Annotated in this window: 109 protein-coding genes, 1 tRNA gene and 1 other RNA gene (1 of these 111 cut by a window edge); 66 read left to right on the top strand and 45 right to left on the bottom strand. The window is 64.6% G+C overall.

Going from position 1 to position 112,250, the window contains the following annotated elements; all coding sequences use genetic code 11:
• Positions 1-40, bottom strand: a tRNA-Pro gene (locus tag C0Z18_RS03470); it reaches 37 nt to the left of the window's first position.
• Positions 41-81: 41 nt separating this feature from the next.
• Positions 82-1,074, bottom strand: coding sequence for a polyprenyl synthetase family protein (locus C0Z18_RS03465; protein ID WP_102643955.1), 993 nt, complete (start codon positions 1,072-1,074; stop codon positions 82-84).
• 276 nt (positions 1,075-1,350) lie between these two features.
• On the opposite strand from C0Z18_RS03465, the gene rplU reads away from it, so the two are divergent.
• From rplU to proB, 4 genes are all read left to right on the top strand, one after another.
• The gene (gene rplU / locus C0Z18_RS03460; RefSeq protein WP_102643954.1) at positions 1,351-1,662 is read left to right on the top strand and encodes a 50S ribosomal protein L21; all 312 of its coding nucleotides are present in this window, start codon (positions 1,351-1,353) and stop codon (positions 1,660-1,662) included.
• 24 nt (positions 1,663-1,686) lie between these two features.
• Complete coding sequence (gene rpmA / locus C0Z18_RS03455; RefSeq protein WP_102643953.1) at positions 1,687-1,950, top strand: 50S ribosomal protein L27; 264 nt, start codon at positions 1,687-1,689, stop codon at positions 1,948-1,950.
• 148 nt (positions 1,951-2,098) lie between these two features.
• Positions 2,099-3,205 carry an Obg family GTPase CgtA gene (gene cgtA / locus C0Z18_RS03450; protein ID WP_102643952.1) on the top strand — a complete coding sequence of 369 codons (1,107 nt, stop codon included), beginning with the start codon at positions 2,099-2,101 and terminating at the stop codon, positions 3,203-3,205.
• Positions 3,206-3,297: 92 nt separating this feature from the next.
• The gene (proB, locus tag C0Z18_RS03445) at positions 3,298-4,416 is read left to right on the top strand and encodes a glutamate 5-kinase (RefSeq protein ID WP_102643951.1); all 1,119 of its coding nucleotides are present in this window, start codon (positions 3,298-3,300) and stop codon (positions 4,414-4,416) included.
• 81 nt (positions 4,417-4,497) lie between these two features.
• On the opposite strand, the gene C0Z18_RS03440 is transcribed toward proB, so the two are convergent.
• Both C0Z18_RS03440 and C0Z18_RS03435 read right to left on the bottom strand, forming a co-directional pair.
• Positions 4,498-5,052, bottom strand: coding sequence for a CNP1-like family protein (locus C0Z18_RS03440; protein WP_102643950.1), 555 nt, complete (start codon positions 5,050-5,052; stop codon positions 4,498-4,500).
• 111 nt (positions 5,053-5,163) lie between these two features.
• The gene (locus C0Z18_RS03435) at positions 5,164-5,805 is read right to left on the bottom strand and encodes an RNA pyrophosphohydrolase (RefSeq protein ID WP_102643949.1); all 642 of its coding nucleotides are present in this window, start codon (positions 5,803-5,805) and stop codon (positions 5,164-5,166) included.
• Positions 5,806-6,059: 254 nt separating this feature from the next.
• On the opposite strand from C0Z18_RS03435, the gene C0Z18_RS03430 reads away from it, so the two are divergent.
• Positions 6,060-7,796 carry a proline--tRNA ligase gene (locus C0Z18_RS03430; RefSeq protein ID WP_102643948.1) on the top strand — a complete coding sequence of 579 codons (1,737 nt, stop codon included), beginning with the start codon at positions 6,060-6,062 and terminating at the stop codon, positions 7,794-7,796.
• A gap of 43 nt (positions 7,797-7,839) precedes the next feature.
• Here the strand turns inward: C0Z18_RS03430 and C0Z18_RS03425 are convergent, their stop codons facing one another.
• Both C0Z18_RS03425 and ffh read right to left on the bottom strand, forming a co-directional pair.
• Positions 7,840-8,391: a hypoxanthine-guanine phosphoribosyltransferase gene (locus C0Z18_RS03425; RefSeq protein WP_102643947.1), complete on the bottom strand. Its 552-nt coding sequence runs from the start codon at positions 8,389-8,391 to the stop codon at positions 7,840-7,842.
• Positions 8,392-8,472: 81 nt separating this feature from the next.
• Positions 8,473-9,840 (bottom strand): signal recognition particle protein, encoded by a 1,368-nt coding sequence (gene ffh / locus C0Z18_RS03420; protein ID WP_102643946.1) that lies wholly within the window; start codon positions 9,838-9,840, stop codon positions 8,473-8,475.
• A gap of 93 nt (positions 9,841-9,933) precedes the next feature.
• Between ffh and C0Z18_RS03415 the strand changes: the two genes are divergently transcribed.
• From C0Z18_RS03415 to C0Z18_RS03380, 7 genes are all read left to right on the top strand, one after another.
• Positions 9,934-10,836, top strand: a complete 903-nt coding sequence (locus C0Z18_RS03415) for a cytochrome C assembly family protein (protein WP_102643945.1) — start codon at positions 9,934-9,936, stop codon at positions 10,834-10,836.
• A 5-nt stretch (positions 10,837-10,841) separates the two neighbouring features.
• A complete protein-coding gene (locus C0Z18_RS03410) occupies positions 10,842-11,162 on the top strand; it encodes a PP0621 family protein (protein WP_102644028.1) in 321 nt (106 codons plus the stop codon).
• Positions 11,159-11,746: a 1,6-anhydro-N-acetylmuramyl-L-alanine amidase AmpD gene (gene ampD / locus C0Z18_RS03405; RefSeq protein WP_102643944.1), complete on the top strand. Its 588-nt coding sequence runs from the start codon at positions 11,159-11,161 to the stop codon at positions 11,744-11,746. Before C0Z18_RS03410 ends, ampD begins: the two co-directional genes overlap by 4 nt.
• Positions 11,747-12,257: 511 nt before the next feature.
• On the top strand, positions 12,258-15,251 hold the full coding sequence (locus tag C0Z18_RS03400; RefSeq protein ID WP_102643943.1) for a ribonucleoside-diphosphate reductase subunit alpha: 2,994 nt from the start codon (positions 12,258-12,260) through the stop codon (positions 15,249-15,251).
• Positions 15,252-16,024: 773 nt separating this feature from the next.
• The gene (locus C0Z18_RS03390; protein WP_102643941.1) at positions 16,025-17,239 is read left to right on the top strand and encodes a ribonucleotide-diphosphate reductase subunit beta; all 1,215 of its coding nucleotides are present in this window, start codon (positions 16,025-16,027) and stop codon (positions 17,237-17,239) included.
• Positions 17,240-17,326: 87 nt separating this feature from the next.
• On the top strand, positions 17,327-17,680 hold the full coding sequence (locus C0Z18_RS33375; RefSeq protein WP_102643940.1) for a hypothetical protein: 354 nt from the start codon (positions 17,327-17,329) through the stop codon (positions 17,678-17,680).
• 11 nt (positions 17,681-17,691) lie between these two features.
• Positions 17,692-18,327, top strand: coding sequence for a histone H1-like DNA-binding protein (locus tag C0Z18_RS03380; protein WP_102643939.1), 636 nt, complete (start codon positions 17,692-17,694; stop codon positions 18,325-18,327).
• A 209-nt stretch (positions 18,328-18,536) separates the two neighbouring features.
• On the opposite strand, the gene C0Z18_RS03375 is transcribed toward C0Z18_RS03380, so the two are convergent.
• The 10 genes from C0Z18_RS03375 to C0Z18_RS03330 form a co-directional block, all read right to left on the bottom strand.
• Positions 18,537-19,013 carry an outer membrane lipoprotein gene (locus tag C0Z18_RS03375; RefSeq protein ID WP_102643938.1) on the bottom strand — a complete coding sequence of 159 codons (477 nt, stop codon included), beginning with the start codon at positions 19,011-19,013 and terminating at the stop codon, positions 18,537-18,539.
• 22 nt (positions 19,014-19,035) lie between these two features.
• Entirely contained in the window at positions 19,036-19,974 is a 939-nt protein-coding gene (locus C0Z18_RS03370) for a carbohydrate kinase family protein (protein WP_102643937.1), read from the bottom strand.
• Between the two features lie 104 nt (positions 19,975-20,078).
• Positions 20,079-20,579: a thiol peroxidase gene (tpx, locus tag C0Z18_RS03365; RefSeq protein WP_102643936.1), complete on the bottom strand. Its 501-nt coding sequence runs from the start codon at positions 20,577-20,579 to the stop codon at positions 20,079-20,081.
• Positions 20,580-20,662: 83 nt separating this feature from the next.
• Complete coding sequence (locus C0Z18_RS03360) at positions 20,663-22,276, bottom strand: DUF3426 domain-containing protein (RefSeq protein ID WP_102643935.1); 1,614 nt, start codon at positions 22,274-22,276, stop codon at positions 20,663-20,665.
• A 51-nt stretch (positions 22,277-22,327) separates the two neighbouring features.
• Positions 22,328-23,275, bottom strand: coding sequence for a 50S ribosomal protein L11 methyltransferase (prmA, locus tag C0Z18_RS03355; RefSeq protein ID WP_102643934.1), 948 nt, complete (start codon positions 23,273-23,275; stop codon positions 22,328-22,330).
• Between the two features lie 9 nt (positions 23,276-23,284).
• Positions 23,285-24,652 (bottom strand): acetyl-CoA carboxylase biotin carboxylase subunit, encoded by a 1,368-nt coding sequence (gene accC, locus C0Z18_RS03350; RefSeq protein ID WP_102643933.1) that lies wholly within the window; start codon positions 24,650-24,652, stop codon positions 23,285-23,287.
• A gap of 123 nt (positions 24,653-24,775) precedes the next feature.
• On the bottom strand, positions 24,776-25,240 hold the full coding sequence (accB, locus tag C0Z18_RS03345; protein WP_102643932.1) for an acetyl-CoA carboxylase biotin carboxyl carrier protein: 465 nt from the start codon (positions 25,238-25,240) through the stop codon (positions 24,776-24,778).
• 66 nt (positions 25,241-25,306) lie between these two features.
• Complete coding sequence (gene aroQ / locus C0Z18_RS03340; protein ID WP_102644027.1) at positions 25,307-25,762, bottom strand: type II 3-dehydroquinate dehydratase; 456 nt, start codon at positions 25,760-25,762, stop codon at positions 25,307-25,309.
• A gap of 195 nt (positions 25,763-25,957) precedes the next feature.
• Positions 25,958-26,539 carry a TlpA family protein disulfide reductase gene (locus C0Z18_RS03335; RefSeq protein WP_102643931.1) on the bottom strand — a complete coding sequence of 194 codons (582 nt, stop codon included), beginning with the start codon at positions 26,537-26,539 and terminating at the stop codon, positions 25,958-25,960.
• 36 nt (positions 26,540-26,575) lie between these two features.
• A complete protein-coding gene (locus C0Z18_RS03330) occupies positions 26,576-27,220 on the bottom strand; it encodes a UDP-N-acetylmuramate--alanine ligase (protein ID WP_102643930.1) in 645 nt (214 codons plus the stop codon).
• 114 nt (positions 27,221-27,334) lie between these two features.
• Between C0Z18_RS03330 and mpl the strand changes: the two genes are divergently transcribed.
• From mpl to mtgA, 5 genes are all read left to right on the top strand, one after another.
• A complete protein-coding gene (gene mpl / locus C0Z18_RS03325) occupies positions 27,335-28,771 on the top strand; it encodes a UDP-N-acetylmuramate:L-alanyl-gamma-D-glutamyl-meso-diaminopimelate ligase (protein ID WP_332888201.1) in 1,437 nt (478 codons plus the stop codon).
• Entirely contained in the window at positions 28,768-29,352 is a 585-nt protein-coding gene (locus tag C0Z18_RS03320; protein WP_102643929.1) for a YqiA/YcfP family alpha/beta fold hydrolase, read from the top strand. Before mpl ends, C0Z18_RS03320 begins: the two co-directional genes overlap by 4 nt.
• Positions 29,353-29,479: 127 nt before the next feature.
• Positions 29,480-31,585 (top strand): ribonuclease catalytic domain-containing protein, encoded by a 2,106-nt coding sequence (locus C0Z18_RS03315; protein ID WP_102643928.1) that lies wholly within the window; start codon positions 29,480-29,482, stop codon positions 31,583-31,585.
• Entirely contained in the window at positions 31,582-32,487 is a 906-nt protein-coding gene (aroE, locus tag C0Z18_RS03310; RefSeq protein WP_102643927.1) for a shikimate dehydrogenase, read from the top strand. Before C0Z18_RS03315 ends, aroE begins: the two co-directional genes overlap by 4 nt.
• Positions 32,488-32,540: 53 nt before the next feature.
• Positions 32,541-33,263 carry a monofunctional biosynthetic peptidoglycan transglycosylase gene (gene mtgA / locus C0Z18_RS03305; protein ID WP_102643926.1) on the top strand — a complete coding sequence of 241 codons (723 nt, stop codon included), beginning with the start codon at positions 32,541-32,543 and terminating at the stop codon, positions 33,261-33,263.
• A gap of 22 nt (positions 33,264-33,285) precedes the next feature.
• On the opposite strand, the gene C0Z18_RS03300 is transcribed toward mtgA, so the two are convergent.
• Positions 33,286-33,801 (bottom strand): cupin domain-containing protein, encoded by a 516-nt coding sequence (locus C0Z18_RS03300; protein ID WP_102643925.1) that lies wholly within the window; start codon positions 33,799-33,801, stop codon positions 33,286-33,288.
• Positions 33,802-34,051: 250 nt separating this feature from the next.
• Between C0Z18_RS03300 and C0Z18_RS03295 the strand changes: the two genes are divergently transcribed.
• From C0Z18_RS03295 to pyrF, 11 genes are all read left to right on the top strand, one after another.
• Entirely contained in the window at positions 34,052-34,960 is a 909-nt protein-coding gene (locus C0Z18_RS03295; protein WP_102643924.1) for an IclR family transcriptional regulator, read from the top strand.
• The gene (locus tag C0Z18_RS03290; protein ID WP_102643923.1) at positions 34,957-35,949 is read left to right on the top strand and encodes a 2-dehydro-3-deoxygalactonokinase; all 993 of its coding nucleotides are present in this window, start codon (positions 34,957-34,959) and stop codon (positions 35,947-35,949) included. Before C0Z18_RS03295 ends, C0Z18_RS03290 begins: the two co-directional genes overlap by 4 nt.
• A 54-nt stretch (positions 35,950-36,003) precedes the next feature.
• Complete coding sequence (locus C0Z18_RS03285; RefSeq protein ID WP_102643922.1) at positions 36,004-36,684, top strand: 2-dehydro-3-deoxy-6-phosphogalactonate aldolase; 681 nt, start codon at positions 36,004-36,006, stop codon at positions 36,682-36,684.
• Positions 36,681-37,460, top strand: a complete 780-nt coding sequence (locus C0Z18_RS03280; protein WP_102643921.1) for an SDR family oxidoreductase — start codon at positions 36,681-36,683, stop codon at positions 37,458-37,460. The genes C0Z18_RS03285 and C0Z18_RS03280 overlap by 4 nt, the downstream gene beginning before the upstream one ends.
• A gap of 141 nt (positions 37,461-37,601) precedes the next feature.
• Positions 37,602-38,603: an arabinose ABC transporter substrate-binding protein gene (locus C0Z18_RS03275; protein WP_102643920.1), complete on the top strand. Its 1,002-nt coding sequence runs from the start codon at positions 37,602-37,604 to the stop codon at positions 38,601-38,603.
• Between the two features lie 80 nt (positions 38,604-38,683).
• On the top strand, positions 38,684-40,201 hold the full coding sequence (araG, locus tag C0Z18_RS03270; RefSeq protein ID WP_102643919.1) for an L-arabinose ABC transporter ATP-binding protein AraG: 1,518 nt from the start codon (positions 38,684-38,686) through the stop codon (positions 40,199-40,201).
• 91 nt (positions 40,202-40,292) lie between these two features.
• Positions 40,293-41,309 (top strand): L-arabinose ABC transporter permease AraH, encoded by a 1,017-nt coding sequence (gene araH / locus C0Z18_RS03265; protein WP_102643918.1) that lies wholly within the window; start codon positions 40,293-40,295, stop codon positions 41,307-41,309.
• A gap of 71 nt (positions 41,310-41,380) precedes the next feature.
• The gene (locus C0Z18_RS03260; RefSeq protein ID WP_102643917.1) at positions 41,381-42,169 is read left to right on the top strand and encodes an SDR family NAD(P)-dependent oxidoreductase; all 789 of its coding nucleotides are present in this window, start codon (positions 41,381-41,383) and stop codon (positions 42,167-42,169) included.
• Positions 42,166-43,062 (top strand): SMP-30/gluconolactonase/LRE family protein, encoded by an 897-nt coding sequence (locus C0Z18_RS03255; RefSeq protein WP_102643916.1) that lies wholly within the window; start codon positions 42,166-42,168, stop codon positions 43,060-43,062. The genes C0Z18_RS03260 and C0Z18_RS03255 overlap by 4 nt, the downstream gene beginning before the upstream one ends.
• Positions 43,063-43,180: 118 nt before the next feature.
• Entirely contained in the window at positions 43,181-44,236 is a 1,056-nt protein-coding gene (locus C0Z18_RS03250; RefSeq protein ID WP_102643915.1) for an aldose 1-epimerase, read from the top strand.
• Between the two features lie 104 nt (positions 44,237-44,340).
• The gene (gene pyrF / locus C0Z18_RS03245; RefSeq protein WP_102643914.1) at positions 44,341-45,165 is read left to right on the top strand and encodes an orotidine-5'-phosphate decarboxylase; all 825 of its coding nucleotides are present in this window, start codon (positions 44,341-44,343) and stop codon (positions 45,163-45,165) included.
• Between the two features lie 39 nt (positions 45,166-45,204).
• Here the strand turns inward: pyrF and C0Z18_RS03240 are convergent, their stop codons facing one another.
• The 3 genes from C0Z18_RS03240 to thiL are packed head-to-tail and all read right to left on the bottom strand — an operon-like array spanning position 45,205 to position 47,300.
• Positions 45,205-45,705, bottom strand: a complete 501-nt coding sequence (locus tag C0Z18_RS03240; protein WP_102643913.1) for a CinA family protein — start codon at positions 45,703-45,705, stop codon at positions 45,205-45,207.
• 52 nt (positions 45,706-45,757) lie between these two features.
• Positions 45,758-46,309 carry a phosphatidylglycerophosphatase A family protein gene (locus C0Z18_RS03235; protein ID WP_102643912.1) on the bottom strand — a complete coding sequence of 184 codons (552 nt, stop codon included), beginning with the start codon at positions 46,307-46,309 and terminating at the stop codon, positions 45,758-45,760.
• Entirely contained in the window at positions 46,299-47,300 is a 1,002-nt protein-coding gene (gene thiL, locus C0Z18_RS03230; protein ID WP_102643911.1) for a thiamine-phosphate kinase, read from the bottom strand. Before thiL ends, C0Z18_RS03235 begins: the two co-directional genes overlap by 11 nt.
• Positions 47,301-47,451: 151 nt before the next feature.
• Here thiL and C0Z18_RS03225 point away from each other — a divergent pair, with 151 nt between their 5' ends.
• The 3 genes from C0Z18_RS03225 (at position 47,452) to C0Z18_RS03215 (ending at position 51,128) form a co-directional block, all read left to right on the top strand.
• The gene (locus C0Z18_RS03225) at positions 47,452-49,758 is read left to right on the top strand and encodes an NADP-dependent malic enzyme (protein WP_102643910.1); all 2,307 of its coding nucleotides are present in this window, start codon (positions 47,452-47,454) and stop codon (positions 49,756-49,758) included.
• Between the two features lie 340 nt (positions 49,759-50,098).
• Positions 50,099-50,551 carry a ribonuclease gene (locus tag C0Z18_RS03220; protein WP_102643909.1) on the top strand — a complete coding sequence of 151 codons (453 nt, stop codon included), beginning with the start codon at positions 50,099-50,101 and terminating at the stop codon, positions 50,549-50,551.
• A 16-nt stretch (positions 50,552-50,567) separates the two neighbouring features.
• Positions 50,568-51,128, top strand: a complete 561-nt coding sequence (locus tag C0Z18_RS03215) for a barstar family protein (RefSeq protein ID WP_102644025.1) — start codon at positions 50,568-50,570, stop codon at positions 51,126-51,128.
• Between the two features lie 134 nt (positions 51,129-51,262).
• Here the strand turns inward: C0Z18_RS03215 and C0Z18_RS03210 are convergent, their stop codons facing one another.
• Positions 51,263-52,003, bottom strand: coding sequence for a 16S rRNA (uracil(1498)-N(3))-methyltransferase (locus C0Z18_RS03210; RefSeq protein ID WP_102643908.1), 741 nt, complete (start codon positions 52,001-52,003; stop codon positions 51,263-51,265).
• A gap of 74 nt (positions 52,004-52,077) precedes the next feature.
• Complete coding sequence (gene speE / locus C0Z18_RS03205; RefSeq protein ID WP_102643907.1) at positions 52,078-52,938, bottom strand: polyamine aminopropyltransferase; 861 nt, start codon at positions 52,936-52,938, stop codon at positions 52,078-52,080.
• A 255-nt stretch (positions 52,939-53,193) separates the two neighbouring features.
• On the opposite strand from speE, the gene tkt reads away from it, so the two are divergent.
• Both tkt and gap read left to right on the top strand, forming a co-directional pair.
• Positions 53,194-55,215, top strand: coding sequence for a transketolase (gene tkt / locus C0Z18_RS03200; protein WP_102643906.1), 2,022 nt, complete (start codon positions 53,194-53,196; stop codon positions 55,213-55,215).
• A gap of 129 nt (positions 55,216-55,344) precedes the next feature.
• Positions 55,345-56,355: a type I glyceraldehyde-3-phosphate dehydrogenase gene (gap, locus tag C0Z18_RS03195; RefSeq protein ID WP_102643905.1), complete on the top strand. Its 1,011-nt coding sequence runs from the start codon at positions 55,345-55,347 to the stop codon at positions 56,353-56,355.
• A 140-nt stretch (positions 56,356-56,495) separates the two neighbouring features.
• Here gap and fur read toward each other — a convergent pair whose 3' ends face one another.
• Positions 56,496-56,924, bottom strand: coding sequence for a ferric iron uptake transcriptional regulator (gene fur, locus C0Z18_RS03190; protein WP_102643904.1), 429 nt, complete (start codon positions 56,922-56,924; stop codon positions 56,496-56,498).
• A gap of 163 nt (positions 56,925-57,087) precedes the next feature.
• Between fur and C0Z18_RS03185 the strand changes: the two genes are divergently transcribed.
• The 9 genes from C0Z18_RS03185 (at position 57,088) to C0Z18_RS03145 (ending at position 66,329) form a co-directional block, all read left to right on the top strand.
• Positions 57,088-57,792 carry an outer membrane protein assembly factor BamE gene (locus C0Z18_RS03185; protein WP_102644024.1) on the top strand — a complete coding sequence of 235 codons (705 nt, stop codon included), beginning with the start codon at positions 57,088-57,090 and terminating at the stop codon, positions 57,790-57,792.
• Positions 57,793-57,987: 195 nt separating this feature from the next.
• A complete protein-coding gene (dapB, locus tag C0Z18_RS03180; protein WP_199189377.1) occupies positions 57,988-58,785 on the top strand; it encodes a 4-hydroxy-tetrahydrodipicolinate reductase in 798 nt (265 codons plus the stop codon).
• Positions 58,786-58,824: 39 nt separating this feature from the next.
• Complete coding sequence (locus tag C0Z18_RS03175; protein WP_102643902.1) at positions 58,825-59,511, top strand: MotA/TolQ/ExbB proton channel family protein; 687 nt, start codon at positions 58,825-58,827, stop codon at positions 59,509-59,511.
• A 35-nt stretch (positions 59,512-59,546) separates the two neighbouring features.
• Entirely contained in the window at positions 59,547-60,020 is a 474-nt protein-coding gene (locus C0Z18_RS03170) for an ExbD/TolR family protein (protein ID WP_102643901.1), read from the top strand.
• A 141-nt stretch (positions 60,021-60,161) separates the two neighbouring features.
• On the top strand, positions 60,162-62,756 hold the full coding sequence (leuS, locus tag C0Z18_RS03165) for a leucine--tRNA ligase (RefSeq protein ID WP_102643900.1): 2,595 nt from the start codon (positions 60,162-60,164) through the stop codon (positions 62,754-62,756).
• 53 nt (positions 62,757-62,809) lie between these two features.
• Entirely contained in the window at positions 62,810-63,361 is a 552-nt protein-coding gene (locus tag C0Z18_RS03160; RefSeq protein ID WP_102643899.1) for an LPS-assembly lipoprotein LptE, read from the top strand.
• A 34-nt stretch (positions 63,362-63,395) separates the two neighbouring features.
• Complete coding sequence (gene holA, locus C0Z18_RS03155; RefSeq protein WP_102643898.1) at positions 63,396-64,484, top strand: DNA polymerase III subunit delta; 1,089 nt, start codon at positions 63,396-63,398, stop codon at positions 64,482-64,484.
• Between the two features lie 89 nt (positions 64,485-64,573).
• A complete protein-coding gene (locus C0Z18_RS03150; RefSeq protein WP_102643897.1) occupies positions 64,574-65,863 on the top strand; it encodes a glutamate-5-semialdehyde dehydrogenase in 1,290 nt (429 codons plus the stop codon).
• Positions 65,864-65,912: 49 nt separating this feature from the next.
• Entirely contained in the window at positions 65,913-66,329 is a 417-nt protein-coding gene (locus C0Z18_RS03145) for a CopD family protein (RefSeq protein ID WP_102643896.1), read from the top strand.
• On the opposite strand, the gene C0Z18_RS03140 is transcribed toward C0Z18_RS03145, so the two are convergent.
• Positions 66,326-67,186, bottom strand: a complete 861-nt coding sequence (locus C0Z18_RS03140; RefSeq protein WP_102644023.1) for a MurR/RpiR family transcriptional regulator — start codon at positions 67,184-67,186, stop codon at positions 66,326-66,328. The genes C0Z18_RS03145 and C0Z18_RS03140 overlap by 4 nt on opposite strands.
• A gap of 281 nt (positions 67,187-67,467) precedes the next feature.
• Between C0Z18_RS03140 and edd the strand changes: the two genes are divergently transcribed.
• The 4 genes from edd (at position 67,468) to C0Z18_RS03120 (ending at position 72,097) form a co-directional block, all read left to right on the top strand.
• Positions 67,468-69,345, top strand: coding sequence for a phosphogluconate dehydratase (edd, locus tag C0Z18_RS03135; protein WP_102643895.1), 1,878 nt, complete (start codon positions 67,468-67,470; stop codon positions 69,343-69,345).
• A gap of 11 nt (positions 69,346-69,356) precedes the next feature.
• Complete coding sequence (locus C0Z18_RS03130; RefSeq protein ID WP_102643894.1) at positions 69,357-69,992, top strand: bifunctional 4-hydroxy-2-oxoglutarate aldolase/2-dehydro-3-deoxy-phosphogluconate aldolase; 636 nt, start codon at positions 69,357-69,359, stop codon at positions 69,990-69,992.
• Positions 69,993-70,212: 220 nt separating this feature from the next.
• Positions 70,213-71,580 carry a GntT/GntP/DsdX family permease gene (locus C0Z18_RS03125; RefSeq protein ID WP_102643893.1) on the top strand — a complete coding sequence of 456 codons (1,368 nt, stop codon included), beginning with the start codon at positions 70,213-70,215 and terminating at the stop codon, positions 71,578-71,580.
• 19 nt (positions 71,581-71,599) lie between these two features.
• Positions 71,600-72,097 carry a gluconokinase gene (locus C0Z18_RS03120; RefSeq protein WP_102643892.1) on the top strand — a complete coding sequence of 166 codons (498 nt, stop codon included), beginning with the start codon at positions 71,600-71,602 and terminating at the stop codon, positions 72,095-72,097.
• Between the two features lie 28 nt (positions 72,098-72,125).
• Here C0Z18_RS03120 and C0Z18_RS03115 read toward each other — a convergent pair whose 3' ends face one another.
• The 4 genes from C0Z18_RS03115 to C0Z18_RS03100 form a co-directional block, all read right to left on the bottom strand.
• Positions 72,126-72,632 (bottom strand): disulfide bond formation protein B, encoded by a 507-nt coding sequence (locus tag C0Z18_RS03115; protein WP_102643891.1) that lies wholly within the window; start codon positions 72,630-72,632, stop codon positions 72,126-72,128.
• Entirely contained in the window at positions 72,629-74,029 is a 1,401-nt protein-coding gene (locus tag C0Z18_RS03110; RefSeq protein WP_102643890.1) for a pyridoxal phosphate-dependent decarboxylase family protein, read from the bottom strand. The genes C0Z18_RS03115 and C0Z18_RS03110 overlap by 4 nt, the downstream gene beginning before the upstream one ends.
• Before the next feature lie 36 nt (positions 74,030-74,065).
• Positions 74,066-75,292, bottom strand: a complete 1,227-nt coding sequence (locus C0Z18_RS03105; protein ID WP_102644022.1) for an MFS transporter — start codon at positions 75,290-75,292, stop codon at positions 74,066-74,068.
• A 110-nt stretch (positions 75,293-75,402) separates the two neighbouring features.
• Positions 75,403-76,359 (bottom strand): iron-containing redox enzyme family protein, encoded by a 957-nt coding sequence (locus C0Z18_RS03100; protein WP_102643889.1) that lies wholly within the window; start codon positions 76,357-76,359, stop codon positions 75,403-75,405.
• Between the two features lie 337 nt (positions 76,360-76,696).
• On the opposite strand from C0Z18_RS03100, the gene C0Z18_RS03095 reads away from it, so the two are divergent.
• From C0Z18_RS03095 to C0Z18_RS03065, 7 genes are all read left to right on the top strand, one after another.
• On the top strand, positions 76,697-76,999 hold the full coding sequence (locus C0Z18_RS03095) for a 2Fe-2S iron-sulfur cluster-binding protein (RefSeq protein WP_102644021.1): 303 nt from the start codon (positions 76,697-76,699) through the stop codon (positions 76,997-76,999).
• A 57-nt stretch (positions 77,000-77,056) separates the two neighbouring features.
• A complete protein-coding gene (locus C0Z18_RS03090; protein WP_102643888.1) occupies positions 77,057-77,809 on the top strand; it encodes a hypothetical protein in 753 nt (250 codons plus the stop codon).
• Between the two features lie 13 nt (positions 77,810-77,822).
• Positions 77,823-79,145, top strand: coding sequence for an ATP-grasp domain-containing protein (locus tag C0Z18_RS03085; protein WP_102643887.1), 1,323 nt, complete (start codon positions 77,823-77,825; stop codon positions 79,143-79,145).
• Positions 79,146-79,147: 2 nt separating this feature from the next.
• Positions 79,148-80,470 carry an ATP-grasp domain-containing protein gene (locus C0Z18_RS03080; RefSeq protein WP_102643886.1) on the top strand — a complete coding sequence of 441 codons (1,323 nt, stop codon included), beginning with the start codon at positions 79,148-79,150 and terminating at the stop codon, positions 80,468-80,470.
• A 46-nt stretch (positions 80,471-80,516) separates the two neighbouring features.
• The gene (locus tag C0Z18_RS03075) at positions 80,517-81,761 is read left to right on the top strand and encodes an ATP-grasp domain-containing protein (protein WP_102643885.1); all 1,245 of its coding nucleotides are present in this window, start codon (positions 80,517-80,519) and stop codon (positions 81,759-81,761) included.
• 26 nt (positions 81,762-81,787) lie between these two features.
• Positions 81,788-82,111 (top strand): ferredoxin FdxA, encoded by a 324-nt coding sequence (fdxA, locus tag C0Z18_RS03070; protein WP_102643884.1) that lies wholly within the window; start codon positions 81,788-81,790, stop codon positions 82,109-82,111.
• A gap of 84 nt (positions 82,112-82,195) precedes the next feature.
• Complete coding sequence (locus C0Z18_RS03065; RefSeq protein WP_102643883.1) at positions 82,196-82,582, top strand: nuclear transport factor 2 family protein; 387 nt, start codon at positions 82,196-82,198, stop codon at positions 82,580-82,582.
• A gap of 66 nt (positions 82,583-82,648) precedes the next feature.
• On the opposite strand, the gene C0Z18_RS03060 is transcribed toward C0Z18_RS03065, so the two are convergent.
• From C0Z18_RS03060 to C0Z18_RS03050, 3 genes are all read right to left on the bottom strand, one after another.
• Positions 82,649-83,686, bottom strand: a complete 1,038-nt coding sequence (locus C0Z18_RS03060; protein ID WP_102643882.1) for a helix-turn-helix domain-containing protein — start codon at positions 83,684-83,686, stop codon at positions 82,649-82,651.
• A 267-nt stretch (positions 83,687-83,953) separates the two neighbouring features.
• Positions 83,954-85,342 (bottom strand): adenylosuccinate lyase, encoded by a 1,389-nt coding sequence (gene purB, locus C0Z18_RS03055; RefSeq protein ID WP_102644020.1) that lies wholly within the window; start codon positions 85,340-85,342, stop codon positions 83,954-83,956.
• A 144-nt stretch (positions 85,343-85,486) separates the two neighbouring features.
• Positions 85,487-86,887: an MFS transporter gene (locus C0Z18_RS03050; RefSeq protein ID WP_102643881.1), complete on the bottom strand. Its 1,401-nt coding sequence runs from the start codon at positions 86,885-86,887 to the stop codon at positions 85,487-85,489.
• A gap of 423 nt (positions 86,888-87,310) precedes the next feature.
• Here C0Z18_RS03050 and C0Z18_RS03045 point away from each other — a divergent pair, with 423 nt between their 5' ends.
• The 3 genes from C0Z18_RS03045 to C0Z18_RS03035 all read left to right on the top strand — a co-directional run bounded on the left by C0Z18_RS03045 (position 87,311) and on the right by C0Z18_RS03035 (position 90,647).
• The gene (locus C0Z18_RS03045; protein ID WP_102644019.1) at positions 87,311-88,270 is read left to right on the top strand and encodes a LysR family transcriptional regulator; all 960 of its coding nucleotides are present in this window, start codon (positions 87,311-87,313) and stop codon (positions 88,268-88,270) included.
• 157 nt (positions 88,271-88,427) lie between these two features.
• Positions 88,428-89,732, top strand: a complete 1,305-nt coding sequence (locus C0Z18_RS03040; protein WP_102643880.1) for a Glu/Leu/Phe/Val family dehydrogenase — start codon at positions 88,428-88,430, stop codon at positions 89,730-89,732.
• A 189-nt stretch (positions 89,733-89,921) separates the two neighbouring features.
• Positions 89,922-90,647, top strand: coding sequence for an amino acid ABC transporter ATP-binding protein (locus tag C0Z18_RS03035; RefSeq protein ID WP_102644018.1), 726 nt, complete (start codon positions 89,922-89,924; stop codon positions 90,645-90,647).
• 43 nt (positions 90,648-90,690) lie between these two features.
• Here C0Z18_RS03035 and C0Z18_RS03030 read toward each other — a convergent pair whose 3' ends face one another.
• A complete protein-coding gene (locus C0Z18_RS03030) occupies positions 90,691-91,602 on the bottom strand; it encodes a class II glutamine amidotransferase (protein WP_102643879.1) in 912 nt (303 codons plus the stop codon).
• 235 nt (positions 91,603-91,837) lie between these two features.
• Here C0Z18_RS03030 and pyrC point away from each other — a divergent pair, with 235 nt between their 5' ends.
• The 3 genes from pyrC (at position 91,838) to rnpB (ending at position 94,241) form a co-directional block, all read left to right on the top strand.
• The gene (gene pyrC / locus C0Z18_RS03025) at positions 91,838-92,917 is read left to right on the top strand and encodes a dihydroorotase (protein ID WP_102643878.1); all 1,080 of its coding nucleotides are present in this window, start codon (positions 91,838-91,840) and stop codon (positions 92,915-92,917) included.
• A gap of 35 nt (positions 92,918-92,952) precedes the next feature.
• Positions 92,953-93,801: a DUF3025 domain-containing protein gene (locus tag C0Z18_RS03020; protein ID WP_102643877.1), complete on the top strand. Its 849-nt coding sequence runs from the start codon at positions 92,953-92,955 to the stop codon at positions 93,799-93,801.
• 28 nt (positions 93,802-93,829) lie between these two features.
• An RNA gene (gene rnpB / locus C0Z18_RS03015) (RNase P RNA component class A) lies at positions 93,830-94,241 on the top strand.
• A 100-nt stretch (positions 94,242-94,341) separates the two neighbouring features.
• On the opposite strand, the gene C0Z18_RS03010 is transcribed toward rnpB, so the two are convergent.
• Positions 94,342-94,764: an OsmC family protein gene (locus tag C0Z18_RS03010; protein WP_102643876.1), complete on the bottom strand. Its 423-nt coding sequence runs from the start codon at positions 94,762-94,764 to the stop codon at positions 94,342-94,344.
• 560 nt (positions 94,765-95,324) lie between these two features.
• Here C0Z18_RS03010 and rplM point away from each other — a divergent pair.
• The 3 genes from rplM to erpA all read left to right on the top strand — a co-directional run bounded on the left by rplM (position 95,325) and on the right by erpA (position 96,751).
• Complete coding sequence (rplM, locus tag C0Z18_RS03005; protein WP_102643875.1) at positions 95,325-95,753, top strand: 50S ribosomal protein L13; 429 nt, start codon at positions 95,325-95,327, stop codon at positions 95,751-95,753.
• An 11-nt stretch (positions 95,754-95,764) separates the two neighbouring features.
• A complete protein-coding gene (gene rpsI, locus C0Z18_RS03000; RefSeq protein ID WP_102643874.1) occupies positions 95,765-96,157 on the top strand; it encodes a 30S ribosomal protein S9 in 393 nt (130 codons plus the stop codon).
• Positions 96,158-96,385: 228 nt separating this feature from the next.
• Entirely contained in the window at positions 96,386-96,751 is a 366-nt protein-coding gene (gene erpA / locus C0Z18_RS02995; protein ID WP_102643873.1) for an iron-sulfur cluster insertion protein ErpA, read from the top strand.
• 164 nt (positions 96,752-96,915) lie between these two features.
• On the opposite strand, the gene C0Z18_RS02990 is transcribed toward erpA, so the two are convergent.
• Complete coding sequence (locus C0Z18_RS02990) at positions 96,916-98,112, bottom strand: anhydro-N-acetylmuramic acid kinase (protein WP_269845260.1); 1,197 nt, start codon at positions 98,110-98,112, stop codon at positions 96,916-96,918.
• A gap of 193 nt (positions 98,113-98,305) precedes the next feature.
• Here C0Z18_RS02990 and tyrS point away from each other — a divergent pair, with 193 nt between their 5' ends.
• The 3 genes from tyrS to C0Z18_RS02975 all read left to right on the top strand — a co-directional run bounded on the left by tyrS (position 98,306) and on the right by C0Z18_RS02975 (position 100,771).
• Entirely contained in the window at positions 98,306-99,553 is a 1,248-nt protein-coding gene (tyrS, locus tag C0Z18_RS02985; RefSeq protein WP_102643872.1) for a tyrosine--tRNA ligase, read from the top strand.
• Positions 99,554-99,618: 65 nt separating this feature from the next.
• Positions 99,619-100,077, top strand: coding sequence for a D-aminoacyl-tRNA deacylase (dtd, locus tag C0Z18_RS02980; RefSeq protein ID WP_102643871.1), 459 nt, complete (start codon positions 99,619-99,621; stop codon positions 100,075-100,077).
• 16 nt (positions 100,078-100,093) lie between these two features.
• Positions 100,094-100,771 carry a histidine phosphatase family protein gene (locus tag C0Z18_RS02975; RefSeq protein WP_102643870.1) on the top strand — a complete coding sequence of 226 codons (678 nt, stop codon included), beginning with the start codon at positions 100,094-100,096 and terminating at the stop codon, positions 100,769-100,771.
• Here the strand turns inward: C0Z18_RS02975 and C0Z18_RS02970 are convergent.
• The 6 genes from C0Z18_RS02970 to C0Z18_RS32880 all read right to left on the bottom strand — a co-directional run bounded on the left by C0Z18_RS02970 (position 100,759) and on the right by C0Z18_RS32880 (position 105,492).
• Positions 100,759-101,700: an oxygenase MpaB family protein gene (locus C0Z18_RS02970; RefSeq protein ID WP_102643869.1), complete on the bottom strand. Its 942-nt coding sequence runs from the start codon at positions 101,698-101,700 to the stop codon at positions 100,759-100,761. The two genes, C0Z18_RS02975 and C0Z18_RS02970, sit on opposite strands and share 13 nt — an antisense overlap.
• 25 nt (positions 101,701-101,725) lie before the next feature.
• A complete protein-coding gene (gene ruvB / locus C0Z18_RS02965; RefSeq protein ID WP_102643868.1) occupies positions 101,726-102,793 on the bottom strand; it encodes a Holliday junction branch migration DNA helicase RuvB in 1,068 nt (355 codons plus the stop codon).
• A gap of 53 nt (positions 102,794-102,846) precedes the next feature.
• The gene (ruvA, locus tag C0Z18_RS02960) at positions 102,847-103,428 is read right to left on the bottom strand and encodes a Holliday junction branch migration protein RuvA (protein WP_102643867.1); all 582 of its coding nucleotides are present in this window, start codon (positions 103,426-103,428) and stop codon (positions 102,847-102,849) included.
• An 82-nt stretch (positions 103,429-103,510) separates the two neighbouring features.
• On the bottom strand, positions 103,511-104,053 hold the full coding sequence (ruvC, locus tag C0Z18_RS02955; RefSeq protein ID WP_102643866.1) for a crossover junction endodeoxyribonuclease RuvC: 543 nt from the start codon (positions 104,051-104,053) through the stop codon (positions 103,511-103,513).
• A 104-nt stretch (positions 104,054-104,157) separates the two neighbouring features.
• Positions 104,158-105,309 (bottom strand): DSD1 family PLP-dependent enzyme, encoded by a 1,152-nt coding sequence (locus C0Z18_RS02950; protein ID WP_102644016.1) that lies wholly within the window; start codon positions 105,307-105,309, stop codon positions 104,158-104,160.
• A gap of 36 nt (positions 105,310-105,345) precedes the next feature.
• Positions 105,346-105,492: a hypothetical protein gene (locus tag C0Z18_RS32880; protein WP_158244190.1), complete on the bottom strand. Its 147-nt coding sequence runs from the start codon at positions 105,490-105,492 to the stop codon at positions 105,346-105,348.
• 193 nt (positions 105,493-105,685) lie between these two features.
• Between C0Z18_RS32880 and C0Z18_RS02945 the strand changes: the two genes are divergently transcribed.
• Entirely contained in the window at positions 105,686-105,955 is a 270-nt protein-coding gene (locus C0Z18_RS02945; protein ID WP_146013924.1) for a hypothetical protein, read from the top strand.
• A gap of 341 nt (positions 105,956-106,296) precedes the next feature.
• Here the strand turns inward: C0Z18_RS02945 and purH are convergent, their stop codons facing one another.
• The 5 genes from purH to C0Z18_RS02920 form a co-directional block, all read right to left on the bottom strand.
• Positions 106,297-107,862 carry a bifunctional phosphoribosylaminoimidazolecarboxamide formyltransferase/IMP cyclohydrolase gene (gene purH / locus C0Z18_RS02940; protein WP_102643864.1) on the bottom strand — a complete coding sequence of 522 codons (1,566 nt, stop codon included), beginning with the start codon at positions 107,860-107,862 and terminating at the stop codon, positions 106,297-106,299.
• A gap of 39 nt (positions 107,863-107,901) precedes the next feature.
• Entirely contained in the window at positions 107,902-108,135 is a 234-nt protein-coding gene (locus C0Z18_RS02935) for a Fis family transcriptional regulator (protein WP_102643863.1), read from the bottom strand.
• Entirely contained in the window at positions 108,132-109,217 is a 1,086-nt protein-coding gene (dusB, locus tag C0Z18_RS02930; protein WP_102643862.1) for a tRNA dihydrouridine synthase DusB, read from the bottom strand. Before dusB ends, C0Z18_RS02935 begins: the two co-directional genes overlap by 4 nt.
• A gap of 159 nt (positions 109,218-109,376) precedes the next feature.
• The gene (locus C0Z18_RS02925; RefSeq protein WP_102644015.1) at positions 109,377-110,630 is read right to left on the bottom strand and encodes a UbiH/UbiF/VisC/COQ6 family ubiquinone biosynthesis hydroxylase; all 1,254 of its coding nucleotides are present in this window, start codon (positions 110,628-110,630) and stop codon (positions 109,377-109,379) included.
• 4 nt (positions 110,631-110,634) lie between these two features.
• A complete protein-coding gene (locus C0Z18_RS02920) occupies positions 110,635-112,035 on the bottom strand; it encodes an aminopeptidase P N-terminal domain-containing protein (RefSeq protein ID WP_102643861.1) in 1,401 nt (466 codons plus the stop codon).
• Positions 112,036-112,250: the final 215 nt, after the last annotated feature.

Here is a 112,250-nt window from a genome sequence, read left to right as displayed (position 1 = left end):
GTCCCGAACGTAGCGCTCTACCAGGCTAAGCTACACCCCGAATTTGGTACTGCTTGGACTCATCCGGCAATTCAGTCTCTTTTAGGACTGGCGCGCCGTCGAGTAAAAACATAATTCTAGCAGGCTTTCTTTGTAAATGGAATCCGGGAACGAAGAAATTGCATCGGCAGCGGCCTGCGCTTCGCGTTTGGCGCATTCGAGCGTGTGATCGAGCGCGCCCGAGCTCGAGATCGCCTCGAAAATCGTCTCGAAGCGATCGGTCCCGCCCTGCTCGATCGCCTCGCGCGCGAGCGCCGATTGCTCCGGCGTCCCGCGCTCGATCAAATAGATGAGCGGCAGCGTGGGCTTGCCTTCGCGCAGGTCGTCGCCGGCATTCTTGCCCATCGATTCGGCCGTGCCCGTGTAATCGAGCCAGTCGTCCATGATCTGAAACGCCGTGCCGATGCGCCGGCCGAACTCGGCGGCGGCAGCCTCGATGCGCGCGTCGGCGCCCGAGATGACCGCGCCCAGTTGGGCGGCCGCCTCGAACAGCTTGGCCGTCTTGTAGCGAATCACTTGCATGTAGCGCGCTTCGTCGACGTCGGCGTCGTGCATGTTCAGAAGCTGCAGCACCTCGCCTTCGGAGATGATGTTCGTCGCCTCGGCAAGAATTTCCATGACACGCATCTTGCCGATGCCGACCATCATTTGAAACGAACGCGAATAGAGGAAATCGCCCACGAGCACGCTCGCCGCATTGCCGAACAGCGCGTTGGCCGTCTGGCGGCCGCGCCGCAGATCGGATTCATCGACGACGTCGTCATGCAGCAACGTGGCCGTGTGGATGAATTCCACGATTGCCGCGAGCTCGTGCCGATGCCCGGTCGTGTCGCCGAGCGCGCGCGCGACGAGCAGCAGCAGCGCCGGGCGCAGCCGCTTGCCGCCGGCCCCGATGATGTATTCCGAGATCTGGTTGATGAGCATCACCTCGGAGGCCAAACGTTGCCGGATGACACGATTGACTTGCTCCATGTCCTCCGAAATCGGGGCGAGCAAGTTGGCGGCGCTGGGGGAAGAGGTGGCGGTCGACGACATGATCAAAAAATGGTGTGGTGCCGCGGATTATAAAGGTTATGCGGCTCTCCGAGGGGGCGGGCGGGCGCGCGAAGGCCCCGGGCAAGTCCCACGGCCCGGTACGGCGGACGGACCGAAGCTTTGACCGCCGCGCTAACTCCATGTATAATCACGCGTTTTCACGCACGGTGCGTGGAAGAAGCAAGCAGCAGCTAGGTTTGCAAAGCAGTTTGCAAAAAGCGGTTTGAAAAAAGCGTCCACGCAAGTGCGTGCGGCGCACACAGAGTGAGGTTCTCAATGTACGCGGTCATAAAAACCGGCGGCAAGCAGTACAAAGTTGCTGTCGGCGAAAAATTGAAAGTAGAACAGATACCGGCAGACATTGACGCTGAAATCACGCTCGACCAGGTTCTCGCGGTAGGCGAAGGCGAATCGATTCAGTTCGGTACGCCGCTGGTGAGTGGGGCTTCCGTCAAGGCTACCGTCGTATCGCATGGGCGGCACGCCAAAGTGACGATCTTCAAGATGCGTCGCCGGAAGCACTATCAAAAGCATCAAGGTCACCGCCAGAACTATACCGAACTGCGCATCGACGCGATCAACGCGTAAGCGCACCGGTTAAGGAGCTATCAGATGGCACACAAAAAAGCAGGCGGGTCTTCCCGCAACGGCCGCGACTCCGAGTCGAAGCGCCTCGGCGTCAAGGTGTACGGCGGCCAAGCGATCAACGCTGGCGGCATCATCGTTCGCCAGCGCGGCACGCGCATGCATGCTGGCGACAACGTCGGCATGGGCAAGGACCACACGCTGTTCGCGTTGGTCGACGGCCACGTCAAGTTCACGACGAAAGGCGCCGACAAGAAGCATACGGTTGTCGTCCTCCCGGCTGCGGTCTGAGATCGATCAGACACGGGAGCGACACAGCAAAAAGGCCCCGCGTGGTTGGCGGGGCCTTTTTTCTTCTGTGCGCCGGTTTTATGCGCCGCCCTGGTGCGGGCGCGCTAGCCAAGCGGCAAAATACGGTAAACACGGGACGGAGCGATAGATGAAGTTCATTGACGAAGCGCGGATCGAAGTGATCGCCGGCGACGGCGGCGACGGCAGCGCGTCGATGCGCCGCGAAAAGTTCGTTCCGTTCGGCGGTCCCGACGGCGGCGATGGCGGCCGCGGGGGCAGCGTCTACGCGGTGGCCGACCGCAACATCAACACCCTCATCGATTACCGTTACGCGAAGAAGCATCAAGCGCGCAACGGCGAAAACGGCCGAGGCTCGGATTGCTACGGCAAGGGCGGCGACGACATCGTCCTGCGCATGCCGGTGGGCACGGCCATCAGCGATCTCGACACGGGCGAGCTGATCGCCGATCTGACCGAGCACGAGCAGACGGTCCTCATCGCGCAGGGCGGGGCCGGCGGTCTCGGCAACTTGCACTTCAAGTCGAGCACGAACCGCGCGCCGCGCCAAAAAACGGAAGGCAAGCCCGGCGAGCGCCGCATGCTGCGTCTCGAGTTGAAGGTATTGGCCGATGTCGGCTTGCTCGGCATGCCGAACGCGGGCAAATCCACTTTTATTTCGTCGGTCTCGAACGCCAAGCCGAAGATCGCCGATTACCCGTTCACCACGCTCGCGCCGAACCTCGGCGTCGTCCGCGTCGGGCCCAGCAAGAGCTTCGTCATCGCCGATATCCCGGGCCTGATCGAAGGCGCGGCGGAAGGGGCGGGGCTCGGGCACCAATTTTTGCGGCACTTGCAGCGCACCGGATTGCTGTTGCATCTCGTCGACCTCGCGCCGTTCGACGAAAGCGTCGATCCCGTTGCCGAGGCGACCGCGATCGTGGCGGAGTTGCGCAAATACGACGAGGCACTGTTCCAAAAGCCGCGCTGGCTCGTGCTCAACAAGCTGGACATGATCGCCGAGGACGAGCGCGATGCGCGTGTCGCGGATTTCCTTGCGCGGTTCGAATGGAGCGGGCCCGTGTTTCAGATCTCCGCTCTGACGGGGCTGGGCTGCGAAAATCTGTGCTACGCGGTGTACGACTACTTGTCCGAGCACTCGGACGCTCACCGAGCCGAGCAGGCCGAGGACCTCGCGGCCGACGTCCGCTTCCGCGACGCGCCGGCCTCGGGCGATAAGCCCGCGCACGAGGGCTGACCGTTTTGCCAGGGGCGCCGGCAGCCGCCGGTGCCCACCGCCGCCAACCGTTGCCGGCGGGCTTGCCGATCTTTCATGGAGACTTTCGCACGATGCGTTCTCTGATCGCGGATTCGAAGCGCTTGGTTGTCAAGGTGGGATCGAGCCTCGTAACGAACGAGGGACGTGGCCTCGATCAAGCCGCGATCGGCCGCTGGGCGGCGCAGATCGCGCAGTTGCGCGCGCGCGGCAAGGAGGTCGTGCTCGTGAGTTCCGGTGCAATCGCCGAAGGTATGCAGCGTCTTGGCTGGACCAAGCGCCCGCGTGAAATCGACGAATTGCAGGCCGCGGCCGCGGTCGGGCAAATGGGTCTCGCCCAGGTGTACGAGAGCCGCTTCGCCGAATACGGGATTCGCACGGCCCAAATTCTTCTTACGCATGCCGATTTGGCCGACCGGGAGCGCTATTTGAACGCGCGCTCGACGTTGCTCACGCTGCTGCGCATGGGCGTCGTCCCGATCATCAACGAAAACGATACGGTCGTCACCGACGAAATCAAGTTCGGCGACAACGACACGCTAGGTGCGTTGGTCGCGAACCTCATCGAAGGCGATGCGCTCATCATCCTCACCGATCAGCAGGGGTTGTTCACGGCCGATCCTCGCAAGGATCCTTCGGCCGAACTCGTCGGCCAGGCCGATGCCGGGGCGCCCGAGCTCGAGGCAATGGCGGGCGGTGCCGGCTCGGCGATCGGGCGCGGCGGGATGTTGACGAAGATTCTCGCGGCCAAGCGCGCGGCCGGTAGCGGCGCGAGTACGGTGATTGCCAGCGGCCGCGAACCCGACGTGTTGACGCGCCTGGCGACGGGCGAGGCGATCGGCACGCAACTCGTCGCACGCACGGCGCGCCTTGCGGCGCGCAAGCAGTGGATGACCGATCACTTGCAAATGCGCGGGCATGTCGTCATCGACGACGGCGCCGTGGAAAAGCTGACCGTCGGCCGTAAGAGCTTGCTGCCGATCGGCGTCGTCGACGTGCAAGGCGTGTTCGCGCGCGGCGAGGTGATCGCTTGCGTGAGCTTGAAAGGACGTGAAGTGGCGCGCGGGATCACGAACTACAGCAGCGCCGAGACGATGTTGATCCGGCGTCGCCCCAGCACCGACATCGACATGATCCTCGGCTACATGCTGCAGCCGGAGTTGATTCACCGCGACAATCTCGTCGTCGTTTGAGAGACCACCTTTTCGCGGCCGCATGAACAAGGCCCGCATCCTCGATCGAGGATGCGGGCCTTTCGCTTTGGTGTGCCGCCGTTACTGCTTGAGCGAGTTGGCGGTGCGATTCAACCGCATGTTGTTGATGATCGTTTTCGCATTGCCCGTCACCATCTTGCTCGCGCAGAAGTAGTCCTGATAAAGCGACGCTTGATAGGCATTGAGGTTGCCGTTTTCGATCCGCGTCCAGTCGTTCGCCACCGAGCGATCCCAGCCGTCATGATCGGCGTTCAGGCCCGCGTACAGCCGCCATTCGTAGGTTTCGCAGCGAATGCCCTCGTAATTGACGTTGCGCGCACCGCTCGGGCTCGTGATGACGACCGTGTAGCGGACGACGTCATCGGAACCGACGCTCAACGATTTCGCATCCACCGCGTAATGCAGCGGTGAGTTTTGGGATACGTCGAACGCGATCAAATCGCGCTCGTTCGGCAACGGCGGCAGCGCCTCGACCTTGTTTTCCTTCCAGTCCGACTTGCGGTCGAGCAAGTACTGAAACGTGGAGTCGTCTTTGGGGTTGGCCGGAAGATGCGAGCAGCCGGCCAAAATGCCGCTGCCGGCCACGCAGGCCAGTGCGAGAACGAGCGCTTTCAATGTGGGTACCTTCGGTGATCGGGCGCAAAGATTGGGAGACCGAATGATAGCGCCCGCGCGCACGCTCGCGCGAGCGATATGCGCATCGCGCCGCTCGCGCGGCGCGACCGGTCAGTCAGGCAAGATGAAACTCGGCGCGGGGTAGGGTGCCGCATCCGCGCAGCCGCTGGCCGCTTGCAACGACGGCCCCCCGGCAGCGGGCATCTGCGCCGAGGTGGACATGCGCGGATACCGTCCGCCATGCTGAGGCCCGCGCGGCTGCTTTTCCGTGCGAGGCACCGCGCGGCGCAGAAACCGCGACAGTTCCGTCAGCGCCAATTGATAGACATCCCGCTTGAACTCGATCACGGCGTCCAGCGGAACCCAATACTCGTTCCAGCGCCAAGCATCGAATTCCGGGTGATCGGTGGCGCGCAGGCAGATGTCGCAGTCGCGGCCGACCATCCGAAGCAAGAACCAGATTTGTTTCTGGCCGCGGTAGTGGCCGCGTACTTCGCGCTTGATGAACTTGTCGGGCACCTCATAACGCAGCCAGTCGCGCGTGCGACCGATGATCTTGACGTGCTCGGGGCGCAGGCCGGTTTCTTCGTGTAACTCCCGATACATCGCTTGCAAAGGGGTCTCGCCATACTTGATGCCCCCTTGCGGAAACTGCCAGGAATGTTCACGCAGCCGCTTACCCCAAAACACCTCGTTGTGCGCGTTCAAGAGGATGATGCCGACGTTCGGGCGAAAGCCTTCGCGATCAAGCATACAACCACCTTCGAATCCTTTAAAATTGCTTTGATTATAAACAGATAACGAGCCTTTGGCATCGGCATGCACCATAAGGGGTCCGCACATCGCAACAATCGTGCTCCCGCGTGCCGATGACTTGTCTGACGAATCGCACCGCTTCGCGTAGGCTACGGCCCAAAGCGCGCGGCGGTCCCGGCCGATGACCTAAAATCACTCGTTCCCTTCTTTCGGCGGCTCGCTGCGGGCTGTCGCTTTTGGAAAATCGTTGAATGAAAGCCTCACGTTTCTTTATCGGGACCCTGAAGGAAGCTCCGGCGGACGCGGAAGTCGTCAGCCATAAGTTGATGTTGCGTGCGGGCATGATCCGGCGCGTGGCGGGCGGCATCTATAGCTACCTGCCCGTGGGGCTGCGCTCGATTCGCAAGGTGGAGGCGATCGTGCGCGAGGAAATGAATCGCGCCGGGGCGCTGGAACTGTTAATGCCCGCCGTGCAGCCGGCCGAGCTGTGGCAGGAATCGGGCCGTTGGGAGCAATACGGGCCGGAACTGTTGCGCTTCAAGGACCGTAAGCAAAGCGAGTTCGTGATCGGACCGACTCACGAAGAGGTCGTGACCGACATCGCGCGCCACCAGATCAAGAGCTACCGGCAGATGCCGGTGAACTTCTACCAGATCCAGACGAAGTTCCGCGATGAAATTCGTCCGCGATTCGGTGTGATGCGCGGCCGCGAGTTCACCATGAAGGACGCCTACTCGTTCGATAAGGACCAGGCCGGTTTGCAGGAGTCGTATCGCAAGATGTTCGATGCGTACGTGCGCATCTTCACGCGCATCGGACTCGAGTTCCGCGCGGTCAACGCCGATAGCGGCTCGATCGGCGGCAATCGTTCGCAGGAATTTCACGTGATCGCGGCGACGGGCGAGGACGACATCGCCTACTGCCCGGCTTCCGATTTCGCCGCCAACGTCGAGGCCGCCGAAGCGCTGCCGCTCTACGCCGAGCGGGCCGCGCCGCGCGAAGCGATGCAAAAGACGGCGACGCCGGGTAAGGCGAAGTGCGAGGCCGTCGCGGAACTTTTGAACATTCCGCTAGAGCGCACGATCAAGTCGATCATCCTCGCGACGGATAACGAAGGCGCCGAGCCGACGATCTGGCTCCTGATGCTGCGCGGCGATCACGACTTGAACGAAGTGAAGGTCGGCAAGCTGCCGGGCCTGGCGGGCTTCCGTTTCGCCACCGAGGCCGAGATCGTGGAATGGTTCGGCACGCCGCCGGGCTACCTCGGACCGATCGGCACGAAAAAGCCCGTGAAGGTCGTGGCCGACCGTACCGTGGCGAACATGAGCGATTTCGTCGTCGGCTCGAACGAAGTGGACTACCACACGACGGGCGTGAACTGGGGGCGCGATCTGCCCGAGCCCGAAGTGGCGGATATTCGCAACGTGCGCCCCGGCGATCCCTCGCCCGACGGCCGAGGGCAGATCGAAATCTGCCGCGGCATCGAAGTGGGGCACGTGTTCCAGCTCGGCACGAAGTACTCCGAGGCAATGGGCGCGACGTTCCTCGACGAAAACGGCAAACCGCAGCCGATGGTGATGGGTTGCTACGGCATCGGTATCACGCGGATTCTCGGGGCGGCGATCGAGCAGAATTTCGACGAGCGCGGCATCATCTGGCCCGAAGCGATCGCGCCGTTCGAGATCGTACTGTGCCCGATGGGCTACGACCGCAGCGAGAGCGTGCGTGCCGAGACGGATAAGCTCTACGCGCAATTGAGCGAGGCCGGTATCGACGTGATTCTCGACGATCGCGGCGAGCGCCCCGGCGTGATGTTCGCCGATTGGGAACTGATCGGCGTGCCGCATCGCATCGTGATCGGCGATCGCGGCCTCAAGGAAGGCAAGGTGGAGTATCAGGGCCGCCGCGATACGGAGCCCACGCTCGTGGCGCTCGATCAGGCGGCGGGTTTCGCCGCCGAGAAGATCCGCGCCGCGCTCGCGCGCTGAGCAAGTAGAGCCAATGCGCTTGGGCCGACCCCGCTGGGGCGGCTCAAGCGCCTTCGGTCAGCGCGCGGATGGTCGGCAGGTTGCGCCAGTAACCCTTGGCATCCATGCCGCACCCGAACACATAGCGGTCGGGCACTTCGAAACCGCAGAAATCGGGACGTAGCGGCTTCGCTTTCGGGATGCGTTTCTCGCAGAGCACGGCGCTCAAGAAACGCTTCGCCCCCATCGCCATGATCCGGTCGCGGATCGCCGCCATCGTCTCGCCTTCGTCGAGGATGTCGTCGAGCACGAGCACCACGCGGTCCTTGACCGATTCCGCCGGCGCCACGCGCCACTGCATGTCGGAGCTGCCGTGCGTCGTATTGCGGTAGCGCGTCAGGTGGATGTAATCGAATTCGAGCGGAAAATCGAGATGCGGCAGCAACATGCCCGTGAAGACGGCTGCGCCGCCCATCACCGACAACAGCAGCGGAAAGTCTTCGCCGATCTGCGCGCGGATGGCGCTGGCCATCGCTTCGATCGATGCGTTGACCTCGGAGGCCGAGACGATTTCCTCGGAGTGGCGAAAGATGTGGAGCGCTTCTTCGCGATTCATGGCGGTGTGCCTGCGATGACTGACTGTATACGTGTAGTGTGATGTGGCGCGCGCGAGCGCGCCACGGCATAAACCCGGCGCTTAACGCATGCCCGGGAGCATACCCTTCATGCCGCGCATCATTTTCTGCAGGTTGCCGCCCTTGAGCTTCTTCATCATCGTGCGCATCTGCTCGTACTGATTGAGCATCCTGTTCACTTCCTGCACCTGCACGCCCGCGCCCGCGGCGATGCGGCGCTTGCGCGTCGCTTTGATGAGGTCCGGTTTCGCGCGTTCGGCCGGGGTCATCGAATTGATGATGCCCTCCATCCGGCGCATCTGCTTTTCGGCCTGGCCCATGTCGGCGCCGGCCGCCGCCTGCTGGAACTGCGCGGGCAGTTTATCCATCAGCGTGGACAAGCCGCCCATGTTTTTCATCTGGGAAAGCTGCGCGCGGAAGTCGTTCAGATCGAAATCGCCGCCTTTCTTGACCTTGTCCGCCAGTTTTTGCGCGGCTTTGACGTCGACGTTGCGCTGCGCCTCCTCGACCAAGGCGAGGATGTCGCCCATGCCGAGAATACGATTGGCCATCCGCTCGGGGTAGAACACCTCGAGCCCGTCGAGCTTTTCCGCGACGCCGACGAACTTGATCGGCTTGCCCGTCACATGGCGCACCGAGAGCGCCGCGCCGCCGCGCGAGTCGCCGTCGAGCTTGGTGAGTACCACGCCCGTCAACGGCAGCGCGTCGTTGAAGGCCTTGGCGGTGTTCACGGCGTCTTGACCGAGCATCGCGTCCACGACGAACAGCGTCTCGACCGGTTTGACCGCGGCATGCAGCGCCGTGATCTCTTGCATCATCGCCTCGTCGATACCGAGCCGGCCCGCCGTATCGACGATGAGCACGTCGTGGTAATGGCGCTTGGCCCAGTCGAGCGCGGCGAGCGCGATGTCCACGGGCTTTTGGTTCGGCTCCGACGGGAAGAAATCGGCGCCGACCTGCTCCGTCACCGTCTTGAGCTGCGCGATCGCGGCGGGGCGATAGACGTCGCACGACACGGTCAGCACTTTCTTCTTGTACTTCTCGCGCAAAAGCTTCGCGAGCTTGCCCGAGGTGGTGGTTTTACCGGCGCCTTGCAGACCGGCCATGAGGATGACCGCGGGCGGCGTGACGGCGAGATCGAGTTCGGCCGCGCGGCCCTCGTAGTCTCCGCCGATGACGGCCGTCAGTTCGCGCTGCACGACGGCGACGAGCGCCTGGCCCGGCGACAGGCTCGACAGCACCTCTTCGCCGAGCGCCTTTTCCTTGACCTTGGCGACGAAATCGCGCACGACGGGCAGCGCCACGTCGGCTTCGAGCAGCGCGAGCCGGACTTCGCGCAGCATTTCCTGCGTGTTGGATTCGGTGAGGCGGGCTTCGCCGCGCAGCGTCTTGACGACGCGCGCCATCCGTTGGGTAAGTGTGTCGAGCATGGGGAGCCGTAGGGAACCGAGCGGCGGCAACTCGCCGATCGCTTCTATATCGTCTAGCGGGGCGGGTGCGGCGGCCTAGTGTAAACTTGGGACATGGATATTGTACTGTATGCCCTCACCGCGCTCCTTTATGGCGGACTCGCCGTCGCCGGGTGGCGCGCGCACCGCGTCGAGGGTTCCGCATCGATGCTGTCGAGCGTGCCGCCCATGCCGGCGGCGCGGCGCGAGCCGCCGTCGGAGGGCGCGTCGCGCATCACGCGAGCGCTCCTGTTGGTCGCGCTCGCGCTGCACGGGCTCTTGCTGCACACGACGATCTTTCCCCGCGATGCGATGGTCTTCGGCTTCGCGTTCGCGCTGTCGGCCATGTTTTGGCTCGGCGCCTGCATCTATTGGATCGAAAGCTACTTCTTCCCGCTCGAGGGGCTCGGGCTGCTCGTCTTGCCGCTCGCTTGCGCCGCCTCGCTGATGCCGCTCGCGTTCGGTGGCGTGCACGTGCTGGCCTACGCGGCCGCGCCGCTCTTCAAGCTGCATTTCATCATCGCAAACGTCGCTTATGGGCTGTTCGCGATCGCTGCCTTGCATGCGGTACTGATGTTGTTCGCCGAGCGCCGCCTGCATACGTTGCGCGGGGTGCTCCAAACCAATGGCGGCGGGTGGCTCGCCGGCTGGCTCGATACCCTGCCGCCGCTCTTGACCCTCGAAAAGCTGCTGTTTCGACTGATCGGCGCGGGCTTCGTCCTGTTGACGTTGACGCTCGTGTCCGGCGTGCTCTTCAGCGAGCAGTTGCTTGGCCGGCCGCTCACGTTCGATCACAAGACCGTATTCGCCGTTTTGTCGTGGCTGATGTTCGGGGCCCTGCTGACGGGGCGCCAACTATCGGGATGGCGTGGCCGGGCTGCGCTGCGCTGGGTGCTCGCGTCGTTCGTGGCTCTATTGCTCGCCTACGTGGGTAGCCGCTTCGTCTTCGAGGTGCTGCTGCACCGCCCCGTCGTTTGATCGTCATGCGCCAAATTTTTCTTCTCGTCGTGTTCGTCTTGGCCGCCCGCTGGTTGGTGAAGACGATGCGCGCCGTTCAAACGGGCACCGCGCCACGCGGTGGGGCGGCGCCGGGCGCAGCGCGCGGCCCGGCAAACGGCGGTGCGCGGCAGGCGCGGCCGGAGCCGCGCGAGCCGCGGCAACTCGCGGAACCGATGGTTCGTTGCGCCGTGTGCGGCGTGCATGCCCCTAAGAGCGAGTCGATCGCTTTCGGTGGGCAGTACTTTTGCGGCGTCGATCATGCGCGGCGCCATGCGGCGCCGGCGGGCGGCCGCGAGGGTCGATGAGCGCGGCGCCGTTCGCCGTCGAACCCGACGGCTGGGTGCGCGGCGCGCACGTGCTGGCGTCGCCGAACTTCGAGGCACGTCCCGGGCAGGCCGTGCCCACGCTCATCGTCATCCACAACATCAGCCTGCCGCCCGGCGAGTTCGGCGGTGCCGCCATCGCCGATCTGTTTCTCAATCGCCTCGATTGCGACGCGCACCCCTATTACGACAGGCACCTGCGCGGCCTGCGTGTTTCTTCGCATTTCGTCATCCGGCGCGACGGCGCGCTCGAGCAATTCGTCTCGTGCGCAGAGCGTGCCTGGCATGCGGGTGTGTCGAATTTCTTCGGGCGCGAACGTTGCAACGACTTCTCCATCGGTATCGAACTGGAGGGGGCTGACGCGTGTCCGTTCGAGCCGGCGCAATACGGGACGCTCGCCGAGCTCGTCACGGCGCTCCTCGCGCACTATCCGATCGAGGCATTGGCCGGTCATTCCGACATCGCCCCGGGGCGCAAAACCGATCCGGGCCCGTACTTCGATTGGGCCAGGCTGCAGCGCGACACGGCTTTGGCGGATCGGTATTTCCCCTATCGGCGAACCTGATTCGCAACCGTTCGCCGCTTCGCGCACGGCCCGCAAACACGCGTGCCGCTTGCGTTTGCGATAAGTCCTTGTCCTGACTCGCTTAATGAAAAGTCAAGCGTTCGCCCCCAAATAAACCTTTTTGAATTGGCGGGCTGCTCTACTATACTTGGTATCAATACGACGCGATTGCACTAGATGTTGTGCTCACGCGACGCGGTGTGTCAGGGTTCCGAAAGGGGCTCGGGGCCGCCGAAAGCGACGTGCGAATCATGCGGGGCGAGGCCCCGCCAGCGTTAAAAGATGCGGATAGAACGCCGGGCAGTGCCCGGCGTTCTATCTTCGGGGGAAAAACGGGGCGCGCAAGTGCCGCTAGAACAATGACGAAGGCGATCGTCTTTTTCGACTCGCGCCGCCTGGCGGCGCGGCCGTCCCGTTTTCTCTTCCGCCCCTCATCCATCGCGCTCGGGGTGGCGCGACGGTTGTTCCAATCCGCGGTTTGACCGCACATCAAAGATCAGGAGCTTTGCACATGCAAACGACCGACAACATGACGAGCCAGCACGAGGGCGCGCAGACCGGGCGCGCCGTCGGTGGGCAGGCTGCTTACACGCAGCCGCTCGCGCCGCAGGCGAGCTTCGCGGACTACAAAGTGATCCGCCGCAATGGCAGCGTCGTGTCGTTCGAGCCGTCCAAGATCGCGATCGCCGTCACGAAGGCCTTCCTGGCCGTGAACGGCGGGCAGGGCGCCGCGTCCGCGCGCGTGCGCGAACTCGTCGAGCAACTGACGCAAAGCGTCGTGCGCGCGCTCGTGCGCAGCCGCCCGAACGGCGGCACGTTCCACATCGAAGACATTCAAGATCAGGTCGAACTCGCGCTGATGCGCGGGGGCGAGCACAACGTGGCGCGCGCCTACGTTCTGTACCGCGAAAAGCGTAATCAAGAACGCGGCCACGATCAGGAAGCGGCGGCACCGTCCTCGGGCCTGAACGTCGTCGACAACGGCGTCACGCGTCCGCTCGATATGCATGCGCTCACCGCGCTGATCGAGTCGGCATGCGACCAACTGGGCGAAGCGGTCAGCGCCCAGCCGATCGTCGCGGAAACGGTCAAGAACCTGTACGACGGCGTACCGATGAGCCAGGTCTACGATTCGGCCATCCTCGCGGCGCGTACGATGATCGAAAAGGACCCGGCATACAGCCAGGTGACGGCTCGCATCCTCCTGCACACGATCCGCCGCGAAATCCTCGGCGAGGAAGTGACGCAAGGCGAAATGGGCGAGCGTTACGCCGAGTACTTCCCGCAATTCATCAAGCGCGGCATCGACGCCGAGTTGCTCGACGACAAGCTGCAGCAGTACGACCTGAAGCGCCTGGGCGCGGCGCTCGACGCCGGCCGCGATTTGCAATTCGGCTACCTCGGCCTGCAAACGTTGTACGACCGCTACTTCCTGCACGTGGACGGCACGCGCATCGAGATGCCGCAGGCATTTTTCATGCGTGTCGCGATGGGTCTCGCGCTGAACGAGATCGACCGCGAAGCGCGCGCGATCGAGTTCTACAACGTCTTGTCGACGTTCGACTTCATGAGCTCCACCCCGACGCTGTTCAATTCGGGTACGCGCCGCTCGCAATTGTCGTCGTGCTACCTGACGACGGTCGCCGACGATCTCGACGGCATCTACGAAGCGCTCAAGGAAAACGCGCTGCTCTCGAAGTTCGCGGGCGGCCTCGGCAACGACTGGACGCGCGTGCGCGCGCTCGGTTCGCACATCAAGGGTACGAACGGCAAGTCGCAGGGCGTCGTGCCGTTTCTGAAGGTCGTCAACGATACGGCCGTGGCCGTGAACCAAGGCGGCAAGCGCAAGGGTGCGGTTTGCGCATACCTGGAAACGTGGCACCTGGACATCGAGGAGTTCCTGGAGCTGCGTAAGAATACGGGCGACGACCGCCGCCGCACGCACGACATGAACACGGCGAACTGGATTCCCGACCTATTCATGAAGCGAGTGATGGAAGGGGGCGATTGGACGCTGTTCTCGCCGTCGACCTGCCCGGATCTGCACGACAAGTTCGGCGCCGACTTCGAAAAGGCCTACACGGCTTACGAAGAGAAGGTGGAGCGCGGCGAGATCAAGCTGTTCAAGAAGATCCCGGCCGCCCAACTCTGGCGCAAGATGCTCGGCATGCTGTTCGAGACGGGCCACCCCTGGATTACGTTCAAGGACCCGTGCAATGTGCGCTCGCCGCAGCAGCACGTGGGCGTCGTGCATTCGTCGAACCTGTGCACGGAAATCACGCTGAACACGAGCGACAACGAAATCGCCGTCTGCAACCTGGGCTCGGTGAACCTCGTCGCGCACCTCGTGAAGCGGGCCGACGGCAGCTACGCGCTCGATCAGGACAAGCTCAAGCGCACGATCAGCGTGGCGATGCGCATGCTCGACAACGTCATCGACATCAATTACTACGCGGTCGCCAAGGCGCGCAACTCGAACCTGAAGCACCGCCCGGTCGGCATGGGCATCATGGGCTTCCAGGACTGTCTGCACCTGCTGCGCGTGCCGTATGCGTCCGATGAAGCGGTCGAGTTCGCCGATCGCTCGATGGAAGCGGTGTGCTACTACGCTTACTACGCGTCGACCGAGTTGGCCGAAGAGCGCGGCCGCTATTCGAGCTACCGCGGCTCGCTGTGGGATCGCGGCATCCTGCCGCAAGACACGCTGAAGCTGTTGGCCGAGGCCCGCGGCGGCTATGTCGAGGTGGATTCGTCCGAGACGATGGACTGGCCGACGCTGCGTTCGCGCATCGCCACCTACGGCATGCGCAACTCGAACTGCGTCGCGATCGCGCCGACGGCGACGATCTCGAACATCATCGGCGTCTCGGCTTGTATCGAGCCGACGTTCCAGAACCTGTACGTGAAGTCGAACCTGTCGGGCGAATTCACGGTCGTGAACGACTACCTCGTGCGCGACCTGAAGGCGCGCGGCCTGTGGGACGAGGTGATGGTTGCCGACCTGAAGTACTTCGACGGTACGCTCTCGCGCATCGACCGCGTCCCGGCCGACCTGCGCGCCATCTACGCGACGGCGTTCGAAGTGGATCCGAAGTGGCTCGTCGAAGCCGCCTCGCGCCGTCAGAAGTGGATCGACCAAGCACAGTCGCTCAACATCTATATGGCGGGTGCATCGGGCAAGAAGCTCGACGAGGTCTACAAGCTCGCATGGCTGCGCGGTCTGAAGACGACTTACTACCTGCGCACGATGGCTGCGACGCACGTCGAGAAGTCGACGGTCGCGCACGGTGCACTGAACGCGGTGCCGTCGGCCGACGGCGGCGAGAGCGGCGGCGGTGCGGCCGGTGGTTTCGGTGCGACGGGCGGCTCGGTCGGCGGCGGTGCATCCACGATGGGCGGTCTGAACGCGGCAAGCGCGGTCGAGCAAGAGCCGCAGGCGGACGGCCCCGTCTGCATGATGCGTCCGGGAGATCCGGGCTTCGACGAATGCGAGGCTTGTCAGTAACGCACGTTGCGGCCCTTTGATCGGGCCGCGTCGTTCGGGCCGGTGCCTTCCCGCTTACGAGCGGATGGCACCGGCCCGTTTCTTTTGGTTTCTTGCGATGTCTCGAGGTGGACGGGCTGCTACGAGCGCGCTTCGGCGTCTTTCTCGCGCTGCCGGCCGACATACAAGATATTGGTCTATTCCTGCATTTCCGCACTACATTTTGTATGTCAGACTTCTCTCCGACGACCTCCGATGCTACACTTTCGGGGCACGAAACACGGCATCGAAGTCAACGGTTGCGGATGTTTGCGCGTCCGCTTTTTGTGGGAGGAAGCGAATGAACGAACGATCGCGGGCAACGATGCAAGCGGGAGAGATCCGATCGTCGAGTGCGCAGGCAACGTCGAGCGAGTGGCTCGAACGCCGGCGCATGAGTGAAGCGTGAAGAGTGGGCATCGTCGATGCGACGCATGGATGCAAGGGCAGCGCGATGCGTAGGCGCTTGCGAGTTTCGACCATCGTCGCGGCAACTTTCGAACGTAAGCGCGAGCGTGACTCGCCTCACACGAAGCACTGACGATCGATGTTCGAGGCGCTCGCTTTCGACGCGCGAAGCCCACATCGAAACGACGCTTCACGCGTCATCGACGTGTCTCGCGTGTGCGACTCAACGAACAAAGTGTTGTATCGAGGTCGCAGCGTGAATCGAAAAACAGGGATTTTCATGAGCGAGCCCTTTTATCGCTCGTGAAAAGATGGTACAAACCGATCTAAATTGATGGTGAGAATTTATGCTCAACTGGGATGACGAGACGACTGCCGTAACTCCCTCGAGCGGTTCGCAACTGAACACGTTGCGTAACCCCGCGGGGCAGGCCGTCGGAACGCAAGCAGCGACGCGCGTCGCAACGCAAGCTCCGTTGGCGCAAAACATCTTCGCGGACGACTTCGCCGCGTACACACCCGCTGCACAGCCGGTGGTATCCGAAGCGCGCGTGAACGTGGCCGACAAGCGAATCATCAACGGCCAGACCGACGTCAACCAACTCGTACCGTTCAAGTACAAGTGGGCGTGGGAGAAGTATCTCGCCGGCTGCGCGAACCACTGGATGCCGCAGGAAATCAACATGTCGCGCGACATCGCGCTTTGGAAGGACCCGAACGGTCTGACCGAAGACGAGCGCCGCATCGTCAAACGCAACCTCGGCTTCTTCGTGACGGCCGACTCGCTGGCCGCGAACAACATCGTGCTCGGCACGTACCGGCACATTACGGCACCCGAGTGCCGGCAGTTCCTGCTGCGCCAAGCATTCGAAGAGGCGATCCATACGCACGCCTATCAGTACATCGTGGAATCGCTGGGTCTCGACGAAGGCGAGATCTTCAACGCGTACCACGAGGTCACCTCGATCCGCGACAAGGACGAGTTCCTGATCCCGTTCATCCACACGCTGACCGATCCGGCGTTCAAGACGGGCACGCTCGAGGCAGACCAGAAGCTGCTCAAGTCGCTGATCGTCTTCGCCTGCGTCATGGAGGGCTTGTTCTTCTACGTCGGCTTCACGCAAATTCTTGCGCTCGGCCGGCAGAACAAGATGACGGGTGCCGCGGAGCAGTATCAATACATCCTGCGCGACGAGTCGATGCACTGTAATTTCGGCATCGACCTGATCAACCAGATCAAGCTCGAGAACCCGCACCTGTGGACCCGCGAATTCCGTGAAGAGATTCGCGAGCTGTTCAAGCATGCGGTCGAACTCGAATACCGTTACGCCGAGGACACGATGCCGCGCGGCGTGCTGGGACTGAACGCGTCGATGTTCAAGAGCTATCTGCGCTTCATCTGCAACCGCCGTTGCCAGCAGATCGGGCTCGATCCGCTGTACCCGAACGAGGAAAACCCGTTCCCGTGGATGAGCGAGATGATCGACCTGAAGAAGGAACGTAACTTCTTCGAGACGCGAGTCATTGAATATCAAACCGGTGGTGCGCTGTCCTGGGAATGACACGTGCTCGCCGATGCAATGAATGATTGATGGGGTGCCCGCCGCGATAAGCGTCGCGGCGGAAAAAGTAAGGAGCAAGAACGCCTAATGCAAAGCGTGCCCGGCGGTGAAACCGTCCACAAACATGACAGGCACTTTGCGAACCCTTCGGTGGGATGGGCGAACTACCCCCTAAAAAAGCCGGCGGCCGAGCCGCCGGCTTGTCACAAGCGAATATCGGGCTTGGCAAGCATCGGGTGCTTGCCTGCCGACTCGATCCGGCGTGCTGTGCCTTTGGGTACGGCACGCCTTACCGCATTCATTAGCGTAAGCACTAGGTTTTTGCGTACGCCGATGAATAGCCCGCTTCGCAGCGCGCGCCGTCGTTACTATTGCCGGCGCGCAGCGGGAAGCGGGTTTGAAGAAGGGTGTAGTTCGAACTACTCATTTCCGAAAACCTGAAGGAGAACACAATGGCAACAGCGAAGAAGAAACCCGCCGCTAAGAAAGCAGCTCCGGCCAAGAAGGCAGCAGCTCCGGCGAAGAAGGCCGCGGTGAAGAAGGTCGCGGCGAAGAAGGCGGCACCGGCTAAGAAGGTTGCAGCCAAGAAAGTCGCCGTGAAGAAGGTTGCTGCGAAGAAGGCAGCGCCGGCCAAGAAGGCCGCGGTGAAGAAGGTTGCTGCGAAGAAGGCAGCGCCGGCGAAGAAGGCCGCAGTGAAGAAGGTTGCTGCGAAGAAGGCCGCACCGGCGAAGAAGGCCGCGGTGAAGAAGGTTGCAGCGAAGAAGGCTGCGCCGGCTAAGAAGGCCGCGCCTGCGAAGAAGGCTGCCGCGAAGAAGGCTGCGCCTGCTAAGAAGGCTGCCCCTGCCGCGAAGAAGGCCGCGCCTGCTGCTAAGAAGGCCGCGCCTGCGAAGAAGGCTGCCGCTAAGAAGGCTGCCCCTGCGGCGAAGAAGGCTGCGCCTGCTAAGAAGGCTGCCGCTAAGAAGGCCCCCGCCGCACCCGCTGCCCCTGCCGCGCCTGCCGCTGCTGCATCCACGGCTCCTGCCTCGACGGTGAAGACCGCGTTGAATCCGGCCGCTGCTTGGCCGTTCCCGACGGGCAGCCGTCCGTAATAGGACGCAGCGACGAAGGCGGCACGCGTAGCCGCCTTCTCGCACGCGCCTATATAAAAACCCCGCCACCGGTTCGCCGGAGGGCGGGGTTTTTTACGTTCGCCGACGCTCGCTGAGATTCGCCGAGCGCCTAGCGCTCGTATTTCAAAGCGCGTTCGACGCGTTCGGGGTAGGCCGAGCGGCTGCCCGACCCCGAAGCGATGACGATCTTAGTGCGTGACGCGCGTGACGCCGGCACTCGACAGAAGACGCACGCGATCTCCGGCTTGGAACACCTCGCCGGTCGCGGCTTGCGTGATCGCGCGCAGGTCGCCGTTGTCGAGGCGGACGGTGATTTCCACGCCCGAGCGTTTGGCCACGCCGTTTTCGACCGCGTTGCCCGCGACCGCGCCGGCGATGCCGCCAATGATCGCCGTTGCGATCGAGCCTTTGCCGCCGCCGATCGCGCTGCCGGCGACGGCGCCGAGCGCGCCGCCGCCGAGGGCGCCGAGCCCGCTCGGCTGCCCTTCGTTCGACGAGATGACTACCGCACGAACGCTTTCGACCGTGCCGAAGCGAACCGTTTCCTCACGCTGGGCTTGGCCTGCCGTGTAGACGTCGGGAGAGCTGCTGTTGTACGCGCACCCCGTCATCGTCACAGAACCAATCAGCAGCGTCGCGAGTACTACCCGAGCCGATGTTTTCATTGTCCGTTACTCCACAAGAGTATTACCGCAGGCTATAGCCGAAAGCCTGCTTGAATCGTTGGTCGATCTCCTCGGTGCTCGGCGCGTACGTTTGCGGGCCGGCCTGCTCGATCTTCAAAGAACCCATTAGACTTGCCAGGCGGCCGGTCGTGGCCCAATCGAAACCGCGTTCGATACCGTACAGCAGCCCGCCACGGAATGCGTCGCCGCAACCGGTGGGATCGACGATCTTCGAGGCCTGCACGACAGGAATGTCCTCGGATTGGCCGCCGTGATGGATGCGCGCGCCGTGTTCGCCCCGCGTTACGATCAACGCTTGCACGTGCTTTGCAATCTCTTCCAGCGACCAGCCCGTCTTATTGCTGACGAGACTTGCCTCGTAGTCGTTGACTGCCACGTAAGTGGCGAGTTCAATGGCGCGCCTCAGTGCCTCGCCGGAAAAGAGCGGCAATCCCTGACCCGGATCGAAGACGAACGGTACGCCCGCGGCGGCGAGCTTTTCCGTGTGTTGCACCATGCCCTCATAGCCGTCCGGCGCGACGATCGCGAGCGTGATGTCCTGCGCTTCGTCGGCATGATTCAGGTGCGACTGCATCATCGCCCCCGGATGGAAGGCGGCGATCTGATTGTTGTCCAGATCGGTCGTGATCATGGCCTGCGCCGTATAGGCATTCGGCACCATGCGCACATGGTCGGTACGCAGTCCGAGGCTCTTGATGCGATCGAGGTAGAGCTGGCCGTCCACTTCTCCCAGTGTGCCCATGATCCGCGCGTCGCCGCCAAGCAAGTTCAGCGAATAGCCGATGTTGCCGGCGCAGCCGCCGAATTCGCGGCGCATCGTCGGAACGAGAAAGCTCACGTTCAGGATATGGACCTGCTCCGGCAGAATGTGCTCCCGGAAGCGGCCCTGGAAGGTCATGATGTTGTCGTATGCGAGCGAGCCGCAGATCAGCGTAGCCAAGGCGTGTGTTCCTATGCGTATTTGGTCATGAGCGCGCCATACGAAAACGCCGCGCTCAAAGGACTCAAGCGCGGCGTGCTTCGTCGAGTCGACGGCGCGGCGGATTACTTCAGCGCGCTCAGCGCCGCGTCGTAATTCGGCTCGTTCTTGATCTCGCCGACGAGTTCGGCGTGCACGACCTTGTCGTTTTCGTCCACGACCACGACGGCACGCGCCGTCAGTCCGGCGAGGGGGCCCGTCTTGATATCGACGCCGTACGCTTGCGCGAATTCGTGGCCGCGGAACGTCGATGCCGTCACGACGTTTTCGATGCCTTCGGTCGTGCAAAAGCGCGTGGCCGCGAACGGCAGGTCGGCCGACACGACGATGACGGCGGTGTTGTCCAGCTTCGCCGCGGCTTCGTTGAATTTGCGCGTCGACGTGGCGCACGTCGGCGTATCGAGGCTCGGGACGATGTTCAGCACCTTGCGCTTGCCGGCGAACTGGCTAAGCGTAAGCGGCGCCAGATCCTTGCCGACGAGCGAGAACTCGGGTGCCTTTTGGCCGACGGACGGGAATGCGCCGCCGACTTCGATCGGGTTGCCGCCCAGCGTGACTTGACTCATATTAGCTCCGGATGTTCGTTTCAGGTTGTCGCAAGTGCGAAATGGTGGGCACGCGCTCGCAAAGCGGCCGCGCCCGAACTGCGCTACGGATAAAAGATCTGGACGCGGAAATTAGTCGCGATCGCGTTGCCCGAATCGAGCCGCACGATCATCGTCTGCGTCGCATGCGGCGGTAGGCCGGCGGCGATCGTCGTACCAGGGGCCACATAGTCTTGCGGCCATAGGATGCGGCGGATCGCGACGTTATTTTTGTCGTCGAACAGGGTCAGCTCGATCGCCGGGAAGGCGAGCGCGATGCCGTATCGGTTCCGCAGCGGCACGCGCAACTCCAAGCGGTGCGGGCCGTCGACCTGACGCAGGTCGGACGCTTCCACCTGCAGCCCGTCGATGTCGCGTGGCGGCGAGAGCTGGCAGCCCAACTGCGCGCACACGCGAGCGAACAGCGGCTGCGATTCCGGCCAGTAGACCATCACGGCTTCACGGCGCCACCACGTTAGCTGGGCGATCAGCGCGAGAACGAGGGCGATCGATACGATGCTGCCGAGGATGATCCACAGCGCCCTTCTCGGCGCGTGGGTGCGGGCTTCGCGTGTCATTGCGAAGTGGCGCGCTTGCTCGTCGGACTCGGGCGGCTCCGCGAAAACCGGCGGCACGCCCGCTGTGCGAACGTTGGGTTCGGCGTCGCCGAAACGCGGCTCGACCGGTGTGTCGGCTTGTGCCTGGAGGCTCGCGCGCAGGTGAGGCTCGAGGTGCGGCTCGTCGTCGGCGGCTTCGGCCTCGGACGGGACGCGCCCGTTGAAGCGCGGCTCGTCGTCGTGCCAACCCTGATCGCGCGCGGGCGCCCACTCGGGGGCGGCGATCTGTTCGCTATCGTCGTGTAAAGGTGGGACGACTCGATGCGTCGAATGAGGCGCCGGCTCGGACGGGGCGGCCGCCAGCGGCGGATGCGCGCTTTCGGTCGTCGCCGGGAATTCGGATTGCGCGGCCGCCTGCGCCTCGGCTTCGGCGGAGGCTTTGGCTTCTGCGGCTACACGGGCTTCTTCGGCGGCGCGAGCTTCTTCGGCAACGCGGGCTTCTTCGGCGGCGCGAGCTTCTTCGGCAACGCGGGCTTCTTCGGCAACGCGGGCTTCTTCGGCAACGCGGGCTTCTTCGGCAACGCGGGCTTCTTCGGCTAAGCGGGCTTCTTCGGCTAAGCGGGCTTCTTCGGCAACGCGAGCCTCTTCGGCAACGCGAGCCTCTTCGGCAACGCGAGCCTCTTCGGCAACGCGAGCCTCTTCGGCAACGCGAGCCTCTTCGGCTAAGCGAGCCTCTTCGGCAACGCGAGCTTCTTCGGCAACGCGGGCTTCTTCGGCAACGCGGGCTTCTTCGGCAGCGCGAGCCTCTTCGGCAACGCGGGCTTCTTCGGCTACGCGGGCTTCTTCGGCCAAGCGGGCTTCTTCGGCCAAGCGCGCCTCTTCGGCAGCGCGAGCTTGCGCTTCGGCCGCCGCGGAAGTATCCGATTGCGGCTCAGGCGGGGCTGCTGACTCGGGCGCCCGATCGCCGTGCTGCGTACCTGCCGTCGGGTCGAGCAGATTGTGCCGGGCGTCGAAGACTTGCTGGCAGTGTCCGCAGCGCGCGAACCCGCCGGAGGCCGCGAGCAGCGTTTCCTGCACGCGGAAAACCGTTTCGCAGTGGGGACAGCGGGTGGCTAGAACCATGGTGAGCGGGGAAACCGGGATGGACCGGTGCGTCGATCGATAGGCGCTATTCTAATGGTTTCCCGCCGTACCCTCGGCAGCGTCGCCGTTTCCATTGCGCTCGCCGGCTCGCTTCACGCCCGTGAGGCAGACCCAGCCTTCGTGTTCGCGCCATACGCCGATGTCGATCCACGGCCGATAAGCGGCCGCGACTTCCTCGGCTTGCCGCGCGAGCACGCCCGAAAGCGCAATGCGTCCGCCCGTTTTCACCTTGGCGCTCAACATCGACGCCATCAGTTTGAGCGGGTTCGACAAGATGTTCGCCACAACGATGTCGAATTGTCCGGCCGGGCACGCGTCCGGCAGCGCATAGGCCACGTCGGCTCGATTGCGCTCGCTATTGAGCCGAGCCGACTCGACCGCCTGCGGATCGATATCGACACCCACGACCGGCGCAGCCCCGCACTTTTGCGCGAGGATCGCCAAAATGCCGGAACCGCAGCCGTAATCGAGTACCGATTGCCCCGGCGCGACCGATTCCTCGAGCCACTCCATACACAATCGCGTCGTGGGATGGCTGCCCGTGCCGAAGGCCAGCCCCGGATCGAGCTCGAGAATCAGCGCTTGCGGATCGGGTGCGTCGTGCCAAGAGGGCACGACCCAAATGCGCTTGCCGATCGCGATCGGCTCGAATTGCGACTGCGTGAGACGCACCCAGTCTTGCTCGGGCACGTCGCGCAACGTGAAGGCCGGCGTGGCCGCCAAACCGATCGCGTTCGCCGCGGCCGCGGCGAGCAGCGCCGGCTCTTGCTCGGGATCGAGCAGCGCGACGACACGCGAATGCTGCCAAGCCGTGCGATCGGGCGTGAGACCGGGCTCGCCGAACAAAGGCTGCTCGTCGGGCGTATCGGCATCGGCGTCTTCAACCGATACCGATAACGCCCCGAGTTCGATAAGCGCGTCGGACAGCGCTTCGGCATGCGTCCGATCGAGTTCGACGATCAATTCCCGGTAGCTCATGACTGACGCTCAAGCTTCTTCCGGCGCGGCTTGCTGCTTTTCCGCAAGCCGGTTTTCCAAGTAATGGATGCTCGTGCCGCCTTCGACGAAGCCGCCGTCGAGCATCAGTTCGCGGTGCAACGGAATGTTCGTCTGGATGCCTTCGACGACCATTTCCGACAACGCGATGCGCATGCGACGGATCGCCTGTTCGCGCGTTGCACCGTAGGCGATCAGCTTGCCGATCATCGAGTCGTAGTTCGGCGGAACGAAATACCCATTGTACGCATGCGAGTCGACCCGAATGCCGGGGCCGCCGGGCGTATGCCAGGACGTGATGCGGCCCGGCGACGGCGTGAACTTGAACGGATCCTCGGCGTTGATACGGCACTCGATCGCATGGCCGCGGAACACGATATCGCGCTGGCGCATCGTCAGCTTCTCGCCGGCGGCGATGCGGATCTGCTCTTGCACGATGTCGATGCCCGTGATCAATTCCGTCACCGGGTGCTCGACCTGCACGCGCGTGTTCATTTCGATGAAGTAAAACTCGCCGTTCTCGTACAGGAATTCGAACGTGCCGGCACCGAGGTAACCCATCTTCTTGCACGCGTCGGCGCATCGGTCGCCGATCCGCTCGATCAGGCGGCGCGCGATACCGGGCGCCGGCGCTTCCTCGATCACCTTCTGGTGGCGGCGTTGCATCGAGCAATCGCGCTCGCCGAGCCACAGGGCGTTCTTGAACGAATCCGCGAGCACCTGGATTTCGACGTGGCGCGGGTTCTCGAGGAACTTCTCCATGTAGACCTGCGGATTGCCGAACGCGCGCTCGGCTTCCTCGCGGGTCATGTTCACGGCGTTGACGAGCGCGGCTTCCGTATGGACGACGCGCATGCCCCGTCCGCCGCCGCCGCCCGCGGCCTTGATGATGACCGGATAACCGATCGCGCGCGCGATCTTGACGATCTCTTTCGGGTCGTCGGGCAGGGCGCCTTCGGAGCCGGGCACGCAAGGCACGCCCGTCTTGATCATCGTCTGCTTGGCGGAGACTTTGTCGCCCATCAGGCGGATCGTTTCGGGGCGCGGGCCGATGAAGGCGAAACCCGATTGCTCGACGCGTTCCGCGAAGTCGGCGTTTTCCGACAGGAAGCCGTAGCCGGGGTGGATCGCCTCGGCATCGGTCACTTCGGCCGCGCTGATGAGCGCGGGCATGTTCAGATAGCTCTGCGGCGACGGCGCCGGTCCGATACAGACGGCTTCGTCGGCGAGCTTGACGTACTTGGCGTCCTTGTCCGCGGTCGAATAGGCGACGACCGTCTTGACGCCGAGTTCGCGGCATGCGCGCTGGATGCGCAACGCAATTTCGCCGCGATTGGCAATGAGGATTTTTTCAAACATGGCGATGGTTCGACGCATTAAAGGGCTCGTGCGTCGTGGGGCCGCGATCTGTGGCGGCGCACGGCATTCGAGCTAAACGGGGTATGCCCGAGGCGGCAGATGGCGCTCGGGCCCGCTTTGCGATCAGCCGATGACGAAAAGCGGCTGGCCGTATTCGACGGCTTGGCCGTTTTCGATAAGGATTTCCTTCACGACGCCGGCTTTGTCGGACTCGATTTCATTGAGCAGCTTCATCGCTTCGATGATGCACAGCGTCTGGCCTTCCTTCACCGTGTCGCCCACTTGGATGAACGGCTCGGCGCCCGGCGAGGGCGAGCGATAGAACGTGCCGACCATCGGCGAGGTGATCACGTGGCCTTGGGCGACGGCCGCGGGAGCGGCGGCTGCGGGAGCTTGCTCGAGCGCGCCTGCGCCCATCGCGGGCGCGGCTGCCGCGAGCGGCGGCGCATACGAGGCGGACTGCTGTACGTAAACCGGCGGCGCATTCTTCACGATGCGGACTTTGCCTTCGCCCTCGGTCACTTCGAGCTCGGAGATGCCCGATTCGGAGACGAGGTCGATCAAAGTTTTCAGCTTACGTAGATCCATAGGGAATCCCCTTGTTCAATGCGTTGGGCGCTGGCTCGAGCCGGCGCCGATTTGATGTTCTGAAAGTCAGCTACGCGCGCTTTGCGACGCCAGCCGCTCGAGCGCGAACTCGAGTGCGTACAGGTAGCCTTTCCAACCGAGCCCGCAGATGACGCCTTCGGCCAAATCGGAAAAGTACGAGTGATGCCTGAACGGCTCTCGGCGATGCACATTCGACAGATGAATCTCGACGAACGGGATGCCGACGCCCGCCAGCGCATCGCGCAAAGCGACGCTGGTATGCGTATAGGCGGCGGGATTGATCAAGACGAACTCGACCGCCTCCGCCCTTGCGGCGTGCACGCGGTCGACGAGTTGACCTTCGTGATTGCTCTGAAACGTCAGCAATTGCACGCCTGCTTCCTGCGCGCGAGCCACGAGCGCTTGATCGATCTGCTCCAACGTGACGCGGCCGTACACCTCGGGTTCCCGCGTACCTAGCAGGTTGAGGTTCGGACCGTGCAGTACCAGCAATCGTCTCATGGTTCGCTTCTGTTTCCGCGGAATTGCGCGCACTTTATCGCCGTTTGTCGAAACTTGTCTAGCGGCGAATGAAAAAGCCGGTGCCCGGAGCGGCGCTTTTTACCGGTTTTGGACTGCAGATTCGGTGAATTTCGTTCAACCGTGCGTCAATTTGCGTCAATCTGCGCCGATCGGGGCCGAAGCGGAATTTGTTCGTTAAAGCGCGTCGAGCGTCTTGCGCAATTCGACTGGCGCGACTTGTCCCAATTTTGTCGACCGTACGACGCCGTTAGCGTCAATTACGACCGTAAAGGGCAGGGCACCTGCCGAATTGCCGAGGCTTCTCGCGAGGTCGGCGCCGCCGAAACCGCTGACGAGAATCGGATAATCGACGGGCACTTTCTTCAGGAAGGCCTGTATGTTCTGCTGCGAGTCGACGCCGATGCCGACGAACTGCACGCCCTTGCTCGAGTATGCGTCGTGCAGCCGCACGAGTTCCGGCATTTCGGCGACGCACGGGCCGCACCACGAAGCCCAGAAGTTCACGACGAGCACGTGCCCTTTGTAGCGAGCGAGCGTTTGGGCCTGGCCGGCGACGTCCTGCAACTGCGTGTCCATGAGCTGCGCGACGGCGTCGCTCGCGGGTGCGGCGGTTGGCGGGGTTTGCGACGCTTGCGTCTGGCGTGCGGGGTCCTCGCCTTGGCCGGTATCGCCGTGCAGCCATTGCCGGGCGCCCACGCCTAAAGCGGCCGCGACGATCGCGAGCGCGGCGATGGCGAAGGTGGCTTTCCTATTCATATATCCAATATGTCGTGGAATCGGGGTGGGTCGGGCTCAGTCGGCGAGCGCCGAGGGCGCGTCGCCCTCGAGCAGCGCCCGCACGGTCTCGGCGTTCGCGCGTGGCGCCCGCCCTCGGGCATCGGCGCGCACGGCGCCGCGCAGGTCGTCCGTATCATATAGCGCGATGTGGATGCCCACCGGCGCTTCGTCGCGCGTGCTCCGCCAGAGAAAGCTCAGCGTTTCGACGTCGCCGCGCCCGCCGAAGTGGTGCGTTTCGGAAACGTCGTATTGGACGTTCGCATTGAGCAGATAGATCGCCACTTCCTTCGGGTTGTCGCAAAAGACCTGCAAGTGGACGTCCGAATGCTCGCCGGCCGTACCGTTCAGTACCGCGCCCGTCAAATAGGGATTGAACTGCGCGAGCCGCATCATCCATTCGAGCGCGATCTCGCGCAGCCGGCGCAACACAGCCGGTTGGGTTTCGGCTTGGAACAGCGCCTGATATTCGCGGATTTCTTCCTCGATTTGATCGTTGTCGGGCAGCCATTCGCCCGCTACGCGCGGCTGGCCGACCACTTGTCGCGCGGCCTTGCGCTTCGCACTGGCATAGTCGAGCCCTTCCTCCGCGATCAGGCGGGCCGCCGCCATCGCGATTTCCTCCCGCACGCGCTGCGGATCGACAAAAGATTTACGCACCATCCGGCAATCATACTAGATCGTCCGGTCTCGCCCGCTGCGCCCGGCTGCCGCGAGCGCGTCGGGTACAATAGCGGGCCTCACGCGGCTCGCCCGCCCGGCGTTCGCGTCCCCACCATGCACTCGCGGCAAGCGCGGCACGAGCAGACAGTTTTTATGCACATCCACATCCTCGGCATCTGCGGCACTTTCATGGGCGGCCTCGCGGTTCTCGCGCGCGCCGCGGGACATACCGTGACGGGCTGCGATGCCGGCGTCTATCCGCCGATGAGTACCCAGCTCGAGGCGCAAGGGATCACCCTCGTCGAAGGCTATGGCGCCGAGCAACTCGATCTGAAGCCGGATTTGTTCGTCGTCGGCAATGTCGTCTCGCGCGGCAACCCGCTCATGGAGGCCATCCTCGATCGCGGCTTGCCCTATGTCTCGGGGCCTCAATGGCTCGGAGAGCACGTGCTCGCGGGCAAATGGGTGCTGGCCGTGGCGGGTACGCACGGCAAGACGACAACGAGCTCGATGCTGGCGTGGCTGCTCGAAGACGCCGGGCTCAATCCCGGCTTTTTGATCGGCGGGGTGCCACTGAACTTCGGCGTGTCGGCCCGTCTGACCGATTCGAATTTTTTCGTCATCGAAGCGGACGAATACGACACCGCCTTTTTCGATAAGCGTTCCAAGTTCGTTCACTACCGCCCGCGCACGGCCATTTTGAACAACCTGGAGTTCGATCACGCGGACATCTTCCCGGATCTGGGCGCGATCGAGACGCAATTTCATCACCTCGTGCGCACGGTCCCCTCGCTCGGCCGTCTTATCGTCAACGGACGCGAGGCCGCGCTCGAACGCGTGCTCGCGCGCGGCGTGTGGAGCGAGGTCGAGCGCTTTGGTGTCGACGGCGGTTGGAGCGCGCTGCCGGCGGCCGAGGGGGAACCCGTCGACGAGCGTTACGCCGTGTACTGGCGCGGCGAACGTGTGGGAGCCGTGGACTGGCACGTGCAGGGCGAGCACAACCGGCTCAATGCGTTGGCGGCCATCGCGGCGGCGCGGCATGTCGGCGTGCCGCCTGCCCAGGCGGCGCGCTCGCTGAGCGATTTCCGCAACGTCAAGCGCCGGATGGAGGTGCGCGGCAGCGTGGACGGGGTCACCGTCTACGACGACTTCGCCCATCACCCGACGGCCATCGAAACGACGATCGCCGGTTTGCGCACACGCCTGGGCGGCGAGCATACGCGCATCCTTGCGGTGCTCGAGCCGCGGTCGAACACGATGAAGCTCGGCGTCATGAAGGCGCAACTGCCCAAGAGTCTCGAAGGGGCCGATCTGGTGTTCGGTTACGGCGCCTCGACGGGGCGCGATGCGCTCGGCTGGGACCTGCATGAGGCGCTTGCGCCGCTCGGCGAGAAGGCCACGGCGTTCCACGATCTCGGCGCGCTCGTGGCGGCCGTCGTGGACGCGGCGCGACCGGGCGACCACGTGCTCGTCATGAGCAACGGTGGATTCGGCGGCGTTCATCAGAAATTGCTCGACGCGCTCGGCTCGCGCGCGAAAGGCGGCGTGTGATTCTCTATTTGCACGGCTTTCGTTCGTCGCCGCAATCGTTCAAGGCTCGACTGCTCGCCGCGCGGATGGCCGAGCTTGGGCGGGCCGACGAATGGCGCTGTCCGATGCTGCCGGTGTCGCCGCTCGAGGCCGTTGCCGTGGCGCAAGCTCAGGTGGCGGGCGTGGCGGCCGACGAAGTCACGGTGATCGGCAGCTCGCTGGGCGGTTACTTCGCCACGTACCTTGCCGAGAAGCACGGTTGGCGCGCGCTCTTGCTGAACCCGGCGGTCCTGCCGCAGCGGGATTTGTCCGCTTATTTGGGGGAGCAGCCGTTGTGGCACGGCGGCGGTAGCATCGTGGTCGAACCGCATCATCTCAGCGAGTTGCAAACGCTGGGCGTCGCGTCGATCACGCGGCCGGAACGCTATTATTTGATCGCCGCCACAGGCGACGAAGTGCTCGACTACCGCGAAATGCTCGCTCATTACCCGGGCGTCGAGACGAAACTGATTACCGGCAGCGATCACGCGATCAGCGAATTCGCCGACTACGTCGACGATGTCCTCGCCATGTGCGGCATCGCCGCGGCCGGGCGCACCTAGCGCGGCGGCGGTGCCCGGGCGCGCGAGCGATCCGTGACCGCTCAACTGAACCATATCGATCCGCGGCGGGTGCGCAGTTTGCAGCGCCCATTTGCCGCGAGGGCCAAATTCGTAACGAGAGAGTCGAGTGAACGTTTTCTTTGAGGAATCAGGCGGTTTGAAGGCCGGCAGCGTGCTGTCGCGCCAAGGCGATGCGTTGCAGGTCGAGTTGCCGGGCGGCCGGCGCGCCAAGGTGCGCGCGAAGGACGTGCTGATCGAGTTCGATAAGCCGAGCGCCGCCGAACTGTTGCACGAGGCCGATGCCTGCGCGCAGCAAATCGATCTCGATTTTTTGTGGGAGTGCGCGCCCGCGGAGGAATTCCCGTTTGTCGCGCTGGCCGGCGAATATTTCGGCGAACACTCGGGACCGGTCGAGCGCGCGGCGCTCGTGCTGCGCATGCAAGGCGCGCCCGTGTACTTCCGTCGCAAGGGACGCGGACAATTTCAGCGTGCGCCCGAAGAGCAATTGAAGATGGCGCTCGCGGCGCTCGAGCGCAAGCGCCAACAAGCGCTCGTGCAGGCCGAGTACGAAGAGGAACTCAAAGCCGGCCGGTTGCCCGAGGCGCTGCGCGGCAAGGCGCTCACGCTGCTCACGAAGCCCGACAAGAACACGATCGAATACAAGGCGCTCGAAGGCGCCGCGGCGGCGCGCGGTATCTCGCAGGCGCGGCTCATGCTCGAGTGCGGCGGCATCGCCTCGGCTCGCGCGCTGCACGAAGCGAAGTTCCTCTCGGAATACTTCCCTCATGGCACGGGCTTTCCGGCCGTGACGCCGGGCCCGGTGCCGGAGGATCTGCCGACCGCCCATGCGCCGGCATTCTCGATCGACGACATCACGACGACCGAAATCGACGACGCCTTTTCCGTCGAAGTCTTGGAAGACGATCGCGTGCGCGTCGGGGTCCACATCGCCGCGCCGGCGCTCGGGATCGTGCGCGGTGACGCGGTCGATGCGATCGCGCGCGCGCGCTTGTCGACGGTCTATATGCCGGGCGACAAAATCACGATGCTGCCGGACGAAGTCGTCGAGGCTTTCACGCTCAAGGAAGGCGGGCTGCGCCCGGCGCTGTCGCTCTACATCATCGTCAACCGCGCCACGCAAGAGATCGTCGCGAGCGAAACGCGCGCGGAACTCGTGTATGTGAAGAGCAATTTGCGCCATAACACGCTCGACGCGGAAGTCACCGAGGAAGCGCTTGCGGCCGGCAGCGGCGAGTATCCGCATAAGGAAGAGATCGCGCTCCTGTGGCCGCTCGCGCAAGCGTTGTTCGAAAAGCGTCAGGCTGCCCGCGCCGGATACGGCTTGCGGCGCGAGGTGCCGGGCAATACCGACTACAACTTCTACGTCGATGGCGAGCATGTGAGCATTACGCCGCGCCGGCGCGGCTCGCCGCTCGATTTGATCGTGGCCGAGCTTGCGATCTTGGCCAACTCGACGTGGGGCGCCTTGCTCCACGATCACGGCGTGCCGGGCATCTACCGGACGCAGCGCACGTTTGCCGCGGCAGGCCCGAAGCGCACGCGCATGCAGACGAGCGCGGCGCCGCACGAGGGGCTCGGCGTCGCGCAGTACGCGTGGAGCACGTCGCCGCTGCGCCGCTATGTCGATCTCGTCAATCAATGGCAATTGATCGCTTGCGTTCAGCATGGCGTCGCGGCCAAGCTCGTCGCGCCGTTCAAGCCGAAGGACGCCGATCTGTTCGCCGTCGTGCAGGGCTTCGACGATACCTATACGGCCTACGCCGATCATCAACGGCGCATGGAGTATTTCTGGTGCTTGCGTTGGCTCACGCAGGAGAACAAGAAGGAGGTCGTCGCGGCCGTGGTGAAGGGCGATCTCGTGAGGCTCGAGGAAGTGCCGCTGTTGCTTCATGTGCCCGGGCTCGGCGTGCATGCGCGCGGAACGCGCATCGTGCTCGAGGTCATGGCGGTCGATGAGTTGACGGTCGAGGCCTCGGTGCGGCCGATTCGCGTACTCGATGCGCCGGGCGCGAACGCGCTGGCCCCCGAGGAGGAAGAGGGCGAATTCGTCGAATCGGCGGATGCATCGGCCGAAAGCGAGGAAGAGGCGCGGGCGGAAGGCGAAGAGGCTGGCGATGGCGCCGATCGTCCAGAGGCAGCCGGTGCGGCGGACGACGAGGCTTCCACCGACGCGCAAGATGGGACGACGCAACCCACACAGGTGGCGCCATGAGCGCGGCGAACGATCAGCCCCGACGGGGTGTGCCCGAACCCATCGCGCCCGCGCAAGCGGGATGCGAACTCTATGCGGTGATCGGCAACCCGATCGCGCACAGCAAGTCGCCGATCATCCACGCCCGTTTCGCCGAGCAAACGGGTGAGCGGATCGAATACCGGCGCTTGCTCGCACCCGTGGACGGCTTTAACGAAACGGTCCGCGCATTCGTTGCCGCGGGCGGGCGAGGGCTGAACGTCACCGTGCCGTTCAAACTGGAGGCCTACGCGCTGGCCGACCGGCTTTCGCCGCGCGCCGCCGCCGCGGGCGCCGTCAATACACTGCGGTTCGATCGCGACGGCATTTACGGCGAGAATACCGACGGCGTCGGGCTCGTCGCCGATATCGAAACGAACTTACAGGTGAGCCTGTCCGGCGCGAGCATCTTGCTGCTCGGCGCGGGCGGCGCGGCACGAGGAGCCGTATTGCCCATGCTCGAGCGCGGGCCGTGCCGGTTGACGATCGTCAATCGCACGGCGGAGAAGGCCGAGGCGCTCGTCGAACAATTCGCCGAAGCGGCGCGAGAGGCTGGCTGCGCGCTATCGGGCGGTGCCCCCGCGGCGGCGGAGCCGGTGCCCTACGACGTGATCGTCAATGCGACGGCCGGTTCGCTGACGGCCGAGGTGCCCGAATGCGACGGCCGGGCGTTCGGAGCCGGCACGCTTGCCTACGACATGATGTACGGCGCCCAGCCGACGGTGTTCATGCGGCATGCGCAGGCGCTCGGGGCGCGAATTTCCGATGGACTTGGCATGCTGGTCGAGCAAGCGGCCGAATCGTTCTGGGTGTGGCGCGGCGTGCGTCCCGCGAGCGCGCCGGTCTTGGCCGAGCTGCGTGCGTTGCTGACCGCGCAGGCCTGATCCGCTTGATGCGGGGAGCGAGGGGCAGGCGTCCCGATAGTCGAGACCCATCGATGACGAAAACGAAAAAGACAGCGGGGAAAGGCGTGGGCGGCTGGGTGCTGTATGCCGTCGGCGTCGGCGTCTTTGCCTGGGTTGCGACGCAGGCCTATTACTTCGGGCAGATCGCCTTGTGGAGCGTCGTCGATCCGAGTTCGACGGCGTTCATGCGCGCCGATGCGTGGCGGCTCGCGCAGGATCGTCCCGATCTCGCGATCCAGCATCAATGGGTGCCCTACGATCGCATCTCCCGCAATTTGAAGCGCGCGATCATTGCGTCGGAGGACGCGAACTTCGTCAACAACAACGGCTACGAGACCGAGGCGATCCTGCAGGCGTGGGAGCGGAACAAGAAGCGCGGCAAGATCGTGGCCGGCGGCTCGACCATCTCGCAGCAGCTTGCGCGCAACCTATTTCTCTCGCGGCAAAAGAGCTATCTGCGCAAAGGGCAGGAGCTCATCATCACGTGGATGCTCGAAACGTTGCTCGATAAGGAGCGCATCTTCGAGATCTATTTGAATTCCGTCGAGTGGGGCAACGGGGTGTACGGCGCACAGGCGGCCTCGCGCTACTACTACCGGTGCGCCGCATCGCAATTGACCACCTGGCAGTCGGCCCGTCTTGCCGTCATGCTGCCGAACCCACGCTACTTCGATCAGCACCGCTCGTCCGCGTATCTCGCGCAGCGCTCCGGGGTCATCGCGCGGCGCATGGGCGCCGCCGAATTGCCACGCTGAGCGCGGCCGCCGAAAGCACGGCTCAATTGTCGTCCCAGTACGGGATGCTTTCGCTTTCGCGCGAAACGAACCTAAAGCCCTTCGGCTTTTCGCCGGGTGCCCCAGGGAATTCGGCAAGGATGCCGAACTTGCCCGAATCGGGGTACTCGGCGATCTCGGGCATCATCTTCGTGCTCACCGCGAGATATTTCAATTCCACCTCGCCCGTGTTCGCGATCTGGTGCGCCGTCTCGGCGCCGCCGGGCGGGCAAGCAATCACGTCGCCCGCCCGGATCGGATACACCGCATCGCCGATGCGCACTTCCCCCGTGCCTTCGAGCACGAAAAACATCTCTTCGTTGATCCGGTGGTTATGGAACGGGAAGGCGCGCTTGCCCGGCGCGAGCGCCGTGACGTTGTAGCCGAGCTTCTGCGCGCCGATGCGCGCCCCGATGGACCCCATGCGTGGCGCATAGCGCTCGGCCATGGACTCGGGCGGCGCGAAGCCTGGAGGTAACGGGGACAGTTCGACATCGGCCAGATTGATGATGGGTTTCATGAATCGATCCTTATGCGGGGAGCGGGGACTGAGCACGCGATCGAAAGTCTAGCAGCGGTTGCCAAGCATCTCGGCACCGCCATCGCCCATGCGCGGAAATCTCACTATATGAGCAGCCCATTCAAATGTTGGTGCATTGCGTGAGGCGTGCCTACAATTCGTCGCGAGCGGTCGAGGCGGCCGCGTGACGACACACCGACCGACAAGCGATTCGAGAGCGAAGCATCTCACCTGCACGGAGACTTGCCCGATGAATGCCCCTGACAACGACCTGGCCCATCCTCCCGCGGAGGCCGACGCCGCCGAGCCCCAATCGGCTCGTGCGACAAACGAACGTTTTCCGATCACGGGTTCTCCTCTCGAAATCAACGAGTTGCAGGCGGGCACGCAAACGCTGTTGCGCGGCCTGGCCATCATCGAGGCTTGCGCCAACGGCGCGCGCGATATGCGCGCCTTCTCCGCGGCGCTGGGTACGAAGCGCAGCACGTCGCATCGCCTGGTGAGCAGCCTCGTTCAAGCGCGCTACCTGCGCACGGGCCCGAACGGTTATTTCCTCGGACCCAAGCTCATCGAACTCGGCACGATCGCGCTGGAGCAAATGCCGCTGACAGCCGTGGCGCGTCCGCATCTCGAGCGTTTGTCGGATGAGACGCTCGACACGATTCACCTCGGCGTGCGCGACGGCGACGACGTTCTGTACATCGACAAGATCGGAGGCAAGCGCGGGCTCGAAATGCGTTCGTCCCGCGGCCATCACATGCCGCTCGCGTCGACGGGTATCGGCAAGGCGCTGATGCTCGACTTGTCGCCGCAAACCTGGGGCGTGTTGTACGACGCGGCAAGGCGCTCGGTGACCAGCGAACGCTTCAGTCACGACACGCGCCCCGATAAACCGATGTTCCTGCAACGCATGGTTCGCTATGCGGCCGCCGGCTACGCGTTCGATCTCGAGGAGAACGAGGTGTCCATTCGCTGTGTCGCCGCGCCGATTCGCGATGCGTCCGGCATGATCATCGCCGCGGTTTCAGTCGCAAGCACGGTCCCTTATATGCCGCTCGAACGTATGGATGAATTGGTGCCGATCGTGCAGCGCGAAGCGCGTGCGATTTCCGAAGAACTCGGCTATGCCGCGCCCGGCGGGCGCCGCATCAAACGATGAGCGCTGTGCAAGCCCTCACCGCGCAACCGGTCCTGATCGGCCTCGACTGGGGTACGACGGCCATGCGTGCGTATCTGTTCGATGCGCTCGGCAACGTCGTGGACTCGCGCGCGTCGAGCGAGGGAATCATGCGCTTGCCGCAACCGGGCGGGTTCGACGCCGCCTTCGAATCGGCGTGCGGCGCATGGCTCGAAGCATCGCCGGGGCTGCCCGTGATCGCAGCCGGGATGGTGGGCAGCGCGCAGGGCTGGCGCGAAGCGCCGTACGTCGACGTGCCGGCCGACGCCTCGGCGCTCGTCGCGGGCATCGTCGACGTCACGACTGCCCGAGGCGTGAGCGTGCGTATCGTGCCGGGCGTGATCGAGCGCGGCGATTTGCCGAACGTCATGCGCGGCGAAGAAACGCAAATCGTCGGCGCGCTCGCGAGCGATGCGATCGCCGCGAATTCGCGCACGCTCGTGGGTTTGCCGGGCACGCACGCGAAGTGGGCCGTCGTGCGCGGCGAACGCATCGAGTCGTTCCATACGTTCATGACGGGGGAGCTGTACGCCGCCTTGCGCGAGCATACGATCCTCGGGCGCACGATGCTCGAGCCCGTCGAACCCGATACGCAAGCGTTCTTGCGCGGGGTCACGGTGGCCAAGCACGCGCAGCGCGCGGGATTGCTCGCGACGATCTTTAGTACCCGCACGCTGGGGCTGACCGGCGCGCTGAGCCCCGAACAGCAACCCGATTATCTTTCCGGGCTGTTGATCGGACACGAACTCGCCGGACTTGCCGCGCTGCTGGAGTCGCGCGATGCGCCGCTCGCCGACGAGGTGCCGCGTTTGATCGGCGGCGCCGCGCTATGCGAGCGCTACCGGCTCGCGCTGGCCGAGTTCGGCTGCCGGCGGGCGAGCGTCGTCGAGGCCGCGGCCGAAAATGGGCTCTGGCGTATCGCGACGCAAGCGGGTTTCGTGCCGCGGAGCGCGGCCGCGCCGGCAAGTTGACGCGCGCGCCATCCGATCAATCGATAGCAGTCTCCATGAATTAGGCGGTCCGACATGCAACCCGAATTCGATCTACCGAAGCCCTATCACCCTCACGCGCGCCTCATGGCCGCCTTCGAGTCGTGCGCGTTGATCGCGATTTTGCGCGGCGTGACGCCGAGCGAGGTCGTGGCGCACGGGCAAGCGCTGTATGACGCCGGGTTTCGCGTCGTCGAGGTGCCGCTCAATTCGCCCGATCCGCTGGCCAGCATCGCCGCATTGCGCCAGTCGCTGCCGGACGATGCGGTCGTGGGCGCGGGGACGGTGTTACGGCCCGCTTTCGTCGACGACGTGGCGCGCGCGGGCGGCGAACTCATCGTCATGCCGCACGGCGACACCGAAATCATTAGCACCGCGAAAGAAAAAGGCATGGCGTGCGCACCGGGCGTCGCGACCCCGACCGAAGCGTTCGCCGCGCTGGCGAGCGGTGCCGACGTATTGAAGATGTTTCCCGCGGAGCAGTTGGGGGCGCATGTCGTCAAAGCCTGGCGCGCCGTGATCGCCAAGCGCGTTCCGCTCGTGCCGGTGGGCGGAGTGACGCCCGAGAACATGAACACGTTCGTGGCGGCGGGCGCGAGCGGCTTCGGGCTCGGTTCGGCGCTGTACCGCGCCGGGCAAGACGTGGATACGACAGCCGCGCATGCGCGCGCGTTCGTCTCCGCCTGGCGCCAAGTGGGCGCGGGGGCGCCGCGGTGAACCGGCTCGCCGGCAAGGTCGCGCTCGTGACGGGTGCGGGCCGCGGCATCGGCGAGGCCATCGCCCACGCATTCGCGCGCGAAGGCGCGGCGACGGTGCTGGCCGAACTCGATCTCGATGCGGCGCGGCGCGTGGCCGAGCGCATCGAGGCCGAAACGCCCGGTGCGCGCGTGCTCGCGGTGCGCACCGACGTGACGCGACCAGCTTCCGTATGCGACGCGCGCGATGCGGGCGAGCATGCGTTCGGCCCGATCGACGTGCTCGTGAACAACGCCGGCATCAACGTGTTCTGCGACCCGCTCACGATGAGCGACGACGATTGGCGGCGCTGCTTCGCGGTCGATCTCGACGGTGTCTGGAACGGTTGCAAGGCCGTGCTGTCGGGGATGGTGGAACGCGGGCGCGGCAGCATCGTCAACATCGCTTCGACGCATGCGTTTCAGATCATTCCGGGGTGCTTCCCGTATCCCGTCGCCAAGCACGGCGTGCTCGGCTTGACGCGAGCGCTCGGCATCGAATACGCGGCACGGCAAGTGCGCGTGAATGCGATCGCGCCGGGATATGTGGAAACGCAGTTGACGCACGATTGGTGGAACGCGCAGCCCGATCCCGTCGCGGCGCGCGAGGCGACGATGGCCTTGCAGCCGATGAAGCGCATCGCGCAGCCGGAAGAGGTGGCGATGACGGCGGTGTTTCTCGCCTCGGATGAGGCGCCGTTCATCAATGCGACGTGCATCACGATCGATGGCGGGCGCACGGCGCTGTACCACGATTGACATGTTGGACTGAAAAGATCGTTTTGCCTGCCGTGCGGCAGCTTCGCACGGCGATATGCAAACCGGATGGCCCACTGGCCGCGTGAGTCATCCGATATAGACAAGGCGGCCGAACGCTCAATCAGACAGGAGACAAACCTCATGAAGCGCAAAATTTTCCTCACGCTCGTCGCCGCCGCGGTAACGTCGATGGTGGCTGGCGTGCCGGCCGCGCAAGCCGCCGATCCGGTCAAGATCGGCTTTCTCGTGAAGCAGCCGGAGGAACCCTGGTTCCAGGACGAATGGAAGTTTGCCGAAATGGCCGCGAAGCGCGACGGCTTCACGCTCGTGAAGATCGGTGCGACTTCGGGTGAAAAGGTGATGAGCGCGATCGACAACTTGCACGCTCAACAGGCGCAAGGCTTCATCATCTGCACGCCCGACGTGAAGCTCGGACCGGGCATCGTCGCGAAGGCGAAGGCCGACGGGCTCAAGATGATGACGGTGGACGACCGCCTCGTAGACGGTAGCGGCAAGCCGATCGCGAGCGTGCCGCACATGGGCATCTCGGCCTACAACATCGGTCAGCAAGTCGGTAAGGGCATCGTCGACGAAATCAAGAAACGCGGCTGGGACATGAAGGACGTCGGCGCGATCGACGTGACCTATGAGGAGTTGCCCACGGCGCACGATCGTACGCAAGGCGCGACCGACATCCTCGTCGCATCGGGCTTCCCGAAAGCGAACGTCATCGCCGCACCACAAGCGAAGACCGATACGGAAAACGCCTTCAACGCGGCGAACATCGCGATCACGAAGAACCCGCAGTTCAAGCACTGGGTGGCGTACGGTCTGAACGACGAAGCGGTGCTCGGTGCCGTGCGCGCCGCCGAAAGCCGCGGCTTCAAGGCCGACAACATGATCGGCATCGGGATCGGCGGCTCGGATTCGGCATTGAACGAATTCAAGAAGCCGCAACCGACGGGCTTCTTCGGCTCGGTCATCATCAGCCCGAAGCGCCACGGCGACGAGACGTCGGAAGACATGTACAAGTGGATCACGACGGGCAAGCAACCGCCGCTGCTGACGCTCACGACGGGGATGCTCGCCACGCGGGATAACGTCGCGAAGGTGCGTGAAGAGATGGGGCTCGCCGCGAAGTAAGCGGCGCGGCATGCCAGGCCGGACGCGCGGCGGTACGGTGCGCCCGGCCTGGACGACCCTTCAGTGCGAGGACAGGTGAGATGTCAGCAACGTTGCGATTTGACAATATCGGCAAGGTGTTTCCGGGCGTGCGCGCGCTCGACGGCGTGTCGTTCGAGGTCGAGGCCGGCCAGGTGCATGGACTCATGGGCGAGAACGGCGCGGGCAAGTCGACGCTGCTCAAGATTCTCGGCGGCGAGTATCAGCCCGATTCCGGCCGCATCTTGATGGACGGCAACGAGGTGCGCTTTTCGAGCGCGGCGGCCTCGATTGCGGCAGGTGTGGCGGTGATTCACCAGGAGTTGCAGTACGTTCCCGATTTGACCGTGACGGAAAATCTGCTGCTCGGCCGGTTGCCCAATGCGCTCGGGTGGGTGAACAAGCGCGGCGCCAAGCGCTTCGTGCGGGAGCGGCTGGCGCAGATGGGTGTCGATCTCGATCCCAACGCGCGGCTTGGACGGCTCTCGATCGCGCAGCGGCAGATGGTCGAAATCTGCAAGGCGCTGCTGCGCAACGCACGCGTGATCGCGCTCGACGAACCCACGAGTTCGCTGTCGCACCGCGAGACCGAAGTGCTTTTCAAGCTCGTGCGCGAGTTGCAGGCCGACGGCCGTGCGCTCATCTATATCTCGCACCGGATGGACGAGATCTACGAGCTATGCACCGCATGCACGATCTTCCGCGACGGCCGCAAAGTGGCGTCGCATCCGTCGCTCGCCGAGGTCCAGCGCGACACGATCGTCAAAGAGATGGTAGGGCGCGAGATTTCGGATATTTATGGTTATCGGCCGCGCTCGCAGGGCGAGGTGCGGCTCGCGGTCGACGCCGTCGAAGGCCATGGCTTGTCGGCGCCCGCGAGCTTTTCGGTGCGCGCGGGGGAAATCGTCGGCTTCTTCGGACTCGTCGGCGCAGGGCGTAGCGAATTGATGCGCCTCGTGTACGGTGCGGAGAAACTGCGTGGCGGGCAACTGACGCTCGACGGTGCGGCCACGGACGTGAAAAGTCCCACGCACGCGATTCGTAAAGGCATCGTGCTGTGTCCCGAAGACCGCAAGGAGGAGGGCATCGTCGCGATGGCGTCGGTGGCCGAGAACATCAACATCAGTTGCCGCCGGCATGGGTTGCGCGCGGGCTTGTTCCTCAATCGAAAGAAAGAGGCGGAAACGGCCGATCGTTTCATCAAGCTGCTCAAGATCAAGACGCCGAGCCGCCGGCAAAAGATTCGCCTGCTGTCGGGCGGCAATCAGCAAAAGGCGATCTTGTCGCGCTGGCTCGCGGAGCCCGATCTGAAAGTCGTCATTCTCGACGAGCCTACGCGCGGGATCGACGTCGGTGCGAAACACGAGATCTATAACGTCATCTACGAACTCGCCGAACGCGGTTGCGCGGTGGTGATGGTGTCGTCGGAGTTGCCGGAAGTACTTGGCGTCTCCGATCGCATCGTGGTCATGCGCGAAGGGCGGATTTCGGGTGAACTCGCCCGCAGCGAGGCCAGCGAGCCGGCGCTGCTGGAACTCGCCTTGCCGCAGGGCGGACGCGCGGCGCGCGAGGCGGCGTAGGGCACGGCGAATACGGCGAATACGGCGAACACGCCGGACACGGAACGGATGTAACGAAAACCGTCGCGAACGACGGTGAAGGAGTCACGACATGCAAGCAAGAGAAAACCTCGTCGAGGCGGGCGCCAAGCGTGCCGCCGAAGCGCTGATCCCGCAGTCGAACGATCGGCAAAGATGGTGGCAGCAAGTCACCGAATACAGCCTCATTTTGATTTTCGCCGTGATGTTCGTGACGACGTCGCTGACCGTCGATCACTTCTTCTCGATCGACAACATGCTCGGCTTGGCGCTGTCGGTCTCGCAGATCGGCATGGTGGCGTGCACGATGATGTTCTGCCTCGCGTCGCGCGACTTCGATTTGTCGGTCGGCTCCACGGTCGCGTTCGCCGGCGTGCTCTGCGCGATGGTGCTCAATGCGACGAACAACACGTTCCTCGCGATCGTCGCGGCCGTCGCCGCCGGTTCCGTGATCGGCTGGGTCAACGGCGCGGTCATCGCGTACCTGCGCATCAATGCGCTGATCACGACGCTCGCGACGATGGAAATCGTGCGCGGTCTGGGCTTCATCGTGTCGCACGGGCAAGCCGTGGGCGTGTCCTCGGAGACGTTCATCGCGCTCGGCGGCTTGACGCTCTTCGGCGTGTCGCTGCCGATCTGGGTCACACTCATCTGTTTCATCGTTTTCGGCGTATTGCTCAACCAAACCGTCTACGGCCGCAACACGCTCGCGATCGGGGGCAATCCGGAAGCGTCGCGCCTGGCGGGGATCAACGTCGAGCGCACGCGCGTCGTGATCTTCTTGGTGCAAGGCGCCGTGACGGCGCTGGCCGGCGTCATCCTCGCGTCGCGGATCACGTCGGGTCAGCCGAACGCCGCCGAAGGCTTCGAGCTGAACGTCATTTCGGCGTGCGTGTTGGGCGGCGTGTCGCTGCTCGGCGGGCGCGCGACGATTTCGGGCGTGGTCATCGGCGTGCTGATCATGGGCACGGTCGAGAACGTCATGAACCTTTTGAACATCGACGCGTTCTACCAATATCTCGTGCGCGGCGCGATCTTGCTTGCCGCCGTGCTCCTCGATCAGCTCAAGAATCGCGGTTCGCGCGATTGAACGATAGAACGATGGCGTACGGAGCCCGCGCATCGAGCGGGGCTCTCTCGCTCTAACGGAGAAAACTCACGATGTCGCTCCCCGATCATCCGCAACTGGGTCCCTACGCGCGCTACCCGAGCCTCGCCGGCCGCACCGTGTTCATCACCGGCGGCGCGACCGGCATTGGCGCGTCGTTCGTTCAGCATTTCGCGCGGCAAGGCGCGCGCGTGGCGTTTTGCGATATCGATACGAGCGCGGGCGAGGCGCTGGTCGATGCGCTTGGCGATGCGCCCGAGAAGCCGCTGTTTCTCACCTGCGACGTGACCGACATCGAGGCGTTGCGCGGCGCGATCGCAGATGCGCGAAGCGCGTTGGGCCCGATCGCGGTACTCGTGAACAACGCCGCGAACGACGTCCGTCATGCGCTGGCCGACGTCACGCCGGCTTCGTTCGATGCGGGCATTGCCGTCAATTTGCGGCATCAGTTCTTCGCCGCGCAAGCGGTCGTCGAGGACATGAAGCACGCCGGCGGCGGCTCGATCATCAACCTGGGTTCGATCAGCTGGATGCTCAAGCAAGGGGGCATGCCGGTCTATCTAACGTCGAAAGCCGCGATTCAGGGGCTCACTCACGCGCTTGCGCGCGACCTCGGCCCGTTCGGCATCCGCGTGAACGCACTCGTGCCCGGCTGGGTCCTCACCGAAAAGCAGCGCAAGCTCTGGCTCGACGAAGCCGGCAAACGCGCCTTGAAGGAAGGGCAATGCCTCGACGGCGAACTCATGCCCGAGGATCTGGCGCGTATGGCGTTGTTCTTGGCGGCCGACGACAGCCGCATGGTGACGGCGCAGGAATTCATCGTCGACGGAGGCTGGGCATGAGTTCGGAACGGGGGCAGGCAACGCTCGCCGTCGAGGCGCGCTGCGCGCTGGGCGAAGGCGCGACATGGTGCGAACGCACGGGGCGCTTTTACTGGACGGATATCGAGGGCGCGCGCTTGTATCGATTCGACCCCGGTACGGGCGAGCATACGAGCTGGCCGATGCCCGAGCGGCTGGCGACCTTCGCCTTGTGCGCCGATCCGCAATACCTGCTGCTCGGTCTCGCGACGCATCTCGCGTTCTTCGATCCGGCCACGCGGGAGATGCAGCGGATCGTCGACGTGGAGCCGGGGCTCGCCACGCGCTTGAACGACGGACGATGCGACCGCCAGGGACGCTTCGTCTTCGGCACGAAGTACGAAGGCGCGGACGGCGCCGTGGCCGGCGGCTTTTATCGGCTCGGCCATGATTTATCGCTCGAGCGGCTGCCGTTGCCCACGCCCGCGATCTCGAACAGCATCGGCTTCAGCCCCGACGGCGCGACGATGTACTTTTGCGATTCGCCTTCGCGCGAGATCCTCGCTTGCGACTACGGTACCGATGGAGCCGTCGGCCATATTCGCCTGTTCGCGCGGCTCACCGACGGCGACGGCGTGCCCGACGGATCGACGGTCGATGCCGAGGGTGGCCTTTGGAATGCACAGTGGGGGGCCGGCCGCGTCGTGCGTTACGGGCCGGACGGCGTCGAAACGGAACGCGTCCGTGTGCCGGTGAGCCAACCGAGTTGCGTCGCGCTCGGCGGTCCGGATTTGAGCACGCTGTACGTGACGAGCGCGCGCGTCGAACTCGACGCGGCGTCGCTTGCGGCACAGCCGGAGGCCGGAAGCGTCTTCGCGGTGCCGACTATGCGGCGCGGGTTGCCCGAGCCGCTGTTTCAGGGGCGGTGGCGGTAAACCCGGAGGTCCCGGATTAAACCGAACGCATCGCCACGGGTCAAAGGCGGCAACGACACGCCTTCGCATATTGCCAGGCCGGCGCAGGCCGGCCCGGCGCCTCTCGACGGAGCCGATCATGAGCGCAGCCAATACCGATGCCATTGCCACGAGGGGTGCGCGCGCATCCGACACGCGCGGCTCGCGTGCCGATGCGCGCAATGCGAAGCTGGCGGCGATCGTCCAGCCGGTTCGCCCGGGGCCCGGAACGTCGGCGATCGCGCGCGGCGCGGCCGAAGGGGCGCGAAGCGCCGAATTGACGCTGGCCAATGACCAATTGCGCGTCGGTCTCGCGCCGTCGCATGGCGGCGGCATGACCCGATTCGACTGGCATGGCGACGGCAATACGCCGACGCCGATCTTCCGCGTGTCCGACCGCGCGCGTGGCGAGGCCGATCCAAACGCGCTCGCCTGTTATCCGCTCGTGCCGTTTTCGAATCGGATCGGCGGTTCTCGCTTTCATTTCGAGGGGCGCGAGGTGGCCGTGCCCCGCAATCGCGCCGACGAGCGGCTGCCCATTCACGGCGACGGCTGGCTGCGGGCGTGGCGCGTCGCCGAGCGCGGCGACACGCATGCGACGCTCGTGCTCGAGCGCGAACGGGCCAAGCCGTACGCCTATCGCGCGACGCTGCGCTATGCGCTCGATGCGGCGACGCTCAACGTCACGCTTGCCGTCCAGAACGCCGGGCGCGAACCGTTGCCGTTCGGGCTCGGCCTGCATCCGTTCCTTGCACGCGACGACGATACGCGTCTCGCGGCCGCGGCAGGCGGCCTGTGGCTCTCCGGCGACGACTGGCTACCGAAGCGCCACGTTCCGGCGCCGCCCGCGTGGGTGTTCGGCGTGGCGTATCCGTTGCCCGATGCGCTCGTGAACCATGCGTTCACGCAATGGAGCGGCCGTGCCTCGGTGGTGTGGCCGCGCAGGCGGCTGTCGCTGACGATCGAGGCCGATGCCGACTACTACGTGCTCTACACGCCGCCCGGCGAAGACTTTTTTTGCTTCGAGCCGGTCGATCATCCGATCAATGCCGTCAATCTGCCGGGCGGGGCGTGCGAGCATGGCATGACGGTGCTGGCGCCCGGCGAGCGCCTCGAACGAGCGTTTCGCTTCACGGTCGAGCCGGTGGGGCGATAGCGCGATAGCACGATAGACGGCGCTCGCGCGCTCGCTAAGACGCGGCCTCGAAAGGTTAAAATACGCACCTTTCCCGCCATCGGCGCGCGCGCCCACCATCTGTCATGTCCAGTTCCTACTCGTTCGTTCGCTCGCTGCGCGATGCCTGGCAGCGCACGAACTCGCTGTTGTGCGTCGGTCTCGATCCCGAGCCGTCGCGTTTTCCGGGCGCGCTCGCCAATCGCCCCGACAAGATCTTCGAATTTTGCCGCGACATCGTCGATGCGACAGCGCCGTTCGCCAGCGCGTTCAAGCCGCAGATTGCCTACTTCGCCGCCCATCGGGCCGAGGATCAACTCGAGGCGCTGATCGCGCACGTTCACGAAAAGCATCCGGGGTTGCCCGTGATCTTGGACGCCAAGCGCGGCGACATCGGCAGCACGGCCGAGCAATACGCGCGCGAGGCGTTCGAGCGCTATCGGGCCGATGCCGTGACGGTCAATCCATACATGGGTTTCGATTCGATCGAGCCGTATCTCGCGCATGAAGGCAAGGGCGTGATCGTGCTGTGCCGCACGTCGAACCCGGGCGGGTCCGATTTGCAGTTTCTCGAGGCCGGCGGGCGGCCGCTTTATCAGGTCGTCGCCTCGCTCGCCGCCGAGAAATGGAATGCGAGCGGCCAGCTAAGTCTGGTGGTCGGCGCGACGTTCCCGAAGGAGATCGAGATCGTGCGCGGCATCGTCGGCGAGATGCCGCTTTTGATTCCGGGCATCGGCGCGCAGGGCGGCGACGTCGAAGCGACGGTGCGCGCCGGGCGCACTGCCGCGGGAACGGGAATGATGATCAACTCGTCGCGCGCGATTCTCTACGCCGGCAAGGACGAAAACTTCACGCGCGAAGCGGCGCGCGTCGCGCAAGAAACGCGCGACAAGATCAACGCCTATCGCTGATCGCGCATCGCCCGATAACGAGCGCTCGGTCAGGCCGGCTCAGCGCTCGTTTTCGTCGATGTGCTTGAGCAGGCCGCGCAGCGCATGCGCGGCCGCTTGGACGCGAATCTGTTCGCGATCGCCCTTGAATACGAGCGTCTGAGCCGAGGTTTCGAGGCGATTGCTCCAAGCGAAGCAGACCATCCCGACCGGCTTCGTTTCAGTGCCGCCGCCCGGTCCCGCCACGCCCGTGGTCGCAAGCGACACCTGTGCTCGGCTGTTGCGCAGCGCCCCTTCGGCCATTGCCCGCGCAACCTGCTCGCTGACTGCCCCGTGCTTGTCGATGAGTTCGGCCGGCACGCCGATCATTTCGGTCTTGGCTTGATTCGAATAGGTGACGAAGCCGCGCTCGAACCATCCGCTGCTGCCCGAGATATCGGTGACGGCGGTGGCGATCATGCCGCCCGTGCATGACTCGGCGGTTGCAAGGAGCAGGCGCATTTCGCGCAGCTTGTTGCCGGCGCGCACAGCGAGTTGATGAACGACGGAGTCGGTTGCCATTGCGGTGATCTCGGCTGGGCGAAGGTTGCATGGCGCCGGGTGGTCCCGGCGGTCAGATGGTCATGCGCCACAGGGCGATGACGAGCAGCGAGAAGAAAGCGGCGACGAGATCGTCGAGCATGATGCCGAAGCCGCCTTTGACGCGCCGGTCGAAGTAGCGGATCGGCGGCGGCTTGACCATGTCGAAGAACCGGAACACCACGAACGCCCAGAATTGGCCGGCGAATGTTTCCGGCGTCACGAACACGAGCACGAGCCAAAACGCGACGATCTCGTCCCATACGACGGGGGAGGGGTCGTCCGTGCCGAGCCTGCGCGCGGTGAAACCGGTCATATAGATGCCGGCGACGAAGCCGGCGACGATCAGCACGGCCCATTCGATGACGGTCAAGCGGCCGTCGAGCGCGGCGAACGACGCCCAGGCGAACAGCGTTCCCACGGTACCCGGCATGATGGGCGAGAGCCCGCTGCCGAAACCGAGCGAGAACCAATGGAGGGGGTGCGACAGCATGAAGCGCGCGCTCGCGCGGCGCTTGGGGCGCGGCGCACCGGCGGTGGCGGCGGCGGGCGGCGGGCCGCCGGGAAGCAAAGGGTCAGGTTGCATCGAAATGGTCGAAGCCGTGCAGCGTCAAGGAGAGCGGCGCATGCCCGCCGTCGTGCCATTCAATCGCCGGCTCGTCGGTCGCATGACGCAGGGCGGATATTGTACCGATCCGCGTGACGGCCACGTTCGCGCGTCCGCCCGCGTCGGCGATGGCCTCGCGCGCGTGCGCGGGGGCCGTGAAGAGCAACTCGTAATCGTCGCCGCCGGCCAGCGCGCAGCGCCGCTGCGCGTCGAGCGGGAGCTTGCGCAGTGCGTCCGAGCGCGGAACCGCATCGACGTCGATCGATGCGCGCATGCGCGACCGCTCGAGGATATGGAGCAAGTCTCCGGCCATGCCATCGGAGACGTCGAGCGCCGAATGCGCGAGCCCCCGCAGCGCGAGACCGAGGGCGATGCGCGGCTCCGGCCGCTCGAGCGCGTGGCGCAGCGCGGCCGCCTCGCTCGCGTCGAACAGATCGTCCGGCCACTCACCGCGCAAGATGCCGAGCCCGGCTCGCGCGTCGCCGAGCGTGCCCGACACCCAAACGTCGTCGCCGGCCTGCGCGCCGTCGCGGCGCAGCGCGGCATGCTCGGGCACGTCGCCGAAGACGGTGACGCACAAGTTCAGCGGCCCGCGCGTCGTATCGCCGCCGATCAGCTCGCAGGCGAATCGATCGGCGAGCGCGAACATCCCTTCTGCGAACGCTTCCAGCCAGTCTTCGCGCGGCGTTTCGAGCGCGAGCGCGAGCGTGAACGAACGCGGCTCGGCGCCCATCGCGGCGAGATCCGACAGGTTCACGGCAAGCGTCTTGTGACCGAGCGCGGACGGATCGGCGTTCGGCAAGAAATGGCGGCCTTCGACGAGCATGTCCGTCGAAACGGCCATCATGTGACCGGGATCCGGTGCGATCAAGGCGCAATCGTCGCCGATGCCGAGTGCCGCTTTGGCGGGGCTCAGGCGCGCGCGTCGCGCGAAGAAGCGCTCGATCAGCGCGAACTCGGAAAGGGGCATAAAAAAGTGCTGTCAAGGTGAGCCGTTGCGGCGGCGCATCGACCCGGCCGGACGGACAAGGCCGTCGGGAGGGCAGGCGAATGGCGCTACAATGCGTCGAACACTCATTCTAATCCGCGTAACACCCAAACAGACTGGACTCACGAACCTCATGTCTACGAATCCCGCTGCCGCCAAGGCGAAGCTGCGCGAAGCCGCGCTCGATTATCACGAATTTCCGTCGCCGGGCAAGATCGCTATCGCACCGACGAAACAGATGATCAATCAGCGCGATCTCGCGCTCGCGTATTCGCCCGGTGTCGCTTTCGCTTGCGAGGAGATCGTCGAGAATCCGCTCAATGCGGCGCGTTTCACGGCACGTAGCAATCTGGTCGGGGTGGTGACGAACGGCACCGCGGTACTCGGCCTCGGCAACATCGGCCCGTTGGCGTCCAAGCCCGTGATGGAAGGCAAGGCGGTGCTGTTCAAGAAGTTCGCCGGCATCGACGTTTTCGATATCGAGTTGAACGAATCCGATCCGCATAAGCTCGTCGATGTGATCGCCGCGCTCGAACCGACGTTCGGCGGGATCAACTTGGAAGACATCAAGGCGCCCGACTGCTTCATCGTCGAGCGCGAGTGCCGCAAGCGGATGAAGATTCCCGTTTTCCACGACGACCAGCACGGCACCGCCATCGTGGTGGCCGCCGCCGTCACCAACGGCCTGAAGGTCGTCGGCAAGGACATCGCGAAAGTGAAGCTCGTGGCATCGGGCGCCGGCGCGGCCGCGCTGGCGTGTCTGGACTTGCTCGTCGACCTCGGCCTGCCGATCGAAAACATCCTGGTGACGGATTTGGCCGGCGTGGTCTACAAGGGCCGCACCGAACTCATGGATCCGGACAAGGAGCGCTTCGCGCGCGACACGTCGGCGCGCACGCTTGCGGAGGTGATCGAGGGCGCGGACATTTTCCTCGGCCTGTCGGCGGGCGGCGTGCTCAAGCCCGAGATGGTCAAGGGGATGGCGGCCAAGCCGCTCATCCTCGCGCTCGCCAATCCGACGCCGGAAATCTTGCCGGAGCTTGCGCTGGAAGTGCGTCCGGACGCCGTGCTCGCGACGGGCCGCACCGATTATCCGAACCAGGTGAACAACGTCCTGTGCTTCCCGTTCATCTTCCGCGGTGCACTCGATGCGGGCGCCACCACCGTCACGCGTGAAATGGAAATCGCGGCGGTCAATGCGATCGCCGAGCTGGCGCGCCAGGAGCAAAGCGACATCGTCGCGACGGCATACGGCATCCAGGATCTGTCGTTCGGGCCCGAGTACTTGATTCCGAAGCCGTTCGATCCGCGTTTGATCGTAAAGATCGCGCCGGCCGTGGCACAAGCCGCGATGGATTCGGGCGTCGCGACGCGGCCGATCGAAGACATGGAGGCGTATAAGCAGCACCTGCAACAGTTCGTCTATCACAGCGGCACGACGATGAAGCCGATCTTCCAGCAGGCGCGCAGCGTCGAGCCGGGCAAGAAGCGCATCGTCTTCGCCGAAGGCGAGGAGGAGCGCGTGTTGCGCGCCGTGCAGATCGTCGTCGACGAGAAACTGGCCACGCCGATCCTGATCGGCCGCCCGGCGGTGATCGAGCATCGCATCGAGCGCTACGGTTTGCGGCTGACGCCGGGTGTCGATTTCACGGTCGTCAATACCGAGCATGACGAACGGTATCGGGAATTTTGGCAAACCTATTACAAGATGATGTGCCGCAAGGGCATCAGCCAGCAATTGGCGAAGGTCGAGATGCGCCGGCGCACGACGCTCATCGGCTCGATGCTGGTCGAAAAGGGCGAGGCCGACGGGATGATTTGCGGCACGATTTCCACGCCGCATCGTCATCTGCACTTCATCAATCAGGTGATCGGCAAGCGCGAGGGGTGCACGGTGTTCGGCGCGATGAACGGTCTCGTGCTGCCGGGCCGTCAGATCTTCCTCGTCGATACGCACGTCAACGTCGATCCGACGCCGGCGGAACTGGCCGAAATCACGATCATGGCGGCCGAGGAAGTGCGCCGCTTCGGGATCGAGCCGAAGATCGCACTCGTTTCCCATTCGAATTTCGGGACGAGCAATGCGCCCTCGGCGCAAAAGATGCGCGACACGCTCGAGTTGATCCGCGAGCGTGCCCCCGATCTGCAAGTGGACGGTGAGATGCACGGCGATGTCGCCCTCGATCCGGCGCTGCGCCGCGAAGTGTTGCCGGAATCGACGCTCGAGGGCGAGGCGAATCTTCTCGTCTTGCCGAACATCGATGCGGCGAACATCGCCTACAACCTGCTCAAGACCGCCGCGGGCAACAACATCGCCATCGGGCCGATCTTGCTGGGTGCGGCCAAGCCCGTGCACGTGCTGACGGAATCGGCGACGGTGCGGCGTATCGTCAACATGACGGCTTTGCTCGTGGCCGACGTGAGCGCCGCGGGGCGCTAAGCCGCTCTCCCCGGGGCGGCGAAGAGAAAAAACGGCGTGCCCGTTGCGGGCACGCCGGGGGCGAAAAGAGAGGCTGCCGCCCCTAATGCGTGAAACGACGATCGCCGATCGCCGCAGCGAGGAGGCAAAGACTCGCCGCATCGGTTACCGTCGAGCGAAATCTTATCGTCAGAAAGATAAAAATTTATCTTGTTCGAGATAAATAGGACGACCAGAAATCCGGTGAAACGACGCTAAACCTTTCATTTTCCACACAAAGATTGCGTCGGAGTGCGGTTAGAGATACCCTTACACTTTTCGTGGTCGTCCTCTTTCGATCGAGCAGCAGGAACTCTGGCCGATGACACGCGCGGGAACACGCGAACGAGCAGCTAAGTGGCTTCGTCACGGTGCAATGGCGGCCTTTGTGGCCGTGGCCGGCTGGTCCGGCATTGGCCTGCCCGGCGGGCCGGCCATTATGTCCGTGGCTTCGGCGCGAGAGATGCCGCGTTCGCCCGCGGGCGATGCGGGCACGATCGAGCCGGCGCAGTTGCCGCCGGAGGCGCTTGTCACCTTGAAGCAGATCGCAGCCGGCGGCCCCTATCCGTATGCCAAGGACGGCGTCGTATTCGGCAATTTCGAGCGGCTGTTGCCGCCGCACCGGCGCGGTTATTACCATGAGTACACGGTCCCCACGCCGCGAGCGAGAAACCGCGGCACGCGCCGCATCGTCTGCGGCGGCCCCCCAAGGCGGATCGACAACTGCTTCTATTCAGACGACCACTACAACAGTTTCAAACGCATTGTTGAATGATATCGGGATGAACGGCATGAGCGACAACGTCTACGCGCACGAAACCGCAGTCGCGACGGATCTGTTCGCGGCCGGCGACGGCAATCTTTTTCAGCGCGTCATGCAACTGCGCATGACCGAGCGCGGTCAGGCCGCCGAGGGCGACGCGGCATCCCGGCATTCACCGAGCGAGGAGCCCATGAGCCTTTTCGCGACCGTGCGACCGAACATCGTCCAATCGATCCGGGCGTTTCGCGTCCAGGATCTCGCCGACGAGGCGAAGCGGCTGGAGCAGCACTTTCTGTTCGCTTATTGCGGGCAGGCGGCCTCGAAGCAGGAAGTGCTCGAAACGATCGCCACGTCGTTCTTGTTCCCCAAGCATTTCGGCAAGAACTACGATGCGCTTTACGACTGCCTGACCGATCTCGTGCATAAGGCCGGCGCTCAACCGGGCTTCGTCATCGTCCTCGAAGGTCTGCCGATCGCGCAAAAGTTCGACAAGGAAGGGCGCGAGACGCTGCTCGACGTGTTCCGCGAAGCGGCCGAGTTCTGGGCCGAGCGCAAGGTCGCGTTCCGCGTCTTTTATTCGTTCGCTTGATCGCCGGTAAGCGGCCGGCGCGCGCCGTACCGCCCGCGCCACCGCTTCCGCGCTCGTCAGTGGGCCCGCCTTCGCGCGGGCCTTTGCTTTTTTCGCACGTACTTAATTCGCACAGGCTCGATGCGGCCCGGATCTCACCACCCGCCCCAGCGCGCGGCGAGCGCGGCCAGCACCGCCATCCCGGCCGTTTCGGTGCGCAGCACGCGCGGTCCTAGCGATAGCGGGGCGAATCCGTGCGCGAGCGCCGCGTCTTCTTCCTCGCGCGAGAGCCCGCCCTCCGGCCCGATCAGCAAGATGACCTCGGCAGCCGGAGGTGCGGCGGGCAGCGATGCGAACGCCGTCGCGGCGCGCGGCGAGAGCATGAGGCGCATCGCGCCGTCATCGGCGGGCGCGGGCAGCGTCTCGAGCCATTTCGAGAAATCGCAGGCGGCATCCACATCGGGCAGGCGATTGCGTCCGCACTGCTCGCAGGCCGCACGCACGATCGCTTGCCAGTGAGCATGCCGGCGGCTCGCGCGCTCGGCCGACAGCCGCACGACCGAACGCGCGGCGGCGAGCGGCGCGATGCGTGCGACCCCGAGTTCGACCGCCTTTTCGATGAGCCAGTCCATCTTGTCGCCGCCCGCGATCCCTTGGGCAAGCGTGATGCGGTACGGGGGCTCCGCGTCGGCGGGCTCGAACGCGCCGATCCGCGCGAGCGCGCTACGCCGGCCGAGTTCGACGAGCTCGGCTTCGTGTTGTCCGCCGCGGCCGTTGAACAGCGTCAGCGAATCGCCGGCCGCGAGGCGCAGCACCTGGACGTGGCGAGCGACCTCGTCGGGCAGCGTGAGCACGTCGCCGGGCTCGAGGGGGGAGTCGACGAAAAAGCGGGGCATAAAGCGGCGTTCGTGAATCGGTGAATCGGTGGAAGGGGGCGGGCGCCCGGTGTTCGCGCACCGTGCGCCGGCCGTCAGCGCAAAGCGGCGCGGATGCCGCGCGGCAGCGCGAACAGCGCCGGGTGCAGCGCGGCGTCATAGTAGCGCAACGCGTCGATGCCGCGCGCCGCGAGCCGCTCGTCGATGTCGTGCTTGAACAGCGAGGCGGCGTCGAGCGTGTCGCTCGCGAGCGCCATGAGCCAGAGCGACCCATAAAGCGGCACGAACGCGGACATGACGTGAACCATCGAGAAGCTCGCGCGCAAACCGCGCAAGAGCGCGGCCGCGCGTTCGAGATGAAATTGGGCCGAACCGAGATGCATCGACAAGATCGCACGCGGCGCCAGCACCGCCTTCAAACGCGTGTAGAAGCCGGCGGTATAAAGCTCGGCCGCGGGCGAATCCGGCGGCGTCAGATCGAAGACGACGAGATCGAACCGTTCTGTCGTCGTCGCGACGAAACGCGCCGCGTCGCCAATGACGAGTTGGACGCGCCGATCGTCGAGCGCACCGTGATGCACCTCCTGCAAGTGCTCGCGCGCCATCCTGACGACGGCCTCGTCGAGCTCGGCCACGACGATGCGCTCGATGCTCGGATGCGCGAGCAATTGCTTCGCCGCCCCCCCGTCACCGCCGCCGAGCACGAGTGCCTTACGCGGATCGGGATGGGCGAGCGCCGCCGGATGCACCATGCATTCGTGGTAGACGAACTCGTCGCCGACCGAGGTCATCGGGCGGGCGTCGAGCGTGAAAAGCCGTCCGAGTTGCGCCGTCTCCCAGACCTCGATTCGTTGATGCGGCGAATCGAGCCGCGCGACGCGGCGCGCCCCGGGAAAGCCATAGACGGCGCCCGGCGCGGGGTGGAAAAAAAGGGGCGGATCGTTGCGGGAAGACACGGCTCGGCGGACGGTCGCAATCGGGTCGCAATGGCCGAATTATAGAACCGCCGTAGGGGCGCCACCGATTGCGCGCACCTGAGCGGTTCGGCAAGCAGCGGGGCACCATCTGTTAGAATGGCACGCTTTGCAGCCTGTCCGTTTGCTCCCTTCGTGTCGCGCCGCGGCAGGTGCCCCGCCCGCGCGGGCGGCGGTCGAATACGAGCAGCGGTCCATTGCGCGCCACGCTTTCTCGACTCGTTCTCCGGACTCGACATGACGACCTCGTCTCCCGCTTCCACCGCTCTCATGGCGAACGCGATCCGCGCGCTTGCCATGGACGCCGTCCAACAAGCGAACTCAGGCCACCCCGGCATGCCGATGGGCATGGCCGAAATCGCCGTCGCCCTTTGGGCTCGGCACCTCAAGCACAACCCGCTCGATCCGCATTGGGCCGACCGCGACCGTTTCGTGCTGTCGAACGGCCACGGCTCGATGCTGCTCTATTCGGTGCTGCATTTGACGGGCTATGACCTGCCGCTCGCGGAGCTGAAGAACTTCCGTCAATTGCATTCGAAGACGCCGGGTCACCCCGAATACGGCATCACGCCGGGCGTCGAAACGACGACGGGGCCGCTGGGCCAGGGCCTCGCGAACGCGGTCGGCATGGCGTTGGCCGAATCGCTGCTCGCCGCCGAGTTCAACAAGGCCGATGCTAAGATCGTCGATCACCATACCTACGTGTTCCTCGGCGACGGCTGCTTGATGGAAGGCATCTCGCACGAAGCCTGCTCGCTCGCGGGCACGCTCAAGCTGAACAAGCTCATCGCGCTGTACGACGATAACGGCATTTCGATCGACGGCCACGTCGAATACTGGTTCGCCGACGACACGCCCAAGCGCTTCGAAGCCTACGGCTGGAACGTCATCCGTCACGTGGACGGCCACGACGTCGAAGCGATCGATGCGGCCATCGCCGAGGCCAAGCGCGCGGACAAGCCCACGCTGATCTGCTGCAAGACCGTCATCGGCAAGGGTGCGCCGACGAAGGCGGGCGGCCACGACGCGCACGGCGCGCCGCTCGGCGCGCAGGAAATCGCGGCCACGCGCGAGGCGATCGGCTGGAAGTGGGAGCCGTTCGTCATTCCGCAGGAAGTCTATGCGGCATGGGACGCGAAGGAAGCGGGCGCCGAGCGCGAAGCGCAGTGGAACGACGCGTTCGCTCAATACCGCGCCAAGTACCCGCAAGAGGGGGCCGAATTCGAGCGCCGCGCGAGCGGCAAACTGCCGGCCGACTGGGCCGCGAAGGCGCAAGCGATCATCGCCGGCGCGAACGAGCGGGCCGAGACCGTCGCCACGCGTAAGGCATCGCAGCAAGCGATCGAAGGCTTGGCGGCGGCGCTGCCCGAATTGCTGGGCGGTTCGGCCGACCTGACGGGCTCCAATCTCACGAACTGGAAGGCGAGCAAGCCCGTGCGCGCGGGCGAGCACGGCATCGAGTGGGGTAACCACATCAATTACGGCGTGCGCGAATTCGGTATGAGCGCCGTCATCAACGGCATCGCGCTGCACGGCGGCTACAAAGCGTTCGGCGGCACGTTCCTGACGTTCTCGGATTACAGCCGCAACGCGCTGCGCGTCGCCGCGCTGATGAAGTCGCCCTCGATCTTCGTGTTCACGCACGATTCGATCGGTCTCGGCGAAGACGGTCCGACGCACCAATCGGTCGAGCACGTCGCCAGCCTGCGCATGATCCCGAATCTGCACGTTTGGCGTCCGTGCGACACCGTCGAGACGGCGGTGGCCTGGACGCAATCGATCGAGTATCGCGGCCCCTCGTGCTTGATTTTCAGCCGTCAAAACTTGCCGTTCGCGCCGCGCACCGATGCGCAAATCGCGAACATCGCCAAGGGCGGTTATGTGCTGCGCGATTGGAACGACGAGATCGTCGCGCGCAAGATCATCTTGATCGCGACGGGCTCGGAAATCGAACTCGCGCTCAACGCGATCGAGCCGCTCGCCCAGCAGGGCATCGCGGCACGCGTCGTGTCGATGCCGGCGACGACCGTATTCGACCGCCAGGATGCCGAATACCGCGAACGCGTGCTGCCAAAGGGCGTGCGCCGCGTGGCGATCGAGGCGGGCGTGACCGATTTCTGGCGCAAGTACGTCGGCTTGGAGGGCGGCGTGGTCGGCATCGATACGTTCGGCGAATCGGCCCCGGCCGGTGTCCTGTTCAAGCATTTCGGCTTTACCGTGGAGCACGTTGTCGCAGCGGCCAAGACGGCGCTCGAGTAACGATAGACTTCTCGGGAAGACGCAATACGGCTTTCCGGCACATCGCGAACGCGGTCCTGCGCTTCGCCCGTGTGCCGGAAGGCATGAGGTACGACGGTTTTTTTCAGCCCCAATATCAGGAGAACCATCATGACGGTACGCGTTGCAATCAACGGGTATGGCCGGATCGGCCGCAACACCCTGCGTGCGTTCTACGAGAGCGGCAAGAAACACGATCTGCAGATCGTCGCGATCAACGACCTCGGCGACGCGAAGACGAACGCCCATCTGACGAAGTACGACACGGCGCACGGCCCGTTCCCCGGCGAAGTGGCGGTCGAGGGTGAGAACCTCGTCGTCAACGGCGACAAGATCCGCGTGCTGGCCAACCGCAACCCGGCCGAGCTGCCGTGGGGCGAACTCGGCGTCGACGTCGTGATGGAGTGCACGGGCTTTTTCACGTCGAAGGAAAAGGCAAGCGCTCACTTGGCCGGTGGCGCGAAGAAGGTGTTGATCTCCGCGCCGGGCGGCAAGGACGTCGATGCGACGATCGTCTACGGCGTGAACCACGACACGCTCAAGGCCGAGCACACGGTCATCTCGAACGCTTCGTGCACGACGAACTGCCTCGCGCCGCTCGTCAAGCCGCTGAACGATAAGATCGGTCTCGAGTCGGGCCTGATGACGACGGTGCACGCGTACACGAACGACCAAGTGCTGACGGACGTCTACCACGAGGACCTGCGCCGCGCGCGCTCGGCCACGCATAGCCAAATCCCGACGAAGACGGGCGCCGCCGCGGCCATCGGCCTCGTGCTGCCGGAACTCGCGGGCAAGCTGGACGGCTATGCCATTCGCGTGCCGACGATCAACGTGTCGATCGTCGATCTGTCGTTCATCGCCAAGCGCGACACGACGGTCGAGGAAATCAACGCGATCATGAAGGAAGCCGCCGAAGGCCAGCTCAAGGGTATCCTCGGCTACAACACGGCACCGCTCGTCTCGATCGACTTCAACCACAACCCGGCGAGCTCGACGTTCGATGCGACGCTCACGAAGGTGGCCGGTCGTCTCGTGAAGGTGTCGAGCTGGTACGACAACGAGTGGGGCTTCTCGAACCGCATGCTGGACACGGCCATCGCCCTCGCGACGGCCAAGTAAATCCGCTGCGCTCGGCCCGTCGCGCCTTCATGGCAAGCGGCGGGTTCGGGGCTTGGATGTGAGAAGAGCCGCCCTAGGGCGGCTCTTCTCGTATCTACTTCATCGAACGTGAACTCGCTAGAGCGGGCATGCATCGGCGATCAATGCTTGCGGTGCGGGCACGCTTCCTTCGTGCAGACGCCGTAAAGCGCGAGTGCATGCTCCTGGAGTTTGAAGCCGCGTTCGTCCGCGATTTGCTGTTGGCGCTTTTCGATCTCCGGATCGAAGAACTCCTCGACGCGTCCGCAGTCGATACATACGAGGTGATCGTGATGCGAACCTTCATTGAGTTCGAACACGGCCTTGCCCGATTCGAAATTGCTACGCGAAAGCAGGCCCGCTTGCTCGAACTGCGTCAGGACGCGGTAGACGGTGGCCAGGCCGATGTCCAGCTCTTCGTTGAGCAGGTTGCGATAGACATCTTCGGCGGTCAGATGCCGAACGGCGCTGCGCTGAAAAATTTCAAGGATTTTGAGGCGCGGTAGGGTCGCCTTTAGCCCGATGTTTTTGAGATCGGTAGGATTGGTCATGGCTAGGCATCCCTAGAGTACAATGCACGATTCGAATAGTAATGGCTTTTTGCTGTTCCGGTCATCTTCGGTGAAACTCGCGCGGCCTGGCGCAACGCAAAAAAGGGCCCGCACGGTGAGTGAAATGAGTCCAAATTTTCTTATGAAGCGCGGGGGGAGTCACGTGCGCAAGCTGTTGATCGCTGCCTCGACGGTTGCGCTCGTGGCGGGATGTTCGACGTACGACAGCCTCACGCAACGCGTCGCTCAGAGCATTACGCCGTATCGCATCACCATCGTGCAGGGCAACTTCGTCTCGAAGGAAGCTGCCGCGAAGATGCACGTGGGCATGACGCGAGACGAGGTCAAAGCCGTACTCGGTACGCCGCTGCTCACCGACATGTTCCATAACGAGCGGTGGGATTACGTCTTTTACTTCAAGCGCGGCTCGACATCCGTCGTGCAGCAGCGCGATTTCGTCGTCAACTTCCAAGGCGATCAAGTCGTAAGCTGGTCGGGCGGCGACGATCTGCCGTCCGAGCTCGAATTGCTGGCCGACATCGACGGCGACAAGCTCGGTAAGAAGGCGAAAGCGAAGGCGATGGCCGCCGCGGCAGCCGCATCGGCCACGACCGCCGCGTCCGGCACCGCGGCGCAGGCCGAGCCGGCTACGCCGAGCAGCGAAGCGGCCAACACGCAGGCGGCGCAGGCGGCGAATCGCGCGACGAATCAGGTTCCCGCCACGCCCGAGCGGCAAGCGGTGCGCTCCGGCACGCCGTCGCCGACGAGCGGCCTGCCGAGCGCCACGCCGCAGTTCCAGTTCCACCGCGAACCGCAGCCGTCCTCGACCGGTAACGCCAATCCGGTGGGGCCTGCCGGCACGCAGTGAGTCTCCGCGCGCGGATGAACGGGCTCGGCTGATCGTTCGTTCTTCCACCGCGCCGTTCGTGCCGTCTCCGGTATGAACGCGTTCTACGGGCGGGCCGCGCCCGCCCGTTTGTGTTTCTTTCGAGGCGCAGCCAAGCGCCGTCGGCCGTCCTTGCGACGGGCGACCTGTCATTGAAAAGGGGTAGGTATGTCGCCGATGAAGATCGCTATCGCGGGCGCATCGGGCCGGATGGGCCGGATGTTGATCGAAGCCGTTTTGAACGATCCCGACACGACGCTCGCCGGCGCGCTCGATCGCACCGGTTCGCCGCACCTCGGCGAGGACGCCGGCGCGTTTCTCGGCCAACGCACGGGTGTTGCGCTCAGCGACGATCTGGACAGCGTCCTGGCGGCAGCCGATTGCCTCATCGATTTCACCCGCCCCGAAGGCACGATGGCCCACGTCGAGGCGGCGCTGCGCCATGGCACGAAGCTCGTGATCGGCACGACGGGCATGACCGACGTGCAGCGCGAGACGATCCGCGCGGCGGCCGAGCGAGTCGGCATCGTCTTCGCCGCGAATATGAGCGTCGGCGTGAACGTGACCCTGAAACTGCTCGAATTCGCCGCTCGCCATTTCGCGACGGGCTATGACATCGAGATCATCGAGGCTCACCATCGCCACAAGGTCGACGCGCCCTCCGGTACGGCGCTCGCGATGGGCGAGGCGATCGCCGGCGCGCTCGGCCGCGATTTGAAGGAGTGCGCGGTGTACGGGCGCCACGGCGTGACGGGCGAGCGCGATCCATCGACGATCGGCTTTTCGGCGATTCGCGGCGGCGATATCGTGGGCGACCACACGGTGCTGTTCGCCGGTACCGGCGAGCGCATCGAGATCACGCACAAATCGGCCAGCCGCGTTTCGTACGCGCAGGGCGCGGTGCGCGCGGCTCGTTTTCTCGCTGAGCGCGGCACGGGTCTGTTCGACATGCAGGACGTTCTCGGTCTGCGCTGATCCGGCGGTGCTCCGCTCTCGTTCGGGATTCGGATTCGCATGCAAAACACAGGCATCGTTCACTATCTCCAAGCGGGCGACGCGCTCACGCACGGCGTCGCTTACGTGCTGCTGGCCATGTCGATCGCCAGTTGGTGCTTTCTGATCCTCAAGGGTTGGATGCTCGGGCGAGCGAAGCGCCAAGGACCGCGCGCCATCGCGCTGTTCTGGCAGTCGGCGAGTTTATCCGAGGGCGTGCTGGCCTTGCGGGCCGCCGACCGCGAGCGCATCTTCGTCCCGCTCGCGCAGGCGGCGCTCGCCGCGGCCGAGGTGCATACGCCGTCCGCGATGCTCGCGCGGGTCGAGCGCGGCGAGCGCGTGTTGCGCGCATTGCGTGAGGCGTTGCTCGCCTCGCAGCGCCGGATCGAATTCGGTCAAGTGCTGCTGGCGTCGGTCGGCAGCACCGCGCCTTTCGTCGGGTTGCTTGGCACCGTGTGGGGGATTTATCACGCGCTGGGCAGCATTGCCTCGAGCGGGCAAGCCATGATCGAAAACGTCGCCGGCCCCGTCGGCGAAGCGCTCATCATGACCGCCTTCGGTCTAGTCGTGGCCATTCCCGCCGTCCTTGCCTATAACGTCCTCGGGCGCATGCAGCGGCAGTTGGCCGAGGAGCTGGACGGCTTCGCGCACGATTTGCATGCCTACGTTTGCGCGCCGGAGGGACCTGGCGCGCGGGCGCCGGGCTGATTCGCGCCGCGATCGAGGCAAGGAGGGCGATACGCATGGCATTCGGCGGATTCGACAAAGAGCGCTCGGCCGCGCCGATGGCCGATATCAACATGACGCCGCTGATCGACGTCATGCTCGTCTTGCTCGTCATTTTTATCATCACGGCGCCGCTGCTCACGCATGCGATTCGGCTCGATCTGCCCAAGGTCGCATCCGGGCCCGCCCCGCAAACACCGCAAACCGTCACGCTATCGATCGACGACGCGGGCCGGCTCTATTGGGACGGCCAGCCGCTCGCGCTCGACGCGCTGCGCGCGCGTCTGCAGCAAGCGGGCAAGGCCGCGCAGCCGCCCGAACTCCATCTGCGCGCCTCGCGCGCGACGCGCTACGACGTCATCGCACAAGTGATGAGCGCCGCGCAGCAGGCAGGGCTCGATCGGATCGGTTTCGTCACCGAGCCGCCGCCGCCCGGCACCGGAGCCGCCGCGCAATCCGCCCCTCCTTCGCCGGCCGTCAAGCAGCCGTAACGAGCCCCCTCCAAACGCACCGGCTCGCACGCGCCTGGGCGGTATAATCGACGCTTTCCCCATTTGCGGGGAACGACGCATTTCATGTATCGCCGCGCCCGCGTTGCCACGCGCCACGACAGCCAAGCCTGAACCACCGCCATGCAAGAAAAATATTTACCCGCCGACATCGAAGCCGCCGCCCAGGCCCAATGGCGCGCGTCCGACGTTTATCGTACGGCCGAAGTCGCCGGCAAGCCGAAGTTCTATTGCGTCTCGATGCTGCCGTATCCGTCGGGCAAGCTTCACATGGGGCACGTGCGCAACTACACGATCAACGACGTCATGTACCGTTATCTGCGGATGAACGGCTACAACGTGCTGATGCCGATGGGGTGGGACGCCTTCGGCATGCCGGCCGAAAACGCGGCGATGGCCAACGGCGTGCCGCCGGCCAAATGGACGTACGAGAACATCGCCTACATGAAGGGGCAGATGCAATCGATCGGACTCGCGATCGATTGGTCCCGCGAGGTCGCCACGTGCGATCCGAAGTACTACAAGTGGAACCAGTGGCTGTTCTTGAAGATGCTCGAGAAGGGCATCGTCTATAAGAAGACGGGTACGGTGAACTGGGACCCGATCGATCAAACGGTGCTCGCGAACGAGCAAGTCATCGATGGGCGCGGCTGGCGCTCGGGCGCGCTCGTCGAAAAGCGCGAAATCCCGATGTACTACATGCGCATTACGCAGTACGCCGACGAGTTGCTCAACGATCTCGACGGTCTCGGCTGGCCCGAGCGCGTCAAGGTGATGCAGCAAAACTGGATCGGCAAGAGCTTCGGCGTGAACTTCGGCTTCCCGTACGAACTCGACGGCGAGCAAAAGCTGCTGCGCGTGTTCACGACGCGCGCCGATACGATCATGGGCGTCACGTTCTGCGCGATCGCGGCGGAACATCCGCTGGCCGCGCGTTTGGCCGAAGGCAAGCCCGAGCTGCAGGCGTTCATCGACGAATGCCGGCAAGGCGGCGTGGCCGAGGCCGAGATCGCCACGATGGAAAAGAAGGGCATGCCCACCGGCTTTTACGTGACGCATCCGCTCACGCAAGCGCAGGTCGAAGTGTGGGTCGGCAATTACGTGTTGATGAGCTACGGCGAAGGCGCCGTCATGGGCGTGCCCGCGCACGACGAGCGCGATTTCGCGTTCGCGAAGAAATACGGTTTGCCGATCAAGCAAGTGATCGGGAAGGCCGGTTGCGAGTTTTCGCTCGATGCTTGGCAAGCCTGGTACGGCGAGAAGGAAGGAGTCGTGTGCGTCGAGAGCGGGCGCTACGACGGCCTGAGCTACGAGCAAGCCGTCGATGCCGTCGCGGCCGATTTGAAGGCGCTCGGTGTCGGCGACAAGCAAGTCACGTGGCGTCTGCGCGATTGGGGTATCTCGCGCCAGCGTTACTGGGGCACGCCGATTCCGATCATTCATTGCGCCGCCTGCGGCGACGTGCCGGTGCCCGAGAAGGATCTGCCGGTCGTGCTGCCCGAGGACCTCGTGCCGGACGGCACGGGCAATCCGCTCGCGAAATCGGCTGCGTTCCTCAATTGCGCGTGTCCGAAATGCGGCGCGCCCGCCAAACGCGAAACGGACACGATGGACACGTTCGTCGACTCGTCCTGGTACTTCTCGCGCTACACGTGCCCGGACGCCGAGACGATGGTCGATGCGCGTACCGATTACTGGATGCCGATGGACCAATACATCGGCGGCATCGAGCATGCGATCCTGCACTTGCTCTACTCGCGCTTCTGGACGAAGGTCATGCGCGACATGGGGCTCGTGAATTTCGGCGAACCGGCCAAGAATCTGCTCACGCAGGGCATGGTGCTGAACGAGACGTTCTATCGCGAAGATGCATCGGGTAAGAAGACCTGGTACAACCCGGCCGACGTCACGGTCGAGCACGACGACAAGGGGCGTCCTGTGGGCGCGACGCTGAACACCGACGGGCAGCCCGTGGTGCTCGGCGGCGTCGAGAAGATGTCGAAGTCGAAGAACAACGGCGTCGATCCGCAGGTGTTGATCGACCAGTACGGCGCCGACACGGCGCGCCTGTTCACGATGTTCGCCGCGCCGCCCGAGCAGCAGCTCGAATGGTCGGGCTCGGGCGTTGAAGGCGCCAGCCGCTTTTTGCGCCGCGTCTGGGCATTCGGGCACGCGAACCAAGCGAATCTCGCCGTGCGCGGCGCGTTCGACGCTTCGTCGCTCGCGCAAGCCGACAAGACGCTGCGCCGCGAGATTTACAGCGTGCTGAAGCAAGCCGATTTCGACTACCAGCGCCTGCAGTACAACACGGTGGTTTCCGCAGCCATGAAGATGCTCAACGCGCTCGAGGATGCCAAAGCGGCGCAGCCCAGCGTGCTGCGCGAGTGCTATGGCGTATTGCTGCGCGTGCTCTATCCGGTCGTGCCGCACGTCACGTACACGCTGTGGGAAATGCTGGGTTTCGCCGGCGAGTTCGGATCGCTGCTCGATGCGCCTTGGCCGAAGGTCGACGAGAAAGCGCTCGAGTTGGCCGAGATCGAACTGGTGCTGCAAGTGAACGGTAAAGTTCGCGGCGCGGTGACCGTCGCCAAGGATGCGCCGCGCGAAGCGATCGAAGCGGCGGCGCTGGCGCACGAGATGTTCGCGAAGTTCAGCGAAGGCAAGAGCGCGAAGAAGATCGTCGTCGTGCCGGGCCGGCTCGTCAACATCGTCGTCTAAAGGCGCCGCGCGCGGGACGATCGAGGCCCGCGCGATTCAATCAAGGAGTCAATGTGATTCGCCGATCGTTCTTAGCGCTCGTATGCGGCACGACGATTTTGACCGCGTGCGGGTTCCAGCTTCGCGGCCAGCAAAACTATGCCTTCAAGCGGCTCGCGATCGTAGGCGCGCCGCCGGTCGTGGCCGCCCGCTTGAAGCGCATGATCGAAGGCGGCAGCGATACGGTCGTCGTGAAGTCGACGTCCACCGCCGATGCCATTTTGTCGGTGAGCGAAGGGCGCTCGCAGTCGGTGCTGACGCTCAATTCGGCCGGCGCGGCCGAGGAGTATGCGCTGACCTATTCGCTCTCGTACACGCTGACCGGAGCGGATGGAACCTTGCTGATTCCGTCGAGCGCGATTCAACTGAATCGGGCCATGACGTATAGCGTCACCTATGCGCTCGCGAAAGCTCAGGAGTCGGAACTCTTGTATGCCGATATGCAAAACGACGCGGTCGATCAATTGACGCGCCGTCTGGCGAGCGTCCGTTCGCTGCATCCGGCTGCGGGGGAACAAACGCCGGGCGTGGCGCCGCGTGCGCCGTTGCCGCCGCCGCCGTTGTAATCGGCCCGCTTCGCTCCCGTACGGTTTACCGCTCATGCAACTGCGACTGGACGCGCTCGACGCGCATCTGACCAAGGGCCTCGCCGGTTTGTACGTCGTCTACGGCGACGAGCATTTGCTCGCGCAGGAGGCGTGCGACCGCATCCGCGCGGCCGCGCGCACGGCCGGCTTCACCGAGCGCAACGTCTTCACGGTCGAGCGCAGCTTCGATTGGAGTTCGCTCTTGGGCGCGACGCAATCGATGTCGCTGTTCGGCGACCGCCAACTGATCGAATTACGGATTCCGTCGGGCAAACCGGGCAAGGAAGGCGCCGATGCGCTCAAATCGCTCGCCGCGGCCGACAATCCCGATGTACTCACGCTCGTGACGCTGCCGCGGCTCGACGCCGCGACGCAAAAATCGGCGTGGTTCACGGCGCTCGCAGAGCGCGGCGTGTCGCTACGGATCGATCCCGTCGAGCGCGCGCAATTGCCGAACTGGGTTTCGCAGCGGCTGGCCTTGCAAGGCCAGCGCGTCGCGCCCGGCGAAGACGGCCGGCGTGCGCTGCAATTCGTGGCGGAGCGCGTCGAAGGCAATCTGCTGGCCGCGCATCAAGAGATTCAAAAGCTGGGCTTGCTCTACCCCGAGGGCGTGTTGACGTTCGAACAAGTGCAAGACGCGGTGCTGAACGTCGCGCGCTATGACGTCTTCAAGCTGAACGAGGCGATGCTGGCGGGCGACGTGGGCCGGCTCTCGCGCATGCTCGACGGCTTGAAGGGAGAGGGCGAAGCCGCCGTACTCGTGCTGTGGGCGCTCACCGAGGAGCTGCGTACGCTGCTCAAAATCAAGCGCGGCGCGGCGGCGGGCAAGCCGCTCCCGATGCTGCTGCGCGAGAATCGGGTCTGGGGCCCGCGCGAGCGCCTCGTCGGGCCTGCGCTGTCGCGCGTGACGGAGTCCGTGCTAGAGGAAGGGCTCGCGCTTGCCGCGGCCCTCGACCGGCAAGTGAAGGGGCTCACCGGCAGCGCGCCGGCCAGCCGGCGGCGCACGGCCTTGCCGCCCGATCCTTGGGAAGGCATGTTCGAGCTAGCCGCCCTCGTCGCCGCACCGGCCAAGCGCGGCACCGCACGCGCGAACGGCGCGTAACGGCTTAGAATCGACACGCGGGCGTTACCGCCAGCGCGAACACTTTGCACTTAGCACCTGCGCCGCGTGCGCGACGAACGAGAATCATGATGGATATCGACGAGTACATGACCGCCATCGGCCGCCGCGCACGCGGCGCTTCGCGCGCGATGGCCCGGGCCGCGACGGCGGCGAAAAACGACGCGCTGCACGCCATTGCCCACGCGATCGAGCGCGAGCAAGCGGCCTTGCAGCAAGCGAACGCGCTCGACGTCGCCAAGGCGCGCGAGAAGGGCATGGACGCCGCGTTCGTCGATCGGTTGACGCTCTCGGACAAAGCGATCAAGACGATGGTCGAGGGTTTGCGCCAAGTCGCTTCGTTGCCCGACCCGATCGGCGAAATCGACAACCTGAAATATCGCCCGAGCGGCATTCAAGTGGGGCGCATGCGCGTGCCGCTCGGTGTCATCGGCATTATTTACGAATCGCGTCCGAACGTGACGATCGATGCGGCCGCGCTGTGCTTGAAGTCCGGCAATGCGGCGATTTTGCGCGGCGGCTCCGAGGCGCTCGCATCGAACACGGCGCTGGCCGCGCTGATCGGCGAAGGGCTAGCCGCGGCGGGTCTGCCGCGCGACGCAGTGCAAGTGGTCGAGACGGCCGATCGGGCCGCCGTCGGCAAGCTCGCGACGATGACCGAATACGTCGATGTAATCGTACCGCGCGGCGGCAAAAGCCTTATCGCGCGGCTGATCGAAGAGGCGCGGGTGCCGATGATCAAGCATCTGGACGGTATTTGCCACGTCTACGTCGACGATCGCGCCGACCTGTGCAAAGCGCTGGCGGTCTGCGACAACGCCAAGACGCACCGCTACGGCACGTGCAATACGATGGAGACGCTGTTGGTCGCGCGCGGCATCGCTCTCGCCGCGTTGCCCCCGCTCGCACGCGTGTTTCGCGACAAGGGCGTCGAGCTGCGTGTCGATCGCCACGCGCGCGCGGTGCTCGAAGCCGCGCCTTGGGGGAGCGACGCTCCCGAGCTTGCGCTCGTCGATGCCACCGAGGAGGATTGGCGCACCGAATATCTGGCACCGGTGCTGGCGATCAAAATCGTGGACGGCATGGATGCTGCGATCGACCACATCAATACGTACGGCTCCGCGCATACCGATGCGATCGTCACCGAAGACCACGATCGTGCGATGCGCTTCTTGCGCGAAGTCGATTCGGCCAGCGTCATGGTGAACGCGTCGACTCGCTTCGCCGATGGCTTCGAATACGGGCTCGGGGCCGAGATCGGCATCTCGAACGACAAGCTGCACGCGCGCGGTCCCGTCGGGCTGGAAGGGCTCACCTCGCTGAAATACGTCGTGCTCGGGCACGGCGAAGTCAGGCAGTAAGCTTGCGCCGCCATACGAACGACGACGAACCCGCGACCGATCCCTACCGATGCTCTGGCTCAAAACTTTTCATATCGTTTTCGTGGCTTCGTGGTTTGCGGGCCTGTTCTACCTGCCGCGTATCTTCGTCAACCTGGCCATGGAAAAGGAGCCGGCCGCCGTGTCGCGGCTGCTCGTCATGGCGCGCAAGCTTTACCGCTTCATGTCGGTCATCGCCGTCGTGGCGCTCGCCTGCGGCCTCGGGCTATGGCTCGGCTATGGGATCGGCCAGGGACAAGGCTGGATGCATGCCAAGCTTGGCGTCGTGATCTTGCTCATCGGCTATCACGCTTACTGCGGGCGCCTGCTGGCGGCGTTCGAGCGCGGCGAGAATCGCCGCTCCGATCGGTGGTATCGCATTTTCAACGAACTGCCGGTGTTCGCCCTCATCGCGGCGGTCGCGCTCGTCGTCGTCAAGCCGTTTTAATCGAGTTCTTCTTCGCGCGGCGGCGACTCGATTCGGCGCTGCGTAATCGCCTTCTTGGCCCGTCCGAGTTTGTCGACGAGATCGGGCCCTCGCGCGAGCGCGACGCCGACGGCGAGGATGTCGCCGATCGCGAGATGCGAGACGCGCGAGGTCATCGGCGAAAAAATATCCGTTTCTTCCGCGACGTTCGCCACGAGGCTAACCGTTGCAAGCTGCGCGAGCGGCGAGTTGCTGTGGGTGATCGCGATCACCTTCGCCCCGCACGCGAGCGCCGAGCGCGCCGCCTCGACGATATCGCGCGTGCGGCCCGTGTTCGAAATCGTCACCACCACGTCCGACTCGCCGAGCAGGGCGGCCGACATCGTATAGGTATGCGGGTCGGCATACGCGACGCTCGGAATCCCCAATCTGAAGAACTTGTGCTGGATGTCTTGCGCTGCGATCCCGGAGCCGCCCGCGCCGTAAAACTCGATGCGCGAGGCGTGCGAAAGCAACTCGATCGCCTTGGCGACGCTATGCGCCGATAGGCTGTTTCTTACCTCGATCAATGCCCCGATCGTCCGATCGAACACCTTGGCGACCACGCCGGGCGCGGGCTCGTCGGGGCGCACGTCGCGATAGACGGACGGCAGCCCGGGCGCAATGCTCTGGGCGAGGCGGATCTTGAATTCTCGAAAACCTCCGCAGCCGAGCGCCTGGCAAAAGCGCGCGATCGTCGGCTGACTCACGCCGGCCCGCGTCGCGAGCTCGGTCATCGCCAAGTCGAGCACCTCGCGAGGCGTGTCGAGCACGTAGTCGGCTAGTTTGCGTTCGGATGGGCGCAACTGCGCGCGCATCGATTCGATTCGGGCAAGCATGTCTGAAAGCCCCGCCAAGCGGGTGTATCGTGTTCTATCGATGGCGGTAGTATGACCTTCTGCTTGTAGAAAATCTACATGTATTTGCTACCGATCGGACGTGAGGTAACGCAGCCATGAGGTAGAGGCGAGCGTGCGAATGCGACAATCGCGATCGATCCGCATTGCTGGGATGTAGTTTTTCTACTAAACTTGCTCCGCCAAAATCGCGTTGAGCAGCTCGAACTGCATCGCGCCACCCGTCCGGCGTTCCGCGCCGTCTTTCAGGAGGAGCGTTTTCCATGGTTTCGCCGCACCGCACGCTGACCGAAGTCACTCGCCGTATCGTCGAGCGTAGCCGCCCGACGCGCCAAGCCTATCTCGCGCGAATCGATGCCGCGCAAGGGCGATTCCCGGCCCGGGGCGCGCTCTCTTGCGCCAATCTCGCGCACGGATTCGCCGGTCTGGAAGGCACCGAGAAGATCGCCATCAAGGCGATGCGCGAGCCGAACATCGGCATCGTTTCGTCTTACAACGAGATGCTTTCGGCCCATGCCCCGTACAAGGATTTCCCCGACATCATCAAGCGCGCGGCCCGTGAAAGCGGCGGCATCGCGCAATTCGCGGGTGGCGTGCCGGCGATGTGCGACGGCATCACGCAGGGCAACGCCGGCATGGAGCTATCGCTCTTCTCGCGCGAAGTGATCGCGATGAGCACGGCGGTTGCGCTCACGCACAACATGTTCGACGCGGCGCTGTGTCTCGGCGTGTGCGACAAGATCGTGCCGGGCTTGCTGATCGGCGCCCTGCAATTCGGGCACCTGCCGACGATATTCGTGCCGGCGGGCCCGATGACGAGCGGCCTGTCGAACGACGAAAAGGCGAAGATCCGGCAGCAGTTCGCCACGGGGCAAGTGGGACGCGACGCGTTGCTCGAGGCCGAATCGGCCGCTTATCACGGGCACGGCACGTGCACGTTCTACGGCACCGCCAACAGCAACCAAATGCTCATGGAAGTAATGGGCCTGCACCTGCCCGGGTCGGCGTTCGTTCACCCGCATACGCCGCTGCGCGATGCGCTCACCGCGGCCGCGGCGCGCCGCGTGCTCGATCTGACCGTGGAGCGTGGCGCCTACACGCCGATCGGCCATGTCGTCGACGAAAAAGCGATCGTCAACGGCATCGTGGCTTTGCTCGCCACGGGCGGCTCGACCAATCACACACTGCATCTCGTCGCGATCGCGCGCGCGGCCGGCATCGTCATCGACTGGGACGACTTCGACGCGCTTTCGCAGGCGGTCCCGCTGCTCGCGAAGATTTACCCGAACGGCAAGGCCGACGTGAATCACTATCACGCGGCGGGCGGCATGGCGTTCCTGATGCGCAATTTGCTCGAAGGCGGCTTGCTGCACGAGGATGTAACGACGGTCATGGGCAAGGGGTTGTCCCGTTACACGGAAGAGCCGAGGCTCGTGGACGGCCAGCTCGCGTGGGTGCCGGGGCCTGATCAAAGCGGCGATACGAAGGTGCTGCGCCCCATCGGCGAACCGTTTCAACCCGATGGCGGGCTGCGGCTCATGCAGGGCAAGCTCGGCCGCGGCGTCATCAAGATTTCCGCGGTCGCGCCCGAGCACCGTGCGGTGCGCGCGCCCGCGATCGTGTTCGACTCGCAAGAAGCCGTGCAAGCCGCGTTCGATAAGGGCGAGCTCAAGCGCGATTTCGTCGCCGTGGTGCGCTTCCAAGGCGCGCGCGCGAACGGCATGCCGGAATTGCATCGCTTGACGCCGCTCTTGGGCGTGCTGCAAGACCAGGGCTTTCACGTGGCACTCGTGACCGACGGCCGGATGTCGGGCGCGTCCGGCAAGGTGCCTGCCGTGATCCACGTGTCGCCCGAGGCGCTGCTCGCCGGGCCGCTCGGCAAGGTACGCGACGGCGACACGATCGTGATCGATGCCGAGCGCGGCATCCTCGATGTCGAGATCGAGGACGCGCAATGGAACGCGCGGGCCGTCGAAGCGCCCAAGCATCAAGCGGAAAACGAAGTCGGCTTCGGCCGCGAATTGTTCGGCGTCTTTCGAGCGGCCGCCGCGCCGGCCGAAATGGGTGCCTCGGTGTTCGGCCCATTGCCCACGTTCGTGGGCGAGCCGGCCGAGCATTCGATCCATGCAACGAAACACTAAAGGAGTCCGGCATGAAAAAGGTTGAAGACATCGTCCGCCTAGGTCCCGTCATCCCGGTGCTGGCCTTCGAGACGGTCGAGCAGGGCGAGCACGTCTCGCGCGCGCTTCATGCGGGCGGCGTCAAAGTGCTCGAGATCACGCTGCGCACGCCGGCCGGTATCGGCGCGATCGAGCGGGCGGCTCAGCTCTCGCCCGACATCGTCGTCGGCGTGGGCACGATCACGAAGCCCGAGCACTGCGCGCAAGCCAAAAAGGCCGGCGCCCAATTCGGGGTGTCGCCCGGTCTCACGAAGGACATCCACCAAGCCGCGCAGGACGCCGGCTTGCCTTTGCTGCCCGGCGTCATGACGCCTAGCGATATCCTGCTCGCGCTCGAACTCGGCTACGAGACGGTGAAGTTCTTCCCGGCCCAGCAAGCCGGCGGCATTCCGATGCTGCAAGCGCTGTACGGTCCGTTTCCGGCGCTCAAGTTCTGCCCGACGGGCGGCATCACGACCGAGACGGCCCCGAGCTTTCTCGCGTTGCCGAACGTCGTCTGCGTCGGCGGCTCGTGGTTGACGCCGAAGGCCGCGCTGGCCGCGGAAAATTGGGACGAGGTGACGCGCCTCGCCCGAGCCGCCTCGGAACTGGCGGCTCATCAGCACTGACGCACCGCGCCGCCGCGCCAGCCTGCCCGGCGGGCGGCGGCAGGTCCAGAGTGTGCTCGCACCGATACCACTCGCGGCGGCGTGCTCGTCGATGAAACCGGTTTGTCCTCAAAACCTCGCCGCCTATTAGAATGCAGCGACGACGTGCCGGCGGCCCTGCCGCCCACGCGTGTCTTTCTCCCTCGTTTTGAAGCATCAGAACAAGTCAAGGAGACGTTTTATGGGATCGGTCCACGGCGGCCTCTTGCTGCTTTACGCGGTAATCGCGATCGCGGCGCTCATCCTGCTGATCGCGCGGTACAAGGTCTATCCGTTTCTGGTCCTCATCGTCGTTTCCTTATTGCTCGGGCTGGCCGCAGGAATGCCGGCGGGCCACATCGTGAAATCGTTCGAAACGGGCAACGGCGGAACGCTGGGGCACATCGCCATCGTGGTCGGTCTCGGCACGATGCTCGGCAAGATGATGGCCGAATCGGGCGGCGCCGAACGGGTCGCGACCACGCTGATACGCTGGTTCGGCGAGAAGCAGATCCATTGGGCCATGCTCTTCGTCGCCATCATCGTCGGCTTGCCCGTCTTCTTCGAGGTGGGCTTCGTCCTGCTCGTGCCGATTGCTTTCAACGTCGCCAAGCGCACCGGTAAATCGCTGCTGTTGATCGGGCTGCCGATGGTCGCGGGCTTATCGGTCGTCCATGGCCTGATTCCGCCTCACCCGGCCGCGCTCTTGGCCGTTCAAGCCTACGGTGCCGATATCGGCAAGACGATCGCCTACGGGCTCATCGTCGGCATTCCCACCGCCATCGTCGCGGGTCCGCTATTCGCGCTGCTCGTACACCGCTATATCAAGCTGCCCGAGAACAATCCGCTCGCCGCGCAATTCGTCGAGTCGGCCGATAAGGATGCCCAAGGGCGGCGCGACTTGCCGGGCTTCGGCGTTACGCTTTTCACCATTTTGTTGCCCGTGATCTTGATGCTCGTGGGTAGCTGGGCCGATCTCGTCTTCGCGCCGAAGTCGGTGCCGAACGAATTGCTGCGCTTCGTCGGCAATTCGGACGTCGCCCTGCTCATCGCCGTGATCGTCAGCTTCTGGACGTTCGGCGCGCAGCGCGGCTTCACGCGCGAGCAGATCCAAAAGTTTTGCGGCGACTGCCTGGCGCCGATCGCCGGCATCACCTTGATCGTCGGCGCGGGCGGCGGCTTCGGCGGCGTATTGCGCGACAGCGGCATCTCGCAGCAGATCGTGGCCGTCGCCACGCAAGCGCATCTGTCGCCGTTGCTGTTCGGCTGGTTCGTCGCCGCATTGATTCGGTTGGCGACAGGTTCGGCGACCGTCGCGATGACGACCGCGTGCGGTATCGTCGCGCCCATTGCCAAGGCGGGGGCGATTCATGTTCAGCCCGAGCTGCTCGTGCTCGCCACGGGCGCCGGCTCGCTGATCTTTTCTCACGTCAACGACGGCGGCTTCTGGCTGATCAAGGAATATTTCGGCATGACGGTGGGGCAAACCTTCAAAACCTGGTCGCTGTGCGAGACGATCATCTCGCTGCTTGGCCTGGGCTTGACGTTCGCGCTCGCCGCGGTTTTCTAATGCCTCAATTGGAACGGCAATGATTGTGATCGTGATGGGCGTCTCGGGCGCCGGTAAGACGCTCATCGGCGAAATGCTCGCCGAGCGTCTGGGTTGCACGTTCGTCGACGGCGACGTGTTTCATAGCGTGGTCAACAAGGAAAAAATGGCGCAAGGGGTCGCGCTCACCGACGACGATCGCTGGCCGTGGCTCGCGGCCATTCGCGCGGCCATCGAAGAGAAGGTGGCGGCCGGTCAATCGCTCGTGGTGGGCTGCTCCTCGCTCAAGCGCGCGTACCGCGACGTACTGCGAGGCGGTGCCTCGGGCGACGGCAGCGTACGCTTCGTCTATCTGAAGGGCTCGTACGAAGTACTGCACGAGCGTCTGGCTACGCGGGGCCGTCATTTTTTCAATCCGTCGCTGCTGCGCAGTCAGCTCGATACGCTCGAAGAGCCGGGCGAGGACGAGGCGATCACGGTGAGCATCGAGTTGTCGCCGGAAGCGATCGTCGACGAGGTGGCGGACCAGCTCGGCTAAGCGCGCCGTCCGCCGCTCGATCCGCGGGTCAAGCCGCTTGCGCCGCCGTCCGCGCGCGCAGGCCCCAGCCGATCGTGAGGGCGATCGCGGCAAAAAAGACGAGCGCCCACATCGGCAGCGTGAGGCCGAGGATCGGAGGGTAAGCCGTCTCGCACAGTCCGGCGACCTTGAAGAGCACCGGTACCCAATGCGCGGGCGGCAGGCCGTCCACGACAGGCTCGAGCGCATCGAATCCGCAACTGAACGAAGGGTGCGCCTGGACGTAGATGTGCCGCGCGGCGACCGCCGCGCCCGTGAGTGCCGCCGCGAGGGCGAGCACCCGCCACAAGGGGGCGCGCCGTCCTCCCGCCGACGCGGTGAATGCGAACGCCGCGATCGCCAGGAACACATAGCGTTGGATGATGCACAGCGGGCACGGGTCTTCATGCAATGCCAACTGGACCCATACGGCCGCGGCGACCAGCGCGAGAGAGCCTATGCCGATGGCACGCCACGCCCATCTATGCGCGGCCGGAAACGAAGCTGCGGCGTTCATTGCACGCTCCCAAGGGCCCGCACCAAGGAGTCGAACGTCCGGTCGACGTCGCATTCGCTCGTGCGCCAATTGCAAAATGCCGCGCGCACGCCCCAGGTACCGGCATAGACCGTCGTCGTGACGAATACGTCGCCGAGGTCCCGTACGGCGCGCACATAAGCGTTGATGCGCTCCTCGCTCGGCTGCTGCGCCAGCGTGAAGCAGACGACGTTCAGGCGGGTCGGCGCGAGCAGCGTCAGTCCGGGCTGCTCGGCGATCAGCCTGCCGAGGCGGTGTGCTAGCGCAATGTTCGTTTGCACGATCTGCGCATGACCGTCGCGGCCGTACGCGGCGAGCGTGAACCACGTCGACAGCGCGCGCAACCGCCGCGAATTCTCCGGCGTCAGATGGACGAAATCGGGGTTGTCTCCGGGCACGCCGAGATACGCCGAGCTGTTTTGGAACACGCGCACCTGCAGATCGCGCCGCCGGCTGAATTGCACGGCTGCGTCGTAGGGCACGTTCAGCCATTTATGCAAGTCGATGCAGATCGAGTCGGCCGCATCGAGGCCGCGCACGAGCGGCGCATGCTCGGGCGAGAGCGCCGCGAACGCGCCGAACGCCGCGTCCACGTGCAGCCAGAAAGGATAGCGCGAACGCAATTCGGCGATCGCCTGCAATGCGTCGAAGTCCACGGTGTTCACCGTGCCCGAATTGGCGACGACGATGACCGGTTCGCCCTCGAAGCGCTCGAGCGCGGCTTCCAGCGCATCGACGTCCACGGCTTCGCGTTCTTTCAGCGTCGGTACCTTTTGCACGGCGCGCCGGCCGATACCGAGCACCGACAGCGCCTTATAGATGCTCGAGTGCGGCGCACCGGACAGGACGCGAATCGGCGGCAGCATGCCGACCCCATCGTCGGAAATCGAGACGCGGCTTTGGCATTGCTCGCCGAGCCACTCGCGGCCGATCGCGAGCCCGACCAGATTCGACATCGTCGCGCCGCTGACCAGCACGCCTTGCTGCGCATTCGACAGTCCGAACAACTCGCGCAGACGCGCAATCGTTTCGCGTTCGAGGTCGGGTGCAGCGCTGTCGATGCCGGCCGTCGGGTTTTGATCGTACACGCTCGTGAGCCAATCGCCCGCGAGCGCGGCGGGTGTCGCGCCGCCCGTCACGAAGCCCAGATAGCGGGGCCCGGCGCTGCCCGAAAACCCGGGCGCCCAGCGTGTCAGGAAGTCGTCGAGCGCGGCGTCGAACCCGGGGCCGTGCTCGGGCAACGGGCGCCGCGTCGCCGGCGGCGGATCGAGGGCGGCGGGGCGCTCGTCGATGCGATCGAGCACCTCGAGCGCATGATCGAGGGTACGCTGTAGCAGCGCTTCGATGCCGACGAGGTCGTGCGAGAGTTTCGGGTTCATTGCGTCCGTTCAGAGTCGAGTGGTTGAATTCGAGCGTCATGCCGCGCGACGCAGCGTGGCGTACCAGAACGCGAGTGCAACCGCGCTGATCGACGCGCCGAGCGTGCATACGCCCGACCAGCCGAAGCGTGCGTACACGAACGTCGATGCGATCGAGCCCGACGCGCATCCGCACGCATAAAAAAGCATGTATCCGGCCGTTAGACGGCTCCGTGCTTCGGGGCGTACGCTGTAGATCAAGCTTTGGTTGGTCACGTGCACCGCTTGCAGTCCGAGATCGAATGCGACGACGCCGACGACGAGCGCGGCAATCGAGTGCATGACGAGCGCCGTGGGCAACCACGAGAGCAGCATCAGCGTGAGGCCGATGCCCGAGGTCCACTGCGCGAAACCGCGATCGGCGAGCCGGCCGGCCCGCGCGGCACCGAGTGCGCCGGCCGCGCCCGCAAGACCGAACAGACCGATCTCGGTATGCGACAGCGACAACGGAGGCGCGCTCAGCGGTAGGACCATCGGCGTCCAAAGCGTCATGGCCGCCGCGAAGTGCAGGAAGCCGACGAAGCCGCGCACCCGCAGTACGCGTTCTTGCGCGACGAGCGCGAACACCGATGCGATGAGCCGCGGATAGGACTGGGCGATCCCCGTCGAAGGATGATGCGGCAGCACACGCGACAACACGGCGGCGAGCATGAGCGTGACGCATCCCGATGTCAGATAAACCGCACGCCAGCCCGCGAGATCGGCGATGGCGCCGGAGAACGTACGCGCGAGCAAGATGCCGAGCACGATGCCGCTCGTCACGGTGCCGACGATTTGCCCGCGTTCGGCCGGCTCGGCAAGGCCGGCCGCGAACGATACGAGCACTTGCGTGACGACCGCGAGAAAGCCGATCAGCGCCATGCCCGCGAACAGCACCACGCCGCGCGTCGCCGTCGCGATGGCCAACAGCGAAAGCGCGCTGACGATCGACTGAATCAAAATCATCCGGCGGCGGTCCCAGAGGTCGCCGAGCGGTACGAGCAAGAGCAGGCCGAGCCCGTAACAGATGTTCGTTACCGTCATGACGCTGCCGATGGCGGCGCGGGAGATATCGAATTGGCGGGCGAGCGTGTCGAGCAGCGGCTGCGCGTAATAGGCATTGGCGACGGCGAATCCGGCCGTTACCGCGAACAGCAGCGTGATAGGGCGCGTGAGCTGCACGCGCGAGTCCGCCGCGCGCGTGCGCGACGCAGTCTGCAAGTCGGACAGATGGTCGAGACTCATGATGGCGGTTCGTACGAACGAGCGTCGAGAAAAGAGGCGGAGCGATTCGCGCGGATCGCGCGAATCGCCTCGGCGAGCGGCCTTACGCGAGCGGTGGCCCGCGCGGCGCGTCACTGCAGCGATTGACGCATGTTCTCCATGACGGTCCCGGCGCCTTCGTAGTAGTCCTTCTCGACGTTGAAGCGGATCAGGCAGCCGATGCAGATGTCGCGGATCGCGCTGGGGTTTTGCTGTGCAAGCGGCAGCAGTACGCGTTTGACCAGGCTATTGCCGTGGATCACGTCGATCTTGGTATGCAGTACGTGATATTCGATGACTTGCTCCGGCACCGCGTGACGGCGCATGCCCTTTACCATCTTCGAGAAGCGGTACGGCACGGTGTCCTCGAGCAGCGTCAGCGTGCCGAGCAGGCGCAAGACGTACCAGCGGCGCAGCGCATACATCGACAACAGATTGCCGTTCTTCAGTGCGAGCGCCGACGACAAAATCGACGGATCGAAACGTTGCAGATACTGCCGGAAATGCGGCTCCGCTTTACCGAACAGCAGCGTGTGCATTCCGTCTAGATTGCCGAGACCCATCTCGTCCCAGAAGTTCTCGGCGACCGCGAGCTTCATGTCGCCGAGCATGCCGATTTGCGAGAGCGCGATCGTATCGTCGAAACGGCCGTCCACCTGTGCTTCCAAGCAGACGTAATACGCGAGCTGTTCGAGCGTGGCCTCTTCGGCGAGAAAGCGGAAGAAGGGCGCAACGGCTTCGCGATTCGTGCGCCGCAGATCGTAATACCACTCCTCGAGTTGCGCAGCGGTCTCGGGCAAGCCGGACAAGTCGCAACGCGATTCCTCGTGCAAGTTCCACTCGCTTTCGAGCGTCAGGATTTCATCGTATTCCGCAGGTTGCGGAATCGTGTCGTATGCGCTCGGGGGCGCGAGCTCTCGAAGATAGAACGCGTTCAATCGCTTCTGTGCCTCGAGCGTATTGCAGCGGGGCACGTTCGATGATGTTTCGATCGAATGCGCGGCGGACACCGCGTGCTGCGCCGTTTCTGGAATGGCTTGCGTCGACATGTTTGTCGCTCCGTGCTAGGGAATGGAAGGATGGCGGGCATCGCCGGGATGCGCCGGCGGCGAGCGCCGCGCAACCGCGCGGACCGCGAAGCCCACGACCAGAACAAAGGTACTTCACGCATCGGGCGCGAGTTAGTCCGCGTGTCTCAATGGATTGACGGCGTGTCTCATCGGCGCGGACAAGCGATACGCAGGCGTTAGCAGAAACGCATCGTCGCTTTGTTGGGACAAAAACGCTAACGGTACGTCCCGCTCGTTTCATACAGTAAGTGCACCGAGCCCGCCGCCGACATCGCAACCGACGGCGGCGGCTCGGTTGGACACGGAGGATGAAGCGATGCACAGACTGACGCTGCAGCCGCAAGGCATAGAGGTATGGCTTGCCGATCGCGCTTCGTTGATGGAGCTCGACTTCGAATTGCACGGACAGGACTCGATCCCGTTCGGCTGCCGTGCGGGGGCATGCGGTGCATGCGTCATCGAAGTGCTGGAGGGACTACCGAATCTCGGCAACCGCCAAGCACAAGAGGCGGCCTTCCTCGACACGCTCGGCTATCCGGACGAGCGGTTCCGGCTCGCGTGTCAATGCCGGCTCACGGGTGCCGCAACCGTACGCGTCGCGGCCCGGACCGGCAGTTGAATTCCCGAACGATCCGTTTTGCGCCTGTCTTCCACTCTTCTCAATATAGGAACTCCCATGAGCAATCGTGTGAAAAACGCGGGTCTCGAAAACCGCACGCCGTTTCTGAACGCCGTTGCCTCCGCAGCTTTGCGCGGTGAAGTCGACGCGCTGATCGATCGTCAAATCGACACGTGGTACGAGACCGTGCCGTACGCCGCGCACCTCGAGGGCAAGACGGTCGACAGCGAGTACTACCGCCGTCACCTGATCGAAACCGCATGGCGTATCCGCTTGCTGCGCGTGTCGGAATCGAAGGCGCTCGCCGAGATCGCGAAACGCAGCCCCGAGGCGGCTCAGATCTGGGCGAACTACGAACGCGAGGAAATGCTGCACGACGACTTGTTCATCCAGGATCTCGAGCGTGCCGGCGTGACGCGCGAAACGTTCCTTGCGACCGAACCGTACTTGTCGACGAAGCTACTGACCGGCTATTTCTCGTATCTGCTCGACCACGAAGGCCCGCTCGGCGTCGTTGCGTATTCGTACCTCGTCGAATACGTCAACGTGAAGCTCGAGCCTCGCAAGATCGACGCGCTGAAGGGGTCGGTCGGCGAGAGCAACATCGGTGGACAGATCGCGCACTCGCACACCGATATCAACGACGACCATCCGGGTGAGGTCTGGGCCGCCATTCGCTACTTGCTGCGCAGCGAAGACGATATCGCCGCGCTCAAGCGCTATCTGGACGAGCATCAAACGGTTCTCGCGCTCTATTTCAAGGAACTGTACGAAGACAAGATCGCATCGACGCTGAAGGCCGCAGCCTGAGGGGAGAGCCGACATGTTGGCTGATGGCGTTCTGATTTTGAGCCACTGCGGGTACTCGTTCGTCGAGGACCTCGCCACGGCGATCGGCAGGCGGCGACTGCGGGCGCACGTCCTGAGCTCGCGACCGTTGCCGGAGCACGCGAATCGGCTGGACGCGGTGCGTGCGCTCGCGGGCAGCGTGCACGCGGGCGACGCGCACGTGCTGTCGATCGCCGATGTCGATCGAACGCTGGACGCGCTGCAAGCGTCCGGGGTGCGCGTGCTCGCGTGTATTTCCGTATGGGAAGGCTACCGCGCGCTGATGGCGCATGCGAATGCGCGCCTCGGCGTCGCGGATCTTGCCCCCGCGCTCGTGCAGTCGTTGCGCGACAAGCTGCATGTTCGCAACACGCTCCATGCGGACGGGCTATCGCGCCGGCGTGCCTACGCGCTCACGCCGGACATGCTCGGCCAATTGCAAGCGCGCGCAAGCGAGTACTTCGTTAAGCCCGTCCAGGGCATCGCATCGTACGGCGCATTCCGGCTCACACGCGAGACGACATGGGCCACGCTGGACGCGATCGCAAGGCAGGCGCAGGCCGACACGGTCTACGCCTCGGTGATCGGTGAAGGCGTTCGATTCATCGCCGAGGAATACGTGAGCGGGACGGAGTGCAGCTTCGAGGTGCTCGTCGTGGACGGCAGTCCGTACGTCGTCGCGATCCACGAAAAGTGCGAATTGACCGAGGCGAACGGCACGGTGTTGGAGGACAGTTGTACGAGTCCCCCCGTGTCGATCGCCGCGCTCCATTGCGCGCAAGGCATCGCCTGGCTGCGCTCGGTCTTTACGCGATTGGCGATCGACTGGGGGTGCTTTCACGTCGAAGCCCGGTTCGACGGCACGCGCTGGGATCTGATCGAAATCAACCCGCGGGTCGGCGGCAGCTTGATCTCGCCGAGCGTGAAGGCGCTCAACGGCGAAGCGAATTTGCTCGATCTTTGGTTGCACGTGCTCCTCGATGCCGACGGCGCGCACGCCTCGCTCTCACGCCTCGCCTATACCGGCGAGGGCGAAACGCCGAGCCCGAACGCAACGTTTTTCCGCGTCTATTTCGCGAGCCCGGGGCGAATCGAGGAGATCCGGCTCAATGCGCTGCCGCGCGCGCCGGTGGTGACGCAAGTTCTGCTCGAAGCCGGCGACGAAGTCGATCCCGCATCGCGCGAAGTGTTTCTCGGCCAGTTGCTTTGGTCGATGACCCGTGCCGAGCGCGATGCGGAACTCGACGCGCTGCTCGCGGCCTCCGCCGACGCAATCGCCGTCCGTTACCGGGTCACCGAACCCGCGTTAGGAGTCTGATCATGAAAGGTCAATCCGCATCGACGCTGCTGATCGTCGATTACAACTTGAGCCGGGTGGACGACGTTGCGCACCTGGCCCAGTACGCACGCGAGCGTCATGGTGCGCGAACCGTGCTGATCCGCTGGGGACCCAGCGAGCGCGACCGGCGGATCTGCGACGCCGTAATCGATCTGGACCCGCTCGCCGAGCATTTCGTTACCGACGCGCTCGCACGGCTCGCGCCGATCGCCGGCGAGCTGCGCGCGGGCATCGTGTTTTCCGATAACGCGGTCCAGCAAGGCGCCGCGTTGCTCGAGCGGCTCGGGCTCGCGGTCGATTCGCCGGTACTTGCCGAAGGTGCGTTCAGCAAGCACGCCTATCGGGTTGCCGAGCATCGGGTGCGCGCGCTGCTGCAGGCGCAGCGCGTCATGGTGCCCGACTATACGCAAGCCGCATCGGCCGACGATTTGCGCCGGTTTGCCGCCGATCACCCGAACGGCTTCGTCGTGAAGCCCTCGTGCGAGGGCAACAATCGGGGCGTCGTCGTCGTGCGCAGCGGCGAAAACTTCGAGGCGGCTTTCGCCGAGGCCGCACCTTATCTATCGCGCGGCGTGATATGCGAGGAGCTCATTCCGTTCGCGCGAGAGTTCTCCTACGACGGCCTCGGCGCCTTGTCTTTCATCACCGAGAAAATCAGTGCGACAGGGCGCTATCCGGTCGAAGTCGCGCAGATTCTGCCGTCGCGCCTCGCCGCTCATGAAGTCGAGACGCTGGCCCGTGCCGGGCGCTTCGCGAACGTGCTCGTGGGGCAGCGCGACGGTCCGTTCCACAACGAAATCAAACTCAGCGACGACGGGCTGCACGCGGCCGTCGTGGAACCCAACCGGCGGCCGGCGGGAATGAAGATCTGGTGGCTCGCGCGTTGGGCTTACGGCATCGACCTGTTTCATGCGTGGATCGATGCGCTCTGGGGCATCGCGCCGCCTAGCTCCCTGCCTGCTCCCGAGCGGTTCGCCGCTGCGGTGATGCTCGGCGTCGGCCGCGATCAGTTGTTTTCGCCGCAAGACGTGCGCGTCGATGCGGCCCCGCTCGACGATGCGATCGCACGCACCGTCGGCGCGCTCGGGTTGCGCGAAGGTGCGCTGCGCTCGCGCGGCTTCGAGTGGTTGACCGCGGAGCGGCGCTTCGTGCATGCGATCGCGCGGGACAACGCCGATTTCGTCGCGCTGGCCACGATCACGCTCGAGGCGGACGACGTCGATATTCGCGATGTCGTCACGCATCTGCGTGCGAATTGGCCGGCAGCGCTCGACGCGGCCTGCGCGACTCGTGCCGCGGCGTGAGGCCGCCGTCATTCGCGCCGTCATTCGAATCGTTCGGAGACTTGGGATGAATATCCTCGTACTACATCGCGTGCCGTATGCGCGCATCGACTACGCGCGCGGCATCGATCACGATCTGCACGACGTCACGTACTTCGGCAAGCGCGAGATTCTCGACACGCTCCCGCCGCGTCTGCGCTGCACCCGCGTCGAGCGTCCGGGCGAGGCCAGCGCGTTCGACGAGGCGAGCGCATGGCTCGACGCGAATCCGCGGCATTTCGACATCGTGATCTCTCTGTCCGAATACGAGTTGCTCGATGCGGCGAAGCTGCGGACGCGGCTCGGCATCGGCGGCAAATCGGTCGAGCAAGTGCTGCTCGTGCGCGACAAAGTGAAGATGAAGCAGGCGGTGCACGAGGCGCATTTACGCGTGCCGCGCTTCGCCGCGTTGCGCGCGTGGCTCGAGGGGCAGGGCCAAACGCCGTGGCGCGGCCGGACGGTGCTCAAGCCGCACAGCGGGGCGTCCAGTGCCGACGTGGTCGTGTTCGAATCGCCCGCCGCGCTATTCGACGCGCTCTCCGCGCGCCGCACGGGCGTCGCCGCGCTCGACGCGGAGCGTTCGGATATCGACGCGTTTCAACTCGAGGAATACGTCGAGGGTCCGATTCTGCATTTCGACGGTATCGTCGCCGGCGGCGAGATTCGCGCGATCTGCGCGAGCCGCTATGTCGGTACCTGTCTCGACTATGCGGCGGGCCGGCCGCTCGGCTCGTTTCATTTCGCGCTGAGCGACGCCGCCCGCCGCTGGGTCGATGCGGTTTTGAAGGCCGTTCGTATCGATTCGGGCGCCTTCCATCTCGAAGCGATCGACGATGGCGGCGAACTCGTGTTCTTGGAGGTCGGCAATCGCGTGGGCGGCGCCGACGTCGTCGTGACCTTCGAATTGGCCACGGGCGTTCATATGCCGTCGGCCGAATTGCGGTTGTTGCTCGGCGAGACGCTGCGCATCGAGCCGCGGGCGCCGTTCGCGCAGCAGCTTTGGCACGGCTGGTTCGTGTTTCCAGGTCATCAACTGCGCGGCGGGCGCTTCGACGGCTTGGCCGGCGTCGAGGCGTTTCGTACGAGCCCGGCGGTACTGGCTTGGAACGAACTCGAGGGCGGCCGCGCATTCGCATCGCACGTGACCTATTCGGCGCATGAGACGCCGCTCGCCGGCATCATCGGCACGCCTAGCCCGGATGAGACACGCCAGTGGATCGAGCGGCTGTTCGCCTCGGCGTCGCTGCGCGTGCACGCATCGGCGGCGCCGTGAGCGCCGCGTTTTGAAGGGGAGCCAACATGGCGCATGTCGTCACTGAAAACTGCATCAAGTGCCGCTACACCGATTGCGTCGAGGTGTGCCCGGTCGATTGCTTTCACGAAGGGGCGAACTTCCTCGTCATCGACCCCAACGAGTGCATCGACTGCGGCGTGTGCCGCGCGCAATGTCCCGTCGGCGCGATCTATCCCGCCGAGGACGTACCCGCCGCGCAATACGCCTTCGTCGCCGTCAACGCGACGCTGGCGCAGTCCTGGCCGAGCATCACGCGCAGCCAGAAGCCGCCTGTCGATGCAGCGCGCTGGGCGGGCGTCCACGGCAAGATCGCGCTGCTCGAGTCGTAGCCGGCGACGCATCGAGATACCGGCGCTCTAGCGGGAGCCGGTCCTGACAATCCCGCTTCGCCTCTACTATTCATGGAGTTACGTATGGCACTCAATCCGCTGCAGGTGTTTTTCTCGAAGGTCGGCGCTCGCGACCTGCCGGGTGCGCTGTCGGTGATCGACGACGCAACGGTGTTCGAGCCGCAAGGGCCGCAGAATCTGCCGATTTACGGCCGTTTCGTCGGGCGCGTGGGCGTCGAGCGTTTGCTCACCACGCTGGGCGAGCAGTTCGAGACGGAGCAGTTCGAGATTCGGAAATGGGCCGAGGCCGACGACCACGTGTTCGCCTACGGTTTCATGCAACACCGCGTGCGCAAGACGGGCAAAACGTTCAAGAGCGAATTCGCTGTCGTCGCACAGGTGGAAGGTGGCCTGATCCGTCATTACCGGATCTTCGAAGATACGGCGGCCGCCGTGGAAGCGTTCGCCTAAGCTCACGTGTAGGGGACGAGCGGCCCGGTGCCTAGGTACCGGGCCGCATTCGCTTGCGCGGCTCGCCTATCGCATTTGCGCGAGCCAGCCGCTGTAGTCGGCATCGATGCGTTTGGTAGTCGATAAGTGCTGCGCGCGCTCGGCGGCTTCGCGCGTCTCGCTCGGCGCGTGACCGAATTCTTGCTTGAACGCGCGGCTCAGTTGGGTGTTGCTGTTGAAGCCGTACCGGTAAGCGAGATCGCCGATTCGATGACGCGAACTGTCGGGCGACATCAACGCCCGGTGGATCGCGAGCAGGCGCCGCTTGCGAATGTAATTCGCGACGCCGCCGTCTTGTTCGAACAGCCGGTAAAGACTCGAGCGGGAAATGCCGATTTCCTTGCAGATCAAGTCCGGAGACAGTTCCGGCGATTCCAAATTGCGCCGGATGTACTCCTTGATCTTGACGTAAAGCGTCGACAGCAGTTCGTTGCGCGCGCTCGCGACGTCTTGCGTCGTCGGACTCAGCATGGCCTTCACGAGACTCAGCGTCGCCTGTTCGGCGTGCAGCGCCTCGAGCGGCGTGATCGAGCCGATTTTGCCCAACAGGCTTCTCAAATAATCGTCGAGCAGTTGACTGATACCGCCGCGGAAAATCGTACCGTGGATATGGGTGGGGAGATTCGGCAACATGTCGCGCGCAACGAGCAGCGTGATCGCATCGCCCGCCTCGATCTCGCGGCGATACGGGCGCGCTTGATCGACCATGAGGATTTCGCCGGGTTGGACGGACAACGAGCGTCCATCGATTTCGCCATGGACGGCTCCGCCGGTGCGCAGATTGAAGGAATAGTTATCCAGACCGTCACGTCTAATACGCGGGACGGACCGGTCGAGCATGTACGTGAGCGGAATACCGCTGTTCGGTTCTTGCCGGTAGGCCCATTTTCCGACGGAAATATTACCGAGCGTATATCCTTCGAATTCATAGTCGACTGCCGCGTCGAATGGAGAGGTCAAAGAGAATTCGGCAACCGAATATTGTGCCTGCCATGCTTCGAGACGTTCGCTAGTCGAATAGTCCTGTAAGGAAAATCGATACGAACGGAGATTTGTGTCGCTCATGCTGGCCCTCTGCTTGGTATTTGTTTTGATTATAAAAGCGAATTCTTGCGGCGACATGAAATTCAACTAATGCAATTGGCATTAACAAATCAGTCATATTCAAATCATTATTTGAAATGATGGCGCGGTTCGGTCGTTTGTCGAACCTTGGGGACGGCGAAGCACAAGCGGGGGCAAGCGGGAATGCGCGGGGTGGTACGCGCGCCGGTCGCGGCGGCGCGCGTTGAACGGGCGGGGAGCATGGCCCCCGCCATCGAGCGAATCGCTTCAGCCGATGCGTTTCGCCAGTTCGACGGCCTTACCCGTGTAGGACGCGGGCGTCATCGCCATCAACTGCGCCTTCGCCTCGTCGGGAATCGCCAGCTTGGCGATGAATTCCTGCAACGCTTCGCGCGTGATGCCCTTGCCGCGCGTCAGTTCCTTCAGTTGCTCGTACGGATTTTCGATGCCGAAGCGGCGCATGACCGTCTGCACGGGCTCGGCCAGCACTTCCCAGCAGCCGTCGAGGTCTTCGTTCAGGCGAGCCGGGTTGACTTCGAGCTTGTCCAGCCCGCGGATCAACGCGTCGTACGCCAGCAGCGAATAGCCGAGCGCGACGCCCATGTTGCGCAGGACCGTGGAGTCGGTCAGGTCGCGCTGCCAGCGCGAGACGGGCAGCTTATCGGCCAGATGGCGCAGCGTGGCGTTCGCGAGACCGAGGTTGCCTTCCGAGTTTTCGAAATCGATCGGGTTGACCTTGTGCGGCATCGTCGACGAGCCGATCTCGCCGGCCTTCGTCTTTTGTTTGAAGTAGCCGAGCGAGATGTAGCCCCAGACGTCGCGAGCGAGATCGAGCAGAATCGTATTGGCCCGTGCGCAAGCATCGAACAGCTCAGCCATGTAATCGTGCGGCTCGATTTGAATCGTGTACGGATTGAAGGTGAGCTTCAGGCGCTGTTCGATGATGTCGCGCGAGAACGATTCCCAATCGAAGCCCGGATAGGCCGACAAATGCGCGTTGTAGTTGCCCACGGCGCCGTTCATCTTGGCGAGAATTTCGACCTTGGCGATGCGCTCGATCGCGCGCGAAAGGCGCGCGGCGACGTTCGCGATTTCCTTGCCGAGCGTCGTGGGGCTCGCCGGCTGGCCGTGCGTGCGCGAGAGCATCGGCTGCTCCGCGTGCGCATGCGCCAGCGCCACGAGGCGGCCATGCACCGAGCGCAGCGCCGGCAAGATGACGTGCTCGCGGGCACCGGCGAGCATGAGGCCGTGCGACGTGTTGTTGATGTCTTCGGAGGTGCAGGCGAAGTGGATGAATTCGCTTGCGCGCTCGAGTTCGGCTTGGCCCTTCACCGATTCCTTGAGCCAATATTCCACGGCCTTGACGTCGTGGTTCGTGACGCGCTCGATCTCTTTGATGCGCGCGGCGTCGTGCACCGAGAAACGCGCGACGAGGTCGAGCAGGAATTGCTCGGCGGCTTCCGAGAAACGCGGGATTTCCGCGAAACCGGCTTGCGAGAGCGCAATGAGCCAGTGGACTTCGACCGTCACGCGATGGCGCATGAACGCGGCTTCGGAGAGCCAGTCGCGCAGCGCTTCGGTTTTGGCCGCGTAGCGGCCGTCGAGCGGCGAGAGGGCGGTGAGGGCAAACAGCGTATCGGCGCGGGTATCGGACATGATCGGCATCGCGCTCGAGGCGCGGGTTCGGGTGCAGGGGGAGAACCCGCGATTTTACCACCGCCGGGGGCCGTGCTTGGCGACGCACGGCCTCGCCCCCCACTATGTCCGCCGAGCGGCGTCCGCCCGGCCAAATCCGGCGCGTTATTCGCCGGCCGTGGCGCCGTGCGGGACGTGAGCCGCCGGCGCGGCCCCGATCGCGGCCCCGGCCGGGCTGGCCCAAACGAGCCACTGCGCGCGCAGCGCCAAAATCGCGAGGCAAGCGCAGGCCGCGAGCGCACCGAAGGTGGCGAAGCCCATTTGATAGCTGCCCGTGCTTTCCTTGGCGATACCCATGACGACCGGCAGATAGAAGCCGCCGATGCCGCCGGCCGCGCCGATCACGCCCGAGAGCAGACCGGTCTTGCCTTTCCAACGGTGCGGCACGAGTTGGAACGTGGCGCCGTTGCCCAAACCGAATGCGAGGTACAGGCAGACGAGGATCGCGATGCCGCCCCCGAGCGGCGGCATCCAGGCGGCGAATAGGAAGTCGGCGGCCGAGATCGCGGCCAGCAATCCGGTGAGCGCGCGCACGCCGGTGATCCGATCGGCCACATAGCCGCCGACCGGGCGCACGATCGCGCCGAGGAACGCGAGCAGCGACATGAACAGACCTGCCTCGAGCTTCGGCATTTGGTAAAGCGTCGTCAGCAGCAGCGTCACATACGACGACATGCCGACGAAGCCGCCGAACGTGATGCTGTAGACGAGCATCATGACCCACGTGTCGCGTTCCGCGAGCACCGCGCGATAGCGGGCCGGCAGCAGCGCAATGGCACCGGCCGCGCCGAGTACCGGCAACAGCAGCACGCCGGCGCGGCCCGAGCCGAATGCGCCCGCATGCACCGCGAGCACGAGCACGATCAACCCGGCGAAGATCGTGGCGAAGCCCGCAAGCGCGCGGCCGACGCTCCCGGCTTTTTCTCCGCGGTCCTCGCCCCAGGCGAAGAGTGCGAGACCGGCGATCGCCAGCAGCGGCAACGCGGCGGCGGCGGCGTATTGCCAGCCCAGCGCATCGGCCACGTGCGGGAACAGGAAGCCGTCGAGCACCGCGCCGATGTTCCCGGCTGCGGCCAAACCTAGCACGAGGCCTTGAACCTTCGGCGGATAGCTGCTGCCCGCCATCGGCAATGCGACGGCGAAGCTCGCCCCGCCCACGCCCAGAAACACGCCGAGCACGAGTAAGAGCGTGTAGGAGGGCGTCGTCGGTAGGAGCGGCAGCACGATAGTGGGCACGGCCGAGAGCAGCACGCCCATCAGCGCCACGCGACGGCCGTTCGTCGATTGATAGAGGTTGCCGAGCGCCACGCGCAAAATCGCGGCCGACAGGACCGGCACCGCGACGAGAAAGCCCTGCTGCGCGGCCGTCATCGCAATGCTCTTGCCGATGAAAGGAGCGAGCGGTCCGTACAGGACCCACACGGTGAAGCCGGTGTCGAAGTAAAGGAAGCACGCGAGGAGCGAGCGCCAATTGCCGCTCCGTAGCGCATGTTGCAGGTTCTTCATGATCGTCCTCGCGTCGGATGAATCGTATTAGGCGTTGGTGCCGGCGCCGCCTGCGGGGCCGCGCGACGGCTCGCCAATGCAAGCCCTATGCCATCGACGACTTCCCGAACCGGCCCGGCGTCCTGGGCGCCAGGTCCTGCTTGGGATTGCCGCATTTGTGATACTTGTTTTGCCGAGGCCCGGCCGGCGCGCGACGATCCCCCGCACGGTGCCGGCAGAGCACCTGCATCGCGCGGCAGGCACCGGCGATGTGCCCGGCGCGCGCCGATGGTGCGCTGCATCAACGTTGCCATGCGAACGCGCGCAATGGGGGCCGGCTGCGTCGCCGTGCCGCGCGGCACGAGCGCCGCGGGGCCATCGACCGGGGGGGCCGGTACAATGCGAGCGTCGTTCACCGTTCGGCTCGCACGGCCCTCGCTTCGCATGGAACTCAAATGGCTGGAAGATTTCGTATCGCTCGCCGAGACGCGCAGCTTTAGCCGTTCGGCCGAGTTGCGGCACGTGACGCAGCCCGCATTCTCCCGACGAATCCAAGCGCTCGAAGCGTGGCTCGGTACGGAGCTGATCGACCGCTCGGTCTATCCGACCCGGTTGACGCAGGCCGGCGAAGTGTTCCGGGAGCAGGCGCTCGCGATGCTCTCGCACATGCACGAGTCGCGGATCTTGCTGCGCGGGCATGCCGGCGCACCGGCGGCCACGATCGAGTTCGCGGTGCCCCATACGCTGTCGCTCACCTATTTTCCGAAGTGGCTGCAGCGCATCGAAGCGCAGATGGGCTCCATTCACACGCGGCTGCGCGCGCTGAACGTGCACGATGCCGTGCTCTCCCTAGTGGAGGGCGGTTGCGACCTCATCATGGGCTATCACCATCCGAGCCATCCGGTGGCGCTCGATCCCGGGCGCTACGACATGCTCACGCTCGGCTTCGAGCCGATCAGCCCGTTCTCCGCCCCGACGCGCGCCGGCCGCGCGCGTTATCTGCTTCCGGGCACGCCCGATGCACCCGTTCCGTATCTGTCGTACACGCCGAATGCGTACCTCGGCCGCATGACCGAGGTGATCGTGGCGAACGCGCCGGAGCGGCTCTGCTTGGATCGCATCTACGAAACCGACATGGCCGAGGCGCTCAAGGCGATGGCCCTTGCCGGGCACGGTGTCGCGTTCTTGCCGCACAGCGCGGTGGAGGATGCCGTGGCCGCGGGCGAACTGATCCGGCTCGACCGCACCGCCTCGCGTGGATTCGCCGCCGATCGCTTCACGTTGACGATGGAAATCCGCTTGTATCGCGACAAGCTCGCGAGCAACGCCGACGATCCGCGCCAAGAGCTCGTGCGCCGCTTATGGCAGGTCGTCGCCGGCGAGCTCGGCGTGACCCAAGCGTAAGCGCGCGTCTTGCCGGGCAAAGGCGAGGCGCGCCGTGAGGCCGAAGCCGTTGCCGGAAGGTTATGCAAGAAATGCATAACGGGATGACCAAACGGCATTGGATTTCAAAATGCCCTTTTTCGACAATGGCGCACATTCAGTGACCGTTGGAGTGTCCATGTCCTCGCAATTGCAGTCCACCACGTCTGCACAATCGATCCCCTCGTACCTTCATGCCGACGATCTCGGCCCCTGGGGAAACTATCTGCGTCAAGTCGATCGCGTCGCGCCGTACCTCGGTTCGTCGTCGCGTTGGCTCGAAACACTCAAGCGTCCGAAGCGCATTCTCATCGTCGACGTGCCTATCGAACTCGATAACGGCACCGTTGCGCACTTCGAAGGCTATCGTGTCCAGCACAACGTCTCGCGCGGCCCCGGCAAGGGCGGCGTGCGTTATCACCAGGACGTGACGCTGTCCGAAGTGATGGCCCTGTCGGCTTGGATGTCGGTGAAGAACGCGGCCGTGAACGTGCCGTACGGCGGTGCGAAGGGCGGTATCCGTGTCGATCCGCGCAAGCTGTCGCGCGGCGAGCTCGAGCGCGTGACGCGCCGCTACACGAGCGAGATCGGCATCATCATCGGACCGAACACGGACATTCCCGCGCCTGACGTCAACACGAACGAGCAGATCATGGCGTGGATGATGGACACCTACTCGATGAACCAAGGCCAAACGGCCACGGGCGTCGTGACGGGTAAGCCGATCGCGCTGGGCGGCTCGCTGGGCCGCCGCGAAGCGACGGGCCGCGGCGTGTTCGTCGTCGGCACCGAAGCGGCGCGCCGCGTGGGCCTCGACATTCAAGGTGCGCGTATCGCCGTGCAAGGCTTCGGCAACGTGGGCGGTATCGCCGCGCGTCTGTTCGAAGAAGCGGGCGCGAAGGTCGTCGCGGTGCAAGATCACTCCGGTTCGCTCTACAAGTCGAGCGGTATCGATACGAACGCGTTGCTCGCGCACGTGGCGAATACGGGTGGCGTGGGCGGCTTCGCGGGCGCCGAACCGCTCGCGAACGACGAATTCTGGACGATCGAAACCGACATCCTGATCCCCGCCGCGCTCGAAAACCAGATCACCGAAAAGAACGCCGGCAAGATCAAGACGAAGATCATCGTGGAAGGCGCGAACGGCCCGACGACGACTGCAGCCGACGACATCTTGCACGACAAGGGCGTGCTCATCATCCCCGACGTCGTGGCCAACGCGGGCGGCGTGACCGTGTCGTACTTCGAGTGGGTGCAAGACTTCTCGAGCTTCTTCTGGACCGAGGACGAGATCAACCAGCGTCTCGAGCGCGTGATGCGCGAAGCGTTCAATGCCGTCTGGCAGGTCGCGAGCGAAAACAAGGTGTCGATGCGTACGGCGGCGTTCATCGTCGCGTGTAAGCGGATTTTGATGGCGCGCGAAATGCGTGGCCTGTACCCCTGATTCCCTATCGCCACAAGCGAAACGGGTTTGACTTGCCGGCGCGCCCTTCACGGCGCATCCGGCTTCCCCTGGACGGGCGGCATCGAAAAGGTGCCGCCCGTTTTTCGTATGCGGCGAGGCCGCGTATCATGCGAAGGCTTCGCCGGCTCGAGCTGTGGGCGGCGAGCGTTTTTGCAAAGGGATGACTGGATGATTTCGATCGAGCACGTTTCGAAGTGGTACGGCACGTTCCAGGTGCTGTCCGATTGCACGACGCAAGTCGCCAAAGGCGAAGTCGTCGTCGTATGCGGGCCGTCGGGCTCGGGCAAGTCGACGTTGATCAAGACCGTGAACGGTCTCGAGTCGTTTCAAGAAGGCGAGATCGTCGTCGATGGTCAATCGCTGCGCGATGCGCGGACGAACCTGTCGAAGCTGCGCTCGAAAGTGGGCATGGTCTTCCAGCACTTCGAGCTCTTTCCGCATCTATCGATCATGGAGAACCTCACGCTCGCGCAGTTGAAGGTGCTCGGCCGCTCGAAGGACGAGGCCTTCGACAAAGGTTTGGCGCTGCTCGATCGCGTGGGTTTGAAAGCGCAGGCCGACAAATTTCCGGCGCAACTTTCGGGCGGCCAGCAACAGCGCGTGGCGATCGCGCGGGCCTTGTCGATGGACCCGGTGGCGATGTTGTTCGATGAGCCCACCTCCGCGCTCGATCCGGAAATGATCAACGAAGTGCTCGACGTGATGGTCGAGTTGGCGCAAGAGGGAATGACGATGATGTGCGTGACCCACGAAATGGGGTTTGCGAAAAAGGTCGCGCACCGTGTCATCTTCATGGACCGCGGGGCGATCGTCGAAGACGACCGGAAAGAGGCGTTTTTCGAGAATCCGAAGTCCGATCGCGCGAAGGAATTTTTGGCGAAGATCCTGCACTGAGCGTGCGAGCGGCCAAGCGCGCTTCGCTAGGGCGAACGGCGCTTTACGATTCGAATGCCGCGATGTCGTCAGCGTCGGCAACCGCGCCGGAGACGGCTAGCGGCGCGCGCGTCGAGGCCGAGGCGCTGGGGTCGCAGGCCGGGTTGCGTGCTTTTTCGAGCACGCTCAGCGGCACCGGAATATGCGCGCGCGCCGTGACTTCGCCGTCCTGGAACATCAGTAGATCGCCCGGTGCGAACGCGGTCCAAACCTCGTCGTCGGTGAGCGGCTGCGTGGCGATGACGGCTACGCGATCCTCGGGCGTCGTGTACTGCGCGAAATCGATCGACACGTCGGCATCGACCAGATGCGCCGTCGAAAACGGCCAACGCCTCACGATGTAGTGCAGATGCGTGGAGCAATGCGCGAACAGCGCCTGGCCGTTCGACATCAGAAAATTGAACACGCCGTAATTCGTGATCTCGCGCGTGAGCGCGGCGAGCGCATCGAACAACTCTTGCAGCGGCGGCTGCGTGCCCGGAAACGCGCGGCGCAAACCCTGCATCAATGCGCAAAACGCAAGCTCGCTATCGGTCGTGCCCACGGGTTGATACGTGCCCGTGATCTCGGGCCGGTACGCCTGTAAATCGCCATTGTGCGCGAAGATCCAATGCCGCCCCCACAACTCCCGCATGAACGGGTGGCAGTTCTCGAGCAGGATATGCCCTTGCGTGGCCTTACGGATATGCGCGATCGTGTTCTTCGATTTGATCGGATACCGCTTGACCATTTCGGCGATCGGCGAGGTGGCCGACGATTGATGGTCGATGAACAGGCGGCAGGCTTTGTCTTCGAAGAAGGCGATGCCCCAGCCGTCGGCATGATGATCCGTGATGCCGCCGCGGGCTGCGAAGCCCGTGAAGGAGAACGTGACGTCCGTCGGCGCGGCGCAGTTCATTCCGAGGAGTTGGCACATTTTACGGCTGGCGGTGCGTGTGAACGGGCGGGCCCCGACTGCGAACCCGCTACAATATGTTTTTTCGAAGCATATACCGAGCCGCCGGCCGAAAAAAGCGAAATCCGCCGGCGCGACGGTGCGGCCGTTGCGGTTTTTCCACGATGGCGCTCGGCTTGCTTGCCCTAAAGGTGTCCGTTTTCCACGTCTTGTTGCCACGCGGGTTACCCGCGGCCCTCCTAGCCCGATCTTCGCCATGACCGTTTCCGATTCGTCCCTGAACGCCGCCGGCGCGTGCGCCTCGCTCACCTTGGCCCGCCCCGACGACTGGCACTTGCATTTGCGCGACGGCGAAATGCTCAGCGCGGTGCTGCCCCATACCGTCCGCCAGTTCGGGCGCGCGATCGTCATGCCGAATCTGAAGCCGCCGGTCACGACCGTCGAGGCCGCGCGTGCGTATCGCGAGCGCATTCTCGCGGCGCTGCCGGTCGGTTCGACGTTCGAGCCGTTGATGACGCTTTATTTGACCGACAATACCCCGCCCGATGAAATCCGGCGCGCGCGCGAAAGCGGATTCGTGCATGGTGTGAAGCTGTATCCGGCGGGCGCGACGACCAATTCCGATTTCGGCGTGACCGACCTATCGAAATGCGCAAAGACGCTCGAGACGATGCAAGAAGTCGGCATGCCGTTGCTCGTGCATGGCGAAGTCACCGATGCGTCGATCGACCTGTTCGATCGCGAGAAGGTCTTCATCGATCGCGTGATGACGCCGCTGCGCCGCGATTTTCCGGCGCTAAAGGTGGTGTTCGAACACATCACGACGAAGGACGCGGCGCAATACGTGCGCGATGACGGCGCGCCGGCGGGCCTGCTCGGTGCGACGATCACCGCGCATCACCTGCTCTACAACCGCAACGCGATCTTCCAAGGCGGCATTCGCCCGCATTACTACTGTCTGCCGGTGCTCAAGCGCGAAACGCACCGTGTGGCGCTCGTCGAGGCGGCGACCTCGGGCAATCCGCGCTTTTTCCTCGGTACCGACAGCGCCCCGCATCCGAAGGGCCTGAAGGAGCATGCGTGCGGCTGCGCCGGTTGCTACACGGCGCTGCACGCGCTCGAGCTCTACGCGGAAGCGTTCGAAAATGCCGGTGCGCTCGATAAGCTCGAGGGGTTTGCGAGCTTCTTCGGTCCCGATTTTTACAGCCTGCCGCGCAGCAGCGAGCGCGTCACGCTCGTGCGCGAGCGCTGGACGCTACCGGCGGAAATCCTCGCGGGCGAAGCGTTGGTGGTACCGCTGCGCGCCGGCGAGTCGATCGGCTGGCGGCTCGCCTAAGCCAGGGTGGCCGGTTGCGCTTACCGGAACAGACGATGTTGCACGGATGCGCGGGTGCGCCCGAGGAGGGCGCGCCCATCGCCGGCATCGATCGAATCGACTGGTCGGCCCCTTGGCTGGCGCCTTACGCGGAGCGCGGAATGCGCTGGCGCGATCGAGCCGGCGCCGATCCGTCCGGCTATCTTCGGATGCTGGCACGAGAGGCGGCGCAGGCCGGGCATGTGACCGGCGCTGGGCGGCCGCTCTCGTTCATCGAGCAGGCCGAGTTGCCACCCGGTGTCGCGTATGAAGCCCATATCGCGCAAACGGGCTCGGTGCCGACGCGCCGCAACTTGCACGATTTTTTCAATGCACTCGTATGGTTTGCCCATCCGCGCGTGAAGGCCACGCTCAATGCGCGGCAAGCAAACGCAATCGATCGGAGCGGGGTGGGCGGCACACGCGGTGCCGAGCGCGATTTTCTGACGCTGTTCGATGAAAACGCGGTGCTGTTCGTCTGTGCGGACCCGTCTCTGAGTGCCGCGCTGACTGGATTCGAATGGCGGCGTTTGTTTATCGACGAGCGCGCTGCGTGGGGCGAGCGTTGTGAGGTGCGCGTATTCGGCCATGCGTTGCTCGAAAAGCTGATCGAGCCATACAAGGCCTGCACGGGGCACGCCTGGATCGTTGCCGCGCCGCCCGAGTATTTCGCCTGGACTACCGAGCGCCGCGACGACTGGCTCGATCGCGCGGTCGCCGCCTCGCTCGCCGAGGAGGAACTCGACACTCGCCGCTATGCACCGCTGCCGGTGCTGGGCGTCCCCGGATTTTGGCCCGCGAATGCCGATCCGCTGTTTTACGACGATGCACAGGTGTTTCGTTCGGGGCGGCGCCGGTCGCGGTGAGGCGGGCAATGGTAAACTGCACGTCAGCAAAGTAGGCCAGGCAGTCGCGGCTTTCCCGGTTTGCGCCGGGAAGGGCGAGGAAAGTCCGGACTCCATAGGGCAGGGTGATGGCTAACGGCCATCCGTGGCAACACGCGGAACAGGGCAACAGAGAACAAACCGCCGATGGCCCGGCGCAAGCTGGGATCAGGTAAGGGTGAAACGGTGCGGTAAGAGCGCACCGCGGCTGCGGCGACGCAGACGGCACGGCAACCTCCACCCGGAGCAATTCCAAATAGGCAGGCGCGCGCCTTCGGGCGCAGGGCGGGGCCCCCGTCTCGCTTGCGGGTAGGAAGCTCGAGCGCGTCAGCAATGGCGCGCCTAGAGGAATGGCTGCCACGCTTGCGGCGCCGTAAGGCGTCGCAAGTGCACAGAATCCGGCTTACCGGCCTGCTTTGCTTTTTACGTTATTTGGCGAGATCGATCCCCGCTCTCGTGACCGGCGATGATTTCTTCCGGCCAGCGGCTCGAAGGCGGCTCGCGGGCCGCCTCCGATGGTGTTCAAGCTTCGACGATCTCGAAAGAGTGCGTGAGTTCGGCCGTCTTGGCCATCATGATCGAGGCCGAGCAGTACTTGTCGTGCGATAGGTTGATCGCGCGCTCGACCGTGGCGGGATTCAGGTTCTTGCCCGTCACCGTAAAGTGGAAGTGGATTTTCGTGAATACCTTCGGGTCTTCGCTTGCGCGCTCGGCCTTGAGCGTCACGGAACACCCCGCGATTTCCTGCCGGCTCTTCTTCAAAATCATCACGACATCGTAGGCCGTGCATCCGCCGGTGCCGAGCAGCACCATCTCCATCGGCCGCGGAGCCAAATTGCGCCCGCCGCCTTCCGGCGCCCCGTCCATCATCGCCAGATGGCCGCTGCCCGTCTCGGCGGCGAATGCCATGCCGTCGGCCCCCATCCAGCTCACTTTGCATTCCATAGCGTCGCTCCCGTTCTTCCGAGTTTATCTTCGATGGATCGGCATTGTAGCCCCGGCCCCCGAGCGGGGTCGGGCCGCCTTTCCATCGCAATGGACAAGCATATCTCACATTATGAGATCTCTTTTCGCGATGCAAATTTTCTTGCCTAGTGCGCGCTCGCTCTGTACAATGCGCTTCATTGATTGTCGCTTTCGACAATCTCCGCATGTCTCCTCCACCCTCCTCCTTAGGTGGATTAAGCCCGAGCCTAGAGTTCGGGCTTTTTTTTGCCTTCGGCCGGCGCGGCCCGGCCCAGGCCCGGCCCACATAGCGGGCGCATGAGGCGCGGCGGTTCGAATCGGGCGCCAGGCATGTTTTCCCCCGCCCTCGAAGCGCTCCTCGGCGGTTGCCGCGCGCCGGTGAGAACGCCTTTGACGTGCGCTGTCAAATTCCTTTATAATTCAGGGCTTTTCCGCATTCATGCCCGCGGAAGAAGAACAGGGAGAGCCTGCACGGTGCCTCGATGCGCCACATCCAAGCAGGAAAAATACGAAGGGCAAGTCAATTTTTTGGATCGATCATGAAGACGTTTTCCGCTAAAGCCGAACAGGTGACGCGCGAATGGTACGTGATTGACGCGACGGATAAGGTTCTCGGCCGTGTCGCCAGCGAAGTGGCACGCCGTCTTCGCGGCAAGCATAAGCCTGAGTTCACTCCGCACGTCGACACCGGTGATTTCATCATCGTCATCAACGCCGGCAAGCTGAAGGTCACGGGCAACAAGACCACGGACAAGAAGTACTACCGTCACTCGGGCTACCCGGGCGGCATTTATGAAACGACGTTCGGCAAGATGCAAGAACGCTTCCCGGGCCGCGCGCTCGAGAAAGCGGTCAAGGGCATGCTGCCGAAGGGCCCGCTCGGCTACGCGATGATCAAGAAGCTGAAGGTCTACGCAGAAGCCACGCATCCGCACTCGGCTCAACAGCCGAAGGCGCTCGAGATCTAAGGGGAGCCCACATGATCGGTAACTGGAACTACGGTACGGGCCGCCGCAAAAGCGCCGTCGCTCGTGTCTTCATCAAGGCAGGCAAGGGCGACATCGTCGTCAACGGCAAGCCTATCGCGGATTACTTCTCGCGTGAAACGTCGCTGATGATCGTGCGTCAGCCGCTCGAGCTCACGAACCACGCCACGACGTTCGACATCAAAGTCAACGTGTCGGGCGGCGGTGAAACGGGCCAAGCCGGTGCTGTTCGCCACGGTATCACGCGCGCGCTGATGGATTACGACGCCACCCTGAAGCCGGCTCTGTCGAACGCCGGCTTCGTGACGCGTGATGCGCGTGAAGTCGAACGTAAGAAGGTCGGCTTCCACAAGGCACGTCGCCGGAAGCAATTCTCGAAGCGTTAATCGTTTCGAAGCGTGCCGCGCGTTACGCGGTGCGCCATCGAAAAAGCCGCCGTTGCATGCGCACGGCGGCTTTTTCGTTTTTGCGGCCGGCCGCTTGGATGAACGCCGGTGGGCGGCCCGAAATCGTGCGCGAGAACCCATTGCATTCATAGGGTTACCAAAGACGGACAGAGCACGAGTCGCCGAAGGGCCATACAATAGCGCTAGAAGCTTTTTTGGAGAGTTCGAATGAACGCCGTCACCGATACCCCCGTGACTGAAATGCCGAGCCCCTTCGTCTTCACGGACGCGGCGGCTGACAAAGTGAAACAACTGATCGACGAAGAAGGCAATCCCGACCTGAAGCTGCGCGTGTTCGTGCAAGGTGGCGGCTGCTCGGGCTTTCAGTACGGTTTCACGTTCGATGAAGCGATCAACGAGGACGACACCGTCATGAACAAGGGCGGCGTGCAACTGTTGATCGATTCGATGAGCTACCAGTATCTGGTGGGCGCCGAGATCGACTACAAAGACGACATCAACGGCGCACAGTTCGTGATCAAGAACCCGAACGCGTCCACCACGTGCGGCTGTGGTTCGTCGTTCTCGGTATAAAGGATCGCTGACTGAGGCCGCGCGGGCGGTTCGAGATCGAACCGTATCGCGTTGATCGGTCCGACCGGCAAACGGGGCCTTTTGGCCCCGTTTTTCTATAATGCGGTACCCGGCGGCGAGAAGCGCGGGTTCCGCCTTGCTCGCCGCGTCCCGTCCCGTCGTGCTTAACGCGGATAGATCGCGCCCAACACGCGCTCGCCCGCGGCGCCCGTGACCGCCGGCAAGTTGCCTGCCGCCCGTTCGGTGCAGCGCATCGCGAGCCACGCGAACGCCAACGCCTCGACATGATGCGGCGGAACGCCCAGCGCTTCCGTCGTCATGACCGGCACGCCGCTGACGCCGCTGCGCTCGAACGCGTGTTCGAGCGCCTTGAGCAGTTCCGGGTTGCGCGCGCCGCCGCCGCACACGTAGACGGCCCGGCAACCGGGCGCGTGCCGCTCGATTTCGCGTGCGACGCTCACCGCGCTCAGCGCGGCGAGCGTCGCTTGGACGTCGGCGGGGGCGAGCGTTTCGAAGCCGGCCAGTTTGGCGTCGAGCCACTTGCCGTTGAACAAATCTCGACCGGTGCTCTTAGGCGGCGCCTGTTCGAAAAACGGTTCGTCGAGCAGCACGTTCAGCAACGCTTGATGCACCGTGCCGCTCGCGGCGAATCGGCCGCCTTCGTCGTAAGGGGTGCCGAGGTGGCGCCGCGCCCATTCGTCGAGCAATACATTTGCGGGGCCGCAATCGAAACCGCGCACCGACTCGCCGTCGGCGCCGCCGCCCGCCTCACGGGCTTCACGGCTCGGCGCGCGCACGCGCGCAGGCGGCAAGACCGTGATATTGCTGAAGCCGCCGAGATTGCAGACGACGCGCGTTTCGTCCCGAGCCCCGAAAACCTGCGCATGAAAGGCAGGCACGAGCGGGGCGCCCTGGCCGCCGGCCGCGACGTCGCGGCTGCGGAAATCGGCGACGACGTCGATGTGCGTCATCTCGGCGAGCAGCGCGGGATTGTTGATTTGGCGCGTGTAGCCCTTTTCCGGGCGGTGGCGCACCGTTTGACCGTGCACGCCGATCGCGCGGACGTGCGTGGGGGCGATGTTCGCACTGCGTAGCAACTCGTGACAACATACGGCATAGCGCGCCGCGAGCGCCGATGCGGCAAGGGCCTCGCGCTCGATTTCGTTCTCGCCGGGTTGCTGCAGGGCGAACAGCGCGTCGCGCAGACCGTCGGCGAAACCGACGAAGGCATCCGCCAGCACGCGCGGAGGGCCGTCCGCCTGGAACTCGACGGCGATGCCGTCGACGCCGTCCATACTCGTGCCCGACATCAGCCCGAAGTAGATGCCGACGGCAGCTTTCTCAGTCGCGTTTGCGGCCAATTGTGGTTCCTCGTCTCGGTTGCGGGCCGGCTGCGGCCCGAAGAAGGCGTGTGCGCGCCTTACTCGCCGAACCGATTATCCGCGAGAACGGGCCGCCACGCTCGGGTCCGCACGAACGCGTCAGCCGCCGCGTCAGATATGGGACAATTGAGGCTTTTGCACCATCCGCCAGCCGGATCTACCGATCTCAACAATGAGCACCGAGTCCACCTCCAAGCCCGCCTCGCCGTTTCCGATCACGGACGAGGTGCGCCACGCGCTCGCCGTCGCCAAGCGCGGCGCCGATGAACTGCTGATCGAAGAGGAGTTCGCACAGAAGCTCGCCCGCAGCGCGGCGACGGGCACGCCGCTGCGGATCAAGCTGGGCTTGGACCCGACCGCACCCGATATTCACGTCGGGCATACGGTCGTGCTCAACAAGATGCGCCAGCTTCAGGACCTCGGCCATACGGTCATCTTCCTCATCGGCGATTTCACCTCGCTGATCGGCGATCCCTCCGGACGCAACGCCACGCGCCCGCCGCTCACGCGAGAGCAGATCGAATCGAACGCCAAAACGTACTTCGAGCAGGCCGCGCTCGTGCTCGATCGCGAAAAAACCGAAATCCGCTACAACAGCGAATGGTCGATGCCGCTCGGTGCGGACGGTATGATCAAGCTGGCGTCGCGCTATACCGTGGCGCGTATTCTGGAGCGTGAAGATTTCACGAAGCGTTTCCAAGGCGGTGTGCCGATTTCGATCCACGAGTTCTTGTACCCGTTGATGCAGGGCTACGATTCGGTGGCGCTGAACGCCGATCTGGAACTCGGCGGCACCGACCAAAAGTTCAACTTGCTGGTCGGTCGAGAATTGCAGAAGCAGTACGGGCAGGAGCAGCAATGCATCTTGACCATGCCGCTGCTCGAGGGGCTCGACGGCGTCGAAAAGATGTCGAAATCGAAGAACAACTACATCGGCATCAGCGAAAAGCCGACCGACATGTTCGGCAAGCTCATGAGCATTTCGGACGTGCTGATGTGGCGCTATTTCGAGTTGCTGTCGTTCCGCAGCCTCGACGAAATCGCGCATTTCCGCCGCGAGGCGCAGGAAGGACGCAACCCGCGCGACTTCAAGGTGCTGCTCGCACAAGAAATCGTCGCGCGCTTTCATTCGCAGGCCGATGCCGAACGCGCGCTCGAGGATTTCGATCACCGGGCGAAAGGCGGTGTGCCCGACGATATCCCCTCGGTCACGCTCGCCGGCGCGCCGCTGGCGATCGGCCAACTGCTCAAGCAAGCGGGGCTGGCCGCGTCCACGAGCGACGCGCTGCGTAACGTCGAACAAGGCGGCGTGCGTATCGACGGCACGGTCATTTCGGATAAAGGCCTGAAGGTCGAGGCCGGCGAATACGTCGTGCAGGTCGGCAAACGCCGATTCGCGCGCGTGACGCTCACGGCATAAGGGCGGCTCGTGTCCGTGCGCTTCTCGACCACCTGGGCTCGCCGCGGCCGTAACGGAGCAGTCCGATGATCGCCCTCATCCAACGTGTCGCCCAGGCGAGCGTGCGCGTAGGCGAGCGCGTGACGGGCGAAATCGGCCCGGGACTCCTGGCGCTCGTGTGCGCGCAGCGCGGCGATACGCAAGCGAGCGCCGACAAGCTGCTTGCGAAGGTGCTCGGTTATCGCGTGTTCAGCGACGCGGCGGGCAAGATGAACTTGCCGGTGTCGAACATCGATGGGGCGGGGCGCGCCGGCGGCTTGCTGCTCGTGTCCCAATTCACGCTGGCGGCCGATACCATGAGCGGCCTGCGGCCGAGCTTCACGCCGGCGGCGGCTCCCGAAGAGGGCGAGCGTCTGTTCGACTACTTCGTCGCCTCGGCGCGCGCACGCCATCCGATCGTTGCGACGGGCGAGTTCGGCGCGATGATGCAGGTGTCGCTCATCAACGACGGCCCCGTGACGTTCTGGCTGCAAACGCGCCCCTGATCTTTTCGATTTGCCGATGCCGACGCAAATTCTATTCATCCGACATGGCGAGACGCCTTGGAACCGCATCAAGCGCATCCAAGGGCATATCGACATTGCGCTCGCCGATACCGGAGTCGAGCAAGCCCGGCGTCTCGCGGAGCGCTTCGTGCGTGAGGCGCGCGACGGTGCGCGGCTCGATGCGATTTATTCGAGTGATCTGCAGCGCGCGCAGCAAACGGCGCAGCCGACCGCCGAGGCACTCGGACTCGTGCCCCGTCTGCTCCAGAGCTTGCGCGAGCGCGCTTACGGCATTTTCCAGGCGCACGATAGCCAAGAGATCGCGCAGCGCTTTCCCGACGAGTACGCCCACTGGCAGACCCGCGATCCGAGCTTTACGCCCGCCGGCGGAGAGTCGGTGCGTGCGTTCTATCATCGGATCGTGCACGCCGTGGGCGAGATCGTGGCGAAACACCCGGGCGGCCGCATCGCTTGTGTGACGCACGGGGGGGTGCTCGATTGCGTCTATCGCTACGCGCACGGCCTCGCACTCGATGCGCCGCGCACTTATCCGTTGCTCAACACGAGCATCAATACGGTTCGGTTCGGTGAAGACGGCACGGCTACCGTGCTCGAGTGGGCCGACGTCGCGCATTTGGACGGCGCGAGCGACGACGACGGGCTGGGGAAGGCGCGCGGCCGTCAAGCGTCCTGAGAAGGACTCGCGCGCCGTCGCGCGCGCTTCGAGACGGCATTCACATGCGCCCATCGAATGACGGGACCCACGAGGCGCACACCGGGCCGAGCGAGCGCCGCCTGCAGCCGGGCGAGCGCCGTGAAACCGAGCATCCGTTGCGCCCAATCGGGCAGCAAGTCGACCCCCGCATTGAATACCAACCGTACCGCGGGTTGCATCAACGCACCTTCGGGTGCCGCGGCGTGGCGCAATATCCGCACGACCTCGTGCGTGCGCGGCCCTGCTTCGAGCTGGGGGCGCACCGACGCCAGATAGGCAGCCACTTGCGCGCGTGTTTCGGGCACGTCGCTCGCGCCGAGCATCTTGGCGATCGACGCGACTTCACCGTAGTACCGATCTTGCTCGGCGGGCGATAGCGACGGGTTCACATAGCGCAGGTGCGCCGCCAGAAAGCTCGATACCTCGGCGACATGCACCCATGTCAGCAAGGCGGGATCGCTGGCCCGGTAGGGCCGGCCATCGGGGGCGACACCCGTCACCGAGAGATGGATTCGCTTGACGCGCTCGATCAGCGCAAGGGCATCGGCGCGCGCGCCGTACGTCGTTCCCGCGATGAAGGTGGCGGTTCGCCGCAAGCGGCCGCGCATGTCGGTGCGGAACGTCGAATGGTCCCAGACGCCGGCGAGTGCCAAGGGGTGCAGCGCCTGCAGCATCAATGCGCTGATGCCGCCGATCATCATGGAGGTGAAATCGGCATGGACGCGCCAGCAGACCGCGTCGGGGCCGAATAGCCCCGGATCGCCGGGTGGATTCGAGTAATCGAGCGTGGGTCCGCTCCCGCTCGTCATGCTGAGCACGCCCTGCGAGATCCGTTGCCGAAGGCGCATGATGAATGCGGGATCGGCTGTGTCCCGCCCGTCGCCGCTTCGCTGAGCCGGTTCGGACATCGCTCCCCCAAGCCCGCAGGGACGCTTACGCGCCGCCCGCGTCGTCCCACAAATTGCGCACCGGGCTCTGAGCGTCCGGCGCGGAAAGGCCGAAATGACGGTATGCCGCGAGCGTTGCCACGCGTCCGCGCGGCGTGCGCTGCAAGAAGCCTTGCTGGATCAAATACGGCTCGAGGACGTCTTCGATCGTATCGCGCTCCTCGCCGATCGCCGCGGCGAGGTTGTCCACGCCGACCGGGCCGCCGTCGAACTTGTGCAAGATGGCTTCGAGCAGCTTGCGGTCCATGAGATCGAACCCGACCGGATCGACATCGAGCATCGCCAGCGCCGCATCGGCCACGCGCGCACTGATGGCGCCGTCGGCCTTGACCTCGGCGTAGTCGCGCACGCGCCGCAGCAGACGATTCGCGATCCGAGGCGTACCGCGCGAGCGCTTGGCGATTTCCAGCGCGCCGTCCGGATGGATCTGTGCGCCGAGCAGCGCCGCCGACCGGCGCACGATCCGCGAAAGCTGCTCCGCGTCATAGAACTCGAGCCGAGCGACGATGCCGAAGCGATCGCGCAGCGGATTCGTCAGCATCCCGGCCCGGGTCGTTGCGCCGACCAGCGTGAACGGTTGCAAATCGAGCTTCACGCTGCGAGCGGCCGGTCCTTCGCCGATCATGATGTCGATCTGATAATCCTCGAGCGCGGGATACAGAATTTCCTCGACGACCGGCGAGAGCCGGTGGATTTCGTCGATGAAAAGGACATCGTTCGCTTCGAGATTCGTCAGCAGCGCGGCCAGGTCGCCGGCGCGTTCCAGCACCGGCCCCGACGTTTGACGCAAATTGACGCCCATTTCGCGCGCGATGATGTGCGCGAGGGTCGTTTTGCCGAGCCCGGGCGGCCCGAACAACAACACGTGGTCGAGCGCTTCGGAGCGGCGTTTGGCGGCTTCGATAAAAATCTCGAGCTGGCCGCGCACCTTTTCCTGCCCGACGTATTCATCGAGTTGGCGCGGACGCAACGCGCGCTCGAACGCTTCTTCGTGCGACGACGCGGGGGTGGCGGCAATGATGCGCTCGCTGGCGAGCTTGTCGGTTTCGATCATGCGTGCCATTGTACCGCGCGCCGGGCGGGGCGCTTATCGCGCGGTGCGCCGGTTCACGCCTTGGAAAGCGCCTTGAGCGCGAGCTTGATGCCTTCCGAAACGCCGGTACCCGCCGGCACGTTCTTGATCGCCGCCAGCCCTTCCTTCTCCGAATAACCGAGGGCGAGCAGCGCGTTCAGGATGTCGGAGGCGTGATCGGACGGCGAGACGCCTGCCGCCGCGGCACCGATATCCGCGCCGAGCTTGCCCTTCAGTTCGAGCAGCAGCCGTTCGGCCGTTTTCTTGCCGATGCCCGGGACGCGGGTGAGCCGTGCGGCGTCCTGCAGCGTGACGGCTTGCGCCAGTTCCTGCACGCTCATGCCGGACAGCACCGCGAGCGCCATGCGCGCTCCGATACCGCTGATCTTCAGCAACTCGCGGAACGTCGAGCGTTCCTGCGCCGTGCCGAAGCCGTAGAGCAAGTGCGCGTCCTCGCGCACGATGAGCTGCGTGAGCAACACGACCTTTTCGCCCGCGGACGGAAGGTTGTAGAAGGTGCTCATCGGCACATCGACTTCATAGCCGATGCCGTTGCAGTCGACGAGCAAATGGGGCGGATTCTTTTCGAGCAGGATGCCGGCAATGCGACCGATCATGGCGGGGATTGAGCGTGACGATAGTTGGGCCGAAGGCGAGCACGCACTGTAGCACCGCGCGTTTCGTGTGACGAGCGCAATGCTATCCGACGAGCCGCCCACGCCGCACGCGCAGTCCCTTCTTCGCCAGTGCGGGGGCGATGCCGCCGAGCGTATCGAGCGTGTTGCCGCCATGCGCATGGCAAATGGCCATACCGAGTGCGTCGGCGGCGTCGGTGCCTGGCACCCCGGAAAGACTCAGTAGGCGCACGACCATTTGCTGCATCTGTTCTTTCGTCGCCCGCCCGTAGCCGACGACCGCTTGCTTCAATTGCAGCGCCGTGTATTCGGCAACGGGAACGCCGCCGGAGACGAGCCCGCAAATCGCGGCGCCGCGCGCTTGGCCAAGCAGCAGCGTCGATTGCGGATTGACGTTGACGAACACCTTCTCGATGGCCGACTGATCGGGCGCGTGTTGGCGGATCAATGCCGACACGCCGTCGAAGATCGTGCCGAGACGCGAGGGTAGATCGCCGTCGGCGGTGCGGATAACGCCGCTCGTGACGTAGGTGAGCCGCTGGCCCACTTGCTCGATGACGCCGAAGCCCGTGACGCGCAAGCCTGGGTCGATGCCGAGGATTCTCATGAACAAAAACCGGACGAAGTGCCCGAGATACTACATCGAACCGACGCCCACGCCTATGACCGGGCGATGACCCGGGAGGCAATGGCTCGTGCTCGGCCGCGCCTTTAGAGCCTGCCGCGCGCGTCGATCGGCCAGATATCGATGAGCGTGTCGCCGTCCACGACGTGATATCGGTCATACAAATTGACCGTGGGATCGCAATGCGGCGTCGTAAATTCGATCCGAGCGGCAAGCGGGGGACGATGCTCCGCATCGACGGTGAGCTTGCCGTGTTCGTCGCCGAAGAACGCGTATTGCGCGGGCCCATCCACGCCGCGCGCCACGACGGGGGCTACGCTATCGGTGGCAAAGCTTTTCGTGCCGGCATCGACGGTAACCCACGCGGGCGCTCGGGTGCTCACGACCGTGCTCTGCACGTATAAGGCGGTTTCGAATGGGGCGCCGCGGGTCTCGTCGCTTAGAACCTGCGCATACTCGACGTCCATGAATACATACGAGCCCGGCTGCATTTCGGTGAAGACGCCGCCGCCCGCGTCCGATTCATGCGTGCCGGTGCCGACCCCTGTGACCATTTCGATCGGCATGCCCGCGGATCGCAGCGCGCGAACGAGCTTCGCTACCGTTTCGCGTAGTTGAGCGGCGGCGTCCTCGCGCTGGTTGCGCGCGGCGATATGTTGCAGGTTTCCACCATACGCTTGGATGCCGCGCAGCCTCAGTGAGCCCGTTTCGGCAATCGTGCGCGCGAGTGCGAGCGCGGCGTCCTCGTCGGGCACACCAGTGCGGTGATAGCCGCATTGGTAATCGATGAGCACGTCGAGCGGATAGGCGAGCCGGGCGGCAAGCACCGCCAGTTCGGCGACGTTGCAAGCATCGTCCACGACGACCATCAATTGGCGCGGCCCCGCTTTCTCCGCGAGCGCGACGAGCCGGCGCAGCTTGTTCGTGCTGACGACCGGCGAGGTTACGAGTACGCCGGGTATCCCGGCTTGGACCATGGCCTCCGCTTCGCCGAGCGTGGCGCAGCTCACGCCTACCGCACCCGCTTCGATCTGCATCTGCGCGATGCGGGCCGACTTGTGCGTCTTCACATGCGGGCGCAGGCCGATGCCATGCTGTTCGGCGATGGCTGCCATCTTCGCGATGTTGCGCTCGAGTGCGGCACGGTCGAGCAAGAGCGCCGGCGTATCCAGCGAATGTCGGCTACCGGCGACGCCGATGAAATAGGCGTTGGGGCCAAGAGCGGGGGAGGGGCGCAAGAGCAACTCCTAAGTTGACGGTTTGAGAACCTTATCCTAGATCGGCACCCCGACCACCTTCGCGAAAAACGACTTGGGCATGCGTTGGTGAACGTGCGCTTCGATGAGGCACTCGCGTAGATCCGCGACGGACACGCCGGCCGCGACTGCTTTATCGGCGAGACCGAACAGCGCGGCGTCCACATCGACACCCGGGCCCGGACGCAGGCGCGGCAGGAAGTGAGCGATTGCTTCGGTATCGAGACCCAGCGCAAGCAGAAACGCGACTTCGTGCTCGAGCAGCGAGAGTCTTCCTAAGCCGTCGATCGCCGGATGGTCGACGCGTTCGATACTGCAGCCGAAGCCGAAATGCGTCCAGTAGGTGGGAAATAGCGCCGTGAACCGCTTGATGTTCGTTTCGTACCCGCTTATAGACGATGCCGAGGATGGACCGGGTGGGGTGGTGTTTCAGCAACGACTTATCGAATACGAGCGCTTTGAGGCCCGTTGCGTAGCGATGAATATTCAGAACCGTTTGCGTCGCGCCCACGTGCGTGCGGTCGAGCAACCGGCGATCCGAGCAGACATAGCACTCGGCAAATTGTGCAACGTCTTCGCACGGCAAGTCGCAATCGAGCCGGCCCGCTACCTCGGCGCCGGAACCTAAACCGACGATGCGCCCGAACGCATCGCTGGCCGCGAGGTATCGCGAGCGAACGTCTTTCGCGCCCACGATCGTTCCGCTGCACGAGGAGACGAGCGCGATCGTGCGGACGAATTGCGCGATGAAAATGCGATGCGCTTCGGTAAGACGTTCAGGATCGACTAGCGGGTAGTGCATCGGTCTGCTCCGGTCACGGAGGAAACGCTGAGCATGACAGCAGCGTAGGCGTCGTAGCCCGCGCTAGGCGCAAAAATCAGACCGATTGGCGCTTGGACAATGCATTATGCGTACCAATAAAAAACCCGGCCGTAGCCGGGTTCTTCACGTGGCGACGCGAGCTCGCGTCAATGGCGGAAATGGCGCACGCCCGTCACGACCATCGCGATGTTGTGCTCGTCGGCGGCCGCGATGACTTCGTCGTCGCGCACCGAACCGCCCGGCTGGATTACGCAGGTAGCGCCCGCCGCCACGACGACGTCGAGGCCGTCACGGAACGGGAAGAACGCATCGGATGCGACCGTCGAGCCTTGCAGCGAAAGGCCGGCGTTTTGCGCCTTGATGCTGGCGATGCGCGCCGAATCGACGCGGCTCATTTGACCCGCGCCGACGCCCAGCGTCATGCCCTTGCCGCAGAAGACGATCGCATTCGACTTCACGAACTTCGCCACGCGCCAGGCGAACATCAAATCGTCCATCTCTTGCGGAGTGGGGTGACGCTTCGTGACCACACGCAAATCGCGCGGCAGCACGTTCTTCGCATCGGGAGATTGCACGAGCAGACCGCCGCCGACCCGTTTGAAGTCGAAGGCATTGCTGCCCGCGCCGAGCGCGATTTCCAGCACGCGCACGTTTTGCTTGGCGGCGAGCACCTGCTTCGCCGACTCGGTCAGCGAGGGGGCGATCAACACCTCGACGAATTGCTTGGTCACGGCCTGGGCCGCCGCTTCGTCCACTTCGCGATTGAACGCGATAATGCCGCCAAACGCGGACGTCGGATCGGTTTGGAACGCCTTCGCATACGCCTCGGCGGGATTTTCGGCCACGGCCACGCCGCACGGGTTGGCATGCTTGACGATGACGCAGGCGGGCGCATCGAACGTCTTCACGCATTCCCAAGCCGCGTCGGCATCGGCGATGTTGTTGTACGACAGCTCTTTACCCTGCAATTGACGATAGCCGGCGAGTGCACCTGACGGCACCGCGATATCGCGGTAGAACGCGGCGCTTTGATGCGGGTTTTCGCCGTAGCGCAGGTCCTGCACTTTCTCGAATGCGAGATTCAGCGTGGTCGGGTACGTGTTGCGCGACGAGTGAGAGAGCGATTCCGTCAGGCTCGTCAGATAGTTCGTGATCGCGCCGTCGTATTGCGCGGTGTGCGCGAACACTTTCGTCGCGAGCCGGAAGTTCGTCTTATAGCCCACGGTGTTGCCGTTCGCGCGCATTTCGTCGAGCACCGCGGCGTAATCGGCGGGATCGACGACGACGGTCACGTCGCGATGGTTCTTCGCTGCGGAGCGCAGCATCGTCGGGCCGCCGATATCGATGTTCTCGATGGCATCCTCGAGCGTGCACTCGTCCTTGGCGACCGTCGAGACGAACGGGTACAGATTCACGACGAGCAAGTCGATCGTCGGAATGTCGTGCGCTTGCAGCGCGGCCATGTGTTCAGGCAGATCGCGGCGGGCGAGGATGCCGCCGTGCACTTTGGGGTGCAGCGTCTTCACGCGCCCGTCGAGCATCTCGGGAAAACCGGTGTAATCGGCCACTTCGGTAACCGGAAGACCCGCGTCGGCGAGCAGCTTCGCGGTGCCGCCCGTCGACAAAAGCTTGACGCCGAGCGTCGAGAGCGAACGAGCGAATTCGACTATGCCGGACTTGTCGGAGACGGAAATGAGCGCTTGCTTGATCATGATGGAAACGATGGCCGAAAAGGAACTTGAGGTGGCGCGTTACAGCAAGCCGTGCTGCTGCAGCTTCTTGCGCAACGTGTTGCGGTTGATGCCGAGATATTCGGCGGCCAGCGATTGATTGCCGCCGGCCCGCTCGAGCACCACCTCGAGCATCGGTTTCTCGACGCACGACATCACCATGTCGTAGACGTCGTGTGGATTGGCGCCGTCGAGGTCCTGGAAGTACATGCCCAGGCTGTCGCGGACGCATTGTTCGATATTGTGCTTGCTCATGCTGCTAAAGGTTCGTTGCGGTTCGGCCCAGCCGGGTTGGGTTCGGCCGGGGTAGGCCCCGCCGCGTTCTCGTCGACGTAGACGAGGCGGTCCGACAGCGCCTGCTGCTCGTCGAAAAAGGCATTGACGGCGAGCAACTGCTCGCGTGTGGTATCGAGCGTGTTCATCCGGTGCCGGAACGCATTGGCGCCGGAAAGGCCGCGAGTGTACCAGCCGATGTGCTTGCGTGCCGTGCGCACGCCCGTAAACTCGCCGTAAAAAGCATAGTGATCCTCGAGATGCTCGTTCATCACTTGCCGGATCTCGGCGATGCGCGGCGGCGGTAAAAGCTCGCCCGTCGCGAGGAAATGCGCGATTTCGCGAAAGAGCCATGGGCGCCCCTGGGCCGCGCGCCCGATCATGATGGCATCGGCGCCTGTTGCAGCCAGCACGGCGCGCGCCTTCGCCGGCGAATCGATGTCGCCGTTCGCGACCACGGGAATATGCACGGCCGCTTTCACGGCCGCGATCGTTTCGTACTCGGCTTCGCCGTGGTAAAGATCGGCGCGCGTGCGGCCATGAACCGTCAGCATCGAAATACCGGCGCTCTCGGCCAGCCGGGCGACGCGCACCGCGTTGCGATTCTCGCGGTCCCAGCCCGTGCGGATCTTCAGCGTCACCGGCACCGCGCCGGGTCCCGTCCCGACGGCGCCCACGACGGCCTCCACGATGCGCACGACGAGCGGCTCGTTTTGCAAGAGCGCCGAGCCGGCCGCGACGTTGCAGACCTTTTTGGCCGGGCAGCCCATGTTGATATCGATGATCTGCGCGCCGTTTTCGACGTTGTAGCGCGCCGCTTCGGCCATCATCGCCGGATCGGCGCCCGCGATCTGGACCGCGATCGGTTCGACCTCGCCGGCGTGGTTCGCGCGGCGCATCGTCTTCTCGCTTTTCCAAAGCTGCGCATTCGACGCGACCATCTCGGAGACGGCATAACCGGCACCGAGCCGCTTGCAGAGCTGGCGAAACGGCCGATCCGTCACGCCCGCCATCGGGGCGACGAACAGGTTGTTGCGCAGAGAGTGCGAGCCGAGCGTTGGCATCATCGAATGGAGCGGCTGCCCGCGCCGATCGGGCACGGGCGCGGGAAGGCGACCAGGGAAACGCGCATTTTACCGTTAACCGCCGGCCCGGAGCGTTTGGGATCGGTACGAACGGCGCATTCGGTGCCCGAACGCCCGGCAACGGGCGCCGCGCGGGTGTCAGCGACGCTGACCGAACATCATTTGCCGCGCGAGCGCCGTCTTGGCGGGCGGCACGCATTCGAGCGCCGTCAGCGCGAGACCGCGCAGCACCGCGAGGGGGCCGAAATCGACCGTGAAGAGCCGCGCGAGCGTATCGGTCGCGCCGATCGTCATGCGGCGATCGAAGCCGCGGCGGCGTGCGAATTGAGCGAGCGCTTCCGGCGTCGCACCTGCGTGGGCGAGGGCGTCGGCCAGCGCATGCGCATCGCGTAGGCCGAGATTCAATCCTTGTCCGGCTACCGGATGGAGCGTTTGCGCCGCGTTGCCGATCGATGCGATGCGGCCATCGACGAGCGTTTGCGCGGCGACGAGCCCGAGCGGGAAGGCGGCGCGCCCTTTGATCGATTCGAAGCGGCCCATGCGTTCGCCGAACGCCGCGCCGAGTTCGGCCAGCAGCGCGCAGTCCGATAGCGCGGCTCTGCGCGCCGCTTCGGCGGGCGTCATACACCAGACGAGCGCGTAATCGGCACCGCGCACGCCGCCCATCGGCAGCAAGGCTATCGGGCCTTGTTCGGTGAACCGCTCCCACGCGACATGCGGTTGCGGCTTCGATACCGTGACGGTGCCCACGATGGCCGTTTGACCGTAGTCCCGCGTTTCGCGCTTATCGCGCTCGCCGGCGAGCCGCGTGGGCGCCGCCGCGTTCGCCTCGGCCGTCGGGCGCTTGGCATGCGCCTCGCCGTACAGCCCGCCCTCCGCATTGATCAGCACGCGCGTGCTGAGCGTGCGCTGAACGTGCGTGCTTTCGATGGGCAGCGTGACGAACTCGGCGCCGGGATCGACGTGCGGCGGCAGCGCGCGGCACGACGTGAACCAATGCGTGCCCGTTCGCCGTACGGTACCGGCCAGCGCATGCACGATCGAACCGTAGCGCGCCACGTAGCCGAGCGCCGGCAACCCGTGCTCGTCGCGCTCGATCAGCGTGCGCCCGAAGCGCCCGCGCTGCGAGACGTGAATCCGTTCGATCGCCGTGGCGTCGGCCGGCCACGCGCCGAACGGTTCGAGCAGCATACGGCTGCCTTCGGAGACCGCGATGGCGCGCGGATCGCCGGCCGCCGCCTCCGGATCGCGCGCATCGACGAGCGCGACCGATAGCGAGGCGCTCGCGCTGCGCCGGGCGAGCCACGCGGCGAGCGCGAGACCGACGGGGCCCGCGCCGACGATCGTCACGTCGAATTCGTGCGGGCCGTGCAAAGGACGAACTTCGCTCATGGCATCAAGCTGCCGCCGGTTGCCGGCCATCGCGCATCAACGCTTCGATGGCGTCGGCTTCCACGGGCACGTCGCGCGTGATCAGTACGCATCCGTCCTCGGTGACGATCGCGTCGTCCTCGATCCGGATGCCGATATTCCAGTACGCCTCGGGCACGTCGGGCGCGGCGCGCACGTACAGGCCCGGCTCGATCGTGAGCGCCATCGACGCTTGCAACGTACGCCAAGGCAACGCGCCCGACGCATCGGGCAGCGCCGTGCGTTCGCGGTAATCGCCGCAATCGTGCACGTCCATGCCGATCCAATGACCCGTGCGGTGCATGTAAAAGCGCGCATAGGCTCGTTCGGCGATGACGTCGTCGGCCGACCCGAATTTATTGCGGTCGACGATGCCGGTGTCGAGCAGCCCCTGCGCGAGCACGCGCACGGCGGCATCGTGCGGCGCCTCGAAACTCACGCCGGCGCGCGTGGCGTCGATCGCCGCCTGCTGCGCGGCCAGCACGATCTCGTACAGTTCGCGCTGCGCGGGCGAGAAGCGCCCGTTCGCCGGGAATGTGCGCGTGATGTCGGATGCATAGCCGTCGAGTTCGCAGGCCGCATCGATGAGGATCAGATCGCCGTCTCGCGCGATCGCGTTGCCGGCCGGGTAGTGCAAGACGCAGGCGTTCGCGCCGGCGGCGACGATCGAACCGTACGCGGGCGCTTGCGCTCCGTTGCGGCGGAACGAGTAAAGCAGTTCGGCCTCGAGCTCGAATTCGCGCATGCCCGGCCGGCATACCTGCATCGCGCGCCGGTGCGCTTGCGCCGAGATGCGCGCGGCTTGGCGCATGATCGCGAGTTCGTGCTCGTCCTTGACGATGCGCATATCGTCGAGCACGGGCTGGATGTCCACGAGCCGGGCGGGCGCGGCGACGCCGCTGCGGCCTTGGGCCCGCACCGCGTCGAGCCAGCGCCGTACTTGAGCGTCGAACTCGCCCGTGCGTCCGAATGCGTAAAACAACGCGGGCGCGTCGGCGATGAGCCGCGGCATTTGCGCGTCGATCTCCTCGATCGGGAACGCGGCGTCGAATCCGAACGCCTCGCGCGCGGCCTCGGGGCCGTAATGGAACCCTTCCCACGTTTCGCGCTCGGCGTCTTTCGTCCGGCAAAAGAGGATCGATGCCGGCTCGCCGGCCTGCGCGGTCGCATCGAGGACGATGAACGACTGCGGCTCGGCGAACCCGCTCAAATAATAAAAATAGCTGTCGTGTCGATACGGGTACTCGGTATCGCGGTTGCGCAGCGCTTCGGGCGCCGTCGGCACGAGCGCGACGCCGCCCCCGGCGGCGCGCATGGCGGCGAGCAGGCGCTCGCGCCGGGCTTGATGGACGGAGACGGCGATGGGGGATTCGGTCGGCGTATTCATCGTGCGATTGTACTGCTCAATCGGACATCATTCGCATCGGCGCGGCTTGTCCGACCGATATGATGGCGGTGCCAATACGCCGTTTCTGGCGCCGGCGACGTTATACTCTTTCTCGCACTTTACAAAGGCCCCCGAATCGACCCGCGCCTGAAGCCGTTGCCGGCATGGCGTGGGCGTGCCGCGCGCACGACGCGGTGGACGCGGAACCCGTTTCC

Source organism: Trinickia dabaoshanensis (assembly GCF_002879885.1).
GTDB classification, from domain to species: Bacteria; Pseudomonadota; Gammaproteobacteria; order Burkholderiales; family Burkholderiaceae; genus Trinickia; species Trinickia dabaoshanensis.
Note: the sequence above shows the minus strand (reverse complement) of the source record. Positions and strands in the feature narration are given on the sequence as shown.

Excerpts from the sequence above, each read along its gene's own strand:
- tyrS (WP_102643872.1), top strand. The coding sequence starts at position 98,306 with ATGAGCACCGAGTCCACCTCCAAGCCCGCCTCGCCGTTTCCGATCACG.
- C0Z18_RS03045 (WP_102644019.1), top strand. The coding sequence starts at position 87,311 with ATGGAACTCAAATGGCTGGAAGATTTCGTATCGCTCGCCGAGACGCGC.
- C0Z18_RS03060 (WP_102643882.1), bottom strand. The coding sequence starts at position 83,686 with ATGAGCGACACAAATCTCCGTTCGTATCGATTTTCCTTACAGGACTAT.
- C0Z18_RS03240 (WP_102643913.1), bottom strand. The coding sequence starts at position 45,705 with ATGGCAACCGACTCCGTCGTTCATCAACTCGCTGTGCGCGCCGGCAAC.
- C0Z18_RS03360 (WP_102643935.1), bottom strand. The coding sequence starts at position 22,276 with ATGGTTCTAGCCACCCGCTGTCCCCACTGCGAAACGGTTTTCCGCGTG.
- C0Z18_RS03260 (WP_102643917.1), top strand. The coding sequence starts at position 41,381 with ATGTCGCTCCCCGATCATCCGCAACTGGGTCCCTACGCGCGCTACCCG.
- C0Z18_RS03170 (WP_102643901.1), top strand. The coding sequence starts at position 59,547 with ATGGCATTCGGCGGATTCGACAAAGAGCGCTCGGCCGCGCCGATGGCC.
- rplU (WP_102643954.1), top strand. The coding sequence starts at position 1,351 with ATGTACGCGGTCATAAAAACCGGCGGCAAGCAGTACAAAGTTGCTGTC.
- C0Z18_RS03030 (WP_102643879.1), bottom strand. The coding sequence starts at position 91,602 with ATGTGCCAACTCCTCGGAATGAACTGCGCCGCGCCGACGGACGTCACG.
- C0Z18_RS03375 (WP_102643938.1), bottom strand. The coding sequence starts at position 19,013 with ATGAAAACATCGGCTCGGGTAGTACTCGCGACGCTGCTGATTGGTTCT.
- C0Z18_RS03275 (WP_102643920.1), top strand. The coding sequence starts at position 37,602 with ATGAAGCGCAAAATTTTCCTCACGCTCGTCGCCGCCGCGGTAACGTCG.
- C0Z18_RS03410 (WP_102644028.1), top strand. The coding sequence starts at position 10,842 with ATGCGCCAAATTTTTCTTCTCGTCGTGTTCGTCTTGGCCGCCCGCTGG.
- C0Z18_RS03290 (WP_102643923.1), top strand. The coding sequence starts at position 34,957 with ATGAGCGCTGTGCAAGCCCTCACCGCGCAACCGGTCCTGATCGGCCTC.
- purH (WP_102643864.1), bottom strand. The coding sequence starts at position 107,862 with ATGATCAAGCAAGCGCTCATTTCCGTCTCCGACAAGTCCGGCATAGTC.
- gap (WP_102643905.1), top strand. The coding sequence starts at position 55,345 with ATGACGGTACGCGTTGCAATCAACGGGTATGGCCGGATCGGCCGCAAC.
- C0Z18_RS03330 (WP_102643930.1), bottom strand. The coding sequence starts at position 27,220 with ATGGTGCGTAAATCTTTTGTCGATCCGCAGCGCGTGCGGGAGGAAATC.
- C0Z18_RS03415 (WP_102643945.1), top strand. The coding sequence starts at position 9,934 with ATGGATATTGTACTGTATGCCCTCACCGCGCTCCTTTATGGCGGACTC.
- C0Z18_RS03040 (WP_102643880.1), top strand. The coding sequence starts at position 88,428 with ATGTCCTCGCAATTGCAGTCCACCACGTCTGCACAATCGATCCCCTCG.
- fdxA (WP_102643884.1), top strand. The coding sequence starts at position 81,788 with ATGGCGCATGTCGTCACTGAAAACTGCATCAAGTGCCGCTACACCGAT.
- C0Z18_RS33375 (WP_102643940.1), top strand. The coding sequence starts at position 17,327 with ATGCAAAGCGTGCCCGGCGGTGAAACCGTCCACAAACATGACAGGCAC.
- C0Z18_RS03285 (WP_102643922.1), top strand. The coding sequence starts at position 36,004 with ATGCAACCCGAATTCGATCTACCGAAGCCCTATCACCCTCACGCGCGC.
- ampD (WP_102643944.1), top strand. The coding sequence starts at position 11,159 with ATGAGCGCGGCGCCGTTCGCCGTCGAACCCGACGGCTGGGTGCGCGGC.
- C0Z18_RS03095 (WP_102644021.1), top strand. The coding sequence starts at position 76,697 with ATGCACAGACTGACGCTGCAGCCGCAAGGCATAGAGGTATGGCTTGCC.
- rplM (WP_102643875.1), top strand. The coding sequence starts at position 95,325 with ATGAAGACGTTTTCCGCTAAAGCCGAACAGGTGACGCGCGAATGGTAC.
- accC (WP_102643933.1), bottom strand. The coding sequence starts at position 24,652 with ATGTTTGAAAAAATCCTCATTGCCAATCGCGGCGAAATTGCGTTGCGC.
- C0Z18_RS03335 (WP_102643931.1), bottom strand. The coding sequence starts at position 26,539 with ATGAATAGGAAAGCCACCTTCGCCATCGCCGCGCTCGCGATCGTCGCG.
- C0Z18_RS02970 (WP_102643869.1), bottom strand. The coding sequence starts at position 101,700 with ATGTCCGAACCGGCTCAGCGAAGCGGCGACGGGCGGGACACAGCCGAT.
- C0Z18_RS03090 (WP_102643888.1), top strand. The coding sequence starts at position 77,057 with ATGAGCAATCGTGTGAAAAACGCGGGTCTCGAAAACCGCACGCCGTTT.
- araG (WP_102643919.1), top strand. The coding sequence starts at position 38,684 with ATGTCAGCAACGTTGCGATTTGACAATATCGGCAAGGTGTTTCCGGGC.
- araH (WP_102643918.1), top strand. The coding sequence starts at position 40,293 with ATGCAAGCAAGAGAAAACCTCGTCGAGGCGGGCGCCAAGCGTGCCGCC.
- C0Z18_RS03110 (WP_102643890.1), bottom strand. The coding sequence starts at position 74,029 with ATGAACCCGAAACTCTCGCACGACCTCGTCGGCATCGAAGCGCTGCTA.
- C0Z18_RS03075 (WP_102643885.1), top strand. The coding sequence starts at position 80,517 with ATGAATATCCTCGTACTACATCGCGTGCCGTATGCGCGCATCGACTAC.
- C0Z18_RS03390 (WP_102643941.1), top strand. The coding sequence starts at position 16,025 with ATGCTCAACTGGGATGACGAGACGACTGCCGTAACTCCCTCGAGCGGT.
- ruvB (WP_102643868.1), bottom strand. The coding sequence starts at position 102,793 with ATGATCGAAACCGACAAGCTCGCCAGCGAGCGCATCATTGCCGCCACC.
- C0Z18_RS03235 (WP_102643912.1), bottom strand. The coding sequence starts at position 46,309 with ATGCAACCTGACCCTTTGCTTCCCGGCGGCCCGCCGCCCGCCGCCGCC.
- edd (WP_102643895.1), top strand. The coding sequence starts at position 67,468 with ATGGTTTCGCCGCACCGCACGCTGACCGAAGTCACTCGCCGTATCGTC.
- aroE (WP_102643927.1), top strand. The coding sequence starts at position 31,582 with ATGAGCGCGGCGAACGATCAGCCCCGACGGGGTGTGCCCGAACCCATC.
- dusB (WP_102643862.1), bottom strand. The coding sequence starts at position 109,217 with ATGCCAACGCTCGGCTCGCACTCTCTGCGCAACAACCTGTTCGTCGCC.
- C0Z18_RS02920 (WP_102643861.1), bottom strand. The coding sequence starts at position 112,035 with ATGAATACGCCGACCGAATCCCCCATCGCCGTCTCCGTCCATCAAGCC.
- C0Z18_RS03255 (WP_102643916.1), top strand. The coding sequence starts at position 42,166 with ATGAGTTCGGAACGGGGGCAGGCAACGCTCGCCGTCGAGGCGCGCTGC.
- C0Z18_RS03065 (WP_102643883.1), top strand. The coding sequence starts at position 82,196 with ATGGCACTCAATCCGCTGCAGGTGTTTTTCTCGAAGGTCGGCGCTCGC.
- C0Z18_RS03380 (WP_102643939.1), top strand. The coding sequence starts at position 17,692 with ATGGCAACAGCGAAGAAGAAACCCGCCGCTAAGAAAGCAGCTCCGGCC.
- purB (WP_102644020.1), bottom strand. The coding sequence starts at position 85,342 with ATGTCCGATACCCGCGCCGATACGCTGTTTGCCCTCACCGCCCTCTCG.
- C0Z18_RS03295 (WP_102643924.1), top strand. The coding sequence starts at position 34,052 with ATGAATGCCCCTGACAACGACCTGGCCCATCCTCCCGCGGAGGCCGAC.
- C0Z18_RS03050 (WP_102643881.1), bottom strand. The coding sequence starts at position 86,887 with ATGAAGAACCTGCAACATGCGCTACGGAGCGGCAATTGGCGCTCGCTC.
- dapB (WP_199189377.1), top strand. The coding sequence starts at position 57,988 with ATGAAGATCGCTATCGCGGGCGCATCGGGCCGGATGGGCCGGATGTTG.
- rpsI (WP_102643874.1), top strand. The coding sequence starts at position 95,765 with ATGATCGGTAACTGGAACTACGGTACGGGCCGCCGCAAAAGCGCCGTC.
- fur (WP_102643904.1), bottom strand. The coding sequence starts at position 56,924 with ATGACCAATCCTACCGATCTCAAAAACATCGGGCTAAAGGCGACCCTA.
- C0Z18_RS03010 (WP_102643876.1), bottom strand. The coding sequence starts at position 94,764 with ATGGAATGCAAAGTGAGCTGGATGGGGGCCGACGGCATGGCATTCGCC.
- dtd (WP_102643871.1), top strand. The coding sequence starts at position 99,619 with ATGATCGCCCTCATCCAACGTGTCGCCCAGGCGAGCGTGCGCGTAGGC.
- rpmA (WP_102643953.1), top strand. The coding sequence starts at position 1,687 with ATGGCACACAAAAAAGCAGGCGGGTCTTCCCGCAACGGCCGCGACTCC.
- C0Z18_RS02925 (WP_102644015.1), bottom strand. The coding sequence starts at position 110,630 with ATGAGCGAAGTTCGTCCTTTGCACGGCCCGCACGAATTCGACGTGACG.
- aroQ (WP_102644027.1), bottom strand. The coding sequence starts at position 25,762 with ATGAGACGATTGCTGGTACTGCACGGTCCGAACCTCAACCTGCTAGGT.
- C0Z18_RS03080 (WP_102643886.1), top strand. The coding sequence starts at position 79,148 with ATGAAAGGTCAATCCGCATCGACGCTGCTGATCGTCGATTACAACTTG.
- ruvC (WP_102643866.1), bottom strand. The coding sequence starts at position 104,053 with ATGAGAATCCTCGGCATCGACCCAGGCTTGCGCGTCACGGGCTTCGGC.
- C0Z18_RS03120 (WP_102643892.1), top strand. The coding sequence starts at position 71,600 with ATGATTGTGATCGTGATGGGCGTCTCGGGCGCCGGTAAGACGCTCATC.
- C0Z18_RS03150 (WP_102643897.1), top strand. The coding sequence starts at position 64,574 with ATGGATATCGACGAGTACATGACCGCCATCGGCCGCCGCGCACGCGGC.
- C0Z18_RS03125 (WP_102643893.1), top strand. The coding sequence starts at position 70,213 with ATGGGATCGGTCCACGGCGGCCTCTTGCTGCTTTACGCGGTAATCGCG.
- accB (WP_102643932.1), bottom strand. The coding sequence starts at position 25,240 with ATGGATCTACGTAAGCTGAAAACTTTGATCGACCTCGTCTCCGAATCG.
- C0Z18_RS03175 (WP_102643902.1), top strand. The coding sequence starts at position 58,825 with ATGCAAAACACAGGCATCGTTCACTATCTCCAAGCGGGCGACGCGCTC.
- C0Z18_RS03225 (WP_102643910.1), top strand. The coding sequence starts at position 47,452 with ATGTCTACGAATCCCGCTGCCGCCAAGGCGAAGCTGCGCGAAGCCGCG.
- C0Z18_RS03425 (WP_102643947.1), bottom strand. The coding sequence starts at position 8,391 with ATGAATCGCGAAGAAGCGCTCCACATCTTTCGCCACTCCGAGGAAATC.
- C0Z18_RS03115 (WP_102643891.1), bottom strand. The coding sequence starts at position 72,632 with ATGAACGCCGCAGCTTCGTTTCCGGCCGCGCATAGATGGGCGTGGCGT.
- C0Z18_RS03400 (WP_102643943.1), top strand. The coding sequence starts at position 12,258 with ATGCAAACGACCGACAACATGACGAGCCAGCACGAGGGCGCGCAGACC.
- prmA (WP_102643934.1), bottom strand. The coding sequence starts at position 23,275 with ATGAGCTACCGGGAATTGATCGTCGAACTCGATCGGACGCATGCCGAA.
- C0Z18_RS03300 (WP_102643925.1), bottom strand. The coding sequence starts at position 33,801 with ATGAAACCCATCATCAATCTGGCCGATGTCGAACTGTCCCCGTTACCT.
- C0Z18_RS03140 (WP_102644023.1), bottom strand. The coding sequence starts at position 67,186 with ATGCTTGCCCGAATCGAATCGATGCGCGCGCAGTTGCGCCCATCCGAA.
- C0Z18_RS03100 (WP_102643889.1), bottom strand. The coding sequence starts at position 76,359 with ATGTCGACGCAAGCCATTCCAGAAACGGCGCAGCACGCGGTGTCCGCC.
- ruvA (WP_102643867.1), bottom strand. The coding sequence starts at position 103,428 with ATGATCGGTCGCATTGCCGGCATCCTGCTCGAAAAGAATCCGCCCCAT.
- cgtA (WP_102643952.1), top strand. The coding sequence starts at position 2,099 with ATGAAGTTCATTGACGAAGCGCGGATCGAAGTGATCGCCGGCGACGGC.
- C0Z18_RS03210 (WP_102643908.1), bottom strand. The coding sequence starts at position 52,003 with ATGCCCCGCTTTTTCGTCGACTCCCCCCTCGAGCCCGGCGACGTGCTC.
- pyrC (WP_102643878.1), top strand. The coding sequence starts at position 91,838 with ATGACCGTTTCCGATTCGTCCCTGAACGCCGCCGGCGCGTGCGCCTCG.
- C0Z18_RS03220 (WP_102643909.1), top strand. The coding sequence starts at position 50,099 with ATGACACGCGCGGGAACACGCGAACGAGCAGCTAAGTGGCTTCGTCAC.
- thiL (WP_102643911.1), bottom strand. The coding sequence starts at position 47,300 with ATGCCCCTTTCCGAGTTCGCGCTGATCGAGCGCTTCTTCGCGCGACGC.
- C0Z18_RS03435 (WP_102643949.1), bottom strand. The coding sequence starts at position 5,805 with ATGCTTGATCGCGAAGGCTTTCGCCCGAACGTCGGCATCATCCTCTTG.
- C0Z18_RS02935 (WP_102643863.1), bottom strand. The coding sequence starts at position 108,135 with ATGAGCAAGCACAATATCGAACAATGCGTCCGCGACAGCCTGGGCATG.
- C0Z18_RS03085 (WP_102643887.1), top strand. The coding sequence starts at position 77,823 with ATGTTGGCTGATGGCGTTCTGATTTTGAGCCACTGCGGGTACTCGTTC.
- mpl (WP_332888201.1), top strand. The coding sequence starts at position 27,335 with ATGCACTCGCGGCAAGCGCGGCACGAGCAGACAGTTTTTATGCACATC.
- proB (WP_102643951.1), top strand. The coding sequence starts at position 3,298 with ATGCGTTCTCTGATCGCGGATTCGAAGCGCTTGGTTGTCAAGGTGGGA.
- ffh (WP_102643946.1), bottom strand. The coding sequence starts at position 9,840 with ATGCTCGACACACTTACCCAACGGATGGCGCGCGTCGTCAAGACGCTG.
- leuS (WP_102643900.1), top strand. The coding sequence starts at position 60,162 with ATGCAAGAAAAATATTTACCCGCCGACATCGAAGCCGCCGCCCAGGCC.
- pyrF (WP_102643914.1), top strand. The coding sequence starts at position 44,341 with ATGTCCAGTTCCTACTCGTTCGTTCGCTCGCTGCGCGATGCCTGGCAG.
- erpA (WP_102643873.1), top strand. The coding sequence starts at position 96,386 with ATGAACGCCGTCACCGATACCCCCGTGACTGAAATGCCGAGCCCCTTC.
- C0Z18_RS03465 (WP_102643955.1), bottom strand. The coding sequence starts at position 1,074 with ATGTCGTCGACCGCCACCTCTTCCCCCAGCGCCGCCAACTTGCTCGCC.
- holA (WP_102643898.1), top strand. The coding sequence starts at position 63,396 with ATGCAACTGCGACTGGACGCGCTCGACGCGCATCTGACCAAGGGCCTC.
- C0Z18_RS03130 (WP_102643894.1), top strand. The coding sequence starts at position 69,357 with ATGAAAAAGGTTGAAGACATCGTCCGCCTAGGTCCCGTCATCCCGGTG.
- C0Z18_RS03035 (WP_102644018.1), top strand. The coding sequence starts at position 89,922 with ATGATTTCGATCGAGCACGTTTCGAAGTGGTACGGCACGTTCCAGGTG.
- C0Z18_RS03105 (WP_102644022.1), bottom strand. The coding sequence starts at position 75,292 with ATGAGTCTCGACCATCTGTCCGACTTGCAGACTGCGTCGCGCACGCGC.
- C0Z18_RS03250 (WP_102643915.1), top strand. The coding sequence starts at position 43,181 with ATGAGCGCAGCCAATACCGATGCCATTGCCACGAGGGGTGCGCGCGCA.
- C0Z18_RS03215 (WP_102644025.1), top strand. The coding sequence starts at position 50,568 with ATGAGCGACAACGTCTACGCGCACGAAACCGCAGTCGCGACGGATCTG.
- tpx (WP_102643936.1), bottom strand. The coding sequence starts at position 20,579 with ATGAGTCAAGTCACGCTGGGCGGCAACCCGATCGAAGTCGGCGGCGCA.
- C0Z18_RS03020 (WP_102643877.1), top strand. The coding sequence starts at position 92,953 with ATGTTGCACGGATGCGCGGGTGCGCCCGAGGAGGGCGCGCCCATCGCC.
- mtgA (WP_102643926.1), top strand. The coding sequence starts at position 32,541 with ATGACGAAAACGAAAAAGACAGCGGGGAAAGGCGTGGGCGGCTGGGTG.
- C0Z18_RS02975 (WP_102643870.1), top strand. The coding sequence starts at position 100,094 with ATGCCGACGCAAATTCTATTCATCCGACATGGCGAGACGCCTTGGAAC.
- C0Z18_RS03430 (WP_102643948.1), top strand. The coding sequence starts at position 6,060 with ATGAAAGCCTCACGTTTCTTTATCGGGACCCTGAAGGAAGCTCCGGCG.
- tkt (WP_102643906.1), top strand. The coding sequence starts at position 53,194 with ATGACGACCTCGTCTCCCGCTTCCACCGCTCTCATGGCGAACGCGATC.
- C0Z18_RS03145 (WP_102643896.1), top strand. The coding sequence starts at position 65,913 with ATGCTCTGGCTCAAAACTTTTCATATCGTTTTCGTGGCTTCGTGGTTT.